Origin of the sequence: Microcoleus sp. PH2017_35_SFW_U_B (assembly GCF_020737865.1) — a bacterium.
GTDB lineage: Bacteria > Cyanobacteriota > Cyanobacteriia > Cyanobacteriales > Microcoleaceae > Microcoleus.
Map to the genome: position 1 here is coordinate 1 of NZ_JAEQDE010000026.1, position 87,640 is coordinate 87,640.

An 87,640-nucleotide genomic window follows, 5' to 3' on the forward strand; every position below is an offset into this window, starting at 1 on the left:
GAATAACCACCAAGATTTAGGAAGAAACCCGGTTTCTGAACCCCCACTAATCACCCCAAAGTCCAAGAAACCGGGTTTCTGCGACAATCTCGGCATCCCCACCAAGATTTAGGAAGAAACCCGGTTTCTGAACCCCGCGCACAATCCAAGAAACCGGGTTTCTGCGACAATCTTGGCATCCCCACCAAGATTTAGGAAGAAACCCGGTTTCTGAGCCCCGCGCACAATCCAAGAAACCGGGTTTCTGCGACAATCTTGGCATCACCACCGAGATTTAGGAAGAAACCCGGTTTCTAACCCCCCACCAGTTCCCTCACCTACCCACCGATATGCCATATGCCACGTCGTGAAGTTATCTTACAAGCGGGTAATTACTACCATATTTATAACCGAGGTAATAACCGTCAGCTCATCTTTTTTGAACAACAAAATTATATTTATTTTTTACGCCAATTAAGAAACCATCTGGTTACGAATGATGTCGATATTATTGCGTATTGTTTGATGCCAAACCACTATCATTTATTAGTTTATCTAAGAACAGATCATTTTCCCAGACTGATGCAGACATTTACTCTGTCCTATGTCAAGGCTATCAATAAACGCTATCAAAAAGTCGGTTCGCTGTTTCAGGGAAGGTTTCAAGCGATTCATGTAGATAGAGAAGAATATTTGTTACATCTCACTCGCTATATTCACTTAAACCCAGTATGTGCTAATATAGTTAAAAAAGCAGAAGATTGGGAATTTTCCAGCTATCAAGAATATATTGATTTGCGCCGGGGGAGTTTACCTAAAATAGATGAAGTGCGATCGCAATTTCAGTCAGCAGATGCTTATCGCTACTTTTTAGAAGACTTAACTAGCGATAAATTAATCCAGCATTTAACCTTTGAAGAATAGCCAAATTCCAAGAAACCGGGTTTCTGCAACAGTCTTGGAATCCCCACCAAGATTCAGGAAGAAACCCGGTTTCTAACTCCCCACGAATCGCCCCAAAATCCCAGAAACCGGGTTTCTGCGACAATCTCCGAATCCCCACCCAGATTCAGGAAGAAACCCGGTTTCTCACCCCCTACCAACAGCCCCAAAATAACGTTGAATTCTTCGATCTGTTGGGAAACACTGTAGCAGTTGCGACGCTACCTGGAAGTTATTTGCGATCGCAAATAAGTACCGCAGTTGTTGCTTTTTCTACTGCTGCTTCTGCATGAATCCTCGTTGTCGGAAACAATCCAACCGTAGCATCTCCAGTATGAATTAGTAACTCAATCTCTGTGCAGCCTAAAATAATGCCTTCTGCACCGGATTCAACTAAGCTATTCATAATCTCGATATATTGCTTCCTCGATTCTGGATTGATAATTCCAAGACACAGTTCTTCATAAATGACTCGATGTACCACCTCTCGTTCATCGTCGTTTGGAATGAGCACCTCTAGCCCGTGTTTATCTACCAGTCGCCCTCGATAAAAATCTTCCTCCATCGTAAAACGAGTACCCAACAAGCCGATCTTTTGAAGGCCACTGGACTGAATCTTCTTAGCCGTCGTATCCGCAATATGGAGAAACGGAACTTGAATATTTGCCTCAATCTCATCCGCAAGTTTATGCATTGTGTTTGTACAGAGAACGATAAAATCGGCTCCTGCCCGTTCAATGCTTTGTGCTGCTGCAACCATCAAGCCTGCTGCTTCTTGCCAACGACTTTGATGTTGCAAAGCCTCGATTTCTGCAAAGTCAACTGAGTACATCACGCTTTTAGCAGAATGCAATCCCCCAAGCTTGCTCTTGGTGACCTCGTTAATAATGCGGTAATACTCAATAGAAGATTCCCAACTCATTCCCCCAATTAGCCCAATTGTTTTCATGGTGGCTCCTCAAATGACTAAAACGATCGGCTACAATCATTCTAGATTACCACAACTTAAGGTCAATCGGAACCGTGACAAGATTTACAATGAAGTTTCAATATGAACTATAAACTTTATTCAGATGTCATCTTGCTGTGCAACCTTCCAGAAGAAGGACTTTATGGCGGCGATATCGGTACAGTTGTTGAACAGCATCACGTTGCAGGACTAGAAACACGTTATAGCGTTGAGTTTTTCGACCTGTTGGGAAACACTGTAGCAGTTGCGACGCTACCTGGAAGTTATTTGCGATTTAATTGAGCGATTCGCAATTGAACTCACCCTCGAATTGCTGTTGCCCCACCCGTTTGATATAATGTTGTTACTAGGATAGATGACATCAGATAATTCTACTCAGACAGTCACAATTTATAAGGCTCCCCAACCAGGGTTAGCGCAAAAATTATTGCGAGATGGTTTCCAGCCAGCAGACTTTCCAAACAATCCACCCTACGAAAATGGCAAATGCTACTTCGCAGCCCCCGATTCGAGAAGTCTGGCTGAAGAATATAACAATCATTACCAGCAAGGAATATTGGAGGTGATAATAGACAAGCAAACCTACGAGATAACATTTAAGCCACTGGAAACATTCTATCAGGGTGACCCAAGTATTGAACTAGCAATCCCGCACAATCTTTTTCCCATTTTGAATCAGTTTCCGAGAATCCTAAAACAGCAATAGTTGACTATGAATCAAGAATTTTGGAACTCGATCGAGTCCAAGTATCCACTTGGAAAACTCATATACGGCAAGATTGAATTTCATTCATCTTTTGGAGTGTTTGTCAATCTTGGTGATGCAGAAGTAAAAGGACTTATTCAAATTTCAGACTTTCTCGATACCGGCTCGATGACACCAGAAATGTATCCCGATATTGATTCGCCTGTTGGTGCTGTTGTCATTGGCTACACTAAAGACGATCGCCAACAAGTTTGGTTGAGCGTTAAACCCAGTGTTCTACAAAAATCCCTTGTCAAGTTAAAAATTCCTGTTGCAAATCAATTATGACGCAGCCACCCGGCGGTTGAAACCGCGTCTACATAAACAAAGTCTGCCTCCGCAGACTAAGAGATAAAAGAGGTATTGAGGAATTTTCATGAAAAACCTAACTCAGTTAACCCACCTTGAATTAGTGCTGCTGGAATTAGTAGCTAAAGGTCAAGGAAAGTGGAGTTGGTACGAACTCGCGAATGCACTTTCCCGTCGAGATGTACCGCGAGAACCTGACATGATGGTTGTCTTAAAACAACTGGCTGCTGATGGCTTGGTTCAACGATTTGTAGAAACAAATTCGCCTCGTGACAGATGGGAATTAACCCCTGTCGGTTTTATTGTGTTCGCAGACGCAAAAGCAGATAGTCAAAACAAAATTATACGTTATGCAGTTGCGATTCAGAAATCTGAAAGCAATTATTCTGCTTTTGTTCCAGATTTACCCGGATGCGTAGCAATAGGTGCAACTATCGAGGAAGTAGAACAGCAAATTAAAGCAGCAATAGTTTTTTATTTAGAAGATTTGCGTCAATCTGGTTCGTCTATTCCTGAAGCTAGGACTTTATGCAAATATGTTGAGGTATAAATTGGTCGATCGCAAATAAGTAGAGGAAATAGTACAATGGATAAACTAACCGAGTATCCCAAGCTAATCAAACGGATTTTAACCCAGTATGTAGAATTGTCTAATCGCCATCCTCAACCAGACATCGAAACATTCTTAATTACCGACGAACAAAACGGTCATTATATGTGGATGAATCTGGGCTGGCAAAAGGGAGAACGTATTACCGGGATGACTGTTTACGTTCGGATTCGCGATCGCAAATTCTGGATTGAGGAAGACTGGACAGAAGATGGGATTGCAACGGATTTAGTGCGTGCAGGAGTTCCCAAGGAAGATATTGTGTTAGCATTTCACGAACCTGGGATGCGGCAATACACAGATTTTGCAGTAGCTTCGTAGTATTTTATGAAACTTGGAATTGCTGTCAACCCACCCGTTTGATATAATGTTGTTACTAGATTGTAAAATAACAATCAAAAGGAAACAGATAATTATGACCGTTGAACAAGCCATTTTGGAAAATGTGAAGGTCTTATCGCCAGACCAACAACAAGAAGTCTTAGCTTTCATCAAATTCTTGCAGTCCGATAAATGGGAAGATATCTATAAAGGACGCTTCAAAGAACTGCAACAAGAAATTCGTCAAGATACTGACATCGATCCCGATGATGACCCTACTGAAACTGTCCTCGAAGGAATTCAGCAAGGCTTCCATGAGGCAATTACCGGACAAACTCTTCCCTTGTCTCAACTGTGGGATGGCATCGATGACAATTGATCCACAACCGATCGCAATTGAACTCACCCCCCGATTTCAAAGAGACTTGCGAACTTTAGGCAAACGCTATCGCAACATTCGCAAAGACATTCAGCCTGTAATCGAACAACTTCAAGCGGGGGAACTTCCGGGCGATCGCATTCCGGGAATGGAGTACGAAATTTTCAAAGTCAGAATTAAAAACAGCGACATTCAAAAAGGCAAAAGCGCTGGCTACCGTGCTATTTATTACCTCAAAACTAGCGATTCCATCGTTTTGGTGACTATCTATTCTAAATCAGATCTATCAGACATCGCGGCCGAAACAGTTCGAGAAATTCTAGGCCAATACGAGCAACAATTGCCCGAATCAGAAGAATTATGAACTATCAACTTTATTCAGATGTCATCTTGCTGTGCAACCTTCCTGAAGGCAGTTGCGACGCTACCTGGAAGTTATTTGCGATCGCCCGCAATTTGAATTGTCACAGAAACCCGGTTTCTGAACCCCGCACGCTAATCCGAGAAACCGGGTTTTGGGCGATCGCTTGTACATTGGGAAATCGAGCGTTCTGCTAAGCGTCAAAAAGGCATTGATTATACCTCAGATTCCTCTTCATTTTCTTGATCCTCGCTCGCAAATTCGCCGATGTAATCTCCCACGAGCGGTGTTTAGTTCAAATTCGCCAACACAACCTTTGAGTCGTCGGAGGAAGCGTCACTAACCATCGCTGAATATTCGCCGTTATAGTTGGTAAATTCAGACGGAGATCTCCGAATCTTAGATAGACGAATTTGCCAATCGGAAACCTGCTCGTAGGTAAGGTGCTTAGTATTGGAAGTCGTTGTCCATACCCCCCAAAGACAGGGGTCTTCAAACTGTAGCATTCCTGATTTCCGTAAGTCATAAGATTGCGGAGTTCCGGGCAAGGGAATAATGCTGTAGCACGAAGTCTGAAATTCCAATTGCGGGTTAATCTCTACCAGTTCATCGACCAATTCTGAGATGGCTTCCTCAAGAAGTAACAAGTCCTCATGGTCATCGTCGGGTAGCCCGATAATGATCCCATAAGCAATCACAGGTACACCAGTTCTGACCACAGATTTCATCAAGGTACAATGCTCTTGCCAAGGAAGGAGCTTCTTGTAAGCTTCTCGTCCAAAAACGGGACGTTCGGCAGGGATATAAGCCAAAGGACAACCGACTTTGCCGTCCCAGCCAAACAGTGCTTCAATCAGTTCTTCGTCAGGTCTGAGGTCGCTGCTTTCATAGTTACGCCCAGCTCCCAGAGTTGTTTTCCTCAGTTCTAAACCATTGGGCCACATCAGAGTTATTCCCATCTCCCGCGCACCATTGGTAATGTCGAGGATCTCTTGTCGCCCCTCAGGAAAGAGTCCACGGGCGAGGAATTGATCGGAACCGATATTGATCGATCGAGCCCCCGCTTCTTTCTGAATCGCCAACCATTTGAGGGATGTTTCAGGAGACATTCTCCGAAAGCCAGTGCCGTAGGTAGGTGTCATGCAAAAATCGCAGGTGCGATCGCAACCAATGTCAGCTACCAACGAACCTACTGGAACAGTTCCCTGGACATTGGGCAGTGTCCCTAAACACTCCCGCGCCACTTCCACCGATGGTAGTGCCCACTCCTCTGGACTTTTGGCTTTAGCCTTCCTGGGATACTGTCTACCATCTGCGAGAATGACACCCGTGAGTTCTTCTCGTGGGGTTTTTCCCAGTACATAGTCAAAAATAGCCCAATTCGCTGCCCCAGATTTATCCTGAACGACTGCTGCTGCGCCGGCCTTCAAGTAGTGGTGCGGTTCAGCGAAAGCATCCGACCCACCAACGACAATGGGACGACCTCCCTTAGCCAGATGCTCAATCACCATACAAGTGACTTGACGGTCTTGGGAGAAATTCACTGTAATGCCCCAAGCATCGAAGGCCTGGGGATCTAGGGCAGCAATTTTGCCCCCAACGTAAGTTTTCCGCAGGGTCATCCCTTTCCAGACAATCTCCCCAAATTCTTCACTATAATTGTCGTCTCTGAGGTTGACCAATCGGGCATCAAATCCTCCTGCTTGCAAGTCAGGAATCAAAACTTGCTTGCTGATTAAGGAACGATGTCTGTATAAAGAAGTCCAATTTTTACCTTCTGCATCATAGAGTCCCGTTGCTGGAGGTTCAATCAGTCCAATTGTGGGAGAGTTTTTAGCTATCATAATGGAGGATTGGGAATGTGGGATAAGAGGATGGGATTTTTTCCGGCTCGCGATCGCCTGCGACACCAGGGAAGCCAATCGCAACCCCTAGACGGTAGCACAAGTCGGTGAGCTACTCTTTAATAAAATCAGACGATAGCATAAAAATAGATTAATCTAGATGAGATGAGTCAAATTGACTATTTTCTTAATCATTTAGTTTTTCGATTTGTTGGGAAATACTGTAGCAGTTGCGACGCTACCTGGAAGTTATTGGCGATTTAATTGAGCGATTCGCAATTGAACTCACCCCTGAATTGCTGTTGAGCCACCCGTTTGATATAATGTTGTTACTAGATTGTACAAATAGCAATCAAAAGGAAACAGATAATTATGACCGTCGAACAAGCCATTTTGGAAAAGGTGAAGGTCTTATCGCCAGACCAGCAACAAGAAGTCTTAGCTTTCATCAAACTCTTGCAGTCAGATAAATGGGAGCATATTTATAAATGACGCTTCAAAGAACTCCAGCAAAAAATTCGTCTGGGAATGGATGCGGCCGATCGAAGTGAAGTAATTAATGCTGAAGATATGTTTCGGAGTTTGCGCTTAAAGCTGCAACAACGTCGCACGCAAGCAGATAGATGAATCAGATTTGTAGATTTACAGTTCCGGCAAGTCGGGATATAGAAAACATTATGGACTATATTGCCGATCGCAGCGGTTTTGATGCAGCAGAAAGCTTTCTGGACAGAATTAACAATAAGTGTCAAACTCTCTCGAAGTTTCCTCCTTCTGGGACGCAATCGGGATGAGTTAATGGAAAATGTACGGAGTTTTCCGATCGATGATTACCTAATTTTCTACAGTGCGATCGAAGCAGGAATTGAAGTTCTGCGGGTTGTTAGCGGCTACCGAGATTTAGAAGATTTATTCTCTGAGTGAACTGTATCGAGTTTCTGATATTATGAAAGCGATTGAAACTACTGGAAAAATTGACGATCGAGGAATGCTTTGTATCGATCGCCCCCTTGCTTTTGCAAACCACAGCCACGTTAGGATTATTGTTTTAGTACCGGAAGATACTGACATCGATCCTGATGATGACCCCATTGAAACAGTCCTCGAAGGGATTCAGCAAGGCTTCCATGAGGCAATTACCGGACAAACCCTCCCCTTGTTTCAACTTTAATAGTTGACTAGGTTTGTGAAGAAACCCCGTTTCTGAGTCCCCCCGCGAAATCCAAGAAACCGGGTTTCTGCGACAATTGACGCCTCCCCACGAGATTTTACGAAGAAACCCGGTTTCTGAACCCCTGCGCCCGATCGCGCCCAACCTTATCTAGCGGTTATAATAGATAAACCTGAGCATTAAAATCGCAAATGTATGACAGCAAAAATACACCTCAGCAACTTGGGTAATTCCTTAGCTTTGCCAATACCAGACTATATTGTAAAATTGTTAAATCTAAAAGCAGATGATTCGGTAATTTGCAGTATAGAAAATGGAAAAATGGTCATAGAACCTGTAAATCAGAAAATTTCCAAATATACCCTAGATGAACTATTGGCAGGCGAAATAGAACCCAGCGAAGAAATCTCTTGGGGGAAACCAGAAGGAGAAGAAGTTTGGTAAACTACATCCCCGAACGAGGTTATTTGATTCGCCTCAATTTCGATCCTCAAGCAGGACACGAACAAATGGGTACTCGACCTGCACTGGTTGTGAGTCAAACTAAATTTAACCAAAAAATGGGGTTTGTGTTTGTCTGTCCGATTAGCACCACACAACGAAAAAATCCGTTTTATGTTCCCATTCCAGAAGGTGAAGCGGTGACAGGTGTAATTATGACAGATCAACTACGTTATGCAAGATTATCGTGCAAGGCAAGCAAGTTCGATCGGTGAATGTCCAGAAGATTTAGTTAAGGAAGTATTGAAGAGAATTGAACCTATTTTGTTTGAAAATATGATTCTTGATGAGTAGTTGATCATCAAGAATACGGCAATTATGTGGTTAGACTTGTTAACTGATATCATGTATAGAACTAGGGAAATCAACAAGCAAAATGATTCAATCCATACCGAAAATATCCATCAAACCTGGATATCGTCCCCAGTCAGATGATAAAACTCCTGAAGCTGATGCAATTGATTTCTACCTACTGCGACAACTCACCAATTCCCAACGCTGGCAAATGGGGGTAAAATTAAATCGTTGGGCAAAAACTGTTAGCTTGCGCGGCATGAAAAAAGCTTGTCCCTCAACTTACAAAGAGCGATTTGCTCGATCGATCTTACGTAGCAAATGGCTGCCAATTTTAACCCCCACCAGTGAACCCTCTATGTGGACGCAAGACCCCAGCCACATCGCCCGACTGTTGCACCCAATTTTTCAAACATTATCTATTCCTTATTATATTACAGGAGGCGTTGCCGCTTCTGTCTATGGCGATCCTAGAACGACACGGGATTTAGATTTAGTAATTGAATTACTCCGGGATAATATTTTTCGATTAGTTGAAGCACTAGAAACGGCTGGTTTTTACTGCCCTCCGGGTTCGGTAGAAGATATTCAAGAGGGCAGAGGCATGGTGTTGAGTATCACTCACATGACTTCCGTATTAAACGCCGATCTCGTGCTGAATTCTGATACTGAGTTCGATCGCTCAAAAATGACAAGGCGACGACTAGAAGCCCTTGACGAAGCTGGTGTAGAACAATTTTGGATTGCTTCTCCTGAAGATATTGTGTTGGCAAAACTGCTCTGGCGGCAACAATCTAAGTCTCAAAAACAATGGAATGATGTTTTGGGAATTCTGAAAGTCCAATCTGAGCATTTGGATCGGGGTTACTTAACAGACTGGGCGCAACGATTGGGGTTGATTGATGATTTGAATCTAGCTTGTACTGAATCTGGGATTTGATGCGATTCCAAATTGTTCATTTTGCGATCGCACCCACTCTCTCTGTATCATTATAGGTATGGACTTTTAAAGCTTAATTATTTTTATGCAAGTTATTTTAGGCAACATCACACAACTGAAAGTAGATGCGATCGTCAATGCTGCAAATACCAGTTTGCTTGGAGGTGGTGGAGTAGATGGCGCAATCCATAAAGCAGCAGGCCCGGAACTTGTTGACGAATGTCGATCGCTCCGAGGATGCAAAACCGGGGATGCTAAACTCACAAAAGGATATCGCTTACCTGCGCGCTTCATCATCCACACCGTAGGCCCCGTATGGCAAGGAGGCGACTGCGGAGAACCCGAACTCTTAGCCCAATGTTACCGCAAATGTATGGAAATCGCGATCGAGCAAAAGTTCGAGAGTATCGCATTTCCTTGCATTAGCACCGGCATTTACAAATATCCTAAGGATTTAGCAGGTGAGATTGCAGTCAAAATCTGCTACGAAGAAATGCAAAAAACGGCGCTCCTCAAAACATAACTTTTTGCTGCTTCGATTGGGAGAATCATCAGGTTTATGAGAAGATTGTAGCAGTTCTCAGGCAGAAAGGCTATCAGAAAAATGATTCCAGAAATCAAAACCTATTTAGCAGCGACTGACATTATAGATCGCGATCATCCCGCAATTTTAGCACTCGCGAACAAGATAGCATCACAACATCATACATCAGAGGCGATCGCCCAATCTAGTTTTGAGTGGGTTAGAGACGAAATTCGCCACAGCTACGACTATCAGATGAATCCCGTCACCTGTCGAGCATCCGATGTACTAAAGCACAAAACAGGTTATTGTTTTGCCAAAAGTCACCTATTAGCAGCATTGCTGAGGGCCAACAACATTCCCGCAGGTTTTTGCTACCAAAGATTGAGCTTTGATGACAAAGGTGCGCCCTACACCTTGCACGGTTTCAATGCAGTTTATTTGCCAGATGTAGGTTGGTATCGCGTTGATGCAAGAGGAAATCGCGACAATGTTAATGCTCAATTCACACCTCCTCAAGAGCAATTAGCATTTAAAATTCAGTTTCCTGAAGAAGCAGACTTTCAAACCATTTTATCTGAGCCGCTGCGAGTAGTTGTAGAGGCTTTACAAAATCACAGTACATGGGATAAACTGCTGCTCAATCTTCCAGACGTTTCTCTCGACTCCGCACAGAAATACGGCCTTGCGATCGACTGGAAATCACTCAGGATAGTGAATTAAATAATTTACACATATTTGTGGGATGGGCGTCCCGCCCGTCCTTTCTAGACGGGCGGGACGCCCATCCCACAAGAACAATAAAAATTGTAAGCTATTCTCATTCCTCAGCAACAAGCTGAGGCTTTGGAGAAGCTTTTTCACGTTGATCCGGGGTTGTCAAGGTCGATTTTCCGAAAATTATAAAACAGTATTAGTTAGACTGTGAATCAATAATTTTGTAACCTAATCAAGTCCAAATATCAACTTAGAAAACTAATCTACATAGCTAATCTGGCACTCTCAAGCCTTTAAGCTTTTCCCCTTTCTCCTCCTCACTCAGCCCCTTACACTGCACCAAAACCCCAAACCCCCCCAAACCCATCTGATCGATCAATTGATACAGCGCTTCCCGCCTGCGTAAAAATGTTGCCAAATCCAATACTTGTGCATCATTTGCAGATAGAGAAGCAATTCTATCGCCCACACCCAACACCATCAAAAACCAAGCCTGCTGAGTAAAACCCATCATCTCCAAACCGCACAATTCACCTTGTTTTTCCAGCGCCGTAAAATCAGCATGGGCCGTTAAATCCTGCCACCCCACATTAATATAAGGATTGCTGTGATAGCGGTGGCGGTAATAACATTGCAGCGTTCCCTCTGTGCGTCTCGGATTGTAATAGCGGTGCGCCGGATGGCCGTAATCAATTGTCAACAAATAACCGCGCTGCAATTTTTCTGCAACTGTTTTTATCCACTCTAAAGCTGCTAAATTAACTTCACTGCGATAACCATCCCCATAGACACTTGCCGATAAATCAATTCCTACTAAATCAAAATATTCGGCAATCTTAGGATTTGAAAGCTCGCCTACTACTTCAATAAACTTGCTTCCAGATTGTTCGTTTTTTTCTTCGTTTGCGGTAACGTAAATTTCCCGAAGTTGCCCTTGTTCGATGATAAATTGATGGACTGGAAAAGCATCTACTAACTCGTTAGAAAAGAAGCATCCGACAATCGAGTTATTAGCTATTTCATCCCACTTGCACCACTTGACTATTTTAAATTCAGCTAAGTTTTGCTGCTGCACCGCTTGCTGTACAGGGGAAATCTCAACAATAATGTATTCTAATATTTTAAATAAATCGGGATGTTGTCGTTGCAGGTATTGCAGTAAATGTGTGGCAAAGGTTCCCCGCCCCGCACCCATTTCTACTATAGTAAAAGGATGAGGTTTGCCGAGAATTTGCCACATTTCCACAAATTGCTCGCCCAAAACCTCAGCAAAATCTGCACTCCAATGAGGCGACGTGATAAAATCGCCTTGTTTGCCGATGTTCGGTCGATCGCCATTATAGTAACCATACTGCGGGTGATATAGTGCCAAATCCATATATTCCGCAAAGGTAATGCGCTGCTGGGGACTGGCGGCAATTCTTTCGCTGATTAAAGCGCAGAGTTCGGGGTTGCTATCGTTAATATCTAATTGCTGGACTGTCATAGTTTATAGTTGATGTTATTTTATTGAGGAAATAAAGATTTTTTAACCGCAGAGGGCGCAGAGGACACAGAGGAAGAGAAAAGAGAGAAATTTTGATGTTCATAAATTTGGCATTCATTCTGTAACATCTCTATTTTTCAAAATTTATTATATCATTTTGACGCCGATCGCAAAATTGAGATTTGAGATTGGCAATTTTCGCTCGCTGTGATAAGCTAGCCTTAGCTTTTAAATATAATCCTTCTGTATGTCGAGAGATTCATTTTTAGAAGAGTTCAAAAAATCCAGCGAGTTATTATTACCAGCTTATTTAGTTATCTTCGATCTTGCAGACACAAAAAGACGCAATAATTACTTAGGTCACGATGAAGTAGACAAAGATATCATCGCCTTCGATAATTTCTTGAAAAATTGCGTTTCTTTAGAAAGATGCAAGAGAATTGCCGGCGATATATGGGTGGCTTGTTTTACAGAACATCAACTAAACGATATCCCGGCTTTGATAGTGAATTACTCACAAGAAGTTCCTATAGTATTAACATTGTGGAAATGCGAGGCGATCGATCCCAAGGGAAACTCTATATTTATTGAAGAAGAGAGAAACGTTTCGATCTGTCGTGCTGTCCGCTGCGGCTATTTGTGGATTGAAAATGTTAATGAATTAAGTTTCAAAGTCAATGAATTACTAGATAGGGTATGGAGTTTACCTGTTAATACATTAACTTCCCTAGAGTCAGAGGTAGCTGTTAATTTACCAAAATGGCAGTGTATCCCCCCTGAAAGTTTATCTGTAACTGAGTATTGCCCCTACTGCAACAGCACAAACTTGCGCTGGTTAAGAGTAGATGAGGATATTAGTGAGTATATTTGCACGCAGTGCGGATCTCAAGTAATTTTTAGCTATGATTTTTATTGTTGAGATTCCATAGTTTATAGTAGCCGATCGAGGATTCAAAAAAAGGGAGATCGCACTTTTTAGCAAATAGCCCAAAAATACGATCGCCCTTTTTCATCTAGCGATCGACAGAACCCATGATAATATCGATACTGCCCAGAATCGCCACCAAGTCCGCAATCTTTACACCGCGCACGATGTGGGGCAAAATCTGCAAATTATTGAAATCCGCAGCGCGAATCTTCCAGCGCCAAGGAAACACGCTGTCATCGCCGATAATATAGATTCCCAACTCACCCTTGCCGCTTTCAACACGCACGTAATGTTCGCCCTTAGGAATCTTGAAAGTTGGCGCTACTTTTTTGCCAATAAACTGATAGTCGAAACTGTTCCACTCAGATTTTGGCCCGCTTTCTAAGCGCTTGGCTTCCAAGTTTTCGTAAGGGCCGCCGGGGAGTGCTTTCAAAGCTTGATAGAGAATTTTAACTGACTCGCGCATTTCCCGAATTCGGACTAAGTAGCGGGCTAAACAATCGCCCGCAGCTTCGGTGCAAACTTCCCAGTCGAAGTCGTCGTAACATTCGTAATGGTCAACTTTCCGCAAATCCCAATTCACGCCGGAACCCCGCAACATCGGCCCGGATAGTCCCCAGTTAATCGCTTCGGCGCGGGAAATCGTACCCAGTCCTTCAATCCGGCGGCGGAAGATCGGATTGTTGGTAATTAAACGTTCGTATTCGTCAATTTTGGGAAGGAAGTAATCGCAGAAATCTTCGCATTTGTCTACCCAACCGTAGGGTAAATCTGCTGCGACTCCGCCGATGCGGAAGTAGTTGTTGTTTACCATGCGGTAGCCGGTGGCTGCTTCCCACAAGTCGAGAATTGGTTCGCGATCGCGCATAGTGTAGAAAAAGGGAGTTTGCGCGCCCACGTCTGCCAAAAACGGCCCCACCCACATCAAGTGGTTAGCAATCCGGTTCAACTCCAGCATGATTACCCGAATGTAACTCGCCCGTTTGGGGACAGCTATATTCGCTAACTTTTCCGGCGCATTGACTGTCACCGCTTCGTTAAACATCCCCGCAGCGTAGTCCCAGCGGCTCACGTAGGGGACGTACATCACGTTGGTGCGGTTTTCGGCAATTTTTTCCATGCCGCGGTGTAGATAGCCCAAAACAGGCTCGCAGTCCACTACGTCTTCGCCGTCCAGGGTGACAATTAACCGGAGTACGCCGTGCATGGATGGGTGGTGCGGGCCCATGTTGAGCACCATTGGTTCAGTTCTAGTCTCAATTCTTGACATAATAATAGGTAATTGGTAATAGGTAATTGGTCATTGGTAATTGGTCATTGGGCATTGGGCATTGGTCAGTGGTAATTGCTCAAACAGGTCATTGCTCATTAGCAAAAAAACTTTCTAACTAGGAACTGAGAACAACTGACAACTGACAACTGACAACTGACAACTGACAACTGACAACTGACAACTGACAACTGACTATTGTTGATTTTTGTTTCACTTTTATAGATTATGAAGGATATCGAGCTATCTGAAAAGGATACCCCTGGATCGGATGTCAGTGTTGACACCTATCACGTTCCTGTTTTGGGAAGTGAGTTAATTGCGGGTTTAGCTGTGCGTGCCGGCGGGCGCTATTTGGATGCGACGCTTGGGGGCGGCGGACACACGAGTTTGATTTTGGCGGCGGCCCCTGATGTGACGGTGGTGGCGATCGATCGCGATACAGAAGCCATCCGTTTTTGCCAATCCCGATTTGCCAACTCGCCCGTCGAGTTTTGGCACGGCAATTTTGCCCAATATCAGTCTCCTGATGCCAAATTTGATGGTATTATAGCAGACTTGGGCGTTAGCTCTGCTCAGTTCGATACACCGGAACGAGGCTTTAGTTTTCGCCATCCAGCTCAACTAGATATGCGTATGAACCAGCAGCAATCTTTGACCGCAGAAGAGATTATCAATCACTGGGAAGAAGTTAAACTAGCAGATATTATTTACAGGTACGGCGAGGAACGACTGTCGCGGCGCATCGCGAGGCGGATTGTGCAATCGCGTCCTTTTGAAACTACTACAGAGCTCGCAGGTGCGATCGCCTCTACCTTCCCACCCAAGCAGCGCAACGGTAGAATCCATCCCGCCACCCGCACTTTCCAAGCTTTAAGGATAGCTGTCAACTCCGAACTAGCGTCTTTAGACACTTTCCTCAACCAAGCGCCTAAATGGTTAAAACCCGGTGGGAGAATTGGAATTATTACTTTTCACAGTCTCGAAGACAGGCCGGTTAAGCACCAGTTGAGAGCAACAGAGTGTTTGCAGGTACTGACAAAAAAGCCGATCGTGCCACAATCCGACGAACTAGCTAGAAATCCCCGCTCTCGTTCTGCTAAGCTCAGACTGGCAGAAAAATTAACTTGATTCGGCTGTAACGGGAATAAAGGACGAGCTCTCAAAGGCGGCGAGGTCTGTTCAGTTGACAGTTGACAGTTGACAGTTGACAGTTGAGGGCGACCTCTAAGAAGGAAGTCCGAGGATTGGAGTAATGAATAGTCTGATTTTAATTTCTCCCGCTCAACCTTGGGGCTTTAAACCAATTCTTTCTGGTCAGGCCGCGACCGGATGCAAGTTCCGAACTTCCTTGTGGTATCACTAACATGGCACTGACCTATGAAACCCGAACCCCTGATCCTGATTCGGCTCGGCCCAATCAGCCAAGGGTACTTGACAAGCTAGTTTTAGACCTGATTAATTCGCCTAGGAGTAGGGAATAGCATGAGTCGGGGAGATGGAAGCAAACTGAAACTAATGGTAGTCGATGACGAACCCGACAACTTGGATTTGCTGTACCGGACGTTTCGACGCGATTTTCAGGTTTACAAAGCAGATAGCGCCCTCAGCGCCCTGTCCGTTCTAGACGAACAGGGCGAGATGGCGGTGATTATATCTGACCAGCGGATGCCAGAAATGAATGGTACCGAGTTCTTGGGGAAAACAGTCGATCGCTTTCCTGATACGATTCGGATTCTGCTGACGGGATACACCGATGTTGAAGACTTGGTAGAAGCAATCAATGCAGGTCAAGTTTTCAAGTACATCACCAAACCGTGGAATCCTGAAGAGCTCAAATCAGTTATCAATCAAGCGTCAGAAACTTACAAATACTACAAGCAGCGCAGCGTTGCACTGCGCCGCGCTTTACGCAAGGAATCTCTGTTTAATGAGGTGATGGGCGTGATTCGCGGGTCGCTAGATTACTCTAGTATGGTACAAACTATTGTTCAAACCGTAGGTCAAACTTTTGAGGCCAACTATTGTATGCTGCGGCCGGTAGAGGTCGATCGACTATTACCCAGTACCTTTCCCTACCAAGCCCAAAACGCCGAACCTAGCAGCTTTTCTTTTGATGAAAATTTGCTGGTTCAAGCCGTAGCCAGCCGCCAAACTCAAGTCAGCGCCAACAGTGGGGCTGACGGTAACTCGGTTGAGATTGCTGTGCCCCTAACTTATCAGCAAGACTTGCTGGCGGTACTAGCCCTGTGTCAGCAAGGTGGCACTAACCCTTGGTCGGGAGAAGAGATAGAGTTAATAGAAGGTGTAGCAGCTCAAGCTGCTCTCGCCCTGTCTCAAGCTAAGCTCTATCAGCGCACTCTGGATTTAGCCAATCAGATGCAAAACGAGTTGGAGGTGGCCCGCCAAATCCAAACAAACTTGTTGCGCCAAAGTTGGCCGGATTTTGAAACTGTCAGGGTGCAAGCTTGTTGCTATCCCGCGCGGGAAGTTGGCGGCGACTTTTTTGAGGTCTACGTCCACTCTCAAGGGGATATTTGGATAGCTGTGGGAGATGTTTCCGGTAAGGGCGTTCCGGCTGCTCTATTTATGGCTAGCGCGATTTCGGTGATGCGGCGCGAACTTTCTCAAGAAGTTTCTCCCGAACCCGAGAGAGTGATGCAGAATATGAACAGCAGTATGGCTGACGATCTGATCGGCAACAACCATTTTATTACAATGGTTGTAGCTCGTTACACTCCGTCAACAGGACACCTGGCTTTTGCTAATGCTGGTCACATTTATCCGATCGTTTGGTCTAACTCAGAGGTGAAAGCTCAAGCAGCTAGCGGTGCAACGCCAGCAGAGCCGAATTTCCTCAAAGCTCGCGGTATTCCCTTGGGGATATTGCCAGTCTGGAAAGGTAAAGCTGGTGCGATCGAATTAAAGTCAGGAGATGTATTTCTGCTGACAAGTGACGGGATTACTGAAGCTAGCGTGACCACTAAGGCGGTCGCAGGGGGCGAAGAAACCCGTTCTATGCTACAACAAGAAGGGCTTTGGCAACTTTTGATTCAAGAGCCTGGTTCTTTCAACTTGGACAATTTGTTGGCTTACATCCGAGCTGACAATCCCGTTCAGGAAGACGACCAAACCATACTCTCTCTGGAGGTTCTCTGAATCTGTCAGTCATGCCGACGAAGAGTCGGGGGCTTTGGGTCTCAAAAACTCCAGCCGTCAGTTGAGGGCCTACAGATTAATACAGAGAACGCGGGCGATGCTCTTCTGTAAGCTTCGCTAACGGCAAAAGTTACAGAACTAGCGCGTCAGTCGATTTGAGATTTGAGATTTGAGATTTGACTCTCGCATTCAATCGCGGGAGCTTGAACTTTCCTCTAAAATTTGGATCTCTCCACGACGGTGGTAAGTGGCACGGTATCCGTTTTTTGGGCGGGGTAAATGCCTAACTTTTAACTGATGCTTTGCGATCGAGGCTTTCAAAAAAATTGTATTGCATCGATCGCCCGCCATTGAGTATCCTCTATGTAGCGGCAAATATTAACGCCAGATAAATTTGGTGCGTCATGTTTCATAAAACTAATACGGGATGCGGGAAACTCAGAGACTTTAGTCCTTCCTAGGAAAGCGACGCGGAGGACTTTAGTCCCCGTGTTCTTCGTAGTATGATACAATTTAGATTGTGAGTAAGAACAAAAACATCTACGTGTTGAAACATCCTAGTATCGGAGAAATCCCTGCAACTTAGTACGCAAGAGTGAGAGGCAACACAAAAAGAGCTAATAATGGCAGGATGTCGAGCGTACCGCGTCTTGGCAAGTGTGATGGATTCTGAAAGCATTAGAAACAACAATCATTAGCTAGTAACTATCGCTTGACGATGAGTGACTAAGTAGACGGCGCTTGACGGTCGTAACGAGATTAGATTTAGGTCACACCCTTTGTCTAATTCTGTCAGTAGAATCTCAGCGGCTTTAGCCCGCTCGAGTGTCAAACCTGGTCTGAAGACACAGGGTTTTCAAACTTACGGGATTTTTTTATGAATACTGAGCTTCATGTGCCAAGCGACTTGCGGTTTTTAACAATAGTTGAAAATTGGTTGCTGAGCAGTTTGGAAGTTGAGCTAGGAGAGCACGTCGATTGGCCGCGTCAGTCGAATCGTTTGCGCTTGGTGTTAGCAGAAGCCTATTCTAACGTGATCCGCCATGCTCACAAAGATCAACCCAATCTGCCAGTTTTAATTCGCTTGAATTTAAAAAATCGGGATATTGGTTTAGAAATTTGGGATTACGGTAAAGGTTACGAAATGGATACTTACAGTCCCCCGAGGCCGGAAGCTAAACAAGAAAGTGGCTATGGCTGGCTGATTATGAGCCGACTTATGGATCGGGTGGACTACACTTTGCAATTAGACGGTCGTAACTGTCTGAAGTTGGAAGCGAGTTTGCCGGAAAAATCTTAATTAGTCATTAGTCATTAGTCATTAGTCATTAGTGATTGACAATGTTTTTGATTCTAGTGGTTGTCTGTCGCACCGTTTAGTCATTAGTCATTAGTCATTAGTGATTGACAATGTTTTTGATTCTAGTGGTTGTCTGTCGCACCGTGCGGTGACAGCCACTTTTTCTTGCAATCTCGTCCCTCTCTAACCAGACTCTAAGATTGTAGAGCCGAAGGAAGAAGAAAGAATTAAGAAGAAACAAGCAACAGTAGCTGTAGGGTGCGTCGCTATTAAAAATCCGTAAAGAAAAGCGACTTTTAGAGTAGCGACGCACCTCTATCGCGAGTTAAGCAAACAACTCCTCGTTTTACTCATCCCCAACAATTATGTACCAATACTTTTTATAAATCGTATAACATAACAACGTTTTAGCTGTCGGCTGCGGTTGCTCTAGGTACTGTTGCGGGCTGATAAATACTGAAAAAATCGGCTTTCTATAGCGTTGGCTATGCTTAGATAGATGGGAGCCTCTCAGTTTTGATTTTATAGTGCTGTCCCCGAAGAGCGATATATTCAACACTCGCTTTTCGGGGATAGTACTGTAAAAAAATTGCTTTTTTGCATTCATTGGGATGCTCCCTCTGGAGATGAGGTTATTCCTCACTATAAAACAATTTCATTGCGGTCGCTTTCTTGGCAATTACCAATTACCAATTTGTGCCTCACTCCCTGGATAATTCCTATATTAAGAACCGAATTTCTTAGGTCGCAGAGTCAGCAATTCTTGGGGAGACGCTAAGAGTTTGACGGTAACAGAAAGAATTTCTTGCTGAAAATTGAGCAGAAAAACCCATCCGACATTAATACCAAATGCGGGAGTTTGCACCCGGCCGCTGACCTGAATTTCAACTGTGCCATCTTCTAAAATTTTGCTTGCACTTTGCTGGGGTTCGAGATGCATTCCTGGCGCTTCTGTTTTTAGATAACGGGCGATCGAGCTTTTGCCGATAATTGGCTCTTCAAAGGGCGCGTGCAGAACCCCGTCCTCAGCAAACAAATTAGCGGTCGCTTCAAAATCGCCCGCGTTAAAAGTTTCAAAATATTGCTCTAGCGCAGGCTTTGTGAGACCGACGATATTTATAGAGCGAGTTAAAATAGGTCGAGTTGTGGCGGTCATATAAGAAATGATTGGAGATGAATGAATCTAATGTAATCATTCTCTTGGTCACAGCAAATCCATCAAAAGATATAGCTAGGGTCATAAATTTTATCTAAAAAAAATCAATAATGCTATGCGCCTCCTGGAGCTTTGAGGCCGATCGACCGAAATTGTACCAGTTACCAAAAATAATGCAACTGTAGGCAAGTCGCAAACCCTTATGCCATCAGCCATTCCCAATCCTTGAATCCTTCAAATCTCAAATCAAAAATCGAAAAATCTCAAATCTCAAATCAACTAAACCCAGACACCTCGTGGCATCTGGGTTGCTGTAGAGTCTTTGTTAAACAAGAAGATGCTATTTGCGCATCAAATTCATCAATTCCTTAGGAGAAGCCAACAAGTCGATCGCCACAAAGAAAATTTGACCTTGAGGATCGAGCATAAACCGCCACGCGATGTTCATACCCACATTGGCGCCGAACCAAGGAGTTTCGACTTTACCCGTGACTTTGACTTGGCGGTAGCCATCTTCAGCAGGCTCCGACACACCTCGCTCGGGCAGCATTTTCAGGCCGATGCACTCTTCCCGCATATAGTTGAGGATAGCTTCGCGACCGACGATCGGCTTTTGGAAAGGCGGTTGGAGAGCACCGTCTTCAGCAAATAAACCGACGGCTGGGGTGAAGTCGAAGGCGTTCATGTTGTCGATGTAGCTGAGCACAGTTTGCTCGCTGATACCCTCAATCTGGGTTTTCACCCGCTCTGCTACAGCGGTTGGAGTGCTGCGAGGAGCAGAGCGTTTGCCGTATTCTTGGCTGAAATCGGGATCGTAGCCCATGTGAACTACGGTGTTGCGAAGTACAGTAATTTGTTGACCCGGATCGAGCTTCTTGATGGTTTCAAGGACTTGGGTTGCTTCGGGAGACATTTGATAGCCAGCAGGGATGGGAGCGACAGCGCCCTGTTTCATCAACTGTCCCAACTCGTACCAGAAACCGAGTTTAGTATTGACGCGTAATGAAGTGTAAATCCGGCCGATGGTGGTGTCGGCGTTGCTGGCTAGGTCAAACATGGTTTTGCTTTGAGCAGCCGGCGACATCTGTTTGATTTCGCCCAGGACGCCTTCAACCAGCGCCATGCTGGCTACTCCCGGGGCGGCTGCGGTAATGGAAATGCCCATTTCGGTGTAAGCATACCAGAGCAGTGCGAGTTGGTCTTCAACGCTGAGTTTGTAGAACGAGTCCGTGGTGGCCGGAACAGCACTAGCAATCTCGGTGTTCGAGAAAATAGATTGAGCTGATTGAATGCTAACTGCCATGTTTATACTGTGGGATTCGCTGTAGGTTTGATTTCCGTACTTGAGATGTGCGAATCGAATTCTCCCTTAATTAAAATTATGTAACGTTTTTGACAAATTACAGTTCAAATTTATAAATATAAAGATTGTGAAAGTATTATGAATTCTGTCGTAAAATCAGTCTAAATATTAATAGACTTATAGCCCATTTTGTGATATGGTTTTTTATCCGATGAAAATAACAATTAATAGCGATCGCATTAAGCAAAAAGGCCTAGAGTTGGGATTTCACAAAGTCGGGATCGCCTCAGCAGACGCAGATGTCGATCGAGAAAAACAAAGATTGCAGGCTTGGCTGGACAAGGGTTATCAGGCGGATATGGCATGGATGGCTAACCCGAAACGGCTGGATATTCGATCGCTCGTGCCAGATGTGCAGTCATTAATATGTGTCGCCCTCAATTACTACACGCCTCACCAACGCCCCGAGAATCCCCCGTTGGAGGGGGGGGACGATGCAGTCAGAGAGTATGCTAAAATCTCTCGCTACGGCTGGGGGCGGGATTACCACAAAATTTTGCACAAAAAACTGAAGCTGTTAGCAAATTGGGTGCGATCGCAAGGCGAAGGAATTGAAGCACGGTATTATGCTGATACCGGGCCGGTTCAGGATAAAGTGTGGGCGCAGCGGGCGGGGATTGGCTGGATGGCTAAAAATGGTAATGTAATTTCGCGAGAATACGGTTCTTGGGTGTTTTTGGGCGAAATTTTGACTAATATCGAGTTAGAGCCGGATGCGCCACACACCGAACATTGCGGTACCTGCACTCGCTGCATCGAGGCGTGTCCGACGAAAGCAATTACTGAGCCTTTTGTCGTGAATGCCGATCGGTGCATAGCTTATCATACGATCGAGAATCGAGCCGAAAAACTGCCCGACGAAATTGCATCTAATTTACAAGGTTGGGTAGCAGGTTGCGACATTTGTCAAGATGTTTGTCCCTGGAATCAGCGATTTGCCAAACCAACGGATGTTGCAGAATTTGAGCCTTATCCTGAAAACATAGCACCGACACTTGCAGAATTAGCGGAGATTTCCGATGAAGAATGGAACCGCCGATTTACAGCTTCGGCGCTGCGGCGAATTAAACCCGAAATGTTGCGGCGGAATGCGAAAGCAAATCAAATTAATAGTCAGTTGACAGTTGATAGTTGATAGTTGTCAGTAGTTTCAGTCTTTTTTTCCTTCTTTCTGACATCCGTTACATCCCGTACATTGCTCGTTGCCGAACTTCCTTCTTTTAAAATCGATGTCTGCAAACGAACCTACCAAGAAAAAATGGTGCGTCAGTTTTGAGATGGTTGGCAGGAAATAACAATTATCGCAACTGACACACCCTACTTGATAGTTATTTATGTCTAGAGTTTGTCAGCTTGGCAATTCTCAAATAGTTGCATTTAAAATGTATAATGCAATGGGGCAGCGTAGCTCAGTGGTAGAGCGATCGCCCCGTCAATCGATTTTAGATTTTAGATTTTAGATTTTAGAGGCGACCCCACGGATAAATTCGGGGGAAGAGAGGATTTTAGATTTTCGATTTGGGATTGATTTTGTCAAGGCGAGAGACAACCGTTTGATTCGGTTCGCTGCCACCAGCAACGTAGTTTAAATGGTAGAATTCCCTGGAGTATACCGGGAGATGCGGGTGCGATTCCCGCCGTTGCTATCTTTTTTTTGCGTTAACAATCAAAAGGCAATGAGTAATATAGAAGAGATTTCCCCCTCGTGATTTAATCTTCCCCAATGACCAAAGTAATTATTTTTGATTTTGACGGTACTTTAGCAGATACAATCGATATTCTTCTGAACATCACCAACCGTTTGTCAGCAGAATTCGGCTTTAAGTCTGCGACAAAAGATGAACTCGCTCAATTAAGCAACTTAACTTCTTGGCAAATCCTCCGGTATTCTGGCATTTCTATCTTCAAATTCCCGCTGCTGATTAGAAAATTGAAAGCAGAGTTACGCAGTGAAATTCCTAAAATTGAATTATTTGCGGGAATTAAAGAAGTTTTGCTAGAGTTAAAAAACCTTGGCTTTCAATTGGGGATTATCACCTCTAATTCCCAAGAGAATGTCTTAGCCTTGCTAGAAATCAACGGGTTGCAAAACACTTTCAGCTTTATTTACTCGGGTTCAACTTTTGGCAAACATAAAGTTATTAATAAATGGCTGAAAAAAGAGCATATAAATCCTGAAGAAGTCGTGTATGTAGGAGATGAAATCCGAGATATAGATGCTGCTAGAAAAACTGGTATTAAGGTAATTTCGGTAAGTTGGGGTTTTAATTCTCAGGAAGTTTTGGCTGCACACAATCCCGATTTTTTGATTGAACGGCCTCAGGAATTGCTCGATATTATGAGTAATCTGGGAAGACTGTAACTTTTTGTAAAGAAATATTTTACATTGTAAAGTAGTAAATACTTTATGTCCGGACAGGTTGAAGAAATTGATTGAGGCTGATATAAAGAAAAAGGAAAAGATTTACTCGATCGCTCAAATAAAGAGGAACAGTATTATGTCAGCCTTTGAAACTTTCTTGACGTTCGGCTTGGCTTCAGTTTTCGCCGTAGCTACTTTAGCAACTTGGTTGCGTTTCACCAATCCGCCTTCTGTTAAACGCAATTAGTTCTATTATTGTTTTGAATTTGATATTAGAGTCGGGTTTCTTAACCTGATGGATAGTTAGCCGAAAGCCCGTTGCTCTAGAAATGTTTTGCCATCCAATAGATATTTTCTCAGAAACCCGGTTTCTGAGACTTTGCATAATTAAAAGAAACCCGGTTTCTCTCGAAATGTTTTGCTACCCAGCAGATATTTTCTCAGAAACCGGTTTCTTAGACTTTGCGTAATTCCCAGAAACAAAGAAAGAATAATCTTTTAGTCTGCTTCACTTCGTTTCAGTGCGGCTAAAACTGCTTGCTGGCTAACTGTTTGGTAGATTTTGCTCAAATGCTGTTTGATGCCGTCTGATGCGGGGGAGGATTTGGTAGTTGTCAGTTTGGCGTCGGTTGCCAGGGGAATGGGGCCTAAAATATCTAATACGGTTTCGCTGCTGGGCGGTGGCACAATCACGACTAAAGATGATTCTAGCTGTTGGTTGTATTCCCAAAAGCGATCGACCTTTGGCACTTTAGCATTCGCGGCGGGGGAATTGTCATAGGTGTTTAGCTGGGAATTTTCCTCTGCTTGGGTACCGCGTCTCTGGCGGAGTGCGGTTAAAATTTGCTCTTTGGTTCTACCGCGCAGTTGAAACAGTACGAAGGGGTCTTCGCCGAAGCGATCGCCCAATAAGTAGTATACTGCACTGATGTGTTTGCAAGGATTTTTCGGGTCAGGACAGCTACAGCGCGATCGAATATCTGACAAACTTAACGGAAATAGGGTTTTTCCGGCCGCCGCAAATACATCTTCAATATTGTGAGGCATTTCTCCAGCTAATAGTTTAGCTGAAAAAACCGCTCTTTGCGACATATTTTCAATCACGTAATCCCAATCTTCATCGGTTAAAGTATCGAGTCCTAAAGAAACTTGATAGGGTTTAGGATCAGTTCCTTGAACTATGGCAATTACTTCTTGGTTGGGAAATTTAATGCTGAGAACTTTGCCTTCCCGCGCATATTGCCATCCGCGTTCTAATCGCTTTTTGAAGCGGTAGGTATTGATTAAATCGAGCCATTGTTGTGTCCACCATTCTCTGTCAATCATAAGCGGAAGGAAGAAGGAAGAAGGAAGAAGGAAGAAGGAAGGAGGAAGAAGGAAGAAGGAAGAAGAAGGTTTGTAGTGAGGACTTTAGTCCGCAAAAATAAGGAAAAAAAGAAATAAGAAGGTTTGTAGTCAGGACTTTAGTCCGCATTCAAAAAGGAAGAAGGAAGAAGAAAGAAGAAGGTTTGTAGTGAGGACTTTAGTCCGCATTTAAGAAGGACTGAAGTCCTCACTACGAACCCTAAAAATTATTCTTCTTCTGTTTCTATAATAGCATTGCGATCGAGAATTAGTAAATTGCGAAGTTGGTCAGTATCGAGTTCAGTCAGCCAGTTTTCGCCCGCGCTGACTACTTGTTCGGCGAGAGCTTTTTTACTTTCGATCATATCGTGAATTTTCTCCTCTAAAGTACCAGTACAGACAAATTTGTGAACTTGCACATTTCTCGTTTGACCGATCCGAAATACGCGGTCAGTTGCCTGATTTTCTACTGCGGGATTCCACCATCTATCGTAGTGGAAAACGTGGGTTGCTCTGGTTAAATTTAAGCCAGTACCGCCCGCTTTTAAGGATAATATCATAATCGGCGGGCCTTGCGGATCGTGCTGGAAGCGATCGATCATTTCTTCCCGCTGCTGCTGCTTAATGCCGCCGTACAAAAACAAAACCTCTCGCCCTAAATGCTTTTCCAGATGCGGTTTCAGGAGTTTTCCCCATTCAGCAAATTGAGTGAAAATCAAAGCCCGATCGCCCTGGGCGACAACCTCTTCCAACATTTCCACCAACCGCTGCAATTTTCCCGATTCTTGGCTGTTAATGCTCAATTCCTTCGGCTTACCTTCTGCTTTCACAAGGGCAGGGTGGTTGCAAAGTTGCTTCAGTTTTACCAGCAAAGCCAGAATCATGCCTCGGCGCTGAATGCCTTCGGCTGATTCTAAATTAGCGATCGACTCTTCGACAATTTTCTGATATAGTGCCGCCTGTCCTGACGCCAGACTGCAAAATACAGTCATCTCCTGTTTTTCCGGCAAATCTTGGATGATTTCTTTGTCAGTTTTCAGGCGGCGGAGGATGAAAGGCCGCACGAGCGATCGCAAAGTATGCAATGATTCTCTATCTCCATATTTCTCGATCGGAATTGCAAACCGGCGCTGAAAGAAATTGCGCGGCCCCAAATAGCCGGGATTGAGAAACTCTAAAATTGACCACAATTCTTGCAATCTATTTTCCACCGGAGTTCCCGTCAGCGCAATTCTAAAAGATGCCTCGATTTGCCGCACCGCCTGCGACTGCTTCGCCTCAGAATTCTTAATGTTTTGCGCTTCATCTAAAACCAATCCCTGCCATTTAGTGCTTTGAATTTCCTTAGCATCGCGAAACACCAGAGAATAACTGGTAACTATTAAATCTTTTCCCTTAATTGCGGCCGCAAATGCTTTACCTTTAGCGCGTTGATCTCCATAATGGAGTAACACTTTCAACGTCGGGCCAAACTTCTTGACTTCGCGTTCCCAATTCCCTAACACTGATGTCGGACAAACCAGTAAAGTCGGGGTTTTTAGGGCATCCTGTTCTTGCAAATGCAGGAGAAAAGCAATTAGCTGAATCGTTTTGCCGCAACCCATATCGTCCGCGAGACAAGCACCTAAACCCCAGCGTTCTAAAAATGCTAACCAGCCCGCCCCTAGCGCTTGATAAGGCCGCAATTGTCCTCGGAAAGTGGCTGGAGTTGCGATCGCACTTACGGCCTGATTATCGCTCAAAGTATTCAACAATTCCTGAAGTTGACCAGTTGCTTCAAAATTCACCACCGGCAACTTTTCAATCATCTGGGAATCGCCCGAAGCCAACCGCAAAGCATCTTCCAAGGAAAGAGTCATTTGCTCTTTGCGACTAGCAAAGAAACTTTGAGCCGCCCTGACATCGGTTGCGCGCAACTCCACCCACTCGCCGTTAATTTCCACCAAAGGCGAATTCAACGCGATCAAGTTGTCAAATTCTGCCTTAGAAATGCGCTGTCCGCCGATCGTCAATTCCCACTTAAAACTTAACAGACTTTGCAAGCCCAACCCCCCCTTGCCCCCCCTTACTAAGGGGGGGTTAGTTTCTCCTACTCCCCCCCTTACTAAGGGGGGGTTGGGGGGGGTTTTTTCCGCCTTAATACTCAAACCCAAACGACTCGCCCAACCATCAGCCTTTGTCAAACTCGGCGGCAAAACCACGCCCAACCCGCTATCAGCAAACCGCCAAGCCACAGACTTAATAAACTCGTAAGCTTGCAGCGGATTTAGTTGACAAGATTGCGGTCGTTGTGCTTGCAAACTCGGCTCAATTAACGGATAAAGTTTCGAGGCTAAACCCAAGCCACTGAGCAAAGTTTCTTGAGGCAATTCAATTGTCCGCCCCGCATAATTTAAACGTTCGACAGAGTTGTTCCAAACAGTTGTCGCATCTACCAAAAAATCGGTTTCATCTACTGCTTGCAAGCAATAATTTAAACTCCAGTTAACTTTGCCTGGAGACGGCGGTAGTAGTTGAAAACAAGTGTGAAATTGATTTTGTTGAGATAGTTGATTTTGCAGCGGTGCAGCCCAAGCAGTCAGCTTGGTTGCCAACTTTTCCAAAGCTGCTGATTCGGCGCGCACAATCCCAGATTCCTGCTGCAAAGCTTGCAACCATTCGCGGGTTGGGGAAACTGTTTTGATATCTAAAGTTGAGCCAGCAGCCGTTAGCGCAGCCCTCGCAGACGATCGCACTTCACAATCTACAACACTACTCAAAAACCCCAACACCAAATCCTCCGCCCCCACCGGCAAATCCACCGCCAAAGCCCATTCCCCGATTTCTGCTTCCTTTCTTCCTTCTTCCTTCTCCCCTCTTCCTTCTTCCTTCTTCTGATATATTCGACAAGCCGCCGGCATTTGCTTGGAAAAAGTAGCGAGGCGGAGTGTATCTGTAGAACTATCTAACAAAGGTTGCCATTTAGCAATAGCAGAACCGTCAGGTTGTGGTTCTAATGCTGGCAAAAATTTGCACCTCGCCAACAAATCCAAACTCCACCTAGCAATATGAGACCAAAAACGCAAATCCGATCCGACAAAAGAGTCTAGTTCTGTGCTATTGAGTGGCAGTGATTGCAAGAAAACAAAAGCTGCTTGAGGGTTGAGTAAATAACCTTCTACTTGCCAAGGATAAAGGTAAATTTCCTCGATTTTTGTTGGTTCTTCAAGTGCTGCTGCTGAGTGCTGCGGGATTAGTGTGGCGTTGTCTGCGGAGATTTGGGTGGGAAGTGCGATCGCCCGAACTTGCCTCTGAATCGATAAATTTTCCGTAGGAATGGCTGCGGTGGTCGTTTTGGGCGATCGTCTAGTCTTCTTGCTTTTCTCCTGAATATCTGCGGTTTCGGGTAATTGCCAGTTGAGTTTGCCCGACTGCTGCAAGGAAGTTAGAAAAGTCTTCAGTTCAGATTCGGTCATTGCCAAAGGATGCTGTAGACTCATCCCCGATTTAACGGTATCAATCGCCCCAACTTTCCGCCAAGTTTCTCCCCAAATAAATAAGCCACTTTTTTCTTTTTCCAGTAGCCAACTGCCGTGTAAAATTGCCATTTTTAAATCCTAATATTTTTATTTAATTGCGAGACTTGCTACAGCAGTCCTGTTTGATTTGTGAATAATATAACTCTTGCAAAAAATCCGAAATATCTTGAAATTATCTGCGTTAATCTGTGTTTATCTGCCTGACATCTGCGGTTGACCTAATTGATCCAAATTTCCCAATCGAAAATTCATAGTACCATCTATGGAATGTGTTTGGCGGGCGATCGACCGGAGAATCGACTGGAGAACATGAAAAAAAATTAAAGAGTATAAATGCTTACAATCAAGACACTGACAGTCGATCGCCCGCCGATTATCTCTCTCTTTTGGCTGGTTCCTCTCAAACATCCTGTGGTAATGTTACGATCCCGACAGAGAAAGAATGTGGTAGATAAGGAAGCAGTGCTACATGGTAGAGATAGACAAGTCAATATCTTTTGATGGACGGGATATTAGACTGAAGATTGGTTTACTGGCGCCTCAAGCAGGCGGTGCAGTTTTGATTCAGTCGGGTGACACGGCGGTTTTAGTGACAGCGACTCGATCGCAGGGGAGAGAGGGAATTGATTTCCTGCCCCTGTTGGTGGATTACGAAGAGAGACTCTACGCTGGCGGTAAAATTCCCGGTGGATTTTTGCGCCGGGAAGGGCGTCCCCCAGAAAAAGTTACTTTGACTGGGCGTTTGATCGATCGCCCGTTGCGTCCGCTATTCCCTAGCTGGCTGCGAGATGACATCCAAGTTGTCGCAACAACGCTGTCGATGGACGAACAAGTGCCCCCCGACGTTTTGGCAGTGACAGGCGCTTCCGTCGCGATTCTGCTGGCGAAAATGCCGTTTTACGGGCCGATGGCGGCTGTGCGAGTTGGTTTGGTAGGGGACGATTTCATCATCAATCCCACCTATAGCGAAATCAAAGAAGGCGAATTGGATCTCGTGGTAGCCGGTTCTCCAGACGGAGTAATCATGGTGGAAGCCAGCGCCAACCAATTGCCGGAACAGGATATCATCGAGGCGATCGACTTCGGCTACGAAGCAACCTGTGACTTGATTCAAGCCCAGCGCGAAATCATGGCAGAATTGGGCATCGATTTCGTGGTAGAGGAACGCCCACCGCAAGATTTCGCCCTCGAAAACTTCATTCGCGATCGCGCCCAAGAACCCATCCGCATCATTTTGTCAAGATTTGAAAAAGACAAAACAATACGGAATGCAGCTTTGGACGAAGTGAAGGCAAATGCAGTCGAATCTGCGATCGCCGAACTAGCCGAAGACGATCCGATCAAACTAGCAGCCACCAGCAAGACAATTGGCAACGTTTTCAAAGACGTTACCAAGAAAATGATGCGGAAGCAAATCATCGAAGATGGCGTCCGTGTAGACGGCCGCAAGCTAGACGAGGTGCGACCCGTTTCTTGTCGTGTAGGGGTGCTGCCGTCGCGAGTACACGGCTGTGCGCTGTTCAATCGCGGCTTAACCCAAGTCTTGTCCGCAGCAACTCTGGGAACTCCAGGAGACGCGCAAGATTTAGCCGATGACTTGCACCCGCAGCAAGACAAACGCTACCTGCATCACTACAATTTCCCCCCATTTTCCGTGGGAGAAACCAAACCGATGCGATCGCCCGGACGCCGAGAAATCGGTCACGGAGCCCTTGCAGAACGCGCTTTGCTGCCAGTTTTGCCATCCAAAGAAGATTTCCCCTACGTCATTCGCGTAGTTTCCGAAATCCTCTCCTCCGACGGTTCAACCTCAATGGGTTCAGTTTGCGCCTCAACGCTAGCGTTAATGGATGCAGGCGTTCCCCTTTCGCAACCCGTCAGCGGCGCGGCCATGGGATTAATCAAAGAAGGCGATGAAGTCCGAATCTTGACTGACATTCAAGCAATTGAAGACTTCTTAGGCGACATGGACTTCAAAGTAGCCGGTACCGACACCGGAATTACTGCTTTGCAAATGGACATGAAAATCAAAGGTTTGCCCTTAGATGCGATCGCAAATGCGATCCGTCAAGCCAAACCTGCGAGACTGCACATTTTAGAAAGAATGCTAGCAACCATCGACACTCCCCGCAAGGAAATGTCGCCGTTTGCACCGCGTTTGCTAACGCTGAAAATCGATCCCGAATTTATCGGTTTGGTAATTGGGCCTGGTGGTAAAACTATCAAAGCCATCACCGAAGAAACTGGTGTCAAGATTGACATCGAAGACGACGGAACCGTGACAATTGCTGGTAACGACAGTGAAAAAGCTCAACGGGCTTACAATATTGTCCAAGGCATGACGCGGAAGTTGAATGCTGGAGACGTGTATGTCGGCCGCGTAACTCGAATTATTCCGATCGGCGCTTTTGTCGAAATTCTGCCAGGAAAAGAAGGAATGATTCACATTTCCCAGTTAGCGGACTACCGTGTTGGGAAAGTGGAAGACGAGTTAGCTGTGAATGATGAAGTGATTGTCAAAGTGCGAGAAATTGACAATAAAGGTCGAATTAATTTGACCCGTTTGAACATTCATCCCGATGAAGCGGTAGCCGCCCGCGAAGCGTTGAATAAATAGTTGACAGTTGGTAATTGGTAATTGCTTTTGGAGTAATTGCTAATTGCTGATTGGTAACTGGTAATTAGTAATTCCTAATTGCTAATTGAGATAAAATCTGATTGTTTCAGATTGATTTGGGAGTAGGTGCGCGACAGCGACAGATCGACAAAAGTGCGATCGGCTGTGGAAGTTCATACAGTCGCGCACTTTCCCCTCGGCACTTAAAACTATCTGCGATCGTTTGGCGGTTGAAACCGCTACTATACAAACGAAGTCCGCCTCCGCGGACTGAATAAAATATAAAGTATGCTTAGCTGTAGGGTGCGTCGCCATTAAAAATCCCTCAAAAAAATCGACAATCGATCGAGCGACGCACCTTACAAAATGGTCAGTATAAACAACCCTCTGCTTAACTCTTGCCCAAAATTTTATTGTACCAAGATTTTTGAGAAATAGTATAACCTAATACGGTTGACTTAAGAACAATCTGAGTTGAGGGTACGTTGTTGCGCTTCAGCGCTCTTTCCTAATATTTATAAAGAGCGCTGAAGCGCAACAACGTACCTAATTTGTCTCACGGGGAAGTAGGGGGCAAGAATTCGGAAGATCGAGTCCTAATAATCAAATAACAGCAATACAATCAATCTCTACCAACACATCCTTCGGCAAACGAGCAACTTCCACACAAGCCCGTGCCGGTGCAGTTTTCTCATCAAAATATTTCCCATAAACCGCATTGACAGCGGCAAAATCATTCATATTTTTGAGAAAAACCGTAGTTTTCACGACATCCAACCAAGTAGCGCCGGCTTCTGTGAGAATGGCTTCGAGATTTGCCATCACTTGTTCGGTTTGCTTGGCCACGTCGTCGGTGTAGACGATATCGTTTAGTCTAGTGTCGATCGCAATTTGGCCAGCTACAAACAGCATAGTGCCCGTTGCGGCGATCGCTTGATTGTAAGGGCCCACAGGTGCGGGTGCTTTGTCAGTACGAATAATTTTGCGCGTCATAGATGTTCCTGTTTGAGATTCTTGTTGATTGGTTTCTGGTTTGTAAAATTCTCCATCAGGCATGATTGTACCAGTTAAGTCTGCATCCTTGATGTTCATACCATAAGTATTGGCATCAGTCAAATCTGCTCTCTTAAGCTTAGCACCCTCCAGATTTGCTCGGATCAAATTAGCTCCTTGAAGACCCGTTCTCTCTAAAATTGCACCCCGCAAACAAGCGTTTCTTAGATTTACTTTTATCAATTCGGCTCCAGCTAAATCCGCCTTTGCTAGATTGATACCCGACAAATCATAGCTAGACAAATTGACACCGCGCAGCTTGGCTCCCTGAAGATTGGTATCTTTGATTTTTATGCTAGTTATATCTGCCCGACTTAAGTCTGCTTCAGTCAAGTTTGCCTGAGTCAGGTTTGCACTGTTGAGTTTAGCTCTGCTCAAACACACTTCAATCAAGGATGCTTCAATAAATTTTACACCAGCTAGTTGGGCATCACTTAGGATTGCTTCATTCAAGTTCGCATTACTAAAATTAGCATAATTTAAATTGGCTTTACTCAAATTAGCACCGCACAAATCTGCATCAGTGAAGTTTGCAGATTGAGCTTGTACTAACCCGCTCAAATTCGCACCTTTCAAAGATGCCTTCGTGAGGTTTGTACTATTAAGCGTTGCTTTCGTTAAGTTGGCCTCATTCAACTCTGCTGCTGTCAAGTTTGCAGAGCTTAAGTCTATCCCACTTAAGTCTGCACCTTTGAGGTCTACACCTCTGAGCATAGCTGAATGAAATTGTCGTTCGCCTTTGGCATATCTTTCTAAAAGTTCTTCAGCGTCCATTCATAACCTCGATCGCCCTCACGTCCCACAAACCACTATACCATCCGCGCGAATCAGGAGTGCACCTGCGATTTGGCGCGCGGATGATTATCGGATTTCACACCACAGAATTACCCGTGAAAGAACCTCAGCCAGCAATAAACTTCATCGCAACACCATTCATGCAGTAACGTTTGCCAGTAGGTGCAGGGCCGTCATCAAATACATGACCCAAATGCCCGCCACAGCGACGGCAATGTACCTCAATTCTAGTCCCAAACAGCGAATTATCGATCGATGTGGCGATCGCCCCTTTGATCGGATCGTAAAAACTTGGCCAACCAGTACCGCTATCAAATTTAGTTTGCGACGCAAAAACTGGCAAATTACACCCAGCACACGCATAAATTCCCGAACCGTATTGCTTGTCGAGAATGCTAGTATGAGAGCGTTCAGTAGCGTGTTTTCGCAACACATTAAACTGTGCCGGAGTCAAAAGCTTGCGCCACTCTTCCTCAGTTTTAGTAACTTCAAAAATACCATTACCAGCCGCCATAACATCTGACTTCCCCGGCAAACAGGACGATAACCATGCCATGCTGACTGTTGCTATACCAGCTTTCAAAAATAATCGTTTATTCATCATTCATCATCCACTTGTTAATTAATTTAAACCACCAGCAGTCACGTTCAAAACTTTTTGCTGGATTTGTATCTTTTTTATCGGCGGTTGCAAAATTGCTCTTTTTCAACCGCAGATATAGGCAGATAAACGCAGATGAACGCAGATGAATTAGATATTATCTGCGTTAATCCGCGTTCATCCATTTTCATCTGCGGTTGCAAAATTGCTCTTTTTCAACCGCAGATATAGGCAAATAAACGCAGATAAACGCAGATGAATTAAACAACAACCGGAGCACCGACAACTTCACCCTTCAACATCCGAGCAGCAGCATCCATCAACTGTTCCTCCAAATAAGGCTTAGTGAAATAGCCTTTTGCGCCCAAACTGTAAGCCATTTGGCGGTGTCTGTCAGCACCGCGAGACGTTAGCATCGCGATCGGCAATTCGCACAAAACCGCATCCTTCTGCATCCGAGAAAGCAGTTCTAAACCATCCATTCTCGGCATCTCGATATCGCAGAACACGATATCGCAAGGCAGACCGGATTTCATCTTTTCCCAAGCTTCCTTACCGTCGCGAGCTTCTTCAACACGGTAGCCAGCTTTTTCAAAAGTAATCGACAAGAGCGATCGCACTGTAATCGAATCGTCCACAATCAGCACAGTTGGCTCAGTCTTCTCCTCAGCAGCCTCCGCAGCAGCCCGATCGCCACTTTCATCCCAAAGCGTACCGCCAGCTTCCTTCCGCAGCCTGCCAGTAGCCAAATCAATCAATTCCAGAACATCGGCAATCGCCACAATTTTGCCGTCCCCGAGTACCGTAGCACCCGCAATCCCGATCGGCTTCGGCACAGGCCCCTCCAACTGCTTGATCACGATTTCCTGTTCCGTCGAAACCTGATCCACCTGCACCGCCAAGAAATTCCCAGCAGAGCGCAGCACGATCACCGAAATCATGTCATCGTCAGTATTAAACCCGTAAACACTGCCCCGGCCCAAATGGCGGTTGTAACCCAGCAAATCCCGCAGCGGGCGGAACGGCAAAATCGAACCCCGCCACTCAATGCAAGGCAAACCGTCTGCCCCAGTCGTCACCTGATCGCGAGGTACATCGATCATGTCCTCCACCCCGTCCATCGGGAAAGCAATCCGAGCTCGATCGCTAATGCAAGTCAGAGCCTTAGAAATACTCAACACCAGAGGTAAACGGATGGTAAATACAGTGCCTTTGCCGATCGTCGAATCAATCCCCACAGTCCCCCGAATTTCGTGCAAGGAGGTCTCCACGACGTTCATACCGACCCCCCGGCCGGCGTACTCCGTCGCCTGTTCCTGAGTGCTGAAACCGGGCATAAACAGCAAATTGTAAACTTCCGAGCGAGACATCCTCTGAGCCTGAGCCGCCGTCAACAAATTCTGCTTGATCGCCTTCGCCTTCACCTTTTGCGGGTCAATTCCCGCCCCATCGTCAGAAACCGAAACCACCGTTTGATTCCCTTGGTGGAAAGCCCGAATCGTAATCCTGCCCATCGCAGGCTTCCCGGCCGCCAAACGCACCTCCGGCGCTTCGATTCCGTGGGTAATCGCATTGTTCACCAAGTGAGTCATCGGGTCATAAAGTTGATCCACAATCATCTTGTCGATCAAAATATCCTTACCCTCAACCTGCAACTGAGCCTGCTTCCCGCACTTAATCCCAATTTCCCGCACCGCCCGGAACAGCCTGTCCGTCGTCTCCGCAAACGGCTTCATCCGGGCGCGAGTCAAACCTTCTTGCAGTTGAGTCGTGACTTGGCGCAATTGGCGAGTCACCTGATCCGCCTCATCCACCAAAAACTCAATGTCCGCCGCCGACTCCCGCACCCGCACGATCAGCTCGATAATCTCCTGAGCCAAACTGTGGAAAGGAGTAAACCTGTCCATTTCCTCTGGTCTCCAAGCGCTTTCGCGTTGGTGGGACGACTCTTCGGTGCGCCATGCCGATCGATGTCCCTGGCGGTTTGCCAGCAAAGCAATCTCCAAAAGACTCCGCTCGTAGAAATCCTGAGTCCGTTGGCTGACATCGCTCAGCAGCGTCACTTGGTGCAGCAAATTGTCCAAAAACTGCCGCATCCGTTCTTGGTCTTGCTCCAAACTGTTGCGGTTGACTACCAGTTCCCCCATCAAGTTGCTGAGGTTGTCCAGTTGCTTGACCGGTACGCGCATGGTTTGGTCGCCGAACCCGCCCGCGCGGGCATTCCGCCTGGGTCTGTTATTGACCGACGACTGTCCGATATTGGTTTCGCTTTGACGGCCGCTGTCCTTTGGATCTTCCAGCAGTTTTTCTAAGTCGCCAAATTCGTCGTCGCTCTCCGCAGCAGGAGCGGGTGGTGCTTTGCGGGCAGTTTTCGCCGGTGCTGGAATTTCCGGCATAGTTGCGCTCTCGCTCAGCAGATCTTCAAGATCGGAGAAAACTTCCGTCGTTACCGGACTCGGATTTGCACCCCCAGAGGCTGCCATTGCGACCCCAGCACCGCCTGCGATTAACAGCGCTTCTAAATCGTCAAAATTGCCTTCGGAATCCTCAGTACCTGATTGAATGTCGCTAAAAAAGTCCGCCAGCGACTCATCTTCCAACTGTGCTGCATCGGCTTCGCTCAATTCTTCTTCTTCGTCGCCAAAGCCCGTCAGTTCCGAAGTCACCAGAGGCCCAGCATCTAGCGAATCCAACAAATCATCAAAAGCATCCAACTCTTCGGTGTTGAGAGTCGCCCCGGTTTCCAGAGCTGCTAGCAAATCAGCATCGCCCTCAAACATATCATCGAGAGATTCTGACGACATCACCTCTAAATCGCCAGCCGCAAAATCCGTTTCCAGCGCGCCAAACAAATCATCTTCCTCCTCGTCGGATTCACTTGCCGCATCTGTTTGGGCTCGATCGAACAAACTCTCAGGAACTTCGGCCGACAACTCCTGCAAATCAAAACCAGCTTCGGCATCCACCGACGGTGGAGGCGCTTCGCCAAACATATCCTCCAACAAATCGAAAGTACCCTCATCAGACTCGACACTGGCAATTTCCGCATCAGGACGATCGGACAATAGCCCCAATTCAGCCGCTGCCAAATCTGTCAAGCCTGCCTCCGAAACAGTAGCCTCCGAGTCCGAGAACAAACTCGCCAAGTCCCCCTCATCCGCTGCCGTACCAGCACTGGGCAATTGAGAATCTCCATTTAAATTCAACCAATCCCCATCGACTTCTGGCGAAGCTTCCCCGTCATACTCAGTACCCGTAGGTACAGAACCGAACAGATCTGCCAAATTCGCCGCTTCTTGGGAATGAACCGCCTGCCGATCGCGCCCAGTCTCCTCATCCTCAGAAATCGAGTCCGACGTAATCTCCCCAAACAGCGCATCTAAATCGGTATCCTCCAGATCCAGGTTGGTCGATTGCACAGACTCGTCTTCCAGGCCAAAAGCATCTTCTAGCCAATCTCCATCCGCAGAAATATCTAAATCAGAATCAGAATCAGAATTTGATGTCATATTAAAAACGCTGCCACTTTCCTCATTTGGTGTGCTGCCAGTAGCTAAAGATCGATCGCCCCTGCTCTCCCCAGCTTCACCTTCAGAAGAAAGGAAATCAGAAGTAATGCTCAACAGCTCGCTGAAATCCGAGTCTTCCTCCACCCCAGAGAGCAACTCGAAATCATCTATTTCGGCTACAGTCGGTTTTTCTGCATCCCCTGAATCATTGCCACCACCTGCTAGTAGATCCGAAAATTCTGCGTCGAAAGCATCAGGGTTGAGAGCATACTCCTCGGAGACTGCCGGCACAGCCGCTTCCTCAGATGAACCTAAATTGCCGAACAAGTTATCCAAATCAGCATCTGCCGTCACAACAGAAGTTTGGGCCGCCACTTCGTCCAAAAGCGTACCGAGAGCATCTTCATCAGCTTGCCTCCTGGTAATGCCGACCCTGCCCTCTCCCCGATCCAAACCCTGCCTGTTTGTTTCAAGCTGTTTGCGAGTTGGCGGCTGCTTTAAACCCGCATTTTCGCGATCGGCTGCCACCGCCGAACCATCAGCCTCACCTCCAAACAGCAAATCGTCCCCAAACAAACTCGTGAGATCCTCTAAAGGAGTCCTCGCATTCGTTTCCGAATTTTCCTCACCGTATTCGTCAAACAACAAATCAGTAAAATCGCCGGAATTGTCATCATCATCTAATTCCATGATTCCCCCCGTCGGCATCCTAGAAGCAGATTGTACGTAGTCCAGATCATCTTCTTCTTCCCAAGCGCCGTCGAGATCTGGAGATTCGCCTTCAAACAAGTCTGCTAAAGTGTTGAGTTCGGCCGCCCCCACTTCCGGGCCCGTGCGCGTCGAGATTCTAAAAGAACCTGTCTCTACATCTGATTCTCCGAACCCTGGGGAATTGTCCAACGGCGATAGACCTCCGGCGTAATCGTCACTTTCGTCGCCGTCGAGTTGCTCGAACAGCTCGTCTATGCTCAGCCCAGAAATTGTTGGCAGCAACTTGTTCGATCCATCCGGGGAATCGCCGCCCAAAGCCAGATCCCAGGCCGCATCTTCAACAGAGACCGCATTTGAACCCAACGTACCCGGTTGAGCGAATGCCAGCAAGTCTTCAAAATCTGTTTCCGGAACCACAACCGTCGGCACCAGCGCCAGAAGTTTGGCGCTGGGTGCGATCGACCCAGATTGACCCAAAAGTACCTGTTCTTGGGCTTGTTTGATGTCTTTGATGACCGTTGGGGCTAAGGTGCGGTAGGTATTTTCTGAGTTGGCGATCGCCTTTTCTACCACAGCGATCAATTCTATCCACTCGGGCAGTTCAAATTCCTCCCCCGCCATTTTCAAGTTCCGACAAATATTCCTAAGTTGTCGCCTGCTGTCAGAACCCTCAGGCTGTTTGAACTCTTGCAGCATTTCCCGCATCCTCGCCGGCACATCCGAGTCAAATACCAGATGCAGCGCGGTTTCTTCCGTTTCTGTGAGATCGGATGCGTAAGCTGAATCCGAGTCCGCAAAACTCATCGATGAGTTAAACGTCCCGGCTCCCATTCGGGCCATAACTGTTTGTGGTATTGGCAGCGGGCTGCTTTCGTCTGAATCGTTAGCGCAGTGTCCGACGAGTCCCCCCAAGTGCCCGTTGAGTTCTTCAAATACAGGTTCTAATTCTCGAACCATCTGCTCTCCCAATTCCTCTGTCAGCCCAAAAGGCCCCGACAGTTGCTCTAACAGCCCTTGTAACGTGTCAAAAATTCGCAAAAACAGCGACTCTAGCTGTTGGTCTACTTTAACGCTGCACTCTTTTAAAATTTTAAAACTATCTTCTAGTCGGTGAGATGTTTGCTGAATGCTAGTCAGGCCAAGCATTGCGGCTCCTCCTTTGACAGAGTGAGCAGCCCTAAATACTTCGTTAACCAGTTCTGGGTCTTCGATCGTCGCTTGTAGGTTGAGCAAGCCTTGTTCGATCGTATTGAGGTGGTCTTTTGCCTCCTCAATAAAGTAGCCCATGATCCTCTGTTGTTGCTCCGGCAGCATAGTTTTATTCCTGATTTTAAGCGTTATTGTATTTTGTCTATTTTAGGAGTCTTAGAGAATGTCTTTGTAAATCTGTCCCCTTGACAAGAGAATAATCTGACTGCGAGATATGGCAAATGTCCTGGCTATTTCTCTTTTCGATATCCCCTCACCTAAAAGATAGCGAATCTGCTGCACCTGTTCGGGTTTTAGCTTGCGGTTAGGATTTATATTGCCGGGAACGAAAGGAAAGCGGTTTTTTTCTATAGAATCGCGGGAGTTATCGGCGGGAGTTCCTTCCCACAAATGATCGGGGTTGACACAACCGCGATCGTCGCAACTGTGACAGGCAAAATAACCCGGTTTGATCGATCGTCCCAGTTTGTTTTCCAGTACCAGTCTGTGAGCGTAGAAACTTTTAGTTTTGCCATTAATTTTAGTACCCTTAATGGCGTAACCATCACTTCTTTTAGCCAGGATACAAATCATGCAGCCATTTGGCTGTATTTCGGCCCGAATGCCGGGAATTACTTCTATGCCTCGCGGTACTTTTTGAGGTTTAGGAGCAGATGTGCTTCCTACATCTTTAACCCGTCCTTTTCTAAACCTATCTTGAGAATTTTCCAGCCTAGAACCTTCCCATAAATGGTTGGGATTAATGCAGTTACGGACATCGCAAGTATGACAAGAAAAGTATTCTGATCTAATCGGACGACCTAAGATATTTTCTAATACTAAACGGTGAACTGTAAACGTTTTCCATTCACCGTCAATCTTAAGTCTTTTGTTGGCATAGCCCCTGCTAGACTTGGTTAAAGTAGAGATAATACAGCCATTCGGCTGAATTTCACCAAAAATACCAGGAATTACCTCTACTATGTTATCGTTCATCTGTACAACTCCTAGTTTATTTAGGTGCTGGATTGGCATCCCCGCAATCGTTTCAAGACTGCGAGGTTGCTTTTTGTTTGCCATCATTGCCACACTAAGGTGCTTGTAAATCAGGAAGTAAAAAAAGCATTAAACAATCAATTATTGTCTTTCTGCTGTTTCTACTCGGAACCTTTCCACCGATGTCAAAAGGTCGCGAGCAACGCCTACCAAATTTTGCAAAGCACCGGAAACTCGCTGCGCTTCTTGGGACGTTTCCTGAGCAGTTAACTCGACAGCTTGCATCACAGCGGCCACCGAACGAGCTGTTTCGTTCTGCTCCACAGTGTCCGCCGTAATCGATCGCACTAACACGTCAATGCGATTGGTAACTTGAATGATATCTTCAAGCGATCGCTTCGCCTGTTCTGCCAATCTTGTCCCCTCAATCACCTGCTGCGTCCCTTCTTCCATCGCCGTCATTACCGCGCCGGTTTCACTTTGAATTTGCATCACGATCTGCTCAATTTCTTTCAAAGACTTCGCCGATCGATCTGCCAACTGCCGCACCTCATCCGCCACGATCGCAAAACCCCTACCCGATTCCCCAGCTCTCGCCGCCTCAATACTAGCGTTGAGAGCCAACAAATTCGTCCGAGAGGCGATCGCCGCAATCAAACCCACAATCTTAGAAATTTCTTGAGAAGCTTCCGCCAACCGCTTGACTTTTCTCGTGGTTTCTGCTACCGTTTCTCGAATTTCCAAAATCCCGGCCACCGTCCGCTCCACAGCCTCGCCCCCTTTCAGAGCCGTTGCCGCCGCGCCCCGGGCCACTTCTTCCGCCTCTCTAGCACTCTCTGCGACCCGCTGAATCGCATCGGTGAGGACTTGCACCGAATTCAGCGTCGCCGCCAGTTCCTCAGCCTGCCGCAGCGCATCAGAAGACAAATCGCCCGCAAACTTGGCACTATCCGTAGCGCCTTTGCTAACCTCCCGAGCCGCCTGCTTCACCTGATGGACGATTTCGCGGAGGTTTTGAATTGTCAAGTTAAACGAGTCAGCAACAGCACCCAAAACGTCTGCCGTCACTTCCGCCGTCACCGTCAAGTCACCCCGAGCCGCTCCTTCCACGTCATCTAGCAAGCGAATCACTTGGCGCTGCAAGTCTTCTTTTGCCTGTTCCTGTTCGTCAGACTTGCGTCTGGTATCGCTAATCGTAGTTTGGATCACCTTCGCCATGTGGTTGAATTTAGCAGCCATTTTGCCAAATTCATCTTCCGAGTAAATCGTTGCCCGAGCGTCCAAAGTTCCTTGAGATACCGCATCGAACTGAGCTTGCAAATTGTCCGAGGACTTGCGTACCTGCTTGGCGATCAACTGGCCGATACCCCAAGAAGTCAAAAAGCTCGTAAAGCCTGCGGCAGCCGTCATTACCCAGCCTGTTTGGCGCAGGTAAACGATCGCCTCCGGCTTGTCTTGCTTCAGAGCTTGATAGGAGGCAATGTTAGTCACGAAAGCCACAGCTACCAGAGAAACCAATCCAGCCCCGATTGCCGTGTACAACTGTTTGGTAAACAGAGGGGCATTTTCCAAGAAAGCCAGTCCGCCCTGTTCTACAGTCACCGAACTATCGATCGCCTCACTTTCTGTCGGAGCAAAAGTCGGCACCGACGCATCAGCAGGGCCGGAAATGCTAAAAATCTCGTCGTCTCGAATTGCCGAGCCGTCGCTGTTGTCAAAGTCCAGACCGCTGCCGCTCGTACCCATCATGCCGCTGGTCGAGTTGCCGAAATTGGTGTTACCTCTAGTCAGGATCGAACTGTTGGCATCTTCTGAGATATCAAAATCCGGCAAATTGCCCAAATCGTCAAAATCGTCAAATTCGTCTAAAAAGCCGCTGTGTTCTTGAGCGTTCCCAGTTCTTGACGACCAGTCGCTGCTGTTCTTGGTGGCAGCCCCGAAAGCAGTCGCTTGCTCGTTTTCGTCGAGAGAGAAAGAATCGCTGAAAGCGTCGTCATCAAAAGCATCTAGCTCAAAGCTGTCCATGGAGCCAAATGCCTGCGGTTCCGAGTCGCCGTAACCGTTGCTGTTAGAGTTTGAGCGATCGGCCGAATTAAATTGTCCCCGGCTCGACCTTTGACTCTGAGAATTGGGGACAGCACCTCCCATCAACAGCGTTTCGTCTTCCGCCAGCGAATAATTTGACGAGTATTCCGAGTCAATATTCGGCTGCTTGCTTTGAGATCGAGAAGACCCAAAACCCGAGGACATCGGCTGAGCAAAAGGGTCTGCCTCTTCTGGCAGAGGTGGCTTCTGACCTTGATTTTGCCCGGTCACGGGCGGGGATTGATAGTCGTAGTCGTCATCATTCAGGTCGAGTTCGTCTGGCAAATCGAGCGGCGCAAAAGGTTCGCCAAAATTGTCAGACGGCCCAGTGGGGGAGTCTAATTGCTCCGAATCGAAGGAATTCCCGGTTTCAGAACCAGCAAAACTTTGACCGTTGAGTACCTGAGTTGGAGCTTCTGAAAACAACTCTCCTGAATAAGGCGCCTTGGAACCAGAAACTTTGCTATCAGACAAGTCACCAGCATCAAACCCTGGGTCATCTAAGCCAAAAGGATCTCCCAAGTCCGAGCCAAATTCGTCCATGTCTAGCGGCTCGGACGCATCAGCATAAGCTGCCATTGCGCCGCTGTCGCCAGCAAAGGGGTTAGTTAAATCTTCGAGAGAGGTTGCAGCACTGCTACTGCTGTCTTGTGGTTCCCACTCCAACCCGCTCATCCCCAAATCTGCCAAGTCCTCGTTTTCCATGTCCTGTGGCGATTGACTCCCATAGGACATGGATGGAGAATTCCCTTGGAAAAGTGCTAAATCCGGGTCTTCCAACCCTTCCTCCATAGACAAGTCTGGGTAGAATTCCAATTCAGTTTCCGCAGACAAAGCCTCGAAACTTTCCGTGTGCAGTTCTCCGGATAAAAATTGGTCTGTGTGGCTAATACCGCCGTGAGCGTGTTCGACCAAACTCGGGTCGTCACTCAGGCTCAGCACCACCATGTACTGTTCCCGTGCCACCTCATACTGTTGCAGTCCGTAACAGTAGATGTGCCCGCATAGCAGCCGAGCGCTGGGGTCTTCGGGAAAATCTTCTACTAATTGATAAACTAGGGCTGCGGCTTCTGAATAGTTGCCATCCATGTAGGCCGCTTCTGCCCGTTGGTAGTCCTGCTGAAAGTTGGTACTTGTTGCCATTTGCCGCCCTCTTTTGATTTTAGATTTTAGATTTGAGATTTTAGATTTTTATCTTGCTTGAATGTTTAGATGCGTGCCTCAAGTCCTGTGACTGTTGATAGTTAGACCCCAATCGAAAATCGCAAATCGCAAATCTAAAATCGATTTCACGCTGCCCACCGCGCAGAGCGCAGAATTTTCACTTGATCTAGCAGTCGGAGCACTTTAGTCGCTGGTGCACCTAACATCCATTCTCCCCTCAGAAATGGAATCATGCCGTCTGGTGCATTGTTCTGAGAGTGCAGTTGGTCTACGTCGAGCCAGTCCATCCCCACAATTCGATCGACTGCCAGCCCCAAAATCGTATCTTGGTCTTCCACAGCCACGATCGGGATTTCGGGTCGATCGGTGTTCAGAGGTGTTTGGTCTCCCAGAAATTGGCCCAGATCTGCCACCCAAATCACTCGTCCTCTCATGTTTAGCGTACCTAAAAGCAAGGAGGAAACGTTAGGAATGGGTGTCATTCGGTCTGGGGAGGGGGATAGCACCTCTCTAATCCCTGTTGCCGGCAGTGCGAACTCGTTCCCCGAAGGAACGTAGAACCGCAGGTGCAGCTCGCCTTCGGGAGTTTCTAGTTCCTGGAATTCCGGAGCCTGATCTATGCCTTGTCCTGGTAATATAAAGTCTGGGCTGCCACTAATCATAATTCTTCTCTCTGGGAAACCCACATCGTACCCCTACTCAAGTCGGTGTTGGGAGGAAAATGGGAGCTCGGTCTATGAAACATAACTATAACCGTCCTTTTTGTAAATGTGTTGGCAGTATTTATGACTAATTCCTTGCACCAATCCTGCTGGGGTTGAGACCTTAAAACTTCCACTGGTGCAGGTTGCCTTTTTTCTACATAATTCCCTATTTTGTTGCTGCTATTAACTATCTGATACTTTTACCCTGAAGATTGGGATAATTTTAGACTTCCTGCTAGATGCTAAGTACAACACGAGCGAGCTCGGACATTAGCGATCGATATTTTATCCCACAAAGCTTTCCCCAAAATCTTTACAACCGGGGAATCTCTAGAAATTTCATACCCACAGTCAGGAAACTTACAATTTGGGCAACCACCCAATTTTAAGTATAATTTTTCCCACGGCACGAATGTTTTAGAGGTGGGTTCGTCTTTGCTCCCAACTAACTTGGAACCGTCAAGGCAACACAAGTTTTGTAAGGTTTTCCTGAATTTTTGCCAGCCAAATTCATCATTGATGTCGCCGTTTTACTCCTTAAAATGCGATTTTTTAGAATTAGTCTTTTATACATCTCAAATGTCGGAAAAAATATAAAATCGTAAGTTGTGGCAAAAGCAGAAGCAATTTGTTTGTCACATTCCCAACCTAAATCATGAATCCTGGTTTTGAATGCTGCCAGCGTTCTAGGGATGCACCATTTAGGAATTAAACCTGATGTTTTTAGCACCATTTTCAAACCTCGCTTTCCTCGACCCTTGCCGATTTTGATAAAACCTTGATGTTCGTCTAGGTAAGCAATTAAAATGTTGTAAACTTTGCGAACAGCGCTCACCCACTTTTTCCGGATTACCCCTAATTTCTGGCACGGGTAAACTTGGTAACTAACGGTCTCGGCATACTTGCTATTGGTATTTTCTGAGTATCGCGCCCAGGCTGTAACTAAAGATGTGGATGATGGCGAGGACATCTTCAACGATTTCTCAAATCGGGCTAAAGTAGCCAGATTTGAGAACCAATATCTCAGTTTTTGTGGGCAGGTTCGGACATGAGATAAAATTGAATCCAAACCTGCACCAACCAGCTTTGCAGGCAATGACAACCAATCCGACTTCATTTGACAAAACGGATTCCAGTTTGGTTTGAAGGTCTTTTCTTTTGAATTTGAGTCCTGATCCGATGTCGGTTTAGCCATAAAGCCAGCGTTTGCTTTACTTGGGAAATTTAACAGAAGATGTCTTGTCTGTTCAGATAATTCAGTCTGCTTGAGATTTGAAATTCAAGGAATCATTGCTGTGCCCATCGGTTTTGGCGATCGGCAGCAAGTGGAGAACAAATATATTATATTTGCACTTTGAGCGACTTCGGCCCGACAGCGATCGAGAAATTGAACTGAGTTTTACTGACGCCGGACGGCCAGCTCGCAAATTTATACATTCTAGTTGATGGTGCGATCGCCCGCAGCAAGGAGCTTTCTCTCTGTGACTGCCGGGACTGCCCTGGGTTGCTGGGATACAAAAAACCTCCCGTGCCATCAGTGCGGAATTTATTGGCTTATAATTCGTGTTCTAGCGATCGGCTTAATAATTTTTCCGAGAGATTGGCCGGAGGATAGCCCGGGCCTACATATTTTTCTACCAGCATTAATAACTCGCTTTCGCCAAAAGGTTTGGTGAAGTAGTCAGTCGCCCCCGCCATGCGGGCTTGAACGCGATCGATAAATCCGTCGATCCCTGTCAACATGACAATGGGCGTGTGCCGGAAAGCACTAGAATTTCGCAGCATCGCGCAAATTTCGTAGCCGTCGAGTTCGGGCATGGCGATGTCGCACAAAATTAAATCGGGTTTGAGTTTAAAAACTAAACTCAGGGCTTCGAGGGGATTGCTGATGCCAGTAGCTTCGTAACCCTGTTCGTTTAAAATTGACTCAACTGTTTTGCGAATCACATTGTCATCGTCTATACAGACAACTCTCTTGACCTTGGTTTCTGGAGAAGACCATTCTATTTTGTTGTTGCCAGGGACAACAGAAGGCTGGAAAAATACTTGCACCAATCCCTGCTGCACGAAAGGGTAAATCGCCTTGGCGACAGTCAGCACGTCTCGGTTGAGGTAGCGCGCCATTTGGCGGATCGAAGTGTGACCGTCGGCCCAGCGTCTGAGAGTATTAAAGGTATTGGCAGGGAGCGCGACTCGGAGCTGGGCGGGATCTGAAATCATCGGGCATTGGTTGGGCGACTGAATGTGAGGGTGAAACTGCTTCCACTGCTGCACCTGTTGGACAATCTTCGCCAGCAGCGAGCTAATTTCTAAGCTGGTGAGTTGAGGAGCCAATGCCGATCCCATTTCAAAAGTGAAGGAACCCTGGTGGAGGCTGAGCAAGTCAAACAGGGTTTCGTGGATCATGCTGTGGATGATGTTGCGCCCTTGAGCTGGGGTGAGGGTGTGGTTTTCTAGCAGGGCCCACAGGTAGGCGTATTCTGGGGCATTGGTAGATGCCATATAGGGAACTTGGATTTTGTCAAGGGCGGTGTCTGCTTTGTAGCGGCGCAGGTAGTCGCGCAAGCGAAACAAACTGCCCGCACTCTGGGTAGCGTAAATAATCTGACCGTTGAAGCAGAAGACATACCAGGATTGTCCTGCAGGGGAGCGCTGGGTAGGTAGATTACCCGAGCTGCCGGTGAAGCTGTAGGCCTCTACGAACAGTTCTCCGGTGCGCTGACCTAACTCAATCAATTGCAGGATGCTGCGGATGTCAATTTCACTCAAATTTCCCTGCATGCAGCTAAAGTATCCTCCTTAAAACCGTTGGCGTCTGAAATCGGAAAGACTGTGCGATCGCGCTCATATTGACTTTAGTTTCTGTCAATAATTTACCTGTCAACTGTCAACTGTCAACTGTCAACTGAATGAAGGGCTTGATGCCACTGGCACAATTAGGAATTGACGAAAGGGCGATTTTCTCTTGTTGACATACTCCCCAGCTATGGAGGCCTGGGGATTTTGAGCTTCGGGCAGCAATTTCAGGCATCAGCCTGTCTAGAATTAAGTCTTACAAGCCGCTTATAAAAACCTAGGCAAACCTAGGTAAACTCTGCGGTATAAGTTTGAAACATTCTTTCTTAGCGCTTTACGCTTCCTCAGTATCGAGGTTGACCAAGAAACTCCAGTTAGAAACACTGTAATAATCACAACGACGTGATATCATAGCGGAACGTTTGATTTTTTTATTCAGTTTGTTCCACTCGCTCCAAACGTGCTTTTCTGAATTCACTTCAGAATAGGCGGTTAAGGAGCAAGGTATTTTTTCACTTAACTTGCGTGCCCTACGAGCAATTACCAGTGCAGCCGCTTCGTCACTAGCTAAGCCATACATTCTCAGGTATTTCACCAAGCTGATAATGCTTGAATAAGCTGGATTGACCGTTGTCAACTCAATCCCACGATTCGACAAAATAGAACTGAGTTGTTTATAAAACTCACTATACGCCCAACCCGACAACATTCGAGCATACTTTCTACCTTTCTCTCGCAGCGATTGCTTTTTTGTTGAGAAATCAAGTTCTTCACAAACCACAGGACATTCAAATTCTGTGGCTTTTGCAGCTAGTTGCAGACAAGCATCAACAATTTGAGCCTGTTGCTTGCCGGAGGGTAAACCTATCTGCAATGGGATCTGCCCTTTGGCTTTGAGATTCCCTTCAGAATCGACATACACCCACCCAATAGAACCGGGATTTATGTCGATACCAATGCAACCGTACATTCTCTCTCTCGAAACCTGCTTCGCGGGATTTGGGGTAAACTGCACAGCAGCAACCCACTTTCCATTCTTACGGTAGAAATGCCAGGTTTTAGCACCGCATTCTGGCAGTCTGTTGATGTTGCGGCTGAAATCACCAATCTCAGAGGACACAGTTTTTCCAAATCGTGACTCTAAGCATTTGGGGACTCTAAAAGTTATTTTATCCCCATTCCACTGGCAGACTTGATTGCCAAAAGACTCATCCTTAGAGCCGACAACAAAAATATCCCTCATCGGGATGAAGACTTTGACTGGCGAAAGCCTTAAATGTTCTACTCTGTTAATTAACCCAGTCAGTTTACGCTTTTTGTTGTGAATTTGAAAGCGCAAATTCTGCCAGTTTGTGGATTTATATTGAAGTGAGCAGGCTAGGGGGAAATTGCAACCTGTTTTTGATTTCTGCCATTTTTTCTTGGCATAGAACTTACGAGCTAATACCAACTTGCTTTCGGCTTTCTTGACCCACGCACCAATAGATTTAATTTTTCCTTCAAGAGCTTTTAGATGTAAAATCCTGTGTTCTTTAGCACCATCTACACGACCCTTGGCAGAACTGATTACACCATTGGCGTGGCGCTTATTGATGCCGTAGGTTTGCTGTAAATGCTTGTTCCAATCTGATTTCTTGAATTCTGTACCTAAAAGTAAGCGGTCAACTGTTTCAATGCTTGCAGCCCTAAAAATCTGGGCGTAAGCTTCTAAGAACATCTCGAAATCTGTAAATCCTAGTTCGTTGAGTTCGTGTACTGGTGTGGGCAAGCCTTTGCAATAAGTTAGGGTAGCCATTGATTCGACCTCTCAATGTGTTTATCTCTTCGTATGTTAACAGCTTTAAAGCTCTGCTAACTCGCCAATACTCATCAATCTATCCATTGGCTTACCGAGAATCTAACTACTAAATCCTGGGTAAATCTAGGTAAATTGTTAACAGTCATCACCCCGGCATTGGTGCGTGGGGTTTATGACACACACAATTGTCTGGGCTTTTCGATCGTCGTCCAACGCTGGCAGGGACGACTGGTTCAAGTCTTCGACCGCCAAAATTTTGACGTTTACCTTGCGCTGTGCGTCCTTGCGGTTGGGTTCTGTCTTAAAGCATTGACCTTTTTGCTCAAGAGTAGATCTCGATGACAGGCTCGCGTGATTCCACTATTCTAAGGCAGCGCGGTTCAAATCCCTAGTCCGCCTGCGGAGGAGACCCGATGCTGGGTAATTAAAGGACGAGATGGCGATCGACCCGCACCGAAAGCCTGATACAATCAATGAAAGTTTTTGACTGACTGATCTTTTTCGGCTTTGGGCTATGGCAGTCCCCCCAGTTTTGCTAGTCTTGAATCAAGCGGCATTGATACTGCTCTCCCATTGGTTCAGAAAGCAGGCGGCGGCAGTGCTTTCTAGACGCAGTGCGAGAGAAGCAGTGCTGTCGGCGAGTGCTGAAGACAGTTGTTCAAGGATGCTATTCCCGATCGGGCAAACGACACCAAAGAGAGGACTATTAGTGTGCTGTATCTAGCAGAAGTACAAAAACAGAGAAGCGGCTTTGGTCTCGGTGGCGGTAAGGCTGAACTGAAACTGCTAGCTTGTCAGCGGGGCGAACACAACTGGAGCGCCGTACCGGGCGATGACGCGATCCCAGTTGAGGAAGCTAATAAGTTTAACGACGGCACGCTGGTGCTGGTGGAGTTGAGCGCTAACAAGCAAGTGCAGCGGATTCAGGAGGCTGCCCGCCAGTTGGTGAGCATTCTGCAAAATTTCTCCCGCTTGCAGGACAAGTTTAAGGATAAGGAAGAGGAAATTGAGCAGTGGAAGGCTTCTCTGACGTTTTCGAGTCAGGAACTCAATCGCCGGGAAATGGAAATGCAAGCCCGCGAAGAGCAGTTGGCTCAAATGGAGGAGGAGTTGGAGCGCCTGGAGGCTCAACGCTCGGAAATTGAAAATACTCGAGATGAAGCTAACCGACTGCGAGAAGAGGTCGATCGCAGCCGCGCGGAGATGGAGACGGCTTGGGAACAGTTGCGGGGCGAACAGCAGCAGGTGGCTCACCAGCAGTCTCAGGCTCCTCAGGGGGCAGTTGTTGACGAGCAGCAGGCATTGAGAATTCAGGAGTTGATGAACAAGCTGGGAGGAGCAATTTCTGCGGCCCAAGGAGTTCGGGAACAACTGAATCAGTCTTTTGGTGTTGTGGGCGCTCAGCAGGCAATTCTGGATTTGCACTGGCAGCAGTTGGAGCAAAAACGCACAAACGCTCAGCAACAGCAGGAAGAGGTCGATCGACAAAATCAGAGCCTCCAAAGCCGCTGGCAGGAATGGTATCAATCCCAAGATGCTTTGGCGCAAGCTCGGGCCCAACTGAAAGGGCAGCAATGTACCCTCGGCGCTAAGCAGGAGCAGGCTCAGTCTATGTCTGTCCAGGTGAAGGCTGTTGAGACTATGTACCAGCAAATCTCGGGGCTGGCGTCTGGTTCGGGTGCTGGGGCTGTGGAGCAGGTAGTAGATGTGTCTGCTCTGGAGCGGATGCCGGTTGAGGAATTACAGGGGCTGGTGCAACACCTGCAAGAGGATTTGGAAAAGGTGTTCCGGTTTGTTAACGATCAAGAGGAGGAGTTGACTCTCCAGCGGGAAACAATCGAGGAGTTGCAAGCCAAAATTCAAGCGGCTTCCGAGTACGATCGCATGGCTTTGGAAAATGAAATGGCCGATGAACTCGAAAGTTATCAGATGTTGAATGAAACTTTGGTGGGACAGCGCCTCCGCTTGCAGGAACGGGAAAATGTTTTGAAGCAGCATCAGGCGGTGCTGTGGCGTCGCTTGGGTACTGCTAATCCTCAAAAAACAGAACCTGGACAGATTGATTTGGGGCCGATCGTCACACAGCTCAATACTCAACGCCAGCAGCAAAGCCAAGAATTGCAACGGCTGGAAACCGAAATTCAGCAGGTGCGGGAGTCAATATCTCAAATTGAGGGAAATGTCAACCGTCAAAATGGGGAAAGTGAAGCGAAACGCAATGAACTTAAGCAGTTAGAGCAGACTTTGTTCAGCCAGAAAGGTGCTGTGGCGGAACTCTGGGGCCGGGTGAATGTTTATCAAGAAATGTTGCAACCGGTGCAGGACAATTTGAGCGGGCTGCGCCAAAAGCTGGAAGCGGTGGGGGGAGAACTCGATCGCGTACAGCAAACTGGAGAGCAGCAAGATCGGGTTGTTTCGGATCTGCGGCAAGCTCTTTCGAGTTTTCTGCCAAGCGCCTAAAATTAAATATCGATCGCGATCCAAGGGTTTTCAACTCGGGCGATCGCTCCTCCAGGAAATGGATCGGTTTGCGATCGGTTGGGCGCTGCGATTAAGCTGCTGAGTTTTTCTACGCTGTCAAAACTGGGTGCACAGGGCAATATTTGTAGCAATACCTGTCGCATTGCTCGCCGTTGCAATGACAGGGGTGCTTCTCGCAAAATTGGGCGATTTAACTTGACGGGGAGTTGAATTTGCAACTGCGGGTTGTCTGTAGTTGGAGAGATGGCTCGCTGTAGTAATTCACTGGCTGCAATTTCGAGATATTCGACATCGGCGCGGAGGAGTTCGGCTGTTTGGGCGAGGGCTTGTTGGGTTTTTGGGTTGAAATGAGTTTCTAAATAAGGCAATAATTGCGATCGAATTCGGTTGCGCGCATATTGCAAATCTTGATTAGTGGAATCTTCCCAAATTGGTAGTTTTTGCTCTTGACAAAATTGACCTGTTTGCGATCGGGTGATTTCCAGCAACGGACGAACCAAGTAGATTTTAGATTTGGGATTTGGGATTTTTGATTGGGGAGTTTGATCTAAATTGTGCGATCGCAAATCGGCAGATATTTGGAAATTGGGATTGTCGCCAGAATCTCCCAATCTAAAATCTAAAATCGGCAATCGCAAATCGGCAAGGGGGCGCGTCCAAGTCAGGGCGGAAAGTCCGTCGGCGCCACTACCGCGAATTAGGTTGTAGAGGAGTGTTTCCGCGCGATCGCTGGCTGTGTGGCCTGTGACAATGTAGGGGTAGTTGTGGGCGATCGCAACTTCGGTTAAAGCTTGATACCGCCACTTTCTGGCCGCTGCTTCGGTTTTGGGGATGTCCGAGGCTGTTTGCAAATAATAGGATATTCCGAAATTTTTAGCTAAATTTTCTACATGATTTGCATTAGATTGGGAATCAGAACGCCAGCAGTGATCGCAATGAGCAATGGCTAGATTCCACCCCCATTTGGGCTGCAAATCCAGCAGTAATTTGAGCGTACACAGAGAATCTTGCCCGCCGGATACTGCTACTAACAATCGCTGATTTGAGGGCAAGATTTGTCGTTGCAGCAGTGTCCGGTGCAGTTGAGCGTGGAGGCGCGTCCAATTGGAAGATTCAGGCATTACAGTTGATAGTTAGCAGTTGTCAGTTGTCAGCTTGTCAGTAGTCGTAGGGTGTGTCGCCATCGATACTACCCAACAAAAGACAGAAAATCGATCGAGCGACGCACCACCGACAATATTTGACTACACAAACTCAACTAAGGATCGCGAATTAAATAACTTATAATTTTAACTACTTATTGTGGGATGGGCGTCCCGCCCGTCCAAAAAGGGCCAGCGGGCGGGACACCCCACAAACTTGTGTAAGTTATTAAATTTTCGTTCCTAAGAGCGTTGTAGCAAGGATTTTTTAATTGGTATCAGTTGTTAGTTGTCAGTTGTATGAAGGATGCAATTAGAAGCTCCTCAACTCAAAACTCTCAACTTAAAATTTAAAAATCTTCCTGCTTTCCCTCCCTGTAAGTAGCAGCTTAGCTCCACATTCCTCGACTGTGGGGGTTGCTGTCTGGATACCTAGAAATAGGAAAATCATTACTTATTTCTGTTGAGTCCGTGACATCTAATGGCTCATTTGTATCAATTTGCTCTGAGTCGGAGCTATCTTCGGCGTTGTTTTGGGCGGTGTCTGATTCTTCCGGTGCGGCGGGAAGAGCTTTTTGTTCTTTCACCTCAGGTTCGATGGGAATGAACTCCAGGCGCAATCTAACTTTTCCTTGTGTCCAGCCTTTTCCTGAACTTAACAGCTCGCAATCCATGCCATCTGACAATAATCTTTCTTCTAGCAATCTTGAATTCAGAATGGTCATATATTCGTTGACTTTGAACGTACATTGATACATCAAAGCGCTGGTAGGAGCCGACAAAACATCGTCTTCTTTGAGAAATATTTGTGAATCGTCCATATCAATTGTCATTTTAATGAAGGAAGAAGGAAGAAGGAAGAAGGAAGAAGGAAGAAGGAAGAAGGAAGAAGGAAGAAGGAAGAGGGAGTAAAATTTTACAGTCTCAGTAGTTTAGCAAAGTGGGCATTGCCTTTGTGTCAACTTAATATCAAACGTAGTAATGGTCTAAGGTACGTAGTTGGGCTTTAGCCCTCTTTATGCGTATAAAGAAAGAGGGCTAAAGCCCAACTACGTACCTATCTGTAACCTTGCCTAGCCCTTAAGAAGGGAGGACAGGAATAGATACAAAGGATTTTAGGCTTAAATTGACACACTTTGCTGGAAATAGCTGCCTACAACTGGAGATTATATTAATCCCTATTCGGTGATTTATTCTGTTTCTCTGGGACTGATTTGTGGTTCAGAAATTAGAAAAACCAACCGTAGGAATGCAAACCTTTGCCTAACAGATTGACGCCTAGATAGCAAATCCAAACTACTACAAAACCTGTGGCGGCTAAAATTGCTGGGCGTCTTCCCTGCCAGCCGCGAGTGATGCGGGCGTGCAGGTAGGCTGCAAATACTAACCAAGTAATCAGCGCCCAAGTTTCTTTCGGATCCCAACTCCAGTAAGATCCCCAAGCTTCGTTAGCCCAAACGGCACCGGCAATAATCCCAATTGTTAGTAAGGGAAATCCTAAACCGATGATGCGATAGCTAATGTTATCAAGAGTTTCTGCTAGATTCAAGCGCTGGGGCGAGAGAAGTTCTGAGGTTTGAGTTGCCGCGGTTGATGCGGTTTGAATTGTTGCTGATTCTAGGACTGCGGTGGCGCCAAAACCGTTATTGTTGGAGTTGAAAGACGGTTCGCTGAAAGCTAACGCGCTGTCGCCTACTGTTTCGAGGGTTTGAGGTTCGGGATTTTGTGGGCGTTGCAGGCGGTAGTTGCCGTTGCGGTTGCCGTTGGTGCCGAAGGAACTACCTGTGAGTTCGATTTTTTGGCCGCGGGTGACGATTAAAAATGCGATCGCCAGCAATGCTCCTACCATTAAAGTTGAGTAACTGAGCATCATGACGCTAACGTGCATCATCAGCCAGTTGGATTTGAGGGCTGGTACTAGGGGCTCTGCCGATTGCATGGTGTCGGGCAGAGTCAGGGCTGCAAAGGCGGATATTGCCATTGCTACGGGGGATGTGGCTGCTCCAACTAGGCGGGAACGGCTCATGTTTTCCGCGACTAGGTGGATGGTGGTGATTCCCCAAACTAAGAAAAATAGGGATTCGTAAAGGTTGCTGAGTGGGAAGTAGCCGGCTTCTATCCACCTAGAACCGAGTAAAGCGGCGATGGAGAGGTTGGCGACAGCCATCCCTGCGGTTCCCAAGGCCCACAGGTAGGGAATGCCGGGGAATGCTGTACCCACCCAGTAAATGAGCATTGTTGCGAACAAGATGGCAAAGGAGATGTTGTCCAGCCAGTTCTGGAGTACGACCAGATCCATATAATTTACTCCGGTAGTGTTTTTACTTATTTTTTGCTAACTAGATCGATCGTACTGGGGTTGGGCAGTTTTGGGTTTGAGATTTTGAATTTTTGTGGCAATTCTGAGTTTTTGGCGGTGGTTGAGGTAGGGGGCCCCGGCGCGGCGGGCGATCGCCCGGGCCCATCAACCCACATTCTGCACCCGCAACTAACACAAGGGAACTGATAATTTCTCCAGAGCAAGCTTGGGGCTTTCAACCAATTCTTTCTGGTAAAAATCAGCAATTAGCAGTAAGTAAGCCACCTATGACTCCACAATATTTAACAATTTCGACGCCAGCTAATATCTCAACTCACAGCAAATTAAGCAACACTTAAAATTATAAACAGAGATGAGATTACTAACCTTGTAAGATTACGATTGATAAATTTGCCGAATTTCGTCCAGGTTGTTGGCTGCGAGCATATCAGAGGCGATCGCCTGCAAAACACCCACATCAGAAATTTCCAAAATTTCCTCAAGCAGCAGCAATCCTTCATCTCCGAATTTCAGTCTTAAACCGAGTTCGATCGTCTGGATAAATGCTTGTTTAGTGCGCGCCCGTTCCTCCAATAACTGAGCATCTTTTTGAGATAACTGAGCATCTTTTTGAGATAACTGAGCATCTTTTTGAGATAACTGAGTATTTTTTTGTACCGCCAGTTCGTCGCCTGTAGGAATGGAAGCGCCACCAGCAGAGCACCAGCGCAACCAAGTACCAGTAACATTTTCAAATTCACCTTGCCACAGAGTTAGTCCCAAACCGACTTCGGGAAACCAAGCATCAGTTTTAGGCACGTAAGATTGATTGTGCAATTCAAAGATTCGCAGCGTACTGCCTCTCAACTCGCGTAGCGGATCGTACACAACATAATACGGGATTCGCATTCGAGCGTAATCTATTAATTTGCTGCCCAATTCGTTACTTGGAGTTGGAGAAACAATTTCGATCGCAATTTCGGGAGGTTTGCCAAATTCCCAAAATAAATACGATCGCACTTGTCTTTCCCACCAATCCTCAGCACCAGTAATATTGATACTCAGAAAAACATCCGGGGCGACTCCCGGCTGACGCACGCTGCTGAACAAACCGACATTTGCCGCCGCAATAAAGGGAACGGTAATCCCCGTATCGCCACCGCTATATAAAACCGTTGTCAGCAATCGCTGCTGTTTTTCGTTGATGAAGCTGTCCAAAGGAGTATCGTCTTCTAGAACTAAGTTGCTAATATCTGGCAACTGACTCGGATCGAGGGTTAATGGCTCAGACATAGGTAGTCGAGGTGAGAACTATCTGCCACAACAACTATAACAGAAGGGGCATGGGGCATGGGGCATGGGGCATGGGGCATGGGGCATCTTCGCCTTTATAAAATTGGGAATTGGGAAAAAGGAAGAAGGAAGATTTTCTTTCTTCTTCCTTTGCCAACGGACTTGATATTACTCGCAGCTAGAATAAAAAAATATTTCCCAAAACACTTGACAAACTGGCGAGCATACCCGATAGTAGTAATTCGTGACCAATGCGGAACTGGCGGAATTGGTAGACGCGCATGATTCAGGTTCATGTGGTGCAAGCCTTCCGGGTTCAAGTCCCGGGTTCCGCATTCCCAAGGCAGAAAAAAGTTTGGGGTTGACCCGATACAGGTAATAACCCCATTCGCTCTGCTGAATTAAGAAAATGCTCACAAGTATTCAAAACCCCTTAGTAAAAGAAATCCGCAAACTCCACAGCTCTAAGGGACGCAGGGAACAACAATTATTTTTACTCGAAGGTACGCATTTGCTCGAAGAAGCTTGCGCGGCCAAATACCCGTTAGCAACGGTTTGCTGCACTCCCGAATGGCTGGATCAGCATGGGAAATTGTGGGAACAAATTGTTGGTTTAGCCGATCGCACAGAATTAGTCAGTGCCAAAGTCTTAGAGTCGATCGCCACTACAGTCCAACCCGACGGCATTATCGCCACCGCACCCCGTATCGCCACACAACCCGCAGAAATCTCAACTTTAGGTATAGCTTTAGAAACCATCCAAGATCCCGGCAACTTGGGGGCGATCGTCCGCACCGCCGCTGCTGCTAATGCCGACGGCTTGCTGCTGAGTTCAGACAGCGCTGATTTAGACCATCCCAAGGTGCTGCGCGCCTCAGCAGGAGCTTGGTTTAAGCTGCCAGTAGCAGTCACTCCAGATTTAACCGCCGAAGTCTCCGGGTATAAAAATCGCGGGATGCAAATTTTAGCAACCGTTGCCGGCGCCAGTTTAACTTATTGGGAAGTTGATTTGCGAGTGCCGACTCTGATCGTTTTGGGCAACGAAGGTTCTGGATTGTCGCCAGAATTGAGAAGTTTAGCCGATCGACAAATCCAAATCCCCCTCGGCCGCGGCGTAGAATCTCTCAATGTGTCGATCGCCGGAGCCCTCATCTTGTACGAAGCTCAACGGCAAAGAAGTCATTAGTCATCAGTCATTAGTCATTAGTCATTAGTCATTATCTGTTGGGGCGGTATTGAAAAGCTGCTGGGCATTTAAAGTGTATTTTTTAATTGCGTTGTCCGAAAGCATCTCCCCATCTCCCCATCTCCCCCTCTCCCCCTCTCCCCCTCTTCCCTCTACCCCCCATCTCCCCATCTCCCCATCTCCCCCTCTACCCCTCTACCCCTCTGAGATTTAGCGCATTTTGTTTAACATGATGCAACTGCAAAGCTTGTTTGCGGGTACTCTCGTACCAACATTGCAGGCTTCCATGAAATAAATGTAAAGAAGTGTAGCCAACTGCTCTCACAAATGTTAAGATTCTTAACATAAGTAGCATTGTGCACCCCCAACCAAAACCTAACCTGAGAGGGTTCTGACTGGGAGTAACAGCTAGCTACCATAAAATTAAGCCTCTTTAAATGGAAGGAAAGCGCAAGTCCCCGCCCGCTTTCCTTCCCAGCTAAAGCTAGAGGTTTGCTATCCGACAAACCTTTAGAGGCACAGATCCTCAGCGGGAAAAGCTCATGAAAACTCTTAAGTCCTCAGATACAGATTCTGTTCGCGCTTACTTGCGGGAAATCGGTCGCGTTCCGCTGTTGACCCATGAGCAAGAAATACTCTTCGGGAAACAGGTACAGCGCTCAGCCGCACTGCATCAGGAAAAAAATATTTTAGCCGAAGAGTTAGGCCGCGACCCGACGGCGGCTGAATGGGCACAGACAGTCGGGCTGTCTGAGGCACAGTTGCAGCGGACGATCGACAATGGCGAAAGGGCAAAGCGCCACATGGTGGAAGCTAACCTGCGCCTGGTTGTGTCTGTTGCAAAAAAATATATCAAGCGCAATGTAGATTTACTCGACCTAATTCAGGAAGGTACGATCGGGATGCAGCGGGGAGTAGAAAAATTTGACCCGACTAAGGGCTACAGATTTTCAACTTATGCTTATTGGTGGATTCGTCAGGCAATTACCCGGGCGATCGCCGAAAAAGGTCGCACCATCCGCTTGCCGATCCACATTACCGAAAAACTCAACAAAATTAAAAAGGCTCAGCGCCTGCTAGCTCAACAGCTCGGCCGCGCGGCTACTGCTGCTGAATTGGCGTCAGAGTTAGATTTGACTCCCAAGCAAATTCGCGAATATCTCGATCGCGCGCGCCTGCCACTTTCACTGGACTTGCGCGTGGGAGACAATCAAGATACTGAGTTGGGCGATTTGTTGGAAGATACGGGTACTACTCCAGAAGATTTTGCCCTGCAAGCTTCCCTGCGGACTGACTTAGACCACCTAATGGCGGAACTGACTCAGCAACAGCGAGAAGTCCTTGCTTTGCGGTTCGGTTTAGAAGACGGGCAAACTTTAACTTTGGCAAAAATAGGCGATCGTCTGAACATCAGTCGGGAACGGGTGCGTCAAATTGAACGGGAAGCTTTAACCAAACTCCGCAAGCGCAAGCAAGATATTAACGATTATCTCGCTAGCTAGCTAGATGGGAATGGCGATCGGGACACAGGCGATCGCCATTTTCCAATCTAAAATCGTAAAAACCGCCGCCTTTAATTCGGTTGTACCCACTTGGTTGCTGCGACTGTCCTGCTACATTAGTAATTACTTGGTAATAAATAGCAGCAGCGATCGGATAAGGGTTATTTAATTTAACCGCCCGCGTCTAAAATAACAAGCTGTCTCTGAAACGGAGGTACTCGTGAGCAACTCATCTAATAAATCCCCTGAATTCTTTGAAGAAGACGGAGAAAATGCTAATTTATTATGGCAATACGTGCAGTCAATGGCTCCCGACACTGTTTCTCAGTTGTCTAAGCCGACTTCTCACGAAGTGTTTCAAGTAATGGAGCGAAATATTGTCGGACTTTTGGGGAATTTACCTTCGGAACACTTCGGGGTGACAGTGACTACCAGTCGCGAACATTTGGGTAGATTGCTCGCCTCGGCTATGATTAGCGGCTATTTTCTCAAAAATGCCGAACAGCGAATGACTTTTGAAAAGTCCATCCAAGCTAGTGAGAGACACGGCTCGGATGATTAGTTGATTATTAACATTTAAATCGTACAAGTGTCAAGCCCCCTTCGGAAGATGGGGGCTTAAATTTTTAGATTTTAGATTTTAGATTTTAGATTTTAGATTTTGGATGGGTAGATTGCTGAATTGAAACCCAACACGAAAGTTTGCAGCCAGACTTTTATGAGACGGTATTAGTTGTCACTTGTGATTTGTTAATAAAATTGATAATATGATTAAATTATTAATTTTTAATTACAATAGATCGCACGGGTTGCCATCTAGCTGGTTGTTTCACCGTAATACTTCGTTACAGCCCACAGTTGCGGTTAAAAAAACGGTAAGTACGAAACTAGCAGTGCGTCAAAATTACCAATCACCAATTCCCAATTCCCAATTCCCAATTCCCAATTAATATGTCTCTTTCTCCTGTGGCCCACAAAGTTATCGGCGTTGCTGCGATCTGGAACGATCGCCAAGAAATTTTGATTGACAAGCGCCGACAACACGGACTGCACGGCGGTTTCTGGGAGTTTCCGGGCGGTAAAATAGAGCCGGGAGAAACGATCGAAGCTTGCATACAAAGGGAAATTATGGAGGAGTTGGGGATTGTCGTAGAAGTTGGCGATCGCTTGATTACAATTGACCACGACTACACTAAATTTACAGTTAGGCTTTACGTGCACCACTGCCGCTACATCAGCGGGGAACCGCAAACGATCGAATGCGATGAAATTCGCTGGGTGACACTCGACGAAATTGACCAGTTTACTTTTCCCAAAGCAAACGAACAGATTATCGCTGCCCTACGTTCAAATTGAACTTTAGGGAATGGGGCATAGGGCATAGGGCATAGGGCATAGGGCATAGGGCATAGGGCATAGGGCATAGGGCATAGGGCATAGGGCATAGGGCATACCTCACCACGCTTGAGAACCGCTATATCAAATTCGGTTGCTTGCGACTGACAACTGTTAACTAACAACTAACAACTAACAACTAACAACTAACAACTAACAACTAACAACTGACAGTTATTTCTGAATAGGCAGGGTAAAGTGAAAACAACTGCCTCGATCGGGTACTGAGTCTACCCAAATTTGACCGTAGTGGGCGCGGATGATGCCTTGGCACAAAGACAGCCCAATGCCGTAACCGTCTGTTGATTTATCTCGCTGCAAGCGATAGCTGTCTTCAAAAATGCTCGCACAATCTTCTTCGGGAATTCCTGGGCCGCTGTTACCAATGCTGACTTGAACTTTGTAAGCAGTGCGGTGCAGTATGGAAATACTTACAGTTCCTTCCTCTGGGGTGTACTTGCTGGCGTTGTCCAGCAGGTTGACTATGACTTGTTTGATGCGATCGGGATCGGCATAAACCAAGGGCAAATCTGCGGGAATGTCTGTTTCTAAGTTCAGACTTTTAGCCTGAAATTTGTCTTGAAATTGCAGGATTACATCTTGACAAATCGCCCTCAGTTCGATTTTTTTGGGTTCCATGTGGAGTTGAGCGTTAGTACCCCGGGCTGCTTCCAGGATATCTGTAATCATGCGATCGACAATTCGGATTTGGCGGCGGGCTTGTTTCATCAAATGAGCCGCCAGAGTCGGTGTCAAACGGGACTTTTGCCCCTCCTTTACCTTCTGATTTGACTCCAAAGTCTCCAAAGCCAAAGATGCGGCCGTTAAGGGATTTCGCAAGTCGTGAGCCAGCATCGCAATAATCCTGTCTTTCAACTGCAACTGCTCTTGCAGGTGTTCTTTTTCCTGTTTGAGCCGAAAAACTTCATCCGCAAGCTGCACGAGTTCGGTGGCGCAAGCAACCGAATAGATGGGTTTTGGGTCGGCCAGATTGGCAGCCAGAGCCGAGGTAGACTGCTGCTGAGCTGCGTATTCTTCTACAGAACGCTTCCAGCGGGGCCACCAATGTTCGAGTTGGGCGATCAAATTGCTGCCGGCGAGAGTTTGTCGGGGATCGGGATGAATTTTGAGCAGCGAGGGAGTGGCTACAAGTTTAAAGTGTTCGGCTAAATCCGGCTGTTCTCCTACGTCGATGACTTGAAGCTCAAAGTCGCACTCTGCCTTCAAAGCCTGTAGGGACTTGCGGATGTGTCTGGTCTGTTCCCTGGAAGAGGGACGCTTGTCTACGAACAGCAAAAGCTGTAAAAGCGGTGCAGGATTGGTCGGCTGTTCGGGAGAACAGTCGGTGTCGTCGTTGCCGGATGTTGGATTGACGCTGTTGACTTTTTCGATCGGGTGAAAATAATTGACCATTGCCGAGCCGAGTTATTTCACTTCTACTTTAATTTAATACTTACTTTAGATTTATGCTATTGTCCGATGATTTCATTACGGCGGGCCAATGACATTTTTGAGATGGAAGAAAAATGAGTCGCTGCGGGTAGTGGTTCAAGTGGCGGCGGCCTTTTTTGTGCTGTGCCTGCTGCTGACGCTGCACCGCTACTACAGCTTTTACGCTACATACGACCAAGGCATTTTCAATCAACTTTTTTGGAACGGCACTCGGGGTCACTTGTTTGAGAGTTCCCTGTCTTCGGCTTTGTCCACTAACGTGGTTCACCAAAATCAGCTCCCGTCTGTATCTTACTATCGGTTGGGGCAGCATTTCACCCCAGCGCTGATGCTGTGGCTGCCAATTTACTCGCTGTTCCCCTCTCCTGTTACTTTGACGGTGTTGCAGGTGACTTTAATTACGGCGGCTGGTTTAGTCCTGTACGCTCTCGCCAGACACCATCTAGAACCGCGACTGTCGGCGACAATTGTCGTGAGCTATTACGCAGCTAACGCCGTTATCGGCCCGACTTTGGGTAATTTTCATGATTCTTGCCAAACTCCGCTTTATGTTTTTGGCTTGTTGCTGGCGATGGAGAAGCGCTGGTGGCCGCTGTTTGGGATTCTGGCAACTTTAATGTTAGCCGTGCGAGAAGATGGGGGAGTTGTGTTGTTTGGGGTGGGGGCTTACATGATTTTGAGTCGGCGCTATCCTCTGACTGGCTTGGCTGTGTGCATTCTCAGTTTTGGTTACATGATTGCTTTGACAAATCTGATTATGCCTTTGTTTTCTGCTGATATTTCCGAGCGGTTTATGATGGAACGCTTCGGTCAATATGCTGATGGTGATGAAGCTTCGACTCTTGAAATTATTTGGGGAATGGTTAGCAATCCCGGGCGGTTGGTGACTGAGCTATTTACGCCCTTTTTTGGTAAGATTAGATACCTACTTGGTCAGTGGTTGCCGTTAGCTTTGGTTCCTGCCGTAGCGCCCGCATCTTGGACGATCGCAGGTTTCCCGCTGCTAAAGCTATTTTTAGCTAAAGGAGAATCTGTGCTGGCAATTAATATTCGCTATGCGATGACTGTGGTTCCGGGGCTGTTTTATGGGGCAATCCTGTGGTGGGCTGGCCGTCAAAAGGAAGAAGATAGAATTAAAAGGGGAGAACAAACAATTTTGCGTTTTCCGAATGCGGTGTTTCCTTTCCCTTCGTCTTCGCAGTTTCGCCGCTTTTGGGGGTTTTGCATCTGCTTGTCGCTATTTTTTACCTTCACGTCTAATCCTAATCGGACTTTTTCGTTTATTTTGCCCGATGCGATCGATCCTTGGGTGCAGGTTCCTCTCATCAGACAGTGGCAGCACGTGTCTCAAGTGCGCCCGCTGTTAGCTCAAATTCCTGATAATGCTAGCGTGGCTGCAACGAATACTATTGTGCCGATTTTGTCAAGCCGCCGGGAAATTCTCCGGTTTCCGATGTTTGAACTGCGGAATGATGCGGGAGAGGCAGTGAAGATGGAATATGTAATTGCCGATATGTGGCAGTTGCAGCAGTATCAACCTGCGTTTCGCCGGGAACGCGGACAGTTGCAGCAAATCGTGCCAGCGATCGATCGAATGTCCAAATCTGGAGACTACGGAATTGTTGGCTTTGAAGACGGTGCGATTTTAATGCGTCAGGGCGCTGCTTCTAATTCTGCATCGGTGGCTGCTTGGGATCGTTTTCGCCGCGAGTTGGAACCGATTTTGAAGCAATCTTGAGGGTGCGGGCGATCGCCCGAAACTGTCGGTTTAGGCCAAATATTCCAGAAACCGGGCCAGAGAGCAATTGCTGCAAACACCCGGTTTCTGCATAATTTTCCGTCCTTGTTGCTGCCAAAAGTCAGCCCTCGGGCATAGATTTGCGATCGATCAACATTTTAGGCTGTGGATCATACAATAAAGTAGTCAACAATAAACATTAAGATATATAAATTCTTAGGAGGGGAGAAAGATGAAAATTTTGGTATTGGCATGGGAGTTTCCTCCCAGAATAGTCGGCGGTATCGCCCGCCACGTATCGGAACTGTATCCAGAATTGGTGAAGCTAGGGCACTCGATTCACTTAATTACAGTAGAGTTCGGTCACGCGCCGATGTACGAAGTGGTTGAAGGAATAGAGGTGCATCGTGTAGTAGTCGGGCACGCCAAGGACTTTTTTCACTGGGTGGCGAACCTCAACCAAAGCATGGGGCACCAAGGCGGCAAACTAATGCTAGAAGAAGGCCCCTTTGATTTGATCCACGCTCACGATTGGCTGGTGGGAGATGCGGCGATCGCCCTCAAGCATACCTTTAAAGTACCGCTAATTGCCACCATCCACGCCACCGAATACGGGCGCTTCAGCGGCCTCCACAATGACGGGCAGCGCTACATTAACGCCAAGGAAAACGACCTCGCTTATAACGCTTGGCGCGTCATTGTTTGCAGCGACTATATGCGGCGGGAAGCCGAACTTGTACTATCGACTCCGTGGAACAAAATAGAGGTAATTTACAACGGAATTAGATCGGAAAAAAAGCCGCGCAGGGACGAATTTGACGCGATGGATTTCCGCCGCAAGTTTGCAGCAGACGACGAAAAAATAGTTTATTATGTAGGCAGAATTAGCTACGAAAAAGGCATTGCTGTATTTCTCAATGCAGCACCTCAAGTAATTAGGGAAATGGGGGGTAACGCAAAAATTGTTATTGTTGGTGGTGGCAATACAGACCATCTCAAAGTTATGGCTTGGAATTTAGGAATTTGGAATAAGTGTTATTTTACGGGTTTCATGTTTGAGGAACATCTCGACAAATTCCAGACGGTGGCTGACTGCGCGGTTTTCCCCAGTCTTTACGAACCTTTTGGGATTGTAGCATTAGAAAGCTTTGCTGCAAGAGTACCTGTGGTGGTGTCGAATGCGGGTGGCTTACCGGAGGTGGTGCAGCATACAAAAACTGGTGTTGTTACTGAGGCTAACAATCGCGATTCTTTGGCCTGGGGGATTTTGGAGGTACTGAGAAATCCTGGTTATGGGCGATGGTTGGTTGACAATGCTTATGAGGATTTGGAACGTCGATTTAGTTGGCCGAAGTTGGCAATGGAAACCGAATGGGTTTATCAGCGCGTGGTGGAGGAAAGGGCCGAGGTTGATTGGTAAAACAGACAGTTGACAGTTGACAGTTGACAGTTGACAGTTTGCAGTTGATAGTTGACAGCTTGCGCTGAGTTTGTCGAAGGGTTGACAGTTTACAGAAACAAATGTGGCAATTCTCAAGTTACTGAATTGGTAATTGGTAATTGGTAATTGGTAATTGGTAATTGGTAATTGGTAATTGGTAATGGGAATTGGCAATTGCTAATTGGTAATCAGAAAATTTACAGGGAATTCGCATCTTGAATATTTTTAGGGACATCGAACCCCAACCCAAACGCAGCTTGGTAACTTTATTCACCGCAGGCTTGCTATTCTGGTGTAGTTTGGCTTCGCTGCTGCCAACTTTGCCGCTGTACGTTCAATCTGTGGGCGGTAGCAAGCAGCAAATTGGTTTTGTGATGGGTGCATTTGCGATCGGGCTTTTGCTATCGAGGCCGCAGTTGGGTAAAATAGCCGACAGCCGGGGGCGCAAACAAGTTTTGCTGCTAGGCGTGTCTGTCGCTGCACTTGCCCCTATCGGCTACCTGTTAGCTCAATCTGTCCCATTACTGTTGTTTCTCCGGGCTTTTCACGGCATTAGCATCGCCGCTTTTACTACAGCTTACAGCGCTTTGGTGACAGATTTGTCGCCGCCCGGAAAGCGGGGCGAATTAATTGGTTATATGAGTTTGGCCGCCCCTATCGGTTTGGCATTTGGCCCGGCGATGGGCGGATTTGTCCAAGCTGGGGTTGGTTATCCTGCTTTGTTTGCGATGTCGGCGGCTTTCGCCACCACAGCTTTATTTATTACCACCAAAGTTGTGGAACCGAATTTCGCTGAGTTAACAAAGTCTGACTCGCTATCTGAGGACAAAAACAGCCAAAAATACTGGCAAATGCTGTGGAATCCCCGGGTGCGGATTCCGGCTTTGGTGTTATTGCTGGTTGGTTTGGTATTCGGAACTTTGAGCACTTTTATGCCTTTGTTTATCCAAGAAACTAAGGTTAATTTGAATCCGGGATTATTTTATTCTACGGCGGCTATCGCCAGTTTCAGTTTGCGGTTGGTGACGGGGCGGGCTTCGGACAAATACGGCCGCGGCTTGTTTATTTCTGGCGGCTTAATCTGTTACGCCGTGTCTATGTTATTGTTGTATTTTGCTAACAGCAGCGGTGCTTTTTTAATCGCGGCTTTGGTTGAAGGTACGGCTGGCGGTACTGTTATGCCAATGATGGTGACGCTGATGTCGGATAGGTGCGAACCTCAAGAAAGAGGTCGTTTGTTTTCGATTTGTATTGGTGGGTTTGATTTGGGGATTGCGCTTGCTGGCCCGACTTTGGGTTTTGTTGCTGAACAAGTTGGCTACAGGAATATGTTTGGTTTGGCGGCTGTTCTGGCTGCTTTGGCTTTGCTGATTTTTGTTACTTTGTGTAGCAAGAATTTGTCTCATTCGCTTAAATTTGCGATCGGGCGCGGCAAAGATGTTTATGCTTTGAATAGGTGACAGGATGGGGACGGGCTCTCCGGCCCATCCCACAAGAAAAAAGTTTTGTGGAATGGGCCGGAGAGCCCGTCTTAGCTATTTTTGCAATCTTGTTTATTGTCCGATACAGTTTAGATAAGATCTCAAGATAGTAAAAGCGATGTGAAAAATAGACTCTGCGATTGCTTCGTTCCTCTCTTCGTCTCGGGACGGGCTCTCCGGCCCATCCCACAAGAAAAAAGTTTTGTGGAATGGGCCGGAGAGCCCGTCTTAGCTATTTTTGGAATCTTGTCTGTTGTCGATCGCACTTGGCAACTTTAAACAACAAACGCACCCTACAAAATACTGTAAGATGCGTCGCTTTTGATAATGGGCTTGGAGGGATTCGAACCCCCGACCTCATGGTTCGTAGCCATGCACTCTATCCAACTAAGCTACAAGCCCCTGTCGAGTTCAGACTTAATCTAAAATTGATTAAGTTCTTTTCTCACAGAATCTAACAGTAACACCTTTACTAAAATAATGCAAGACCTTTCCGAAACTTTTTCTAAATTGCCCGATCGCGCGCAGCTAACTCACCTCGACAACAGCGGGGAAGCCCAAATGGTGGATGTTTCGGCGAAAGTGGCAACTGTGCGCCAAGCTGTGGCTGCGGCGCGGGTGCGGATGCTGCCGGAGACGTTTGCGGCGATCGAAGCGGGGAATGCGCCGAAAGGCGATGTATTGGGCACTGCAAGGCTGGCTGGAATTATGGCGGCTAAGCAGACGGCGAATCTGATTCCTCTGTGTCACCCTCTGCCCATTAGCAGCGTGGAAGTGCAGGTGATACCGGATGCTGGGTTGCCGGGGTATCAAATTCGGGCGACGGTGAAAATTAAGGGCGAAACTGGTGTGGAAATGGAGGCGATGACGGCGGTTTCGATTGCAGCGCTGACTCTGTACGATATGGCTAAGGGGTTGTCCAAGTCGATCGCCATTGAATCGATTCGACTGGTAAGCAAAAGCGGCGGCAAATCGGGAGACTATCAAAATTTAGAGGGATAAAGTTCCGGCCTTGGGGGGAGGCAGAATTCAAAAAGTAGCACTTATGCTTAAAATAGGCACAGAACTACTAACATCAAGTGAAAAACTATGCCTCCTCGTTGGCCCCGCAAACCCGATCGCAAAGACCCTGAGTACCGTCAATTAGACGATCGCATGAATTTTGCGATCCACGTCGGTCTTTTTTCTGCTTCCAATTCAGGTTTGTGGTTTGTTCAAAATTTGCAAAAGGCTGATTGGCCTTGGGCAGTTACAGTGACGGGTGTATGGGCTCTAGTAGTTTTGGCCCACGCGATTTTCATTTTTGCGATCGCCGATTATTCGCCTTTAACCAAAGATTCTGGTTGAAGGGAGTTGTCGGCGATTTGTTAACTGTTTTAATCCAGCACAAATAATTTGCTTTTTTAGATATGGCTAATACTACAGTTGCGATCGAATCCTTAGCCGCCCAAATCGGCGAAAATGTCTACATTGACATTGCCAAGTGGCATTTATATCTCCGTGATGCCCACCTGCATACCGTTGTTGCCCAACAACTTTACCCGATGCTGGAAGATGGCAGTTTAAATGATGACAAAGTTGCACGAGTTTTGCAAGGTATTTCAGTTAAGCTCGGTGGCGGTAAGCGGGAAGTGCCGCTGGCAGATTTGATTCCGATGCAGTGTCAAGTGCAATTGATGGATGTTCTTGAGGAATTTCAACGGGATATGTGATCTCAATTATTGATTGGGATTTAAGTGCGATCGCCCTTAATTTGACTTAAGGGCGATCGCACTTTTCATTATTTGCCTAAATCAACCAGAAATTAGCAGGGGTAATCGCATTCGCACTTACTCCAACCATCACACCTAACTGCTCCCCTGTCAAGAGGTTTTCGATCGGAGTTCCCTGAGTATTTTGAGTTATTCCCAACTGGCTAACACTCAAACCATCGGTTAGTGCGATCGAATCTCGATTGACGGTAAAATCAGCGATCGTATCAAATCCTCCATCGGCTTCTAAGACAAATAGATTGTTACCGCTACCGCAAATTAAACTATCATTTTGCAACTTCTATCTCGTAGCTGATGGCACCCTAGGCTTTTAATTACTAGGAAATTAGCAAAGTGCGATCGCACTGTCTGTGATTGAGTTCGCTTATTTACAATTATTTATATTTTTCTGATTATTGATCGCGGTGAATTTAGGGAATGGTGGGGCGGTGGCGCGATCGTAAATATTAAACAAAATGGGACTAAGTAAGTAGGCGCCAATAAATCGGTGCGGTGTAACAGAATGTGTATGGGTGTCAGGGAGCAATTGCTTGACTTCACTTCACTTCGTCTCGATCGCTATTTGAATACTTGTATATTTTCATACTCATTTACTTAATTGACAGCTAAAAAAGAGTGAAGCAAGATCCTCTTTTGTCCCTCTTTTTAAGGGGGATGCAAGGCGGATCTAAATTTGAAGGAGAAGTTTAAAAATACACCTTATAGCCCCGGACACCAGAGATTTAATTGTCACATCCAGCGTAATTTTTGCAATCAAAAATGCTATGGGGAGGCTTGTCGGGAATGCCACCCAATATTTTTACATTTTTTTAAGATAGCGGTTTGCCAGAATTTGCTCGCGCAATTATAGAGGTTTGCGATCGCCTGAAATCCTTTAAAAACAAGGCATTGACTTGTCTCCACTGAATATCTTTACGGCACTACACTGAAACCGCTCTGATAACATTTCTTAAAACAAAGCAACACATAAGTTCAGATCGTATCAAGAGCAGATATCGCGAAATAACCAGCCGTAAATACATTCAAGACAGTCGAATTCAAGCATGGACTCGATCGAGAGCAACAATAATTAAAAAATCTGTTTTACTTGACAACGTAAAACAATCAGGTTAGAACAATGCAAGTGACAAATATAGGACTTACGCAAGAAAACGCATATCTGTCATTCTTTGCTGTGCATCGCAATCTCAACTCTATGTTTTTTGTGGTTCATGCGTAAGTCTTGAGACCTAAAAGTTTGTTTGCTAAAGTATTGGCAAACTCTAAAACTTTTATATCTCTTTTTTTTGCAAACAAAGACAGCTTACAATCACAAAAAGATCACAGGTGCAAGCTACAATAACAAATTTTGTACAAAACTACCGCAAACTATGAACACAACAACAAGCGTGATTCAGAAATCGGAAAGCTTCGGGTACAAGCTTGCCAATTATTTCGTCAAAAACTATCAATGTCTGATTCAAAACCCTCGACTATTTTTGATGCGTAAATTTGCTCGTTTCGAGATTGTACGCGACTGGGCAACGATGTTATTGAAGCGTCCAGCTAAATCTCATGTTATCAGTCAAGAAAATGCTTCAGTTCTGGGAAAGTTGGATGTAGATGCGATCGCTGCTACGATCGAAACCGATAGTTGTTATCAAAATCTTCAGCTACCCGAAGATACAGTTCAAGAACTTTTGAAATTTGCCAGTTCTACAGTTGGCTACATTAACAGAGATGCCAACCGTCCCTACCACTACAAAGGAACAGAAAAAGTAGGTGCGGACTTACCCAAAAATGCCCGCGTTTGCAGCTATATGAGTAACGGAAACCAGTCTTCAACCCTGAAAGAACTGGAAAAAGACCCCGGCATACTGGCTATTGCAGCTAAATTTCTGGGTGCCGAACCAGTACACATGGGCAGCGAAATATCGTGGAGTTTCCCAGTTCCAGCAGAAAACCACATCCAGCAACGCAAGGCAGCCCAAGTATTTCACTACGATTTAGACGACTATCGGTTCATTAAGTTTTTTTTCTACCTTACCGATGTCGATATGTTCAGCGGGCCGCACACTTATGTTTCTGGAACTCACAAAGGCAAAAAGTTGATGCACCAGCTTATAAGTACGCGCTGTGCAGACATCGATGACGAAAAGATTGTTGAATATTACGGCGCTGAAAATGTGGTGAATGTCTGTGGCAAAGCTGGTTTTGGGTTTGTAGAAAATCCCCTTTGCTTTCACAGAGGAACGCAGCCAACTGAGAAACCGCGCTTGATGCTGCAAATAGAGTATACCATTAACGACTACGGCAACATTCACGAGGCTTTGGGTTGCTAGCAAGTCAACCTCGTCAATCAGGAAGTCTTGTCTGTCTGTCGAGACTTTTTAGATTATTCTCTGGGGCAGTGGGACGCTCCTAAAACATGATTCAGATGCCAACAGAAACTATATTATCTACCAAAACGGCCGCGAATGCGATCGACAAACATCTCAACTTCCGGCAACTTCATCTGATGCACAAAAATGGCAAAAACTCCCAACCCTGCCAAACTCGCCACACTCAACTGCACTAATTGAATTACCAAACCTTCAGTACCCAAAACTCTTTGACAGCCTTGCAGAGTAGCCAAGGACACGAAAGCAGTTAGAGAACTACCACAAGCTAACCCCAAAAAAGGCAAACTCCACTCCCCCCAAGGCAAGCCACCCAGCTTTTTATCTAATAAGTACAAAAACATAATCATCGAAACTAGATTCACTCCCACCGTCGCCAAAACTAATCCGGGCGCGCCGAAAGCTCCTACTAACAAATAATCCAGCAGCCCATTTAAAAAGATATTGATAATACTGACACGAAAAGGGGTTTCCCCGTCTCCCAAGGCATAAAATACCCGTACCAAAACGTCGCGGCCCAAATACACAAACATTCCAATACCGTAAGCCATCAATATCGGTATGACAAACTGCGAGGCTGACAGATTAAAAGCACCGCGTTCGTAAACAATGCGGACGATGGGTGTAGCCAGTGTCACCATTAAAGCGCTTAAGGGCATCATTGTCAGCGCAGTCAAAATTAAAGCTTGACGAATTTTATCTTTTAATTCCGGCCAGTCTTTGGGTTCGGCAAGGCGAGAAAATATTGGCAAAAATGGTACTAAAATTACATTAGAAATAATGCCTAAAGGAGTCATTACCAACAAGCCGCTGTAGCCCATGGCAGATGCAGCTTGAGGGATGTAGGATGCGAAAAACAAGTCAGTATAAACGTTAATTTGCAGCATTCCCGAGGATAAGGTAGCAGGAACCATCACCTTAACTACTTCTTGCACTCCGGGGCGTTTAAAATTAAACCGCAAACGCAATTTTCCCAATCCCGCGCGCCACTGCGCCGCCAGTTGCACTAACCACTGCAAAACTGCTCCTGCTAAAGTTCCCCAAGCTAATACTAAGCCACCGATTAGTGCGTATTGTGGCTGAGTAATTTTTTCTCCGAGTTGTAGCGCGAGAATTCCTAAACCGCCGACAAGTGCAACGCTGGAAAATAAAGGGCTGATCGAAGGAAGCCAGTACATATCGGCGGCGTTGAGTGTGCCGAAACCAATGCCGATTAAGCCTGAAAGCAATGCCATCGGCGCCATAATCCGAAATTGTTGGACGGCTATTGCTTTGATTTCTAAACCTTCTGCTGTTCTATTTAACCCGGGTGCTACTAAATCGATCGCCTGATCTGCAAAAATAATTAAAGCGATTGTTACCAACAGCAATATGCCGCCAACTAATGTGGTGATTGTCTCGACTAAGGGTGCAGCTTCTTTTTTGTCGCGGCGGGCTAAAACGCTGACGATCGCGCTGTGAAACGGCCCGTTAATGCCTCCGAGCAAAATAAATAGGAAACCGGGGATGACGTAGGCGTAGTTGTAGGCATCGACGGCGACACCGACTCCAAAGGCTGCTGCGATCGCAATTTGGCGCACCAATCCGAAGACTTTGCTAATCAGAGTGGCGACTGCGACAATACCGGCAATCCCTGCTAGGGAACGAGAGGGCTTCTGGGTTTCAGACACAAATGGTTACAAACGCTAGTGCTAAAAGGCTTTGCTAAGTTTAATAGCAAATCTGGACGATCGTAACATGAATTGTAATTGGTCAACTACCCTCCCTCCCCTGAAACTGCCTCAAGCGAGACAGTTTCAGATTGTGAATTTTAAGCAAAAAGCTTCTTCTTCAATAAAATCAAGGACAGAATGAGGGTTTTAGCGATCGAAACTGAAAAATGAAATAATTGTGTTCAAACTTTGCAATACTTGCCTACAAAGGGTTTCAGAGATTTTATTTTTGTCCGTAGGGGGGGTGAGCAATTACGAAAAAACTTAGTTAATCAACATAATAAATGCACCCTAAAAAAAACGACAGTTAAGGGTACATAAACGCCAGAACTATCAATTGGCTTTGCCTACTTGTAGGTCTTAAGATCTACAAAGCCTCATAGAACTCATTTGAGATCTATTGCTATAACTGCAAGCCTTGCGATCTATGAATTTTGGCTGTTTTGCTAGAGTTGGTTACGCAGCTATCGTCAACAGTTTATTGAGTTATACCAAACGGCTTACTTGCAAGCCTTATCGGTCAAGAAAAGATGTCAAATGAGTTCTATATGGTGAAGGTATTAGTCGCAGCGCTTCCTGAACTCTCTCAAAGTAGCAGTCCTACAATCTAGATGGCAACTGCGTTTGAGGTGCGCTTACCCTGACCTAGTATCATGTATTATATGTGGATATACTGCATTGGGTAGATCCACTAAAAAATCAAAGCTTGTGCGATCGAGTGACGGTGAAAAAATAGTTAAAGCTGAGATGTTACGCCATTGTCAGCAATAGGCATCTTGCCTGTTCATAAATAAGTAAAAAACAGTTTGTTGGTAATTAATTGATAAATTAGATATTTGGATTTTTTTAACCGCAGAGGCCACAGAGAGCGCAGAGGAAGAGAAGAGAGATGAGTAATTGTGATAGCGACTCACATCTAGAGGATATTCAAGCTGCGATCGCGCCGAATGAAGCTGGACACGATCGGGAGCTGAACAGTGATAGGATCAAATCGCTACATCCGCTCTTCCTCTGCGCCCTCTGCGCCCTCTGCGGTTAAAAAAATCCAAAACAACCATAAATCTTATAAAATGTTCCCATTAAATAAAGAATCAGCACTCCCAGATGAAGATTTGATGTAGATTTGGCCGATCGCACCCATCACAGGTGACAACTAATATAGTGATTTTGCTATGGTTGTTAAGGCTGGTCGATCGGGAAGAGCAGATTTCACAGTAAAATGTACAGTTCGCTAACCCTTCCGCGCAGGTGAGGTTCGATTTTAACAACTAATTAGCTCACCTCAAAAACCAACATCGTTTACTAAAGGCTTCAACAAGCAATCCCGAAGGAGTAAAAAATCATGGTTCAAACTCAAGAACTTTCTCAAACATTAACTCTGCTCGCATCTGCTGCACCCAACGGAATTTCCGCTACAGAATCACGCCCGTGGGGTTCTTTTACAACACTTGAAGAAGGCCCGGGATACAAAATTAAGCGGATCGAAGTCAAGCCGGGACACCGCCTCAGCCTGCAAATGCACCACCACCGCAGCGAACACTGGATCGTAGTTTCCGGTACTGCAAAAGTTACTTGTGGCGAAACCGAAGAAGTTCTATTTACAAATCAGTCTACCTATGTTCCACAGTGTATTTCTCACCGTCTGGAAAATCCGGGAGTGATTCCCCTGGTTTTAATTGAAGTGCAGAATGGTGAATATCTCGGAGAAGATGATATTGTGCGCTTTCAAGACGATTATGCGCGGACAGAATCTAAGGCTAAATAACCTATAAACTGGTTATTTGTTATTTGTTATTTGTTATTTGTTATTCGCACCAATCAGTAACCAGTAACCAATAACCAGTAACCAATAACCAGTAACCAGTAACCAAATAAAATTAATGATTCATCTAAGCAAAACAGCAGCGACAGAAGTAAAGCGCCTCAAGTCAAAGTATCCGAACCCGAATGCTTTGTTTCGTCTGGGCGTGGAATCGAGCGGCTGTTCCGGTTTGTCTTATACAATGGCATTTGACGATGCACCCGTCCCAGAAGACACTCTCTGCGAGTCCGAGGGAGTTCAAGTTGCGATCGACCCCCAGCACTTAAAATATCTCAACGAGCTCACCTTAGATTATTCAGAAGACTTGATGGGCGGAGGTTTCCGATTCCACAATCCCAATGCAGCCCAAAGCTGTAGCTGCGGCAACTCCTTTTCTGCTAAAGAATAATCAACTGTTCTGGGTAATGGAGATATTTTGACGGTATCAGAACTTTTTCCTGGTTGGGAATTGCCAATTTGTGAACTGTGACCGCCAATTTTTACAGAAGCTGAAACTGAAGGATAATCTCGCATTTTAATATAAGTAGTTTGAACGAACCGCGAAGACGCAAAGGACGCGAAGGAAGAGAGGAGAAGAGAAAAGAAAGATTTAACAATGGCAAATAAATCAGAAAAACCCCAAGATTGGTATAGCGAATATATCGCCACCTACAGTTACGAACAGCGAAAAAATTGGTACAGCCAAATCGCAGGTTTCTACCACAAAACTAGACCGCGCTATCCTCAACAACTAATTAATCGCGTTGTTGAATTAGCCGAACTCCCCTCAAATGCCAACATTCTTGAAATCGGATGTGGCCCCGGAATAGCCACTGTTCCGTTTGCGGAATTAGGTTTTGCAATGCTTTGTCTCGAACCCAGTCAGCCAGCTTGTCAGCTAGCACAACAAAACTGTGCAACTTATCCATCTGTAGAGATTAAAAATCAAACTTTGGAAGAGTGGGAATTAGAAGCTGATAAATTCAATGCTGTACTGGCGGCGACTTCTTTTCATTGGGTGTCACCGGAGATTCGCTATCAAAAAACGGCCGCCGCATTAAAAGATAAAGGTTCATTGATTTTGCTCTGGAATGCCGGAGTTTTGCCAGAAGATGAAGTTTACCGAGTTTTGGATGAAGTTTATCAAAATCAAGCTCCGTCTCTAGCAGTATATCATGCCAAAGAAAGAGCCAATCAAGCAGAAAGTATCAAAGAACTCGGACAAAATATCATCGACTCAGGCCTGTACGAGGATTTAATTTACGAACAGTTAGTATGTGAAATTACCTACAGCATTGAGGATTATCTGAATCTTTTGCAGACTTACTCAGAGTACATCGCGCTAGACGATGGCACGAAAAATTCTTTGTTGGCAAGTTTGCGGGAAGCGTTAGCAAAAAACTGCGAAAATATCATCAAAGCTTCCTATATTTCAGCATTTCATATTGCCAAAAAACTTTAGCACTTTTTCTCTTCTCTTTCTTCGTGTCCTTCGCGTCTTCGCGGTTCGTTAAAAAAACCTTATTTACCAATCTGAGGTGGAATTGGTAACAAAAAGGTTCGTAGTGAGGACTTTAGTCCTCGGAAAGAAGGACTAAAGTCCTCACTACAAACCTATTGTAGTATGGCTGCTGAGAATTGTCCACTGCATTAACTGCTGCCATTCGGGAGATTGAGTTAATAAATCTGCATCCAATTCATTGCCAGTATCCTGCGAAAATTCCGTAAAACACTCCGCCCAATTAATTACTGTTTCCACTGGCAAATAAGGCGTATAATTCCAAGAACGCTGCAAAAATTCTGCCATCTCAACAGGATGACCGGTGCGGTGCAAATACCAAGCAATCCAAACCAACGTACTGTACTTGATTTGCTTTTCCAACAAACGTATTTTATCCGGCACTTCGGGCCGCGCAAAAAAATTGTCCATTACCGCCGCCAAGGATTTAGCCTGCGGTAAACCTTTGTACATGGCACTTTGTTCGTGCTGGCGGTAGCAAACTGTTATTTGTCGCAGCCACTCTGTTTCGCATCCCATTAAGGCTAAACGCAGCGCTAAATCTGTATCTTCGGCTGGTGGAAATCGAGGATCGAAACCGCCCGCTCGCTCTAACCAATGGCGGCGAAACATCATCGCGCTGGGCAATACTGGTTTCCACCGCAGCCACATTTCTAAGTCTAATTTAGGGACGTTTTCCCAGGGTTTGACATCTTTGATAGGTTCGCCTATGCTGTTGACTTGACGCCAGCCGCTGTGGACTATTCCTAGATTTGGTTGCGCTCTGAATACAGCAATTTGTGCTGCTAATTTCTCGGGTAAAAAGTAGTCATCTGCATCGAGAAAGGCGATGAATTCTCCTTGCGCTAGTTCGATGCCGCGATTTCGGGCAATGGAAACTCCTTGATTTTGTTGGTAAATGTAGCGAATGCGATCGCCATATTGCTCTAAAACTAATTTGGTGTCGTCTCGGGAACCGTCGTCTACTACAATAATTTCCCAGTCAGTATAGGTTTGGCGCAGCACGCTATCTACGGCTTGGCCGACGTAAGCAGCACAGTTGTAAGCCGGAATCACCACGCTTACCTGCGGAGTTCGATCGCTCATCATGAATATCAAGTCCGAAGCATTAGAATCTATACAGGCTGGGCGGATTTACTAAAATCCCTGGCTGTGAAATCCAGAAAAATTATACACTCGCGCCTCAAAGATTTATTTATCAAATCTAGTTGCGTCTTTATTATAATACGTCTAAGGTGCGCCAGAGACTGACGCACCGGATAAGCGATGCTTTTTGAGCATAAATTTGGTTCAAGAATTTGCCAAAGTAAGTTGGCGCGAATTCAGTAAATCGTGGGGGCGAATTCCTAAAGGGTTGCGATCGCCTTTTACCTTTAAATACTTCTGAGCTATTTGCAAAACCTGTTCCGGATTGGGCGGCTTGCTCAAAAAATCGGAAGCACCTGTAAGTTTGGCTCGCGTGCGATCGATTATACTGTCTTTACCAGTCAAAAACACGATCGGAGTTTCCCGAAAACTCGGTGTTTGTCGCAAAAAATTACACAAAGCAAAGCCGTTTGTCTTCGGCATTACCACGTCCATAAAAATTAAAGCAGGCTTTTGTTTGGCAATGATGCCCACTCCATCCATCGGATCTTGAATTTTTAGAACTCGATACCCCGCCGGCAATAAAATTTGCTGTAAAAATTCGCATACTGTCGGACTGTCATCGATACAGGCAATCAAAGGGCGAACCTGCCCAGCCATCGACGCAGCAAGGCGCCACTGTTCTATAGGCGACGGTAAGTCTGGTACTGTGCGGAAATTTACTAAACCCTGCTTCATGTAATTAACTAAAGCGCGAGTTGCGACTGTCACGCACTGCTTTTTCTTCAATGCAATATCCCAAAGAGTATTCTCGCCGTTAAATACGTTAGCCAAAGCTATCAAAGAGTTAGAACTAAATCGATTTTCCTGCAACTGGGCAGACGCTTTTAAAAGGGGTGCTTGTTCTGGTTCTACCAGCCACAAACCCATGCCTTTCCACTTCTGCCAAATTAGTTCTGTAGAGTACATAATTTGTTCTACTTCCGTTACAGACAGCAGCAAAGAAGAGATTACTTTAGAAAAATATTTTTCCGACGGACGCCACTCCCGACGCAAACCCGATTGACCGATCAGAGCAAAGAATACTTCGGAAACGCTGCTGTGGACGATCGCCTTAGCTTGTTGCAAACTCATTTCGCTGGCCGCTAGCCCTTGCTGAATCAGTTGATATTCCCACAGTTCCCGAGCCTCCAGATCTCTAAGATCCACTTGAAAGTTGGGACAGTGTTGTCCAATAGCCCTGTACCAGCGCCTCGCTCTGTGCGCTCCTCCTGTGGCATAAACCAAACTACCCTGAAAAAAGTATAGTTGCCACTGTTGCTCACCTTGCTCTAATAGCAGTTTTCCCGTTGCTTGTTTCTGGCTGAGGACTGCCAAAGTATGAGACAGCATTTTGTACCCGATTGCGGTAGCAGACATATCAACTCGCATCCCCTGTACTCCTGTTTTCCCTATTATATCGCTGCTGAGTTTGGGAAAAAAACAGTAATATTACTGAATTGTGTTCAAAAAAACACACTACCTGATGCGAGTTTAACCCGATCGGGTATTCATACAATTTCTCCAAAATAATGCAACTATAAGTGCGATCGAAATCCTTAATTGATCCGGTATTCCGAAATCTTAAATCTCAAATCTCAAAAAGGTATGATTCCCCTCGGGAGTTTTAGCTATAAGGATGCGTTGACAGTTGACTAATAACTAATGACGTTGGACGTTCGCTCGGGGGAGACGCTGGCAAAACATGACGTTGGACGTTGGACGTTCGCTCGGCGGGGACAGCAAAACATGACTAATGACTAATGACTAATGACTAATGACTATCTTTGGGAGGTACGGGATCGTAACCCCCTGGATGAAAAGGATGACAGCGCAAAATGCGCTTAACTGCGATCGCTCCGCCGCGGGCCGCCCCAAATCTTTCTATGGCTTCGATCGCGTATTGGGAACAAGTGGGCTGAAATCTACAGGCGTTAGGCAAATAAGGAGAAATCCCCATTTTGTAGCCTCGAATTAATCCGATTAGCAATACTTTCACAATCTTGACCTCAACGCTTGATTAAATTAATCGCAAAATCTTGTCCCATACCGCTGAAAGCTAGGTTAATCCACAGCATCCCCAAAGGTTCCAACAATCTAGCTTGTTTGAGTGTCCCTGCATCTACAACTTCAAATCCGATATCTTCCGCAAGATTGGTGACAATTTTCTTCGCATCTGCATTGTCTCCGCAAATAAAAGCAGTTGCTGTTTGCGAACCGAACTGCAAGTTTTCACGCACAGCTTGCGCCAATGTTGTTAAACGCTTTCACAACTTGCGCTCCGATCGCCCATTTGGCAATTTCTTCGCCTGCGGAGGTAGTGTATCCGATTGTCAGTCCAGCAGCAAGTCCAGCGGGTGTCATCTCGATCGGGTTAGTTGCGTCAATGATAATTTTGCCAGTCAAATCTCCGGCTTGTGCGATCGCCTCTTGCGTGCCATTCCAACGCGTAGCTAAGATCGAAACTTGACCGTGACTTGCAGCTTCCCCAACGCTAGCGGCTCGCGCATTTCCTCCTGTAGCTTCCACAGCAGACTGCACTTTTGCACTCTGCGGATCTCTGACCCCAAATACAATGGAGTGACCTTTTGCTGTTAAAATGCGTCCGAGAGTTCCGCCAACATTTCCCGCGCCAATTATACCTATTTTCATTTTTACCTCTTGGATAGCTAAAAGACAATTTGAGGAGACAATATGGTACTTGTTTCGGAGTTTGCTACTTGACCGATACCTAAAAAATTACCATCTCGATCGTAAACTTGCAAGTGATAGGGAGATTCGGAGCTTAAGTTTTCAGAGGGATGTTTGCTACTGTCCTCCGCTTCTACGGGCGTTTCGGGAATGGGGAGGCGCTGTCCTTGAAACCAGCGTTTGGTATATTCAGGAGAAAGGACGATCGCACCTAAGTGTCTCAAAACCGCCGATGGCAAAATCGGGCTGAATGTATTCTCCTGCAATTGCACTTCTAATTCTTCAAACGTGAGACTTTGGTCGATCGAGAAACCGCTGCTTTCGGTGCGAGTCAAACCAGCCAAAGTACCGCCGGCATTCAAGAGTGCGCCCAAGTCCCGGGCGATCGCCCGAATGTAAGTACCCGCCCCGCAGGCGATCGACAAATCCAATTCTGGAAAATCGCCGGGCCGCCAATCCAAGATATCCAGCCGAAACACCTCAACATTCCTAGCCGCAACTTCCACAGTTTCGCCTTTTCTAGCTAACTCATAAAGCCGTTTTCCTCCCACCTGAACCGCACTAAAACTCGGCGGAAATTGTTCTATTTTGCCGATAAAATTCGGCAGTGCAGCTTGCACTTGTTCTAAACTCAACTCCGGGACAGGTTTAGAATTCAGGATTTCTCCTTCTAAATCGTCCGTAGCGGTAGTTAAGCCAAACCGAATCGTACCTCGGTAAGCTTTGTGGTGTTGGAGGAATTGCAGCAGTCTGGTTGCTCTTCCCAGGGCGATCGGCAAAACGCCAGTCACAGCCGGATCGAGAGTTCCTCCGTGCCCCACTCGTTTGAGTGTCAATATTCGGCGCACTCGCCCCACGCAGTCGTGAGATGTCATGCCCGCAGGTTTGTTGAGATTGAGAAAACCGTCAATAGTCATTAGTAAGAAGGAAGAAGGAAGTTCGGCAAGGGATTGTATAACGGATGTAACTCACATCTTGTACCATTCTCAAGAACAGGCAAGATGCCTGTTCCACAAAAGATGATTTTTCTGGTGGAACAGGCATCTTGCCTGTTCCTCAAGGGCTTATCGACATTGGTGCAAGATCTCAGATGTAACGGATTTAATGAAAATCGATTCGAGGGAAAATGGAACAAGGAACAAGAAAGAAGGAAAAAGAAAAGTTTTGAGATTACTTTGTTGGTCGCAACGCTTCCCGGTTTTGAGTTAAAAAGTTAAATATTGAAACTTAAAACTCAAAAGAACCTGCAAGCCCAATTACCAATTACCAATTACCAATTACCAATTACCAATCCCCATTCCCAATTAAAAAATAAAGTCCGTCCGAGAGATAGTAACTCCCAATACAGTAGCCAGAGTTTCCTTGGTACTTGTAAACTGAACAATTGTACTCGGCACGGTTCCGGGCCCAGCAGAAATGGTGAGTTCGGCAAAAGTGAGGTCGGCTCTCAAGCGAATTTTATCCGTACCAACAGTAAAATCGGTAATCACATCGCCATCTGCCGATCGCCCGATCGAAAAAGTATCATTCCCTGCGCCACCAGTTAAAGTATCTCTGCCGCGATCGCCCGACAAACAATCATCGCCCAGGCCACCAAACAGCGAGTCATCGCCGGCACCGCCAAAAAACGTATCATTGCCCGCGCCGCCCAACAAAGTATCGTTGTCTTGGTTGCCAAACAGCAAATCATTGCCATCATCCCCGCTTACCGAGTCAGCACCTTTCCCCCCGTAGAAAGTATCGTCGCCCGCGCCGCCCAAAACGCTGTCGCGGGCTGCACCGCCGAACAGCAAATCATTACCAGCGTCGCCCTGTATTGAGTCGTCGCCGTCACCGCCGTAGAGGCTATCGTCTCCCCCCAAACCTAAAATGCTGTCAGCGCCTCCCAAACCGAAGATCAAGTCAGCGCCGGCAGTACCGCTGAGGGAGTCAGGGCCGCTGGTGCCATTGCGAGCGGTAGCAGAGCCTCCGGGTCTGGTACCCGGGCTGGTTGGGGTTGGGGTTGTGATTACGATCTTAACTGGTACTGCTGATGGCATGGTTTTGAAGACTGGTAGAAATTTGCCATTCTAACTTAGCCTAAAAGCGTAAGTTACAGAAAGTACCACGAACACCAGGTGTCTTCAGGCGGGGAAGTGTTCAACAGTTGACAGTTGACAGTTGACAGTTGACAGTTTGAGAGCGACTTCTACCCTTAAGTCCGAGGATTGGAGTAATGAATAGTCTGATTTTAATTTCTCCCTCACTCGTGAGAGGCTTTCAACCAATTATTTCTGGTAAAAAATCTGTTAGCAGCGTTGCTTGTTTGAGGATAAATTCAAGTAGCGTTGGCTGGCAAACAATTCTGCATTTAAATTGCATATTTGGAGCGGCGTCTGACCAACGGCTCACTCCTGGTTTGATTATTTCTTGATGTCCAATTTCAGTGCTGAGCGAGCCGATCGCCTTTGACGAAATAAATCTGCCCATCAATAGTTACGATCCTATAGTTTGGCAGTTGGTTCAATACATAAAATTTAGGTATAACCTTCATTCAGTTGACAGTTGACAGTTGACCTGGGACAGCGACCTCTACCTGGAAGTCCGAGGATTGGAGTAATGAATAGTCTGATTTTAATTTCTCCCGATCGGGGACAGGCTTTAAACCAATTCTTTCTGGTTTAATTTTTATTAAAGATTACAGTTATAGTAAAATTAAATATATGCTACAAGTAGGCTATAGCTTTTAAGAGATAAATGAGAGGCGCGAAAGAATTATTCCTCACCAGCTTGACCGCTATTACTATGAGTTGGGGATATGTCACCGTCATTCAGCGGATACCGGGGGCGATCGCCCAGACAAAGGTTCCGATGAGACTGCAACACGGGGAAGGAACCTATACCCTTACGGTGTCAGAGACGGACACCACAAAATCTGCCTGTGGGGGTCAGTTGCGCCTCTATGACGTGCATATTGCTAAGATGTTTGAGGTGACCTATGCTGATTGCCAGGAGATACCTAGGGCTGGCTTTAGAGATTGGGAGTACAGGGCCGGAAATGGCAGAATTAGCATGGGGACATTCAGAATCACCTGTCAGTTGGCTGGAGATATTGCGAATACTTACGGTTTAGGCAAACCAGAGCGTAGTGCGATCGAATATTCTCAGGAGGAGGCTGGGCGGCCAATATCAAGGACTCGTTCTATCCCTATTTTAGACATTACTGGCAATAAAGTCGATCGCTGGCTGAATTTTGTGCAGAGTTTTCGACCACCCAAAGCTGGTGAAGAATCTATTCGAGCAAAACTTCAAGCAGCCAAAACCAAACTTAAGTCTCAGCCATGAATTTTTTAGTCGATCGTAATCTCAATGGAAACGGCGTGATTTTCTTTCGTTGTATTGCTAATAAGGAAAGTGCTTTAATATGTTAACTAACTACATCCAAGCTGCCATGAAGCAAGCTAAGTATGAAATTTTCCCTAATGATGGGACTTTTTACGGAGAAATTCCCATCTGTGAGGGAGTCTATGCAAATGCTGTAAGTCTCGAAGCTTGTCGAGAAGAATTGCAAGAGGTATTAGAAGACTGGATTTTACTTAGTCTCACCCTGAATCTTCCTTTACCCGTCCTCGATAATATCGACCTTACAATTACCAAAGATGTTGCCTGATGCCCCCTTTAAAACCAATCAAACGTCGAGACTTAATTTATTACCTGAAACAACTGGGATTTGACGGCCCCTATTCGGGAAAAAGGCATCAGTTCATGTTGAAAGATAACCTTCGCATTACCATCCCCAATCCTCATCAAGGTGATATCAGTCCCAACTTTTTAGCTAAGATTTTGCGACAGGCTAAAGTTGATATTAGTGATTGGGAGCACCTCTAAAGTTGAGAGGGTTTTGTCAATTATATTAAATAAAAGGATCGCGCTTCTTCTGGGACTGGGGATGGTACGGGAAGGGCGATCGCCCTTCTTCTACTCTTGTTATTTCAAGCTAAAAATTAGCTATAAAGAGCAATTATTATCGTTTTTTTAGAGATTAATTGTGTTAAGTTCGGATGCCTTGCTAATCACTTTTTGTCGCAATTTTTCAGGTGTTAAATTATTTGGATTACCGCCTGTTTCATTCCATAACTCAATGCCTAACTTGATTGCGTTGGTATCCTTAAAGTCTACATTGCGTTTACCTAAATCATTTATACTTGAAAAAACTTGTAACTCCCAGTCAGAATAGCCGGCCGCTTTTCCAACGTAACCGTAGTGAATATTTGACCAGATATCGTAATAGAACTCTCGATCGCTATTTCCCCAGACAAGATAACCATAATTTGTACCTTTCAAATTTAAATCAGACTCTAATTTGGGCTTGTGATCCCATTCTTGACCATCAGACACTTTATCTCGCCACAGACCATAAGCTATGTTTTGAGCATAAGGATTCGACCATTGATCTTTAAAGTTTTTTATGTTCTTAACATAATCACTTGAAGCATTATTTCTCATCTCTTCGTACATATATTGAAGCGTTGTATCACCGTTTGCATAATTCAAATCGCTGCGATTATTATCCAATCCATTATCCCAAGAAAGATCAAAATACGCATCACGCTCTTGTTCATAAACATAAGCAAAAACATAATGATACCCACTGGTGGTAGGTCTAAAAGGATAGTCCTTGAAAGTCTGGTAATTGTTATTTTCTTTGTAAGCAAACTCCCATTGATTCATAAAATTCTTCCAGTTTTTACCATCCGAACTCACAAATAAAGAAAATCCATCATCTGCTTTGACACGAAAATTATAGGTTGTATTGGCATCAAAGTAAGAGTAATTCCACATTCCAGCGATAAAATAGTCCGAACGTCCCGCCACAGATCCGGTTCCCCAGTCTACATTCACACCATTTAATCCATCATTACGTTTAAACAAAGTAGTGTCGCCTAGTTTATTCCAGTTCCAGTCCCAAACAGTAGTTGTCCACGCTGAGGCTGATGTTTCAACTAAAATAGACTGTCCATTGGGACTGATAGTAACTTGGTCATTTTCAGACTTTAAAGCTACAACATCTCTCTGACTCAAAGTAGTACCTCGAACCAAAGCTGAAAAAATTTCTCCTTCATCACCTACAGCATCGATCGCATTGACACGAAAATCAATGGAATGACCAATTTCTTCAAGAAGGACACTAGCGATCGCGTCTGGATTATTGGCATTTTGCAGCAGGAAATCTTCAGAAATGTAAATTGTATTTGTTAGAACATCAAAAGCGCCATTATTGCCATTGATATCTTTAAGTGAAAGAATCTCAATTTGAGGTGAAAATTGACCATTAGATAAGTTTTGAATTAAAGATGTCGCCGACTCTAAATCAATTCTTTCTCCAAAAGCGATAGTCATCTTTTCAGAAAAAGCAGGCTCATTAACAAACTTTTTTAGTTGAGCGATCGCACTTTGTAAGCCTGTGCTTAATATTCCATTAATATCATATTCTAAAGAACTGCTAGATAGTTTGCTTGAAAGACTACTGCTAGCAACAAAATCCGCAAATATGAAAGAAGGAACAGGTGGAACAGGTATTTGAGGAACGTTGGGTGACGGAGATAATCCCGTGTTAGTTGGAATACCTTGAGATGGTGAAGAACCAGAGGTAATAAGTTGTCTTCCTTCTTTTGCGCCATAATTAATTAAGTGATCGAACAACTGTTCCCCTGTAGTCAGTCCGACTGTCTTTAAGTCTGGATTAGCAGCACCATAAAAGTTTAAATCAACCTTGGGAGAGAAGCGACGTTTTTCATTAATGCCATAAGTAATTAAATGGTCAAGTAACTCTTTGGGATTTTTCAAACCGATAGCCGCTAAGTCTGGATTCACTGCGGCATAAAAATCCAAGTCAACATAAGGCGAAAAGCTCCGCCCTTCATTGACACCAAACTGACGGAACTGGTTCAATAATTGTTCTGGATTTACTAACCCTGCCGCTTGTAAATCAGGATTCATTTTGGAATAGTAGCCAGTATCAAAAACTTTAGATAGTTCAAACATGATATGACAAGTAATACTTTTATTAAGGATGGTAAGTCTTGCTTCATTCAGCTTAGTTTATTACGCAAAAAAAAATATTACAACTCTAAAAAGTACGATAAAGTCAGGAGTTTTTTGATTTTCTAGGTGATCAGGTATGATTACGTTGTCAAGGTACGGAAAAGTATGATAAATTAAGATAATCTTAAGCCAGACTTCAACCCTAACTCAATCTATGACTACTGAGGAACTCTTACATTGGACGGATGACGTTGTATTTACCAAAACTGGAAAACGCCTCGACTCTGTGCAAACGGCTATCTTAGAAGGCGCTTGGCAAAGATTAAAATATGAAGAAATTGCGAGAACCTGCCATCGCAGTAAGTCCCATGTTAAAAATATAGCTTCGGAATTATGGCAGACTATATCGGATGTGTTAGGAGAAGATATCAATAAGATGAATGTTCGCTCTATTTTAGAAAGAAAAGCATTATCTAATATTTACAACAATAATGGTTCACAGATTGTTGGTTACATTAATAGTCATATCAATATTTGTAGTGAAAAAAGGCAAGATGCAGAAGATACTAAAGAGCGATCGCCCATTCCCCCTAACTCTCCCCAAAACAACAGTCAACCCCCAATCATCGATTTAACAGACGCACCCGAATTAACTTACTTTTACGATCGCACCTCAGAACTCTCCACCCTCAAACAATGGATATTACAAGCCCACACCCGCCTGATTACCGTCTACGGCTTAAGTGGAATTGGCAAAAGCGCGATCGCCCTCAAACTCATCGAACAAATTCAAACCGAATTTGATTATATTATTTGGTTAAGTCTCACCAACACACCCACACTTTTAAGCCTCCAAACCGAACTCAAGCAATTTTTTGGGCGATCGCCACAACCCCCATTACCCACAATCATCGATTATTTCCGATCCTCTCGCTGTTTAGTAATCCTTGATGACGTACAAAATATTTTTAGTAGCAGTCAATTAGCAGGTCAATATTTAACAGGCTATGAAGATTACGGCAAATTTTTCAAACAAATTGCCACATCCTCTCATCAGAGTTGTTTAATCCTCCTCAGTTGGGAAAAACCCAGAGAAATTACTGCTTTAGAAGCACTAAACCGACCCGCACGAACATTACACCTCAAAGGCTTAGGAGAACAAGCCGCAGAAATTATCAGAGAAAAAGGATTAGCTGATGAGGAAAAATGGTCAGACTTGATCGCCTTTTATCAAGGACATCCTTCCTGGCTAAATATCATCGCTGCAACAATTTGGGAATTATTTGATGGTAGCGTTTCCCTGTTTTTAGCGGATGGAACAGATTTATTTTTAGGTGACTTAGAACCCCTTTTAGAATCTCACCTAGAGCGTTTATCAGACTCGGAAAAAAAGGCGTTCTACTGGTTAGCAAGTCAAGATGATGCGGTAGATATTTCCCACGCACCAGCAGATAGTGAATTATCCCGATCGCAATTGTGGCAAGCCATACAATCTTTAGCGCGGCGTGGCTTAGTGCAAAAAATGTTAGTAGGAGGGCGATCGCAATTTCAGATTAATCCTGTATTTAAAGAATATATTCAATCCAAGTAACATTCCACCCATTTATTTCTTAGTCTGCGGAGGCAGACTTTGTTTTTGTAGACGCGGTTTCAACCGCCGGGTTTGTTAAATCATCGATCGCACAAAAGCATTCACCGCATCATATTGATCCGCCATCCGCGAATAAAACTCGATCGATCGCAAATCCAACTCCGGCAAAAGTTCACTCTTACTAACCAACTCATACCCCGTAGAGCGCAAACAATAAACCGAAATTACCCCATCCTCCCAGAACCAAACCTCCTGCACACCCACCCGACGATAGATTTCCAGCGTATCAATTCCACCACTTGTCACTGTCACCTCGATCGCCAAATCTGGAACCGACTTGCGCGTACCCAAACAATAAGACTCATCTGGTTCTTTCCGTGCACCCAACTCCTTCATCCCGATAGTTGTACTACCGCGCCCATAGAAACGAATGTCTTTCGTCCGCATATACATTTCTAAAACCTGACCTAAAGTATTTTTAGGTTCTTCATGAGCATCAGATAAAGGAGCCATAATTTCTAAACACCCATCCAAATAAGTTAAACGCGCCCCTGTTTCCGCCAAATCTGCATCCAACTTTTCCAGAGTCTCCCATGTCACGTTTGACAGGAAAGCCGCACCTGTACCCAATCCTGCTTTAGAAATTGCGACAACCATTTGACTTACCTTTTACGATCGCTCTTCCATAATATACGACTTCCAAAACTTGGAGTCTATCTTAATATTCTATTCTTTAGTCTGCGGAGGCAGACTTTGTTTGTGTAGACGCGGTTTCAACCGCCGAGTCTAATATTCTATTCTTTAGTCTGCGGAGGCAGACTTTGTTTATGCAGACGCGGTTTCAACCGCCGAGTCTAATATTCTATTCTTTAGTCTGCGGAGGCAGACTTTGTTTGTGTAGACGCGGTTTCAACCGCCGAGTCTGATCGTTCCCAAAATTATTTTTCCCCAAACAAAAAGCGCCCCTATTTCTAGGAGCGCTTTTTGTCAATCTAAGGTTAAAAATTAACCGTTGATGGAAGGAGCAACCAAAGCAACTGGAGTTGTTTCGCCAGCAGCCAAGTCGAGTGGGAAGTTGTGAGCATTGCGCTCGTGCATTACTTCCATA

Annotated in this window: 84 protein-coding genes and 3 tRNA genes; 49 read left to right on the forward strand and 38 right to left on the reverse strand. The window is 45.8% G+C overall.

The features are described from left to right. The first annotated feature begins 336 nt into the window (after window positions 1–336). On the forward strand, window positions 337–903 hold the full coding sequence (locus JGK36_RS05305; RefSeq protein WP_293180597.1) for a transposase: 567 nt from the start codon (window positions 337–339) through the stop codon (window positions 901–903). Between the two features lie 250 nt (window positions 904–1,153). On the opposite strand, the gene JGK36_RS05310 is transcribed toward JGK36_RS05305, so the two are convergent. Further along, window positions 1,154–1,870, reverse strand: a complete 717-nt coding sequence (locus JGK36_RS05310; RefSeq protein WP_293196390.1) for an aspartate/glutamate racemase family protein — start codon at window positions 1,868–1,870, stop codon at window positions 1,154–1,156. 102 nt (window positions 1,871–1,972) lie between these two features. On the opposite strand from JGK36_RS05310, the gene JGK36_RS05315 reads away from it, so the two are divergent. The 8 genes from JGK36_RS05315 (at window position 1,973) to JGK36_RS05350 (ending at window position 4,813) form a co-directional block, all read left to right on the forward strand. Beyond that, window positions 1,973–2,173: a DUF4926 domain-containing protein gene (locus tag JGK36_RS05315; protein ID WP_293196392.1), complete on the forward strand. Its 201-nt coding sequence runs from the start codon at window positions 1,973–1,975 to the stop codon at window positions 2,171–2,173. 73 nt (window positions 2,174–2,246) lie between these two features. After that, a complete protein-coding gene (locus JGK36_RS05320; RefSeq protein ID WP_293196394.1) occupies window positions 2,247–2,597 on the forward strand; it encodes a hypothetical protein in 351 nt (116 codons plus the stop codon). A 6-nt stretch (window positions 2,598–2,603) separates the two neighbouring features. After that, the gene (locus JGK36_RS05325; RefSeq protein WP_293196396.1) at window positions 2,604–2,924 is read left to right on the forward strand and encodes an RNA-binding protein; all 321 of its coding nucleotides are present in this window, start codon (window positions 2,604–2,606) and stop codon (window positions 2,922–2,924) included. 88 nt (window positions 2,925–3,012) lie between these two features. Next, the gene (locus JGK36_RS33805; protein ID WP_366516533.1) at window positions 3,013–3,495 is read left to right on the forward strand and encodes a type II toxin-antitoxin system HicB family antitoxin; all 483 of its coding nucleotides are present in this window, start codon (window positions 3,013–3,015) and stop codon (window positions 3,493–3,495) included. A gap of 36 nt (window positions 3,496–3,531) precedes the next feature. Continuing rightward, on the forward strand, window positions 3,532–3,876 hold the full coding sequence (locus JGK36_RS05335; RefSeq protein WP_293196398.1) for a XisI protein: 345 nt from the start codon (window positions 3,532–3,534) through the stop codon (window positions 3,874–3,876). A gap of 94 nt (window positions 3,877–3,970) precedes the next feature. Next, on the forward strand, window positions 3,971–4,255 hold the full coding sequence (locus tag JGK36_RS05340; RefSeq protein WP_293196400.1) for a hypothetical protein: 285 nt from the start codon (window positions 3,971–3,973) through the stop codon (window positions 4,253–4,255). Then, window positions 4,245–4,619, forward strand: coding sequence for a type II toxin-antitoxin system RelE/ParE family toxin (locus JGK36_RS05345; protein ID WP_293190686.1), 375 nt, complete (start codon window positions 4,245–4,247; stop codon window positions 4,617–4,619). The genes JGK36_RS05340 and JGK36_RS05345 overlap by 11 nt, the downstream gene beginning before the upstream one ends. Next, window positions 4,616–4,813 (forward strand): hypothetical protein, encoded by a 198-nt coding sequence (locus JGK36_RS05350; protein WP_293190688.1) that lies wholly within the window; start codon window positions 4,616–4,618, stop codon window positions 4,811–4,813. Before JGK36_RS05345 ends, JGK36_RS05350 begins: the two co-directional genes overlap by 4 nt. 93 nt (window positions 4,814–4,906) lie before the next feature. Here the strand turns inward: JGK36_RS05350 and JGK36_RS05355 are convergent, their stop codons facing one another. Further along, window positions 4,907–6,460 (reverse strand): radical SAM protein, encoded by a 1,554-nt coding sequence (locus JGK36_RS05355; RefSeq protein ID WP_293196402.1) that lies wholly within the window; start codon window positions 6,458–6,460, stop codon window positions 4,907–4,909. A gap of 623 nt (window positions 6,461–7,083) precedes the next feature. On the opposite strand from JGK36_RS05355, the gene JGK36_RS05360 reads away from it, so the two are divergent. The 8 genes from JGK36_RS05360 (at window position 7,084) to JGK36_RS05395 (ending at window position 10,612) form a co-directional block, all read left to right on the forward strand. Continuing rightward, complete coding sequence (locus tag JGK36_RS05360; RefSeq protein ID WP_293180614.1) at window positions 7,084–7,254, forward strand: type II toxin-antitoxin system RelE/ParE family toxin; 171 nt, start codon at window positions 7,084–7,086, stop codon at window positions 7,252–7,254. Next, window positions 7,202–7,384 (forward strand): type II toxin-antitoxin system RelE/ParE family toxin, encoded by a 183-nt coding sequence (locus JGK36_RS05365; protein WP_293180794.1) that lies wholly within the window; start codon window positions 7,202–7,204, stop codon window positions 7,382–7,384. Before JGK36_RS05360 ends, JGK36_RS05365 begins: the two co-directional genes overlap by 53 nt. 22 nt (window positions 7,385–7,406) lie before the next feature. Continuing rightward, entirely contained in the window at window positions 7,407–7,631 is a 225-nt protein-coding gene (locus JGK36_RS05370) for a hypothetical protein (RefSeq protein ID WP_293180617.1), read from the forward strand. Between the two features lie 195 nt (window positions 7,632–7,826). Further along, window positions 7,827–8,075, forward strand: coding sequence for an AbrB/MazE/SpoVT family DNA-binding domain-containing protein (locus JGK36_RS05375; RefSeq protein WP_293180620.1), 249 nt, complete (start codon window positions 7,827–7,829; stop codon window positions 8,073–8,075). After that, window positions 8,069–8,347, forward strand: coding sequence for a type II toxin-antitoxin system PemK/MazF family toxin (locus JGK36_RS05380; RefSeq protein ID WP_293180623.1), 279 nt, complete (start codon window positions 8,069–8,071; stop codon window positions 8,345–8,347). The genes JGK36_RS05375 and JGK36_RS05380 overlap by 7 nt, the downstream gene beginning before the upstream one ends. A gap of 161 nt (window positions 8,348–8,508) precedes the next feature. After that, window positions 8,509–9,366, forward strand: a complete 858-nt coding sequence (locus JGK36_RS05385; RefSeq protein ID WP_293180626.1) for a hypothetical protein — start codon at window positions 8,509–8,511, stop codon at window positions 9,364–9,366. 85 nt (window positions 9,367–9,451) lie between these two features. Next, window positions 9,452–9,889: an O-acetyl-ADP-ribose deacetylase gene (locus JGK36_RS05390; RefSeq protein ID WP_293180629.1), complete on the forward strand. Its 438-nt coding sequence runs from the start codon at window positions 9,452–9,454 to the stop codon at window positions 9,887–9,889. A gap of 81 nt (window positions 9,890–9,970) precedes the next feature. Then, the gene (locus tag JGK36_RS05395; RefSeq protein WP_293180632.1) at window positions 9,971–10,612 is read left to right on the forward strand and encodes a transglutaminase family protein; all 642 of its coding nucleotides are present in this window, start codon (window positions 9,971–9,973) and stop codon (window positions 10,610–10,612) included. Between the two features lie 265 nt (window positions 10,613–10,877). On the opposite strand, the gene JGK36_RS05400 is transcribed toward JGK36_RS05395, so the two are convergent. After that, window positions 10,878–12,092, reverse strand: coding sequence for a class I SAM-dependent methyltransferase (locus JGK36_RS05400; RefSeq protein WP_293180635.1), 1,215 nt, complete (start codon window positions 12,090–12,092; stop codon window positions 10,878–10,880). Window positions 12,093–12,339: 247 nt separating this feature from the next. Here JGK36_RS05400 and JGK36_RS05405 point away from each other — a divergent pair, with 247 nt between their 5' ends. Then, window positions 12,340–13,011, forward strand: coding sequence for a hypothetical protein (locus tag JGK36_RS05405; protein WP_293180638.1), 672 nt, complete (start codon window positions 12,340–12,342; stop codon window positions 13,009–13,011). A 94-nt stretch (window positions 13,012–13,105) separates the two neighbouring features. On the opposite strand, the gene JGK36_RS05410 is transcribed toward JGK36_RS05405, so the two are convergent. Next, on the reverse strand, window positions 13,106–14,290 hold the full coding sequence (locus tag JGK36_RS05410) for an NAD(P)H-quinone oxidoreductase subunit H (protein ID WP_293122540.1): 1,185 nt from the start codon (window positions 14,288–14,290) through the stop codon (window positions 13,106–13,108). Between the two features lie 228 nt (window positions 14,291–14,518). On the opposite strand from JGK36_RS05410, the gene rsmH reads away from it, so the two are divergent. The 3 genes from rsmH to JGK36_RS05425 all read left to right on the forward strand — a co-directional run bounded on the left by rsmH (window position 14,519) and on the right by JGK36_RS05425 (window position 18,749). Beyond that, entirely contained in the window at window positions 14,519–15,421 is a 903-nt protein-coding gene (rsmH, locus tag JGK36_RS05415; RefSeq protein ID WP_293190700.1) for a 16S rRNA (cytosine(1402)-N(4))-methyltransferase RsmH, read from the forward strand. Between the two features lie 354 nt (window positions 15,422–15,775). Continuing rightward, entirely contained in the window at window positions 15,776–17,449 is a 1,674-nt protein-coding gene (locus JGK36_RS05420) for a SpoIIE family protein phosphatase (protein ID WP_293180644.1), read from the forward strand. Between the two features lie 877 nt (window positions 17,450–18,326). Next, window positions 18,327–18,749, forward strand: a complete 423-nt coding sequence (locus JGK36_RS05425) for an anti-sigma regulatory factor (protein WP_293150468.1) — start codon at window positions 18,327–18,329, stop codon at window positions 18,747–18,749. Between the two features lie 724 nt (window positions 18,750–19,473). Here JGK36_RS05425 and JGK36_RS05430 read toward each other — a convergent pair. Both JGK36_RS05430 and JGK36_RS05435 read right to left on the reverse strand, forming a co-directional pair. Then, window positions 19,474–19,905, reverse strand: coding sequence for a nuclear transport factor 2 family protein (locus tag JGK36_RS05430; RefSeq protein ID WP_293196404.1), 432 nt, complete (start codon window positions 19,903–19,905; stop codon window positions 19,474–19,476). 340 nt (window positions 19,906–20,245) lie between these two features. After that, the gene (locus JGK36_RS05435; RefSeq protein WP_293180650.1) at window positions 20,246–21,208 is read right to left on the reverse strand and encodes an orange carotenoid protein N-terminal domain-containing protein; all 963 of its coding nucleotides are present in this window, start codon (window positions 21,206–21,208) and stop codon (window positions 20,246–20,248) included. Between the two features lie 211 nt (window positions 21,209–21,419). On the opposite strand from JGK36_RS05435, the gene queG reads away from it, so the two are divergent. The 3 genes from queG to JGK36_RS05450 all read left to right on the forward strand — a co-directional run bounded on the left by queG (window position 21,420) and on the right by JGK36_RS05450 (window position 23,630). Next, the gene (queG, locus tag JGK36_RS05440; RefSeq protein ID WP_293180653.1) at window positions 21,420–22,403 is read left to right on the forward strand and encodes a tRNA epoxyqueuosine(34) reductase QueG; all 984 of its coding nucleotides are present in this window, start codon (window positions 21,420–21,422) and stop codon (window positions 22,401–22,403) included. Between the two features lie 439 nt (window positions 22,404–22,842). Further along, a tRNA-OTHER gene (locus JGK36_RS05445) sits at window positions 22,843–22,914 on the forward strand. Between the two features lie 77 nt (window positions 22,915–22,991). After that, a complete protein-coding gene (locus tag JGK36_RS05450) occupies window positions 22,992–23,630 on the forward strand; it encodes an HAD-IA family hydrolase (protein WP_293180656.1) in 639 nt (212 codons plus the stop codon). A gap of 498 nt (window positions 23,631–24,128) precedes the next feature. Here the strand turns inward: JGK36_RS05450 and JGK36_RS05455 are convergent, their stop codons facing one another. Together JGK36_RS05455 and JGK36_RS05460 are read right to left on the reverse strand one after the other, a co-directional pair. Further along, window positions 24,129–24,956 carry an SWIM zinc finger family protein gene (locus JGK36_RS05455; protein ID WP_293196406.1) on the reverse strand — a complete coding sequence of 276 codons (828 nt, stop codon included), beginning with the start codon at window positions 24,954–24,956 and terminating at the stop codon, window positions 24,129–24,131. A gap of 245 nt (window positions 24,957–25,201) precedes the next feature. After that, window positions 25,202–28,561: a DEAD/DEAH box helicase gene (locus JGK36_RS05460; RefSeq protein WP_293196408.1), complete on the reverse strand. Its 3,360-nt coding sequence runs from the start codon at window positions 28,559–28,561 to the stop codon at window positions 25,202–25,204. 264 nt (window positions 28,562–28,825) lie between these two features. On the opposite strand from JGK36_RS05460, the gene JGK36_RS05465 reads away from it, so the two are divergent. Together JGK36_RS05465 and JGK36_RS05470 are read left to right on the forward strand one after the other, a co-directional pair. Beyond that, the gene (locus tag JGK36_RS05465) at window positions 28,826–28,993 is read left to right on the forward strand and encodes a hypothetical protein (protein ID WP_293150440.1); all 168 of its coding nucleotides are present in this window, start codon (window positions 28,826–28,828) and stop codon (window positions 28,991–28,993) included. Further along, window positions 28,962–31,109 (forward strand): polyribonucleotide nucleotidyltransferase, encoded by a 2,148-nt coding sequence (locus tag JGK36_RS05470; protein WP_293180665.1) that lies wholly within the window; start codon window positions 28,962–28,964, stop codon window positions 31,107–31,109. The genes JGK36_RS05465 and JGK36_RS05470 overlap by 32 nt, the downstream gene beginning before the upstream one ends. Window positions 31,110–31,712: 603 nt before the next feature. Here JGK36_RS05470 and JGK36_RS05475 read toward each other — a convergent pair. The 10 genes from JGK36_RS05475 to JGK36_RS05520 form a co-directional block, all read right to left on the reverse strand. Then, window positions 31,713–32,936, reverse strand: a complete 1,224-nt coding sequence (locus JGK36_RS05475) for a Rid family detoxifying hydrolase (protein ID WP_293196410.1) — start codon at window positions 32,934–32,936, stop codon at window positions 31,713–31,715. A 127-nt stretch (window positions 32,937–33,063) separates the two neighbouring features. Next, window positions 33,064–33,561 carry a peptide-methionine (R)-S-oxide reductase MsrB gene (gene msrB / locus JGK36_RS05480; RefSeq protein WP_363319149.1) on the reverse strand — a complete coding sequence of 166 codons (498 nt, stop codon included), beginning with the start codon at window positions 33,559–33,561 and terminating at the stop codon, window positions 33,064–33,066. Window positions 33,562–33,818: 257 nt separating this feature from the next. Continuing rightward, complete coding sequence (locus tag JGK36_RS05485; protein WP_293196412.1) at window positions 33,819–39,092, reverse strand: hybrid sensor histidine kinase/response regulator; 5,274 nt, start codon at window positions 39,090–39,092, stop codon at window positions 33,819–33,821. Window positions 39,093–39,143: 51 nt separating this feature from the next. Continuing rightward, window positions 39,144–39,962 (reverse strand): HNH endonuclease, encoded by an 819-nt coding sequence (locus JGK36_RS05490; protein WP_293180674.1) that lies wholly within the window; start codon window positions 39,960–39,962, stop codon window positions 39,144–39,146. 141 nt (window positions 39,963–40,103) lie between these two features. Next, on the reverse strand, window positions 40,104–43,190 hold the full coding sequence (locus JGK36_RS05495) for a methyl-accepting chemotaxis protein (RefSeq protein ID WP_293180677.1): 3,087 nt from the start codon (window positions 43,188–43,190) through the stop codon (window positions 40,104–40,106). Between the two features lie 146 nt (window positions 43,191–43,336). After that, window positions 43,337–43,870 carry a chemotaxis protein CheW gene (locus JGK36_RS05500; RefSeq protein WP_293180800.1) on the reverse strand — a complete coding sequence of 178 codons (534 nt, stop codon included), beginning with the start codon at window positions 43,868–43,870 and terminating at the stop codon, window positions 43,337–43,339. A 490-nt stretch (window positions 43,871–44,360) separates the two neighbouring features. Continuing rightward, window positions 44,361–44,750: a hypothetical protein gene (locus JGK36_RS05505; protein WP_293196414.1), complete on the reverse strand. Its 390-nt coding sequence runs from the start codon at window positions 44,748–44,750 to the stop codon at window positions 44,361–44,363. A 421-nt stretch (window positions 44,751–45,171) separates the two neighbouring features. Next, a complete protein-coding gene (locus tag JGK36_RS05510; protein WP_293190144.1) occupies window positions 45,172–45,450 on the reverse strand; it encodes a hypothetical protein in 279 nt (92 codons plus the stop codon). Window positions 45,451–45,469: 19 nt separating this feature from the next. Next, complete coding sequence (locus tag JGK36_RS05515) at window positions 45,470–46,696, reverse strand: response regulator (protein WP_293196416.1); 1,227 nt, start codon at window positions 46,694–46,696, stop codon at window positions 45,470–45,472. Window positions 46,697–47,045: 349 nt separating this feature from the next. Then, entirely contained in the window at window positions 47,046–48,506 is a 1,461-nt protein-coding gene (locus JGK36_RS05520; RefSeq protein WP_293196418.1) for an IS200/IS605 family accessory protein TnpB-related protein, read from the reverse strand. Window positions 48,507–49,163: 657 nt separating this feature from the next. Between JGK36_RS05520 and hmpF the strand changes: the two genes are divergently transcribed. Continuing rightward, the gene (hmpF, locus tag JGK36_RS05525; protein WP_325315127.1) at window positions 49,164–50,969 is read left to right on the forward strand and encodes a pilus motility taxis protein HmpF; all 1,806 of its coding nucleotides are present in this window, start codon (window positions 49,164–49,166) and stop codon (window positions 50,967–50,969) included. Window positions 50,970–50,971: 2 nt separating this feature from the next. On the opposite strand, the gene tilS is transcribed toward hmpF, so the two are convergent. The 5 genes from tilS to JGK36_RS05550 form a co-directional block, all read right to left on the reverse strand. Further along, window positions 50,972–52,111: a tRNA lysidine(34) synthetase TilS gene (tilS, locus tag JGK36_RS05530; protein WP_293196420.1), complete on the reverse strand. Its 1,140-nt coding sequence runs from the start codon at window positions 52,109–52,111 to the stop codon at window positions 50,972–50,974. A gap of 410 nt (window positions 52,112–52,521) precedes the next feature. Then, window positions 52,522–52,953 carry a KGK domain-containing protein gene (locus JGK36_RS05535; RefSeq protein WP_293180692.1) on the reverse strand — a complete coding sequence of 144 codons (432 nt, stop codon included), beginning with the start codon at window positions 52,951–52,953 and terminating at the stop codon, window positions 52,522–52,524. 407 nt (window positions 52,954–53,360) lie between these two features. Further along, window positions 53,361–54,431, reverse strand: coding sequence for a c-type cytochrome biogenesis protein CcsB (gene ccsB / locus JGK36_RS05540; RefSeq protein ID WP_293180695.1), 1,071 nt, complete (start codon window positions 54,429–54,431; stop codon window positions 53,361–53,363). A gap of 26 nt (window positions 54,432–54,457) precedes the next feature. Further along, on the reverse strand, window positions 54,458–54,607 hold the full coding sequence (locus JGK36_RS05545; RefSeq protein ID WP_293200838.1) for a hypothetical protein: 150 nt from the start codon (window positions 54,605–54,607) through the stop codon (window positions 54,458–54,460). A 220-nt stretch (window positions 54,608–54,827) separates the two neighbouring features. Continuing rightward, the gene (locus JGK36_RS05550; RefSeq protein ID WP_293180698.1) at window positions 54,828–55,724 is read right to left on the reverse strand and encodes a Uma2 family endonuclease; all 897 of its coding nucleotides are present in this window, start codon (window positions 55,722–55,724) and stop codon (window positions 54,828–54,830) included. 253 nt (window positions 55,725–55,977) lie between these two features. Here JGK36_RS05550 and JGK36_RS05555 point away from each other — a divergent pair. The 6 genes from JGK36_RS05555 (at window position 55,978) to mutT (ending at window position 59,768) form a co-directional block, all read left to right on the forward strand. Further along, window positions 55,978–56,059: transfer RNA gene (locus JGK36_RS05555), tRNA-Leu, on the forward strand. Window positions 56,060–56,133: 74 nt separating this feature from the next. Continuing rightward, window positions 56,134–56,910, forward strand: a complete 777-nt coding sequence (locus tag JGK36_RS05560; RefSeq protein ID WP_293180701.1) for an RNA methyltransferase — start codon at window positions 56,134–56,136, stop codon at window positions 56,908–56,910. Between the two features lie 542 nt (window positions 56,911–57,452). Further along, window positions 57,453–58,412, forward strand: a complete 960-nt coding sequence (locus tag JGK36_RS05565; protein ID WP_293180704.1) for an RNA polymerase sigma factor, RpoD/SigA family — start codon at window positions 57,453–57,455, stop codon at window positions 58,410–58,412. Between the two features lie 220 nt (window positions 58,413–58,632). Further along, window positions 58,633–58,974 carry a DUF760 domain-containing protein gene (locus JGK36_RS05570; RefSeq protein WP_172187001.1) on the forward strand — a complete coding sequence of 114 codons (342 nt, stop codon included), beginning with the start codon at window positions 58,633–58,635 and terminating at the stop codon, window positions 58,972–58,974. A gap of 205 nt (window positions 58,975–59,179) precedes the next feature. Continuing rightward, the gene (locus JGK36_RS05575) at window positions 59,180–59,362 is read left to right on the forward strand and encodes a hypothetical protein (RefSeq protein ID WP_293180707.1); all 183 of its coding nucleotides are present in this window, start codon (window positions 59,180–59,182) and stop codon (window positions 59,360–59,362) included. Between the two features lies 1 nt (window position 59,363). Continuing rightward, window positions 59,364–59,768 carry an 8-oxo-dGTP diphosphatase MutT gene (gene mutT, locus JGK36_RS05580; protein WP_293180710.1) on the forward strand — a complete coding sequence of 135 codons (405 nt, stop codon included), beginning with the start codon at window positions 59,364–59,366 and terminating at the stop codon, window positions 59,766–59,768. 213 nt (window positions 59,769–59,981) lie between these two features. On the opposite strand, the gene JGK36_RS05585 is transcribed toward mutT, so the two are convergent. After that, window positions 59,982–61,220, reverse strand: coding sequence for a histidine kinase (locus JGK36_RS05585; RefSeq protein WP_293180713.1), 1,239 nt, complete (start codon window positions 61,218–61,220; stop codon window positions 59,982–59,984). Window positions 61,221–61,308: 88 nt separating this feature from the next. On the opposite strand from JGK36_RS05585, the gene JGK36_RS05590 reads away from it, so the two are divergent. From JGK36_RS05590 to JGK36_RS05600, 3 genes are all read left to right on the forward strand, one after another. Further along, window positions 61,309–62,997: a DUF2079 domain-containing protein gene (locus JGK36_RS05590; protein ID WP_293180716.1), complete on the forward strand. Its 1,689-nt coding sequence runs from the start codon at window positions 61,309–61,311 to the stop codon at window positions 62,995–62,997. A 232-nt stretch (window positions 62,998–63,229) separates the two neighbouring features. Further along, window positions 63,230–64,417, forward strand: a complete 1,188-nt coding sequence (locus JGK36_RS05595; RefSeq protein ID WP_293180719.1) for a glycosyltransferase family 4 protein — start codon at window positions 63,230–63,232, stop codon at window positions 64,415–64,417. Between the two features lie 236 nt (window positions 64,418–64,653). Continuing rightward, window positions 64,654–65,898: an MFS transporter gene (locus tag JGK36_RS05600; RefSeq protein ID WP_293180722.1), complete on the forward strand. Its 1,245-nt coding sequence runs from the start codon at window positions 64,654–64,656 to the stop codon at window positions 65,896–65,898. A 349-nt stretch (window positions 65,899–66,247) separates the two neighbouring features. Here the strand turns inward: JGK36_RS05600 and JGK36_RS05605 are convergent. Beyond that, window positions 66,248–66,321 (reverse strand) — tRNA-Arg (locus tag JGK36_RS05605). A 78-nt stretch (window positions 66,322–66,399) separates the two neighbouring features. Here JGK36_RS05605 and moaC point away from each other — a divergent pair. The 3 genes from moaC (at window position 66,400) to JGK36_RS05620 (ending at window position 67,631) form a co-directional block, all read left to right on the forward strand. Continuing rightward, window positions 66,400–66,921: a cyclic pyranopterin monophosphate synthase MoaC gene (gene moaC / locus JGK36_RS05610; protein ID WP_293180725.1), complete on the forward strand. Its 522-nt coding sequence runs from the start codon at window positions 66,400–66,402 to the stop codon at window positions 66,919–66,921. 87 nt (window positions 66,922–67,008) lie between these two features. After that, complete coding sequence (locus JGK36_RS05615) at window positions 67,009–67,266, forward strand: 2TM domain-containing protein (RefSeq protein ID WP_293157023.1); 258 nt, start codon at window positions 67,009–67,011, stop codon at window positions 67,264–67,266. A gap of 62 nt (window positions 67,267–67,328) precedes the next feature. Then, the gene (locus JGK36_RS05620) at window positions 67,329–67,631 is read left to right on the forward strand and encodes a DUF3181 family protein (protein WP_293180728.1); all 303 of its coding nucleotides are present in this window, start codon (window positions 67,329–67,331) and stop codon (window positions 67,629–67,631) included. Window positions 67,632–67,707: 76 nt separating this feature from the next. Here JGK36_RS05620 and JGK36_RS05625 read toward each other — a convergent pair whose 3' ends face one another. Next, window positions 67,708–67,968 (reverse strand): hypothetical protein, encoded by a 261-nt coding sequence (locus JGK36_RS05625; RefSeq protein ID WP_293180731.1) that lies wholly within the window; start codon window positions 67,966–67,968, stop codon window positions 67,708–67,710. Between the two features lie 1,093 nt (window positions 67,969–69,061). Between JGK36_RS05625 and JGK36_RS05630 the strand changes: the two genes are divergently transcribed. Next, a complete protein-coding gene (locus JGK36_RS05630; protein WP_293180734.1) occupies window positions 69,062–70,012 on the forward strand; it encodes a phytanoyl-CoA dioxygenase family protein in 951 nt (316 codons plus the stop codon). A gap of 113 nt (window positions 70,013–70,125) precedes the next feature. Here JGK36_RS05630 and murJ read toward each other — a convergent pair whose 3' ends face one another. After that, window positions 70,126–71,739 (reverse strand): murein biosynthesis integral membrane protein MurJ, encoded by a 1,614-nt coding sequence (gene murJ / locus JGK36_RS05635; protein WP_293180737.1) that lies wholly within the window; start codon window positions 71,737–71,739, stop codon window positions 70,126–70,128. A 931-nt stretch (window positions 71,740–72,670) separates the two neighbouring features. Between murJ and JGK36_RS05640 the strand changes: the two genes are divergently transcribed. The 4 genes from JGK36_RS05640 to JGK36_RS05655 all read left to right on the forward strand — a co-directional run bounded on the left by JGK36_RS05640 (window position 72,671) and on the right by JGK36_RS05655 (window position 75,044). Next, a complete protein-coding gene (locus JGK36_RS05640; RefSeq protein WP_293180740.1) occupies window positions 72,671–72,820 on the forward strand; it encodes a hypothetical protein in 150 nt (49 codons plus the stop codon). Between the two features lie 303 nt (window positions 72,821–73,123). Next, window positions 73,124–73,546 (forward strand): phosphomannose isomerase type II C-terminal cupin domain, encoded by a 423-nt coding sequence (locus JGK36_RS05645; protein WP_293180743.1) that lies wholly within the window; start codon window positions 73,124–73,126, stop codon window positions 73,544–73,546. A gap of 115 nt (window positions 73,547–73,661) precedes the next feature. Further along, window positions 73,662–73,991 (forward strand): iron-sulfur cluster assembly accessory protein, encoded by a 330-nt coding sequence (locus JGK36_RS05650; protein WP_293180746.1) that lies wholly within the window; start codon window positions 73,662–73,664, stop codon window positions 73,989–73,991. A gap of 207 nt (window positions 73,992–74,198) precedes the next feature. Continuing rightward, window positions 74,199–75,044, forward strand: a complete 846-nt coding sequence (locus tag JGK36_RS05655) for a class I SAM-dependent methyltransferase (RefSeq protein WP_293180749.1) — start codon at window positions 74,199–74,201, stop codon at window positions 75,042–75,044. A 144-nt stretch (window positions 75,045–75,188) separates the two neighbouring features. Here the strand turns inward: JGK36_RS05655 and JGK36_RS05660 are convergent, their stop codons facing one another. The 6 genes from JGK36_RS05660 to truB all read right to left on the reverse strand — a co-directional run bounded on the left by JGK36_RS05660 (window position 75,189) and on the right by truB (window position 79,834). Further along, on the reverse strand, window positions 75,189–76,187 hold the full coding sequence (locus JGK36_RS05660) for a glycosyltransferase (protein WP_293196448.1): 999 nt from the start codon (window positions 76,185–76,187) through the stop codon (window positions 75,189–75,191). Window positions 76,188–76,391: 204 nt separating this feature from the next. Then, window positions 76,392–77,606, reverse strand: a complete 1,215-nt coding sequence (locus tag JGK36_RS05665) for a response regulator (protein ID WP_293196423.1) — start codon at window positions 77,604–77,606, stop codon at window positions 76,392–76,394. Between the two features lie 394 nt (window positions 77,607–78,000). Beyond that, window positions 78,001–78,225 carry a membrane protein insertion efficiency factor YidD gene (yidD, locus tag JGK36_RS05670; protein WP_293180755.1) on the reverse strand — a complete coding sequence of 75 codons (225 nt, stop codon included), beginning with the start codon at window positions 78,223–78,225 and terminating at the stop codon, window positions 78,001–78,003. Between the two features lie 10 nt (window positions 78,226–78,235). Then, window positions 78,236–78,466, reverse strand: a complete 231-nt coding sequence (locus JGK36_RS05675) for a hypothetical protein (protein WP_293180758.1) — start codon at window positions 78,464–78,466, stop codon at window positions 78,236–78,238. Continuing rightward, window positions 78,459–78,878 (reverse strand): NAD(P)-binding domain-containing protein, encoded by a 420-nt coding sequence (locus JGK36_RS05680; protein ID WP_293180761.1) that lies wholly within the window; start codon window positions 78,876–78,878, stop codon window positions 78,459–78,461. The genes JGK36_RS05675 and JGK36_RS05680 overlap by 8 nt, the downstream gene beginning before the upstream one ends. A gap of 17 nt (window positions 78,879–78,895) precedes the next feature. Beyond that, window positions 78,896–79,834 (reverse strand): tRNA pseudouridine(55) synthase TruB, encoded by a 939-nt coding sequence (gene truB, locus JGK36_RS05685; RefSeq protein ID WP_293196425.1) that lies wholly within the window; start codon window positions 79,832–79,834, stop codon window positions 78,896–78,898. An 84-nt stretch (window positions 79,835–79,918) separates the two neighbouring features. Here truB and JGK36_RS05690 point away from each other — a divergent pair, with 84 nt between their 5' ends. Further along, window positions 79,919–80,134: a hypothetical protein gene (locus JGK36_RS05690; RefSeq protein WP_293190162.1), complete on the forward strand. Its 216-nt coding sequence runs from the start codon at window positions 79,919–79,921 to the stop codon at window positions 80,132–80,134. A gap of 87 nt (window positions 80,135–80,221) precedes the next feature. Here JGK36_RS05690 and JGK36_RS05695 read toward each other — a convergent pair whose 3' ends face one another. Both JGK36_RS05695 and JGK36_RS05700 read right to left on the reverse strand, forming a co-directional pair. After that, complete coding sequence (locus JGK36_RS05695) at window positions 80,222–80,956, reverse strand: calcium-binding protein (protein ID WP_293180770.1); 735 nt, start codon at window positions 80,954–80,956, stop codon at window positions 80,222–80,224. A 220-nt stretch (window positions 80,957–81,176) separates the two neighbouring features. Continuing rightward, on the reverse strand, window positions 81,177–81,386 hold the full coding sequence (locus JGK36_RS05700; RefSeq protein WP_293180773.1) for a hypothetical protein: 210 nt from the start codon (window positions 81,384–81,386) through the stop codon (window positions 81,177–81,179). Window positions 81,387–81,653: 267 nt separating this feature from the next. Between JGK36_RS05700 and JGK36_RS05705 the strand changes: the two genes are divergently transcribed. The 3 genes from JGK36_RS05705 to JGK36_RS05715 all read left to right on the forward strand — a co-directional run bounded on the left by JGK36_RS05705 (window position 81,654) and on the right by JGK36_RS05715 (window position 82,784). Continuing rightward, window positions 81,654–82,241 (forward strand): hypothetical protein, encoded by a 588-nt coding sequence (locus JGK36_RS05705; protein WP_293200840.1) that lies wholly within the window; start codon window positions 81,654–81,656, stop codon window positions 82,239–82,241. Window positions 82,242–82,320: 79 nt separating this feature from the next. Then, window positions 82,321–82,566 carry a type II toxin-antitoxin system HicB family antitoxin gene (locus JGK36_RS05710; RefSeq protein WP_293196429.1) on the forward strand — a complete coding sequence of 82 codons (246 nt, stop codon included), beginning with the start codon at window positions 82,321–82,323 and terminating at the stop codon, window positions 82,564–82,566. Next, window positions 82,566–82,784, forward strand: coding sequence for a type II toxin-antitoxin system HicA family toxin (locus JGK36_RS05715; RefSeq protein ID WP_293196431.1), 219 nt, complete (start codon window positions 82,566–82,568; stop codon window positions 82,782–82,784). Before JGK36_RS05710 ends, JGK36_RS05715 begins: the two co-directional genes overlap by 1 nt. A 147-nt stretch (window positions 82,785–82,931) precedes the next feature. On the opposite strand, the gene JGK36_RS05720 is transcribed toward JGK36_RS05715, so the two are convergent. Further along, window positions 82,932–84,941, reverse strand: coding sequence for a polymorphic toxin type 44 domain-containing protein (locus JGK36_RS05720; RefSeq protein WP_293196433.1), 2,010 nt, complete (start codon window positions 84,939–84,941; stop codon window positions 82,932–82,934). A gap of 214 nt (window positions 84,942–85,155) precedes the next feature. On the opposite strand from JGK36_RS05720, the gene JGK36_RS05725 reads away from it, so the two are divergent. After that, entirely contained in the window at window positions 85,156–86,532 is a 1,377-nt protein-coding gene (locus JGK36_RS05725; RefSeq protein ID WP_293196435.1) for an NB-ARC domain-containing protein, read from the forward strand. A gap of 75 nt (window positions 86,533–86,607) precedes the next feature. Here JGK36_RS05725 and JGK36_RS05730 read toward each other — a convergent pair whose 3' ends face one another. After that, entirely contained in the window at window positions 86,608–87,189 is a 582-nt protein-coding gene (locus tag JGK36_RS05730; protein WP_293196437.1) for a Uma2 family endonuclease, read from the reverse strand. 348 nt (window positions 87,190–87,537) lie between these two features. Next, the coding region (locus JGK36_RS05735) for a photosystem II protein D1 (protein WP_293196450.1) at window positions 87,538–87,640 on the reverse strand (103 nt) is incomplete at its 5' end.

Excerpts from the sequence above, each read along its gene's own strand:
- JGK36_RS05305 (WP_293180597.1), top strand. The coding sequence starts at position 337 with ATGCCACGTCGTGAAGTTATCTTACAAGCGGGTAATTACTACCATATT.
- JGK36_RS05310 (WP_293196390.1), bottom strand. The coding sequence starts at position 1,870 with ATGAAAACAATTGGGCTAATTGGGGGAATGAGTTGGGAATCTTCTATT.
- JGK36_RS05315 (WP_293196392.1), top strand. The coding sequence starts at position 1,973 with ATGAACTATAAACTTTATTCAGATGTCATCTTGCTGTGCAACCTTCCA.
- JGK36_RS05320 (WP_293196394.1), top strand. The coding sequence starts at position 2,247 with ATGACATCAGATAATTCTACTCAGACAGTCACAATTTATAAGGCTCCC.
- JGK36_RS05325 (WP_293196396.1), top strand. The coding sequence starts at position 2,604 with ATGAATCAAGAATTTTGGAACTCGATCGAGTCCAAGTATCCACTTGGA.
- JGK36_RS33805 (WP_366516533.1), top strand. The coding sequence starts at position 3,013 with ATGAAAAACCTAACTCAGTTAACCCACCTTGAATTAGTGCTGCTGGAA.
- JGK36_RS05335 (WP_293196398.1), top strand. The coding sequence starts at position 3,532 with ATGGATAAACTAACCGAGTATCCCAAGCTAATCAAACGGATTTTAACC.
- JGK36_RS05340 (WP_293196400.1), top strand. The coding sequence starts at position 3,971 with ATGACCGTTGAACAAGCCATTTTGGAAAATGTGAAGGTCTTATCGCCA.
- JGK36_RS05345 (WP_293190686.1), top strand. The coding sequence starts at position 4,245 with ATGACAATTGATCCACAACCGATCGCAATTGAACTCACCCCCCGATTT.
- JGK36_RS05350 (WP_293190688.1), top strand. The coding sequence starts at position 4,616 with ATGAACTATCAACTTTATTCAGATGTCATCTTGCTGTGCAACCTTCCT.
- JGK36_RS05355 (WP_293196402.1), bottom strand. The coding sequence starts at position 6,460 with ATGATAGCTAAAAACTCTCCCACAATTGGACTGATTGAACCTCCAGCA.
- JGK36_RS05360 (WP_293180614.1), top strand. The coding sequence starts at position 7,084 with ATGAATCAGATTTGTAGATTTACAGTTCCGGCAAGTCGGGATATAGAA.
- JGK36_RS05370 (WP_293180617.1), top strand. The coding sequence starts at position 7,407 with ATGAAAGCGATTGAAACTACTGGAAAAATTGACGATCGAGGAATGCTT.
- JGK36_RS05375 (WP_293180620.1), top strand. The coding sequence starts at position 7,827 with ATGACAGCAAAAATACACCTCAGCAACTTGGGTAATTCCTTAGCTTTG.
- JGK36_RS05385 (WP_293180626.1), top strand. The coding sequence starts at position 8,509 with ATGATTCAATCCATACCGAAAATATCCATCAAACCTGGATATCGTCCC.
- JGK36_RS05390 (WP_293180629.1), top strand. The coding sequence starts at position 9,452 with ATGCAAGTTATTTTAGGCAACATCACACAACTGAAAGTAGATGCGATC.
- JGK36_RS05395 (WP_293180632.1), top strand. The coding sequence starts at position 9,971 with ATGATTCCAGAAATCAAAACCTATTTAGCAGCGACTGACATTATAGAT.
- JGK36_RS05400 (WP_293180635.1), bottom strand. The coding sequence starts at position 12,092 with ATGACAGTCCAGCAATTAGATATTAACGATAGCAACCCCGAACTCTGC.
- JGK36_RS05405 (WP_293180638.1), top strand. The coding sequence starts at position 12,340 with ATGTCGAGAGATTCATTTTTAGAAGAGTTCAAAAAATCCAGCGAGTTA.
- JGK36_RS05410 (WP_293122540.1), bottom strand. The coding sequence starts at position 14,290 with ATGTCAAGAATTGAGACTAGAACTGAACCAATGGTGCTCAACATGGGC.
- rsmH (WP_293190700.1), top strand. The coding sequence starts at position 14,519 with ATGAAGGATATCGAGCTATCTGAAAAGGATACCCCTGGATCGGATGTC.
- JGK36_RS05420 (WP_293180644.1), top strand. The coding sequence starts at position 15,776 with ATGAGTCGGGGAGATGGAAGCAAACTGAAACTAATGGTAGTCGATGAC.
- JGK36_RS05425 (WP_293150468.1), top strand. The coding sequence starts at position 18,327 with ATGAATACTGAGCTTCATGTGCCAAGCGACTTGCGGTTTTTAACAATA.
- JGK36_RS05430 (WP_293196404.1), bottom strand. The coding sequence starts at position 19,905 with ATGACCGCCACAACTCGACCTATTTTAACTCGCTCTATAAATATCGTC.
- JGK36_RS05435 (WP_293180650.1), bottom strand. The coding sequence starts at position 21,208 with ATGGCAGTTAGCATTCAATCAGCTCAATCTATTTTCTCGAACACCGAG.
- queG (WP_293180653.1), top strand. The coding sequence starts at position 21,420 with ATGAAAATAACAATTAATAGCGATCGCATTAAGCAAAAAGGCCTAGAG.
- JGK36_RS05450 (WP_293180656.1), top strand. The coding sequence starts at position 22,992 with ATGACCAAAGTAATTATTTTTGATTTTGACGGTACTTTAGCAGATACA.
- JGK36_RS05455 (WP_293196406.1), bottom strand. The coding sequence starts at position 24,956 with ATGATTGACAGAGAATGGTGGACACAACAATGGCTCGATTTAATCAAT.
- JGK36_RS05460 (WP_293196408.1), bottom strand. The coding sequence starts at position 28,561 with ATGGCAATTTTACACGGCAGTTGGCTACTGGAAAAAGAAAAAAGTGGC.
- JGK36_RS05465 (WP_293150440.1), top strand. The coding sequence starts at position 28,826 with ATGCTTACAATCAAGACACTGACAGTCGATCGCCCGCCGATTATCTCT.
- JGK36_RS05470 (WP_293180665.1), top strand. The coding sequence starts at position 28,962 with ATGGTAGAGATAGACAAGTCAATATCTTTTGATGGACGGGATATTAGA.
- JGK36_RS05475 (WP_293196410.1), bottom strand. The coding sequence starts at position 32,936 with ATGGACGCTGAAGAACTTTTAGAAAGATATGCCAAAGGCGAACGACAA.
- msrB (WP_363319149.1), bottom strand. The coding sequence starts at position 33,561 with ATGATGAATAAACGATTATTTTTGAAAGCTGGTATAGCAACAGTCAGC.
- JGK36_RS05485 (WP_293196412.1), bottom strand. The coding sequence starts at position 39,092 with ATGCTGCCGGAGCAACAACAGAGGATCATGGGCTACTTTATTGAGGAG.
- JGK36_RS05490 (WP_293180674.1), bottom strand. The coding sequence starts at position 39,962 with ATGAACGATAACATAGTAGAGGTAATTCCTGGTATTTTTGGTGAAATT.
- JGK36_RS05495 (WP_293180677.1), bottom strand. The coding sequence starts at position 43,190 with ATGGCAACAAGTACCAACTTTCAGCAGGACTACCAACGGGCAGAAGCG.
- JGK36_RS05510 (WP_293190144.1), bottom strand. The coding sequence starts at position 45,450 with ATGGCACGGGAGGTTTTTTGTATCCCAGCAACCCAGGGCAGTCCCGGC.
- JGK36_RS05515 (WP_293196416.1), bottom strand. The coding sequence starts at position 46,696 with ATGCAGGGAAATTTGAGTGAAATTGACATCCGCAGCATCCTGCAATTG.
- JGK36_RS05520 (WP_293196418.1), bottom strand. The coding sequence starts at position 48,506 with ATGGCTACCCTAACTTATTGCAAAGGCTTGCCCACACCAGTACACGAA.
- tilS (WP_293196420.1), bottom strand. The coding sequence starts at position 52,111 with ATGCCTGAATCTTCCAATTGGACGCGCCTCCACGCTCAACTGCACCGG.
- JGK36_RS05535 (WP_293180692.1), bottom strand. The coding sequence starts at position 52,953 with ATGGACGATTCACAAATATTTCTCAAAGAAGACGATGTTTTGTCGGCT.
- ccsB (WP_293180695.1), bottom strand. The coding sequence starts at position 54,431 with ATGGATCTGGTCGTACTCCAGAACTGGCTGGACAACATCTCCTTTGCC.
- JGK36_RS05545 (WP_293200838.1), bottom strand. The coding sequence starts at position 54,607 with ATGTGGGTTGATGGGCCCGGGCGATCGCCCGCCGCGCCGGGGCCCCCT.
- JGK36_RS05550 (WP_293180698.1), bottom strand. The coding sequence starts at position 55,724 with ATGTCTGAGCCATTAACCCTCGATCCGAGTCAGTTGCCAGATATTAGC.
- JGK36_RS05560 (WP_293180701.1), top strand. The coding sequence starts at position 56,134 with ATGCTCACAAGTATTCAAAACCCCTTAGTAAAAGAAATCCGCAAACTC.
- JGK36_RS05565 (WP_293180704.1), top strand. The coding sequence starts at position 57,453 with ATGAAAACTCTTAAGTCCTCAGATACAGATTCTGTTCGCGCTTACTTG.
- JGK36_RS05575 (WP_293180707.1), top strand. The coding sequence starts at position 59,180 with ATGATTAAATTATTAATTTTTAATTACAATAGATCGCACGGGTTGCCA.
- mutT (WP_293180710.1), top strand. The coding sequence starts at position 59,364 with ATGTCTCTTTCTCCTGTGGCCCACAAAGTTATCGGCGTTGCTGCGATC.
- JGK36_RS05585 (WP_293180713.1), bottom strand. The coding sequence starts at position 61,220 with ATGGTCAATTATTTTCACCCGATCGAAAAAGTCAACAGCGTCAATCCA.
- JGK36_RS05590 (WP_293180716.1), top strand. The coding sequence starts at position 61,309 with ATGACATTTTTGAGATGGAAGAAAAATGAGTCGCTGCGGGTAGTGGTT.
- JGK36_RS05595 (WP_293180719.1), top strand. The coding sequence starts at position 63,230 with ATGAAAATTTTGGTATTGGCATGGGAGTTTCCTCCCAGAATAGTCGGC.
- moaC (WP_293180725.1), top strand. The coding sequence starts at position 66,400 with ATGCAAGACCTTTCCGAAACTTTTTCTAAATTGCCCGATCGCGCGCAG.
- JGK36_RS05615 (WP_293157023.1), top strand. The coding sequence starts at position 67,009 with ATGCCTCCTCGTTGGCCCCGCAAACCCGATCGCAAAGACCCTGAGTAC.
- JGK36_RS05620 (WP_293180728.1), top strand. The coding sequence starts at position 67,329 with ATGGCTAATACTACAGTTGCGATCGAATCCTTAGCCGCCCAAATCGGC.
- JGK36_RS05630 (WP_293180734.1), top strand. The coding sequence starts at position 69,062 with ATGAACACAACAACAAGCGTGATTCAGAAATCGGAAAGCTTCGGGTAC.
- JGK36_RS05640 (WP_293180740.1), top strand. The coding sequence starts at position 72,671 with ATGAGTAATTGTGATAGCGACTCACATCTAGAGGATATTCAAGCTGCG.
- JGK36_RS05645 (WP_293180743.1), top strand. The coding sequence starts at position 73,124 with ATGGTTCAAACTCAAGAACTTTCTCAAACATTAACTCTGCTCGCATCT.
- JGK36_RS05650 (WP_293180746.1), top strand. The coding sequence starts at position 73,662 with ATGATTCATCTAAGCAAAACAGCAGCGACAGAAGTAAAGCGCCTCAAG.
- JGK36_RS05655 (WP_293180749.1), top strand. The coding sequence starts at position 74,199 with ATGGCAAATAAATCAGAAAAACCCCAAGATTGGTATAGCGAATATATC.
- JGK36_RS05660 (WP_293196448.1), bottom strand. The coding sequence starts at position 76,187 with ATGAGCGATCGAACTCCGCAGGTAAGCGTGGTGATTCCGGCTTACAAC.
- JGK36_RS05665 (WP_293196423.1), bottom strand. The coding sequence starts at position 77,606 with ATGTCTGCTACCGCAATCGGGTACAAAATGCTGTCTCATACTTTGGCA.
- JGK36_RS05680 (WP_293180761.1), bottom strand. The coding sequence starts at position 78,878 with ATGAAAATAGGTATAATTGGCGCGGGAAATGTTGGCGGAACTCTCGGA.
- truB (WP_293196425.1), bottom strand. The coding sequence starts at position 79,834 with ATGACTATTGACGGTTTTCTCAATCTCAACAAACCTGCGGGCATGACA.
- JGK36_RS05690 (WP_293190162.1), top strand. The coding sequence starts at position 79,919 with ATGCCTGTTCCACAAAAGATGATTTTTCTGGTGGAACAGGCATCTTGC.
- JGK36_RS05695 (WP_293180770.1), bottom strand. The coding sequence starts at position 80,956 with ATGCCATCAGCAGTACCAGTTAAGATCGTAATCACAACCCCAACCCCA.
- JGK36_RS05700 (WP_293180773.1), bottom strand. The coding sequence starts at position 81,386 with ATGGGCAGATTTATTTCGTCAAAGGCGATCGGCTCGCTCAGCACTGAA.
- JGK36_RS05705 (WP_293200840.1), top strand. The coding sequence starts at position 81,654 with ATGAGAGGCGCGAAAGAATTATTCCTCACCAGCTTGACCGCTATTACT.
- JGK36_RS05710 (WP_293196429.1), top strand. The coding sequence starts at position 82,321 with ATGTTAACTAACTACATCCAAGCTGCCATGAAGCAAGCTAAGTATGAA.
- JGK36_RS05715 (WP_293196431.1), top strand. The coding sequence starts at position 82,566 with ATGCCCCCTTTAAAACCAATCAAACGTCGAGACTTAATTTATTACCTG.
- JGK36_RS05720 (WP_293196433.1), bottom strand. The coding sequence starts at position 84,941 with ATGTTTGAACTATCTAAAGTTTTTGATACTGGCTACTATTCCAAAATG.
- JGK36_RS05725 (WP_293196435.1), top strand. The coding sequence starts at position 85,156 with ATGACTACTGAGGAACTCTTACATTGGACGGATGACGTTGTATTTACC.
- JGK36_RS05730 (WP_293196437.1), bottom strand. The coding sequence starts at position 87,189 with ATGGTTGTCGCAATTTCTAAAGCAGGATTGGGTACAGGTGCGGCTTTC.